This is a genomic window from Ilumatobacter sp. (assembly GCF_965215205.1).
Taxonomy (GTDB): Bacteria; Actinomycetota; Acidimicrobiia; order Acidimicrobiales; family Ilumatobacteraceae; genus Ilumatobacter_A.
This window is the reverse complement of record NZ_OZ244049.1, coordinates 2004224-2118827: the sequence shown is the minus strand read 5'-3', so window position 1 is coordinate 2118827 and position 114604 is coordinate 2004224. Positions and strand designations below refer to the sequence as shown.

Genomic DNA, 114604 nt, shown 5'->3' with positions numbered 1-114604 from the left:
CCGGCGGGGCGTACGGCTACGTCTCGATGGGGCCGTACACCGGTGGGCAGGCCGAGTACCTGCGTGTTCCCTTCGCGGACTTCAACTGCTTGTCGCTGCCCGAGGGAGACGACCACGAGAACGACTTCGCGATGCTCGCGGACATCTTCCCGACCGGGTGGCACGGCACGGAACTGGCGGGCCTGCGGCCGGGGCAGACCATCGCGGTCTTCGGCGCCGGCCCCGTCGGTCTGATGGCTGCCTACTCGGCGATGATCAGAGGTGCCTCCCGTGTCTTCGTGGTCGACCAGGTGAGGTCCCGCCTGAAGCTGGGCGAGGAGATCGGCGCCACCGCGATCGACTTCTCCGACGGCGACCCGGTCGAGCAGATCCGCGACCAGACGGACGGCGAGGGGACCGACTGCGGAGTGGATGCCGTCGGTTACCAGGCCACCGCGGATGACGGTGAGGAGCAGCCTGCGGTCGTGTTGAACCAACTCGTCCAGACGGTGCGACCCATGGGAACCCTCGGCGTCGTGGGGCTCTACGTTCCGAGCGATCCGGGCGGGCCCACGGACCACGCGCGGAACGGCGAGCTGCTGTTCAAGATGGGCGAGTTCTTCGAGAAGGGCCAGAAGATGGGAACCGGCCAAGCCGACGTCAAGTCCTACAACCGCCAGCTCCGCGACCTGATCATCGCCGGTGTCGCCTCGCCCAGCTTCGTGGTGAGCAAGGAGATCTCCCTCGACGAGGCACCCGAAGCCTACGAGAGGTTCGACAACCGCGAGGACGGCTACTCGAAGGTCGTCATCAAACCCGGTTCGTGAACCCTCCGAACCGACCACCCCGGCACCCCCGCCGACACCCCACCCACCCATCACCACCACCAACACAGGAGTCCCTCATGGCAAGCGACCACACCGTGGCTGACGACATCGTCTTCGATCTCGTCAGCATCCAGTACCACTCGTTGAAGGCGGCGGCCGTGTACGACCGCTTCCTCCAGGATGCCCACGGCGGGGAGCACACCGACGTGGCGGAGTTCATCGAGACGTGCAAGCAGCAGGACGAGGAGCGCGCCCAGCGGTGCCACGCGTTGCTGCGGGGTCTGACGGCGGACGGGATCGGGTGACGCACGCGACGCGACCGACGACCCCTGCCACCGCGACACGGTCGACGGCCGGATCGCAGCGCCTCGATCCGGGTAGTCACGGACATCCACGCACGGAACGGACCAGGCAGGAACGAGACGAGATGAGCCCGTTGCACAGATTCACCGAGAGGATCGAGTCCGCCGAGCTGCTCGACCCCGTCGCATCGACGGTGCGCCGGCTCGCGGGCCCGCTCGGACGACCATCGATGCTGCGCGACCTGCTCACGGGACGATGGCTCGGACACAGCGTCCATCCGATGATCGTCGCCGTGCCGATCGGCAGCTGGATCGGGTCGGCGGTGCTCGACGCGACCGGCGGTTCCCCGGAGGCGTCGCGGCGACTGGTCGGCCTCGGCGCGCTGGCAGCCGTTCCGTCGACGGCGACCGGAACCGCCGACTGGTTCGACACATCGGGCGCCGAAGGGCGCGTCGGGGTCGCGCACGCCGCACTCAACGACGTCGCCGTCGCCCTGTTCGCGACGTCGTGGTACGTCCGTCGCAACGGCCGGTCCCCGTTGGCGATCGGGCTCTCCCTCGTCGGGCTCGGAGCGGTCGGGGTGGCCGGCTACCTCGGCGGCCACCTGGCGTACTCCCGCGGCGTCGGCGTGAACACGACGGCGTTCCAGTCGGGTCCGAGCGAATGGACGAGGCTGGTCGAACGAGGCGGGCTGCCCGTCGATGAGCCGGTCGGTGCGACCGTCGACGGACTCGAGTTCGTGGTCGTCGCGCGAGACGACCGCGTCGACGTGCTCGAGAGTCGCTGCACCCACCGAGGCGCGCCGCTCGCCGACGGAACCGTCGCGGGGGACTGCGTCGTGTGCCCCTGGCACGCCAGTCGCTTCGACACCGAGGACGGCACGGTCGACGCCGGCCCTGCGTCCGTACCTCAGCCCGCCTACCGGACCCGTGTCGTCGACGGGTGGGTCGAGGTGCGTCGACGGGAGGTCGGCGGCCTGCGCCGCAACCCCGTCGGTGCCTCGCGCTGACGGCTCGGTCGCACGACCCGCTCCGTCCCTTCTCGACTCGATCTCCCGGGCTCGGCTCTCCTGCCTCGACCGGACGGGACACGGCACGTCCGAAGCGGTCCGTCCCCGCCGTCTCTGACCACCCGTGCCCGTCGTGTCCTCCGCACGCCCCGGCGCGACGTCGTGGGCGAATCACCCTCGAACGAGCCGGGTAGCTGTCGTCCACGACGCGACGACGCGTCAGCGAAGGAGGACAGACCATGCCGAAGGACCGCGACCCGGGACCATCCGTGAAGGACCCTGAGCAGTACGAGGCCCTGCGCGACGACGGGATGAGCAAGGAGAAGGCGGCACGGATCTCGAACGCCTCGGCGAACCAGGGTCGCGAGGAGGTCGCTCGGCGCGGCGGACACGCCGAGGCCTACGAAGATCGGACGAAGGACGAATTGATGCAGAGGGCTCGTGAGCTCGACATCGCCGGCCGTTCGTCGATGAACAAGGCAGAACTCGTCGATGCGCTGCGGAACCACTGACGAACCCGGGGCTGGTGAGCTGTGCCCGACGACAGCGCCCCGACGCCGTCGGGATCGGCCTCCGGAGTCTGTCACCCGCCCGTCCGCCGCCGGGCACCTCGACGGCCCTGACCGGAGGAGATGTCCTCCGGCCAGGGCCCATCCGCGTCGGGCTGAACTGGATCCGATTCGCGGACCGCTGACGGTTCTGGAGCGGGCCAGCCCGATCGTCGGTGCCGGTCCTTCTCGGCTGTGACGGCGCGGAGGCGCCGTCGATGTGCGTGGTCCGAGGCGTGTGGGTAGGTGGCTGTCTCAGCCGCAGGTCAGGGGTTCGCGAGTCGCTCGAAGCGCTGACGTGCGCCTTGGCGGGTCATGCCGAGCTGCGTTCCGATGACCCTGACCACGCTCGCGTGGAACTCCCCATAAGGCCCCGTCGCGGCGGGCACGAAGTGCTGCGGCCTCGATGCGGCTCTCGGCATCGCGACGTGCCGCCGCAGCGGCACGAAGCTCCGTCAGTGCGTCGTGTTCGGTCACGAGTCGCTCGTCCTCCAGACGACGGGTCGGGTCGTGCGGGTGGGGTCGATCACCGCCGGGTTCTGTCCGCTCCCCATCTCGCAGTGGTCGACGCTCTCGCACGTTCACTGTCGCCCAAACCGCTGCACTGCTCGGGACCACAAGGGCGGCCACCCTTCGACTCATCCGAGAAGGAGCGATTCCTGCACACCGTCATGATGGCCGAATTGAAGTTCGTCGGTCTGTCTTCGCCTACCTGGCGGAGGTGCAGTCGTGAGCCGGTCGGTAACTCCCACCGACTTGGCCGTCGGCGCGTCCCTAGCCGGCGACGGTCAGGCTGGCCGACCGCTTCTCGTGAACATCGAACGCGCTGCCGAGATCCTGGCGATCAGTCGCACGTCGGTCTACCAACTCCTCTAGCGCGACGAACTTGTACCGATTCGCATCGGACGAAGCGTCCGGTTCTCAATCGCTCAACTTGAGGACTTCGTGTCGAGCAGGTCCGAGGCCGGCTGACGACCGTGCGTTGTCGCGCGCCTTCATGTTCGCATAATGAAGCTCGTAGGGATGTCAAGGCTGGATGGGTCTGCTGCACGGTTCGGTGACATCTGATCTGGCTTGCCCTCGAGGCGGGCCTGGAAGGATGTTGCTATGCCGAAGCCTTACCCGAAGGAGTTCCGCGACGATGTCGTGAGAGTCGCCCAGAACCGCGAAGAGGGGGTGACGTTGGAGCAGATCGCGAAGGACTTCGGGATCCACCCGATGACCCTGTCGAACTGGCTCTCCCAGTCCGCTGTCGACGCCGGCACCAAGCCCGGCAAGACCACAGCCGACAACGCCGAGCTACGCGAAGCGAACAAGCGCATTCGGCTCCTCGAGCAGGAGAACGAAGTGCTGCGCCGAGCGGCTGCGTATCTGTCTCAGGCGAACCTGCCGGGAAAAGGATCTACCCGCTCGTGACAGAGCTCGCTGCTGATGGGATCCCCGTCACGGTGACGTGTCGGGTGTTGAAGCTCTGCCGCCAGGACTACTACCGCTGGCGCCACGAGCCCGTCACCGACGCGCTGCTCGACGAAGCGCACCTCACCAACGCCCTCTTCGACGCCCATGTCGATGACCCGGAGTTCGGATATCGATTCCTGGCCGACGAAGTTCGAACCGCCGGCTTCGAGGTCGCCGACCGAACCGTGTGGCGAATCTGCCGCGACAACCAGTGGTGGTCAGTGTTTGGCAAGAAGAAGTCGAAGGTATCGAAGCCGGGCGCTCCTGCGCACGACGACCTGGTGAAGCGCGACTTCACCGCTGCCGGGCCTGACGAGTTGTGGCTGACCGACATCACCGAGCACTGGACGAGAGAAGGAAAGCTCTACCTGTGCGCGATCAAAGACGTCTGGTCGAACCGGATCGTTGGCTACTCGATCGACTCACGCATGAAGGCCCGCCTCGCCGTCCAGGCGATCGACAACGCAGCTGCGCGTCGAGGCGGTGACGTGGCCGGCTGCATTCTGCATTCCGACAGAGGATCGCAATTTCGCTCACGGAAAGCCCAGCAGGCGTTGATCCGTCACGGCATGGTCGGCTCGATGGGCCAAGTCGGCTCCGCCGGCGACAACGCCGCGATGGAATCGTTCTTCTCACTGCTCCAGAAGAACGTGCTGAACCGGCGCACCTGGACCACCCGAGAAGAGCTGCGGATCGAGATCGTGACCTGGATCGAACGCACCTACCACCGCCGCCGGCGACAGCCCCGCCTCGGCCGGTTGACCCCGATCGAATACGAGACCATCATGACCCCGACCGCCAAGGTCGCCTAACAAACGCCACCTGTCACCAGATCGTGCAGCAGACCCACACCGATGGATCGATCGTGGTGTCGGCACGACCTGATGCGAGGGCTCGTGGCCGCTGCGGACACTGCCATCGACGTTCGCCTCGCTACGACCGTGGTGATGGTCGTCGGCGGTGGCGGGCGTTGGACGCCGGCACGACGAAGGTGTTCATCGAAGCCGACGCACCCCGGGTGCGTTGCCGCACGCACGGACCGACGGTGGTGGCAGTGCCGTGGGCTCGTCATGGGGTCGGCCACACCCGCGACTTCGACGACTTGGCGGCGTGGCTGGCGGTGCGCACCTCGAAGTCCGCGACGTGTGAGTTGTTGCGGGTGGCGTGGCGCACCATCGGTGCGATCGTCACGCGGGTCAATGCAGATGTCGAGGCGCGTGTTGATCGTCTCGACGGGTTGCGACGGATCGGGATCGATGAGATCTCCTACAAGCGCGGACACCGCTACCTGATCGTCGTGGTCGATCACGACACCGGCCATCTGGTGTGGGTCGGCCCTGGCCGCACCGACGCCGACTTGGAGGTGTTCTTCGACGAACTCGGCAACGAACGCGCTGCGGAGTTGACCCACATCTCTGCGGACATGGCGGGCTGGATCGCCCGCGTCGTCGCCAAGCGAGCCCCGAACGCCGTGCGCTGCGCCGATGCGTTTCACGTCGTCGCGTGGGCCATCGAAGCGCTCGACGTCGAGCGTCGCCGAGCCTGGAACCAGGCATCGGGACGAAACGCGATCACGACCGTCATATCCCAGCGAGGACGCGCACGAGGCACCTCGCTCGGCATCGCACGCGCCCGCTACGCGCTCTGGAAGAACCCCGGCGATCTCACCGAGAACCAACGCGCCCAGCTCGACTGGATCGCCAAGATCGACCCTCGGCTCCATCGCGCTTACCTGCTCAAGGAAGGACTGCGGTTCGTGTTTGCCGTCAAGGGTGACGCCGGCAAGCACGCGCTCGACAGGTGGTTGTCGTGGGCGCGCCGGTCGCGAATGCCGGCCTTCGTCGAACTCGCCCGCAAGATCGTGAAGCACCGAGTGGCGATCGATCACGCCCTCGACTCCGGGCTCTCCAACGCCCTGATCGAGTCGACCAACACCAAGATTCGGCTCCTCACCCGCATCGCGTTCGGCTTCCACGGACCCGAACCCCTCATCGCCCTCGCCCTGCTCGCGCTTGGCAGCCACCCACCCGCCCTCCCAGGCCGAACCTGACCCACGGATACAGCAGAAGAGCGTCATATTGTCGCCCGCGACCAATCAGCGTTGGTCAGCGGCGCTTCTTGGCTTCAACACTCCCGTAGTAGAGCGCGATCACGACTGCAACGGTCAGGGCCAGTCCGATTGTGATCCACAGCATGTCGTCATCTTCCCGGCTGCGATCGCAGGTGTCGAGAACCGCATCGACTCCGTGGACTGTCGGAGCGCGATCATCGCCAGCATCGCTCTGCGCACACGGTGGAGTGTTGTGCACGCCGATGCCGTTCGACCCGTCCGGCTCACAGCGTGACTCAGCTGCGGTGGATGCCGATGTTGATGAGGCCCACCGTCGCCTGTCGGCCGTCGAGTTCGGCGTCGATCAGCGTGATGGCGGTGCCTTCGGCGACCGGGTCGCCGGCCACGCTGTCGGTGCCCCACGTCGTGTCGGGCGGTCCGTACTGTGCGTATTCTCCCTCTGCCATGACGCGTTCGGTGTAGGCCTCGTCGAAGTACAGCTGCGTGGTCAGCGTGTCGTCACCGTCGACGTACACCGTGGCGTGGATGTGGATGGTTCGGCTGTCGTACCAGCCGGGGTAGATCGTGTGGAACTCGACGATCCCGTCGTCTCCGGCGGTCTGGAGTCCGCGGCAGAAGTTCGTTCCGTCGGCTTCGTCCTTCCCTGAGCCACCGTCGACGTATTGTGAGTAGTCGCCGCTCGCGTCCGTGTGCCAGATCTCGACGGCTGCTCCAGGGATCGGCACGCAGTCGGCGTCGACGACGCGGATCGCGCAGCGGAACGGGCGTCCCGGGTAGCCGTCGGTGATGTCGCGTCGCTCGAGCAGCCCGGTCGTCGGGAACGGACCTCGTCCCGAGGCGGGTGTCCGCATGCAGGTGGGAACCGAGTCGAAGTCGGCTGCGGTCAGCGCGTCGGTCCACGACACCGACGGTGGGGTGATGGTCGTCGGCGGTGCGGTCGGCGCGGCCGGTGCGACACTACCGCCGCACGATGCGGCGGTCAGCGCTGCCGCCGAACCGAGCAGGAACATGCGACGGGTCGCCGTCTGGTGTGGGTGTTCTCGGTCGGTCATGTCAGCACCACGAGCTTTCCGGTTGCGACGTTCGATTCCATGTCGGTGTGAGCGGTCACGATGTCGTCGAACGCATACGTGTTGGAGATCGGTGCGGCCACCGAGCCGTCGGCGATGCCGTCGAGGAACTCCTGCAGCAGACCTGCGGGGAGGTCGGACGCATCACCGGCATAGGCGGTGAGCCGTACACCGTTCGGGAGGTACCCGATCGGGTAGAACTCGGGAACCACCCATTCGTTGGAGAGCATCCCGGCGAAACACACGACGCCGTGGACGCCCACGGAGGCGAGCGTGTCCGGCAGCGTCGGCGTGCCGACGAGTTCGAGCGCCACGTCGACGCCATCAGGCGCCACGTCGCGCACCCGGTCGGCGATGTCACCGTCGTCGATCACGACGTGATCGACACCGCCGCGTTGCATGTCGTCGCGCTTCGCGGGGTCGCGTGTGGTCGCCACCACGGTCAGGCCGCGTTGCTTCGCCAGGAGCGTCGTGGCCATGCCGACCGACGAGCTGCCGCCGCGCACGAGCAGGGTCTGGCCCGGCTGTGCGTCGAGGCCGACGGTCAGCACACCGTTGGCGGTCTGGAGCATCTCGGGGATCGCGCCGAGCGTCGCCCACGGGAGGTCGCTGGTGAACGAGATCACCTGACTCGCCGGCACGAGCGTGTACTGGGCGTAGCCGCCGTCGAAGGTGCGGCCCATGCCGCCCATCATCGCCACGACCTGCTGACCGGTCTCGAACTCGCCACCCGGTGCCTCGGCGACGACACCGGTCGCTTCGACTCCCGGCACCCGTGGGAAGGTCACGCCGTCGCCCAACCCGAGTCGGGTGTGCAGCTCGGAGCGGTTCAACCCGAACGCCTTCACCTCGACGAGCACCTGACCGGGCGCCGCGGTGGGGATCGGAAGGTCGCGGATCACGAGTACCTCGGGCGGCCCCGGTCCGTCGAGCACGACGGCTCGCATCGTTCGTCCGGTGGTCGCAGCGGTCATGCCGACACTCCCTGGGTCTGTCGTTCATCGGTGCCGATCGCCGCGTTCACGGCCGGCAGGATCTCGGTGGCGAGCAGTTCGATCGACCCGGCCGTCTCGGCGAAGGGAAGCCCACCGAGTCCGATCTGGGCGAGGAAGCGGTCATGGCCGAGGATCTCGCGCTCCCACAGGATCTTCTCGACGATCTCGGCGGGGCTGCCGACCATCAGGGCGCCGTGCGGTTCGGCCCACGCCTCGAATGCGGCCCGAGACAGCGTCCCGCTGCGGCCGCCCGGCATGTTGTTGCCGATGTAGTTGGCGTAGTACGGGTAGAAGGTGTCGCGAGCCTCCTGGGAACTCGATGCGGCGAAGAAGTGACTGGTCACGCCGGAGCGCAGCGACCCCGGGCCGCCGTCGGTCCGGTGGCCGGCGTCGGCGCCCGCCTGTCGGTACAGCTCGGCGAGTGGGGCGAAGCGTTCGGGTTGGCCGAGGATCGCGAAGTACACGGGGAGCCCCAGCCGGCCGGCTCGCACCACGCTGGAGGGGGTCCCACCGACGGCGATCCAAACCGGGATGCGGCCGTGGACGGGGCGGGGGTATACCTCGACCCGGTCGAGCGGGCCACGGTGCTTGCCGGTCCATGTGACCGTGGCGTCGGCGTTGAGAGATTCCAGCAGTCCGAGGTTCTCCTCGAACAGTTCGTCGTAGTCGCTCAGCTCCTTGCCGAACAGTGGGAACGATTCGGTGTAGGCGCCTCGGCCGGCCGTGATCTCGGCTCGGCCCTGCGAGATCAGGTCGACGGCGGTGAAGTCCTCAAAGACCTTCACCGGATCGGCGGTCGACAAGACCGTGACGGCGCTCGTGAGCTTGATCCGTTCGGTCGCCTGTGCAATCGCGGCGAGAACGACGGGCGGCGACGCAATGGGGCTCTACGCGGCTGAGCGTGGTGGGTGGCTTCGCAGTCGTGCGGTGGGGTGAGTGTGCCAGTCGACGCCTGCGTGGAGCAAGAGGCGGAGTCGGTAGTTGTCGAAGCTGGCGAAGCCGTGGCCGACTCGTTTGATCTTCTTGATCAGCAAGTTGATGCCCTCGGTCGGCCCGTTGGAGAGTCCGCCGGTGGTGTGGAACGCGAGGATCTCGGTCTCCCACGAACTGATTGTCTTGGCGAGGCGGACGAGTTCGCCGACCTCGGCGTCAGCCACGAACGTGTAGAAGACGTGGAGTCGTTGGCGGGCCTCAGCGAGGGTGCCGGCGGTGTAGATCTCCCGAACGAGTTCCTTGCCCAGCCAGGCTGCTCCGACCTCGCCGTAGCGGTCACCGACCAGTCCCGCCTCGACGCGTTCGAGCTGGCGTTCGGTGAGGCGTTCGTAGCCGCGTAGCAACAGTCGGCGAATGCCGTAGAGCGGATCACCGGTGCGGCCTCGGTGCCCGAGGGTGTCTTGTTGCACCCGTCTGCGCACGTCGTCAACAGCGCGGTTGGCGAGCCCGACAGCATGGAACCGGTCGACAACGACGACCACGTCGGGCAAGGTCGCGGTGAGCCCGTTGGCGTAACCGCGGTGCGGATCGAGAGCGACCTGGTCGATCCCGGCCAGCCAACCAGCGGGTTGTTGTGCGAGCCAGGAATCAACAGCAGCACCGGTCCGGTCCAACACGACGTCGAGGAGTCGCGGTCGGGCGAGGTCGACGAAACCAGTGATGTAGCTCGTGTGACCGCGATGCTTCGATGGCCGCTGGAACGCTGTCTCGTCCAGGCCGAGCTTGGTGACATGGCCGATTCGATCGGGGTCGTTGACGAGGCGTCGGCCGTGCACGTTGACGGCGTTCATCGCGCACGCCCAGCCGACACCGAAGTCGCGGCCGACCGCCGCGACCGAGTCGCCGTCCTCGCCGACCCGGCGACAGATCTCGAACCCGGCCCGCTCGGTCAGCGACGCCCGAGACGCGATCGCGTCGAGGGTCTCGGTCCACGTCACCGTCGCACACAGCGGCTCGCGGCAGCGCCAGATCCGCTTCACCCAAACGAGCACCGTCGCTCGTCCCCACGTCGCCAGATCGCGCACCCTGACACGCCGACGGCCGTGCGCTTTCGCGATCACTCCGCACGAGCGGCACCCGACCCGGTCGTTGGTTGTCTCGATCGTGATCGTCACCTCGACGCCGACCTCGACAGCGCAGATCCGCACACCAATCAGCCCGAGCAGCGCGTCCGCGTTGCTACCTTCAATCATCCCGTGGTCTCCTCGTCTCGCAGTTGTGGAAGACCGCAAGACTTGCGAGGCCACGGGACCTCAACAGTGGATGCTCAAGAAACCACCACCACGCTCAAGCGCGAAGAGCCCGCAATGGCGAAGTCGTGGCGATGGTGCTCGCCGACGCCGAACACGTCGAGACCGGCCTGATCGGCGAGTTCGGCGAGCGCGATGAACTCGCGCAGCCGGACCGACGGGTCGGCCGGCGCCGACGAACCGGGCGCTGCGGTCAATTCGCCGAACGTGAAGGCTCCGATCTCGAAGCGACGCCGGGTGGTGTCATCAGTGCCATCAGCGCTCATCGCACGCTCCGCTCCGCAAGCCAGGTGCCGAACGATCGAGCGGTGCCCGCGTCGATGGTGTGGCCGGTGTCGGTGACGACCTCGGTGAGGTCGGCACCGGACTCGTCTGCGAGATAGTCGCGTCCCTCGCGAGCGAGATCGATTGGGAGGACTTGATCGTTCGTCGAACGAGCGAGGAAGACCGGTGTGGATTCCAGGCGCCCGGAAACGTGCTCGCCGGCCACGACGCCGTGCAGCAGCGCCATCGCAGAGATCGCTCTCGGATCGTCGAGCACGACGGCGCTGGCGAACGCCGCTCCCCCGCTGAAGCCGACCAGTACGACCTCGCGGCCGTCAGCTTCGTCGTCGAGCCATGACCGGAACCACGCGATCGACTGCTCGAGCGAGGCTGGGTCGGGTCGGCCGATGCCGCGGTTGTCGAACCAGGTGAACGATCCGCCGAGGTCGATCGGTCCTCGCACGGTCACCCAATCCCACGCCGCAGGGACGAGTTCGGTGAGCGGGATCATCGACGTCTCGTCGGCGCCTCGGCCGTGCAGGAGGACGACGAGTGGGTGGCTTGATTCGTGCTGCTGTTTCGCCGTTCGTCGCACCAGCACCGGTGCAGTGTGAGCTGCGTTCATCGCTCCGCCGGCTTCGACAATTCGGCCGCCGTGCGACGACCGGTCCAGCGACGCTGTTCGGCGGCGAGGTCGATCGCCTCCACGGTTGCGGTGTGTTCCATCTCGCCCCAGTCGGCGCGGGGCAGCATCCACATGATCTCGAATTCGATGCCGTCGGGGTCGGCGCCGTAGACGCTCTTCGTGGCGCCGTGGCTCGACATCCCACCGAGTGCGCCTGCCTTCGCCAGGACGTCGCGTGCCTCGACGAGTTCGTCGATCGTGTCGACTTGCCATGCGAGGTGGTAGAGGCCGATTGCGCCGCGTTGTTTGGGTCCGCCCTGTCGACCGACCCCGAACAACCCGAGATCGTGATGGTTGCCGGAACGGGGCAGACGCAGGAAAGCAGCGTTGGCACCGGGCTCACGGGTCACGATCTGCATTCCGAACGTTTCCGTGTAGAACGTCACCGACCGGTTGAGGTCGGAGACGAACAATACGGCGTGGTTGATGCGGACGGGTGAGAAGCTCATGGTCGAGTCCTTCGTTGGGGGTCGGTCGAGGGGGTGGTGGTGATGTGGGGTCAGGCCTGATCGGCGAGCACGGCGGACACCTCGAACTCGAGGGTGACCTTGTCGCCGACGATGACGCCGCCGGTCTCCAACGGTGCGTTGAACGTGACGCCGAACTCTTCTCGGCTGATGGTGGTCGAACCGTCGAAGCCGATCCGCTTCATTCCGTAGAGGTCGGTGGCGGCACCGCCGTACTCGAACTCGATCTCCACGGGACGGGTGATGTCTTTGACCGTCAGGTCACCGACGACGGTGAAGTCGTCGCCGTTGCGCCGCACGGAGGTCGAGGCGAAGGTGATCTTCGGGAACTGCTCGGCGTCGAGGAAGTCGGCGGAGAGGACGTGGCCGTCGCGGTCGGCGTTGCGGGTGTCGAGGCTGGCGACGTCGATCTCGAGGGAGAGTTCGATGCTCGACGGATCGTTCAGGTCGAAGTGGCCGGACCCGGCGAACTCGTTGAACGAGCCGCGGACCTTGCTGATCATTGCGTGGCGGACGGCGAAGCCGATCCGGCTGTGCGTCGGATCGATGTTGTACGTGCCAGCGGCGGGGGTGGTGACGGTGGTTTCGGTGGTGCTCATGATGACTCCTTCGTTGCGGTCGGATCGACCGGTTGGTTGATGTTTCAACAACACTAGCGGAGGCATGTTGAAACGTCAACCACTTTCCAAGATCTCCGACGCGGCGTAGGGTGGGAGGCAATGAGCGGTACCGACGACGTCCCATGGCTCTCGCCACTTGAGGAGCGGGCGTGGCGCGGACTGCAGTTCATGCAGATGCGGCTCGACGCCGAGATCGGCGGGCGCCTGTCTGCGGATTCGCCGCTCTCCTATCAGGACTACATCGTGCTGATCGAACTCACGGATCGCGCCGACGGGCAGGTGCGCCAGTTCGAACTCGTGCGCGATCTCGGATGGGAGAAGAGTCGGCTCTCGCATCACGTGACGCGCATGGAGTCGCGCGGCCTCGTCGAGAAGCGCAAGTGCCCCTCAGATCGCCGCGGCGCCTTCGTCGGGATCACCCCTGCCGGTACCGCCGCCATCGAGGCGGCCGCACCGGGCCACCTCGAAGCGGTCCGCGACGCCTTCGTCGATCATCTCGACGAACACGAACTCGAGGTGTTCGCCACCGTGTGCGAACGCATCCTCGACAATCTCGACGACGCCCCCGACACCTGAGCCGCGCCGAACCGTTCGATTCGGGTCAGCTCATCTGGGTGAAATGCCCGATTGCGCTGACATGAAATTCCTGGCTGCCGTTGGTCATCACGGTGGCGCCGGCGCGCTTCGCCACCTGGATCGCAGCGAGCCCGACCCAGCCGGCTCCGGCCTGAACGAGCACGGTCTCACCCTGTCGGAGGCGACCGAGTTCGAAGAGGCAATCGTCCGCAGTGCCGAACGACTCAGCCCCGTTGCGCTGGTCCCGGTGGCTCGACGTCGGCGAGCCGTTCGATGAGGACGTCGACGATGTCGGGCGGCCACGGGAAGAACGGGCTGCCCGAGCGCTGATCGGCCAAGCCGTGTAGACCGAGCCACAGTGAGATCGAGGCGGTGCGCGGGTCGCACGCCTCGGCGGTGCGACCGCCGACCGATGCCAGCTCGGTGAAGCACTCGGTCAGCACGTCCAACGTGTCCTGACCGAGGTCGGTGAGGTCGCTCTCGGAGACGTCGCCGACCTCTACATCATCGACCGCCCACCACTGACCGCCGAACATCAATCGGTAGCGGGCGGTCTCCGTTTCGGCATAGTCCAGATACGCACGACTCACGGCCCGAATCCGTTCGGCCGGATCGGACGCAGCAGACTCTCGGGCAGTCCGGAGTTGCCGACCCAGATCCTCGAACGCCTCGCGTGTCACCGCGAGCAGGATGTCTCCGACGGTGTCGAAGTGGAGATAGATGGCCGGAGCCGAGACACCGGCGAGGCGGGCGATGCCCCGAAGTGTCAGGGAGTCCTTCGGGCTCGAGTGCTCAAGCAGTTCGGCGGCAGCGGCCATGATGTCTCGTTTCAGGAGCCCCCCTTCACCACGCTTGTTCCGCTTCTCGTTCCGAGGAGGATCGGACGTGCTGGAAGGCGCCATTTCTGCGAAATTTACCACGAACCCGGGCAGTCGAGCATGGTCCCCGTCGGCGTTGATCGACGTCCACGCCGACGGAGACACCAATGCTCGATGGTGTCCTCCTGCAGAAGCTCAGCTGGTGAGATCGATGTCGGCCGGCAGCCCCGACTGTTCGAGCACGTCGGGCAACGAGTAGTAGTCGTCGGTCTGCGCGATCAGATCGCCGTCGATCGCGTGGACCGTCCGAGCGTCGACAGAGAACGATTCGGGCGCGCCAGCGATCGAGCCGGAGAAGATCCACTGGACCTCGATCTCCTGGCCATCGGTCGTCGCGCTGACCAGTTCGACGTTCAGGTTCTCGATGCTGCTCGCCGTGATCGTGGCCCATTCGACCACTCCCCCGGCTCCCGTGAAGCTCGCGTCGAAGGCGTGATCGGTGTACGTCGCATCATCGGTGTACAGGGCGCCGAGTTGCTCGGGATCACCATTGTTCCAAGCGTCGGCCCACTCGACCACCGGGGCGGGGATCGCTGACTCCTCGGCGGACGGTTTGTCCGACGCCTGGGCTGGCTCGGTGTCGCCGCGGCTCACAGCGAAGACGACGGCCCCGACGACGCCTGCGGCGACCACGACGGCAATCGCCGTATTGCGGATGAGTGCTTTCGTGAACATGTCTGTTTCCTTTCGTTGGCTTCGTTCGGGCCCGGACGGGCCTCCACGAAGGTACTTTACAGCTGTAACTATACAGGAAGAAAGTGCACGCTCGACGAGTCTCGTCGTGACAAGCGTCGCACCGACATCGCCGACCGCATCCGGAGCGAGATGGGCGACCGTCCCGCGGTGACAGAACGCAAGATGTTCGACGGTCTGGCATTCATCCGCGTGGGGTCCGTCGACCGCTCCACACCGTCGCTGCTGTATCGCTCCCAAGACCCGCGATCGAGGTACTCACGATTCGTACAGCCCGGTCCGATCGGTTTCTGCGAGCAGCCACTCGTCGTCGAGGCGGAACTCCGTCGAGTCGTCCCGGCAGGATCGTACCGGCCCGCCGGCGACGCATCTGGCTCAGTACAGACCGAGCAGTCGGCCTGCGAGCACGAGGGCGCACACGAACATCACGCCTCGGATCAGGCGGTCTCCGCCGGCCACGGCGAGCCTCGCTCCAAACCATCCTCCGAGACTGAAGCCGACAGCGAGGACCAGGGCGGGGAGCCACCGGATCTGTCCGGCAGCGATGAACACGGGAAGTGCGATGGCCGTGACGGTCAGCGTGATGACGACCTTGATGTGGTTGGCCGTCACCAGGTCGTACCCGGCACGTCCGAGTGCTGCGAGCAGGACGAGGCCGACCCCGGCCTGGAATGCGCCACCATAGATCCCGATCGCGAAGAACACGACGACGGTGGTCGTGCGCGTCCACGGGGGGCGCTGCGTGTCGACGTTCGGTTTCTTCAACGACAGGATGATCAGCGGGATCATCAACAGCCCGAATGCGGTCTCGAACTGTTCGTCGGCGAGTCGGCTGATACCGATCGAACCGACCAGCGAGCCACCGATCACAGGAATCAGGATCGATGTCACGTGGCCGAGGCCGTCCACGCCCAAGCGTCGGAACGCCGCTGCCGAGGACAGATTCGACGTGAGGACTCCGACCCGGTTCGAGCCGTTCGCCGCCGCGCCGGGTACTCCGGCGACGACGAGCAGGGGCACCGTCAGGATCGATCCGCCGCCCGCCATGGCATTGATGCCGCCTGCGAAGACACCGCCCACGAGGAGCAGCACGAAGGTCCAGATGGTCAAGCGAGACGCTCGGTGTGGCGGACCGTGGGCGGCAGCGAGCGCCCGGATGGGCGTGATTCGGTCACGTCGACGGTTGCGAACGTCAGCGGAGATGGCACGCGACGATGTGTTCGTCCGAGTGTGCGAGCGGCTCCAGCGCGGGAGCGTCCTGGCACTGCTCGATCGCTTCGGGACAACGATGTCGGAAGACGCAACCGCCGATCTCTGCCCGCTCGACCGGAAGGGGCGTGGCGCGTCCTGCTTCGCCGGGGATCGAGTCGAGGAGTAGTCGGGTGTACGGGTGGGCAGGTCGTTCGAAGATGTCGTCGACCGGCGCCTCCTCGCACACCGCGCCGTGGTACATCACGAGCACCCGGTCGCTGACCGCTCGTACGACGGCGAGGTCGTGGGAGATGAAGATCATGGTGAGTTCGAATTGGTCGCGCAGGTTGGCCAACAGATTCAGGATCTGCGCCTGGACCGACACGTCGAGCGCCGAGACCGCTTCGTCGCACAGGAGCACGTCGGGCGTCAGCGCCATGGCGCGCGCGATCGCGACGCGTTGGCACTGCCCTCCGGAGAGTTGGGCCGGGCGTTTGTCGCCGTGGACCAGTGGGTCGAGTCCGACCAGTTCCAACAGTTCATTCACACGGGCGCGCCTGTCACCTTCTTCGCCGACGTCGTGGCGCTTTAGCGGGAGTTCCACGCTCTCGGCGACCGTTCGTCGCGGGTTGAGCGATGAGATCGGATCCTGGAAGATCATCTGCACCTGCGACCAGTAGGCCGCCTGCAACGTGTTCGTGGCTTGGGTCGGCGACAGGTCGAGGACCGAGAGATGGTCGGCCTGCGACGGGATGATGCCCATCAGGGCGTTCGCCACGGTCGACTTCCCGCTCCCCGATTCACCGACGAGGCCGAGGACCTGCCCGCGCTCCACGTCGAATGAGATGGAGTCGACCGCCGTGACGGCGTTCTTTCCTCGCCCGTAGGTGACGGTCAGGTTGCGAGCGGACACGGCGGGCGAAAGGACCGAGCCTGTCACGTCACTCATTCTCGGCTCCCGTCGTTGAGATCGGGTGCCAGCATCGCACCCGGTGATGTTCGTCGCCCGGCAACACCGTCAAGGCCGGCACCGCCTCACACGCCTCGTCGCCATGACGGCACCGCGGAGCGAATCTGCAACCCGACGACGTCTCCGACGGCGAAGGCGGGCGACCTGCGATGGTGTCGAGACGACGGCCACGATCGCCGGTCAAGGACGGCCGACTGGCGAGCAGTGCAGCCGTGTAGCGCATTCGCGGTCGTTCGAGCAAGGTGTGTGCCGAGCCGTGTTCCACCAGCTGACCCGCGTACATCACCGCGACGTCGTCGGCGATGTCGGCGATGACGCCGAGGTCGTGAGACACGATGACCATGGCGAGTTCGCTGCTGCGTCGCTGTCGTGCCAGCAGTTCGAGGATCTGCGCCTGCACGGTGACGTCGAGTGCGGTGGTCGGTTCGTCGGCCAGTACCACGGACGGGTCCCGAATCAACGCGATGGCGATGGCGATTCGCTGCCTCATCCCGCCCGACAGCTGATGGGGGTAGCTTCGACGGCAACGTGGCGGATCGACGATGCCCAACTGTTCGAGCAGCTCGTCGACGCGCCGTCGGCGTTCCCTGCGGTTCATCGTCGTGTGCACGACGAGTGGTTCTTCGACCTGATTCCCGATGCGCTGCACCGGGTTGAGCGAGGTCATCGGGTCCTGGAAGACCACCGCCATCTCGTTCGCCCACAGCTGTCGGCGCAGCCCGATCGGTGCTCCGACGAGTTCTTGGCCTCGATACTGCACGGAACCGCTCACCTCGACGTTGTCGGGGTGCAGCCCGAGAATCGCACGGAGCAGCATCGACTTTCCCGATCCCGACTCGCCGACCACGCCGAGGGTGCACCCCGGCCGAAGCGCGAGGTCGACGTGATCGACGACGCGCACCACCCCACGCGCCGTTGCGATGTCGACCGACACGTCCGCAAGCCGCAGGATCGAACCGTCCCCGTTGAGGTTCACGTTGCGACCGGTTCGCTGCATTCACGCAATCCTAATCGCTTTAACATTACGACTTCAAGACTGAATTCACCGTGTACGACACTGCTTGTTGGCAATCGGCCCTTGCGCAACCTTCCGTGAAGATCCATAATGCCACTGCTATTGCGTTACGGTGTCGAATCCGCGATGCCGCGATCGAACCATTCGGGGGAAACATGTCCACTCTCAGTACTCGGGGTCACACCATCGCAGGGTTGGTTGCAGTCGCAGCGCTCGCCGCCTCTGCATGCGGGTCGTCCGACGACGCCGCCTCACCTACCAACAGTGAAAGTCCTGTCGAGCCTGCGATCTCCGCCGACTCCACGGATCCATCGGCCACAACGCTGGCGACGGCTGGGGAGCCCGTACGCGGTGGTCGCCTGGTCGTGGGTCTCGAAGGCGAGACCCAGGATGCCTGGGTGCCGTCCGCCGTCCAGTGCGCAGTGTCGTGCGGAACGGTGTTGCGTTCGGTGCTCGAACCGCTCGCCGTTCGCAATGCGGACGGCGAGATCGAGCCGTACCTCGCCGAGTCGATCGAGCCGACCGACGACTTCACGACGTGGACGATCACGACCCGCACCGGCCTCACCTTCCACGACGGGACGCCGTTCGACGCCGATGCCGTCGTCGACAATCTGCTCCGTCAATCGGCGTCGCCGACCGGCGGGCTGCGCCTGCTTGACGTCGAGAAGATCGACGATGTCCCCGCCATCGTCGCCGTCGACGACACCACGGTCGAGGTGACCATGTCACGACCGTGGTCGGACTTCGACGCACAGCTCACGACCATCATCGGCATCATCGGATCGCCGACATGGCTGGCTGCGGCCGACGCCGATCCCTCCGTGGGCGCCCAACCGGTCGGCACCGGCCCGTTCGTGTTCGATTCCTACACGCCCGGCGAGTCCTATGTCGGAACTCGCAACGAGGACTACTGGCGCGACGGCACCGACGGAGAGCCCTTGCCCTACCTGGACGAAGTGGAGTTCCGACCGATCGACGACGGGCTCGCTCGAGCCAATGCGCTTCGAGCAGGCGACATCGACATCGCAATGGTCGACGACGGCGAGACCATCCTCGACTTCCGCGACGACGACTCCGTGTCCTCGCTCGAACAGACCGCAGGCGGCGAGACCTTCTATCTGCTCCTCCACAGCGGTCAGGAAGACTCCCCGCTGAACAACCGCGACGTGCGCTGCGCACTCGTCGCGGCGACGGACACCGCACAGATCTCCGACGTCGTCGCATTCGGAGCGCTCGAGGTCGCGAACGGCCCGTTCTCTCCCGGACAGCCCGGCCACCTGGACGACAACGGCAACGCCGGATACGAGCCCGACGTCGCCGCCCAACTCGTCGCGGACTACGAAGCCGAGAACGGACCGCTGTCGCTCACCTACACCATCGCCAACGATTCCTCCGCTCGCACGCAGGCGCAGTTGGTCCAACAGACATGGCAGGACGCCGGCATCGACGTCGAGATCCGCGAAGTCGACATCGGCACCATGATCAACGACGCCATCTTCGGAGCGGACGAATTCGAGGTCATCAGCTTCCGCTTCCACGGCGGCTACGCCCTCGACGAGCAGTACATCGCATGGCACTCGTCGGTCGCCGCACCGGCCGGGAGCCCGTCGTTCAACTTCGGGCGACTTCGTGACCCCGAACTCGATGTGCTGCTCGACGCGAACCGCCAGACCGACGACCCGGCCGAGAAGGAGCAGATCGCCCAGGACGCCAACCGCCGGATGGCCGAGCAGTGTTGGATGGTTCCCACGCAGTGGACGACGTGGGCGCTGGCCTCGGATCCCGACCTCACCGGCCTCGAGTCCGACGTCACTCCGGCAGGATCGCCGATGCTCGTCAGCCAGGAGACTCCCGGAGTGATCCCCGTCGCCTCACTGTGGTGGGAGGCGTGACACGTCAGGATCTTCTCGGACGACTCGCCCGCCTCCCCTTGGTCCTGCTCTTCGTGACGGCGCTGACGTTCGTGCTGCTGCGTCTCCTCCCCGGAGACGCGGCGGTGAACGTCGCCGGCCGATCGGCCAACGCCGAGCAGATCGAGGCGGTCCGTTCAGAACTGCGCCTCGACGAGTCGATTCCCACACAGTTCGCCGTGTGGGTCTCGAATCTCGTCCGAGGCGACCTCGGCGATTCGTTCTTCTTCAATTCATCGGTGACGTCACTGATCGGTGCCCGCCTCGGGACGTCGGCGATGCTCATGGCGTACTCGATGATCGTCGCTCTGGTCATCGCGATCCCACTCGGATTGCGAGCCGGAAGTCGCGAGGCCTCCCGGTTCGACAGGAGCGCCTCGACGGCGGTCACCCTCGTGCAGGCGATACCGAACTACGTGCTCGGCATCGTCTTCGTCGCCATCTTCGCCGTCCGGCTCGGTTGGTTGCCGGCGTTGTACAGCGAACACAGCATCTTCGAGGACCCGGTCGAGCATCTCCGCTCGGTCGCACTCCCCGTCCTCACCTTGGCCGGCCCGCAACTCGCTGTGTACATGCGACTCCTGCGCGCCGACGTCGCCTCGACGATGCGGTCCGATTTCGTCACCGTCGCCCGTTCCAAGGGGATCACCGAACGACGACTGCTCGTGCGACACGTGCTCCCGTCGTCGATGTTCTCACTGATCACGATCGCCGGGGTCAACATCGGAGCGCTGATCGGAGCGACCGTCATCGTCGAACGCATCTTCTCGATTCCGGGGATGGGCAGCTTGACCGTCGACGCGATCGTCAGTCGGGACTTCCAGACCGTCCAGGGAGCCGTCATCGTCTTCGCACTCGTCTTCGTCGTCGCGACGTTGGCAATCGACGTCATCTACGGGGTGTTCGACCCGCGGGTCCGACATGGCTGACACCGCGGCCCCCGTCTCGCCGATGGTCGAGGCCGCCGCGGCGGCCGGTGGCGGAGCACCCCCTCCCCCGCGTCGCCGCCGGCGACCGACGCTGTTCGCGCTGGCGTGCGGTTGGTTCGTGCTGCTCGTCGCGCTCGCCGCGCTCGCCGACGTGCTCCCGTTCGTGTCGGACTTCGATGAGATCGTCGACGCCCCGCGTCAGGCGCCGAGCTGGGATCACTGGTTCGGCACCGACCGCCTGGGACGTGACGTGTTCGCCCGTTCGATCTACGGCGCTCGGCTCTCGCTGATCCTCGCCGGGTCGGCGGTCGTGTGCGGGCTCGGCATCGGTGGGACCCTCGGCCTAATCGCGGGCTACGTGCGCGGATTCGCCGACTCGGCGATCTCCACGGTCGTCGAGATCCTGCTGTCGATCCCGGCGTTGATCCTCGCCTTGGCGATCACCAGCTTCCTCGGCAACGGCGCGCCGCAGGTCGTGTTGGCCCTGACACTGCTGTCGATCGCTCCCACGGCCCGCCTCGTTCGAGCGCTCACGCTGCAGTGGTCGACACGCGAGTTCGTCACGGCGGCACGGATGAGCGGATCGAATCGACGTCAGGTGATCCTGTCGGAGATCCTCCCCAATGTCGCACCGGCCACGCTGTCGTTCACGGTCCTCGGGGTGGCCCTCTTGATCATCGCCGAAGGCGCACTTGCGTTCCTCGGCCAGAGCGTCTCGCTCCCGAATCCGACGTGGGGCTTCATGATCGCCGAAGGCGCGCCCAACCTCGACGATGCGTGGTGGATGGCGCTGCTGCCATCGGCTGCGTTGTTCATCACCATCGTGTCGCTCAACACGCTGAGCGACCACATCAGCAAGGGGTTGTCCGTTGGCCCGGCCGACTGACGACCCACCTCGATCCGGCGCCGGACCACACCGCTGCACAACGCCATGAAAGGCTCACGATGACCGACACCCCGCACAGCGAGACCCGAGACGTCGACGTCGTCATCGTCGGTGGCGGCCCCGTCGGGCTGTCGTCGGCCGTTCTGATGGAACGATTCGGGCTGAAGTACGTCCTGATCGAGAAGTCGGAGACGACGACGACGCATCCCAAGGCACGCGGGACGTGGCCGCGCACGATGGAACTGTTCCGGCAGTGGGGCGTCGAGGACGCGGTGCGACGGCGTGGCATCGCCGACGACGCCGACGTGTTCGCCTTCGTCGAGAGCGTCACCGGCCACGAGTTCGGCCGGACCCGACCCGAAGAGGACATCGGACAGACTCCTGCGTGGAAGTGCATCTGCTCCCAGGACGTCGTGGAGGAGGAGTTGTTTCGACTCTCGACCACGTTCGTCGGCGGCGAGATCTTGTTCTCCACCGAGTTCGTCGAGCTCTCCGACGACGGCGACGGCGTCGTCGTCACGGCAAGGTCCACCTCGACGGGTGACGTGACCCGCTGGCGGGCGAAGTACGTGATCGCCGCCGATGGCGCCGGCAGCCCGGTTCGTCGCCAACTCGACATCTCGATGAACGGGCCGTCACAACTCGCAACGGTCGCCAACGACTACTGGCAGGGCGACCTGTCGCACGTGCCCCGTTCGTCGTCGGTCGCCGGGTACCGGGTGATGTCCACGATCGGGGACGTCCCGTCGGCGTCGATCCTGAACACCAACGGACGCGACAAGTGGCTCACCCTCATGGGGATCCCCGACGCCGACCCCGACGCCCGGGTCGCTCCGTGGTCCGACGAGACCGTCATCGACCATGCTCGCCACTACACCGGCATCGCCGACCTCGACGTGTCCGTCATCAACCGCAGCGTGTGGCGGATGTCGCGCCAGGTCGCGAAGACCTTCAAGAAGGGACGGGTGTTCCTCGTCGGTGACGCCGCTCACCGGTTCCCACCCAACGGTGGGTTCGGGATGAACTCGGGCATCCAGGACGCCCACAACCTGGCGTGGAAGCTCGCGTTCGTGCTGTCCGGTCGCGCCGAGCCTGCGCTGCTCGACACCTACGACACCGAACGCCGCCCGGTTGCGGAGTCGAATGCCGACTTCAGTTTCGGGAACTTCATGCGCTTCATCGAGACCGACCATGCGTTCGCGGCGCGCAATCCCGACCAGATCCGGTTCTGGATCAAGGACACCGAGAACCACCTCCACAGCGCCGGACAGGGTCTGGGGTTCAGCTACGACGACGGCGCCCTCGTCCCCGACGGCACCATCAAGGTCGCGCACCGGCCACGCTTCTACGAACCGTCGGATCGACCCGGCGGCCGTTTCCCGCACCTCTGGCTCGACCTCGCCTACACCCGATCGACGATCGACTGGTTCGACCGCGACTTCGTGCTGGTGGTCGGTCCGAACGCCGACGACTGGAAGGAAGCAGCGCCACAGGCGTCGAAGACGTGCGGCGTGAACATCGAGGTCCGTCAACTCGAACGCGCCGACGAGCGAGACGGCATCCACATGGGACTCAACGGCGCGGTCCTCGTGCGACCCGATGGCCACGTTGCGTTCCGGATGCCGTGGACGCCATCGGACCCGACGACCGAACTCATCGACACCCTCGGCAGCGTCTTGCGACTGTCGAACCACTGAAAGAACCACTGAACGACCACCGAACGAAAGTGAACCGCACCATGCAACACGTCACCGGACTCAACCACTACACCATCACCTGTCGCACCGAGGATCTCGAAAGCCTCCGCGATTTCTACACGTCCGTCCTCGGCCTCGTCGACGGCTCTCGCCCCGACTTCGGCTTCGACGGGAACTGGTTGTACGCCGACGACCAGCCGATCGTGCATCTTGCGGCGCTGCGTGAGGACCAGCCGCCCGCCACGACCGGCCCGCTCGAACACTTGGCGTTCAGCGGTTCGGACCTGCAACGCACGCTGCAACATCTTGACGACCTGTCGATCGATTACGAACAGGCTCCGGTGCCCGAACGCGACCTGTGGCAGGTGTTCGTGCGCGACCCTCTGAACATCCGCATCGAACTCACCTTTCCCACCGCGCCGTCAGCCTCGTGACCACGCAGGACCTGGGGATCGGCGTCACCGTCGGGTACGACGACGTCGGCAGCGACAACGGCCACGGCGACGCGATCATCCTGTTCCACGGACTGCAGGGTGGGCGGCGGATGCTCGACCGCTTCGCCGCCGAACTGTCGACGTCGCTGCGGGTCCTCAACGTCGACCAGCGCGACAGCGGCGAGACCACCAACCCCGCAGATCCCTACGACGTGGCGACGCTCGCCGACGATGCGGCGGCTCTCCTCGCCGAACTGGACATCGAACGCACCCACCTCTTCGGCACGTCGTTCGGCGGGCGGGTCGCCCAGGCGTTCGCGCTCCGACACCCCCATCTCGTCGACCGCCTGGTGCTCATGGCCACCTGGCCGATGCCGGATTCGCTCCTCGACGTCAACCCCGCCGGACTCGCCCGCCTCCTCGACATCCAGAGCCGCATGCCGGCATCGGCGAACGAGCTGGCCGAGTTCTTCGTTCCCGCAGCCCATCTCGAGGCGCACCCCGACACACGCGCCGAGATGCTCTCCATGTCCGGCGACCCCGAGCGCGCCGCACGACGGACCGCAGCGGCCGGCACCCACCATGGCGCCGCAAGCGACATCTCCGCTCGCACCCTCGTCGTCGCCGGAAGTGAAGACCCGTTGATCCCTCCCGATGTCGGCCGTCATCTCGCAACACTTATCGCTCACGCAGAGGTCGAGGTTCTCGACGGGATCGGCCACTCGGGAACGCAGCAGGACCCGGCGCTCGTCGCTCGCCTCGTCACCGACTTCGTCGGAGCTGCCTAACCGGTGCGCGGCCCGGTGCGCGGCGCCAGACCCACATCTGCTCGCTATCGTTCGGAGCCGACGTCCGGACCTCCGAAGGGATCGATGAGTACCGACACCACCGAAAGCACCACACCTCGTCGTCGACTCGGCGGACGCTCGGCTCACGTGACACAACGCGTCCACAATGTGATGCGCCAACTCCTCATCGACGGGGACCGATCCGCCATCAACGTCTCGAACGTCGCCGAACGCGCCGACGTCGCACCGTCGACCATCTATCGACGCTGGGGGGACCTGACGAATCTGGAACTCGAAGTCGCATTGGAGATTGCCGAGTCGCAGATGCCCGGAGTTGATACCGGTTCGCTCCCGACCGACCTGCTCGTGTTCACGCGCCAGGCGATCGCGTTCATCGGTTCTCCCACCGGCAACGTGCTCATCCGGGGGTGGCTGACCACCGATCCGGAAGGTCTTCGGAACTACTGGGCCCGCCGATGGATCGACGTCCGTGCGCCATTCGATCGAGCGATCGACCGCGGAGAACTGGCTGCGGACGCGCCGGTGATCGAGGCGCTCGAGAACCACTCCGGCTCGCTGTATTTCAAGGTGCTGTTCAGCGGCAAGACCCTCGACCCCGAGGACGCCGCCCGCTCACTGGTCGAGGTCGCACTCCGCACGGTCGGCCACCCGGTGCCCGACGCTTGGCGCTCCACGAAGTCCACGGTTCATCGACCCACCGCGTAACCCTGCATCCCTCTGGGATTGGCGGCGGCGCGAAACGTGAACGTCCCGTCGGCGCCACGTTGTCGCGACGCGGCCGACAGCCGGCCCTCGCTCCACGGCCCGCCGACGGTCACCTCGTGGCCGAGGCCCTCGAGCTCGGCGACGACCTCGTCGTCGAAGCGTGACTCCACCGTCAACTCACCAGTGCTGGTGGCTCGTGGCCAGAACGAACTGGGGTAGTGGGTGACGTGCCACGAGGGGGCGTCGATGGCCTCCTGCAGATCGAGGCCGTGGACGACATGACGCAGGAAGAACGACGTCGCCCACTGATCCTGCTGGTCGCCGCCGGGCGTGCCGAACACCATGTAGGGCTCGTCGTCGTGGAATGCCAGCGATGTCGTCAGCGTGTGGAGCGGCGACACTCTCGGTTCGAGCGATGCTGCAAGCCCGTCTTGCAGCCAGGTCGCCTGCAGCCTCGTGCCCAGTGCGAATCCGAGATCCGGGATGGTCGGGCTCGACGACAACCATCCTCCCGAGGGTGTGGCCGCGACCATGTTGCCGGCGCTGTCGATCACGTCGACGTGGCACGTGTCGCCCACGAAGACGTCGTTGATCTCCGAGGCGTCGATCTCCGCGGTGGCGGTCTCGACGAGGTCGGCGAACGTCGGCTCACCGACCCCGAAGCGGACGTCTGCTTCGGCGAGCGTCCGCCGCGAAGCGTCGAGGTCGGCGATCTGCGGGTCACGTCCGGTCGGCGACCCGGGCTCCAACTGGTCACTGGCGCGTCGGTTTCGGATGAGCTCCCACCGGCTCCGCCCGTAGGCGTCGGACAGCAACGCCGCCTGAGCGTCGGCGTCGGCGTGCGTGGAGCGTCCGTACCATCCGAGGCGATCGGCGAAGGCCAGCTTGGCGGCTTCGGCGATCCGGTGGACGAACTGCGCACCGGTCGGATCGTGGCTCGACAGGTCCGCATGTGCGAGCACCGACAACTGCTGCAGCATCATCGGGCCAGGGCCACCGAAGTCACCCTTCTCGACCCGATACCGGCCGAAGTCGACGCTGACCGGTTCGTGTTGTGTGACCGTCCACTCTGCGATGTCGTCGTAGCGCAGCAGGCCGCCGTGGCGGCCGCCCGAGCTGTCGTAGACCACGGTCGACCGACTGAACTCGTCGATGGAGCGAGCGACGAAGCCCGTCTGCCAGATGCTGATCGCCTCCTCGATCCGACCGACCCGAGACTCCGAGCTGTCACATGCCTCGCTCACCAATCTGCGATAGGTCGCGGCGAGTGCGGGCAGGCGGAACAGCTCGCCGGGTCGAGGGATCCGCCCACCGGGGATCCACGTGGCCGCCGACGACGGCCAGTGGACCTCGAACAGCTCTCGTACGGCGTGCAACGCCTGGACCAGTCGTGTCGGAGCGGGACAGCCGGACGAGGCGTACCGGATGGCCGGTTCGAACACTTCGTCGATGCCCATCGCCCCGTACTCGGCCAGCAGGGTCAACCAGGCCGGCACCGCGCCCGGCACCGCTGCGCCCAAGAGCCCGGTGCCGGGCACGAGGTCGAGGCCGAGCGACCTGAATGTCTCACGATCAGCAAGTGCGGGGGCCCAGCCCTGTCCGTCGATGACACGACTCCGGCGACGGGTCTCGTCCCACACCATGATCGGGACCTCGCCGCCGGGTCCGCACAGATGCGGCTCGACGACGTGCAGGACCAGTCCGGCCGCCACGGCGGCGTCGGCGGCATTGCCTCCACGTTCGAGGATTCCCATCGCGCTCTGTGAGGCGATCCAGTGCGTGGACGACGCCACCCCGAACGTTCCAACGATTTCCGGTCGAGTCGTGAACACGCCGACACCGTAGAAGACTTGAGCTTGCTAACGCAATTTGACTTGCGTTAGTTTGTCGTTGACCGAGGAGGTTCCATGACCATCACCCACGACCGCCACGCACAGGACCCACTGTCGATGTCGGACGCCGAACGCACCACCCGAGTCGATCTCGCCGCCGCCTACCGGCTGGCGGCGATGTTCGGGTGGGACGATCTGATCTTCACGCACATGACGGCGCGGATCCCCGACACCGAACACCTCCTCATCAACCCCTACGGGCTACTCTTCGACGAGATCAAGGCATCGAACCTGGTCAAGATCGATCTCGCCGGACGGATCCTGGACGACACCGCGCACGACATCAATCCCGCAGGGCTCACGATCCACAGTGCCGTTCACGAAGCTCGCGAGGACGTGCAGTGTGTGATTCATCTCCACACCACCGAAGGAGTTGCCGTCGGAGCGCAAACGCACGGCGTGTTGCCGATCTCGCAACACTCGATCTTCGTGCTCTCGAGCATCGCTTATCACGACTACGAAGGCGTGGCGCTACGCGAGGACGAGAAGCAACGGCTCACGTCGAACTTCGCCGACAACACCTACTTGATGTTGCGCAACCACGGTCTGCTCACCGTGGGCAGGTCGGTGGCCGATGCCTGGCAAGCGATGTACTTCTTCCAGAAGTCGTGTGCGATCCAGGTCGCCGCGACGGGATCGTCGGCCGACGGCGCCGACCATCTCACCATGATCGACCAGTCGATCATCGACACCGCGGCGGAGCAGGCGAAGACGGTCACGCGAGGCGAGCGAGCCAATCTGGTCTGGCCGTCGCTGCTGCGTCGTGTCGAGCGGCTCGACCCGACGTTCGCATCGTGAGGCGCTCGACGATCGCTGCGCAGCCACGTCTCCCCGACCGACACCGATCCGTGTGAGCGGCCCGAGTCACCGCCTCGGCCTGAGCGCCGACGAGGTCCTCCAGACCACCCGTGCCGTCCGGCGCCGCCTCGACGCGTCACGTCTGGTGTCGCGAGAGGTCGTCGAGGAGTGTGCGCGCATCGCACAGCAGGCACCGGCGGGCAGCAACGTCGGACGGCTTCGGCTCGTCGCTGTCGACGACGCCGAAACGAAAACGCAGTTGGCCGAGCTGTACCGGGCCGGCTACGAGACGTACCGGTCGCTCGACCAGATCTACATCGGCAACGTCACCCACGGCGACGACGCGCTCGATGCCCAACAGCAGCGATCGGCCGACTCGGCGGACACGCTCGCCGAGCGCTTGGCCGACATGCCCGTGCTGGTCGTCGCCGCCGTCCACGGCACGCCGTCACCCGACCCGATGAGCGTGGCGTCCACCTACGGCAGCGCGCTCCCCGCCCTCTGGAGCTTCATGCTCGCAGCGCGCGAACGAGGCCTCGGAACCTGCTGGACGACGGTCCACCTCTTCGAGTACGAGGCCGCGGCATCGCTGCTCGGCATCGGCGACGGTTGGACCCAGTTCGCGCTGACCCCCGTCGCTCACACGATCGGCAGCGACTTCAGGCCTGCTGCGAAACCACCGGTCGAGGCGATCCTCGACTGGAACCGGATGACCACGTGAGGCCTCCGTCCGCCGCGCTCTGCTAGGAACCGAAGATGACCGCCGCACCGCTCACCACCGCCGAGGTCAATGCGATCCGATCGAGCATCCCGTTCGACCGCGATCAGCTCACTCATCTGAACCATGCGGGCGATTCGCCCTCGTCGGCTGCCGTCGTCGAGACACAGATCGACCATCTACGGCTGGAGTCACGAATCGGGGGCTACGAAGCTGCGAACCGGTGCGCGGAGGCCGATGCGAGGACGTATGCATCGATCGCACAGATGTTGAACTGCTCGCCGAAGGAGATCGCACGCCACGAGCACGCAACCGCAGCATGGAACTCCGGGTTCTGGTCGATCCCGATGGAAGCGGGTCAACGGATCGTGACCTCCGATGGAAGCGGGTCAACGGATCGTGACCTCCGATGGAAGCGGGTCAACGGATCGTGACCTCCGAGAGCGCGTACGGAGCCAATGCCGTCGCGTACCTCCACGCCGAGCGTCAGCGCGATGTTCGCATCGACGTCGTCGGATGTGACGAGCATGGCCAGGTCGACGTCGACGCCCTCCGGGACTGCATCGACGACGATGTCGCACTGGTCGCGATCACGCACGTGCCGACCAACGGCGGGCTGGTCAACCCCGCCGCCGAGGTTGGGGAGGTGACCCGTGCCGCAGGCATCCCCTACCTGCTCGATGCGTGCCAGTCGGTCGGCCAACTCGCCGTCGACGTGGAGGCGATCGGCTGCGACCTGTTGTCGGCAACGGGGCGCAAGTACCTGCGTGGTCCACGCGGCACGGGGTTCCTCTACGCAAGCGACAGGATCGTCGACCGCCTCGTGCCCGCGTCGCCGGACCACCACGGTGCGGTCTGGACAGGGACCCGGGCCTACGAGCTGGTGCCGGGAGCACAGCGATTCGAGCACTGGGAGTACAACCACGCCGCATGGCTGGGACTCGGCACCGCGGTCGACGAGGCCCTCGCGATCGGCATCGATCGCATCGAGGCGACCGTTCGTCGGCAGGCGACGCTGCTCCGCGAACGCCTCACCGGTCGCGGCCTCGAGGTGTTCGACCTCGGCGTCGATCCGTGCGGCATCGTCACCACCGCGGTACCGGGGGTCGACGCCGCGACAGCGCGCGACCGGCTTGCGTCGGACGGCATCAACGTCTCGGTGACGACGCGTACGTCGACGAGATGGGACTTCGAGCGGCGCAGTATCGACGAACTCATGCGCGTGTCGGTCCACGCCGACACCACCGACGACGAGATCGAACGCGCCGTCGAGTCACTCGGCACCGTGATGGTGTGATGGCGTGACAGTTGTCGGGCTCTACGCGGCTGAGCGTGGTGGGTGGCTTCGCAGTCGTGCGGTGGGGTGAGTGTGCCAGTCGACGCCTGCGTGGAGCAAGAGGCGGAGTCGGTAGTTGTCGAAGCTGGCGAAGCCGTGGCCGACTCGTTTGATCTTCTTGATCAGCAAGTTGATGCCCTCGGTCGGCCCGTTGGAGAGTCCGCCGGTGGTGTGGAACGCGAGGATCTCGGTCTCCCACGAACTGATTGTCTTGGCGAGGCGGACGAGTTCGCCGACCTCGGCGTCAGCCACGAACGTGTAGAAGACGTGGAGTCGTTGGCGGGCCTCAGCGAGGGTGCCGGCGGTGTAGATCTCCCGAACGAGTTCCTTGCCCAGCCAGGCTGCTCCGACCTCGCCGTAGCGGTCACCGACCAGTCCCGCCTCGACGCGTTCGAGCTGGCGTTCGGTGAGGCGTTCGTAGCCGCGTAGCAACAGTCGGCGAATGCCGTAGAGCGGATCACCGGTGCGGCCTCGGTGCCCGAGGGTGTCTTGTTGCACCCGTCTGCGCACGTCGTCAACAGCGCGGTTGGCGAGCCCGACAGCATGGAACCGGTCGACAACGACGACCACGTCGGGCAAGGTCGCGGTGAGCCCGTTGGCGTAACCGCGGTGCGGATCGAGAGCGACCTGGTCGATCCCGGCCAGCCAACCAGCGGGTTGTTGTGCGAGCCAGGAATCAACAGCAGCACCGGTCCGGTCCAACACGACGTCGAGGAGTCGCGGTCGGGCGAGGTCGACGAAACCAGTGATGTAGCTCGTGTGACCGCGATGCTTCGATGGCCGCTGGAACGCTGTCTCGTCCAGGCCGAGCTTGGTGACATGGCCGATTCGATCGGGGTCGTTGACGAGGCGTCGGCCGTGCACGTTGACGGCGTTCATCGCGCACGCCCAGCCGACACCGAAGTCGCGGCCGACCGCCGCGACCGAGTCGCCGTCCTCGCCGACCCGGCGACAGATCTCGAACCCGGCCCGCTCGGTCAGCGACGCCCGAGACGCGATCGCGTCGAGGGTCTCGGTCCACGTCACCGTCGCACACAGCGGCTCGCGGCAGCGCCAGATCCGCTTCACCCAAACGAGCACCGTCGCTCGTCCCCACGTCGCCAGATCGCGCACCCTGACACGCCGACGGCCGTGCGCTTTCGCGATCACTCCGCACGAGCGGCACCCGACCCGGTCGTTGGTTGTCTCGATCGTGATCGTCACCTCGACGCCGACCTCGACAGCGCAGATCCGCACACCAATCAGCCCGAGCAGCGCGTCCGCGTTGCTACCTTCAATCATCCCGTGGTCTCCTCGTCTCGCAGTTGTGGAAGACCGCAAGACTTGCGAGGCCACGGGACCTCAACAGTGGATGCTCAAGAAACCACCACCACGCTCAAGCGCGAAGAGCCAGTTGTCGCCGACAACTGCACACGCAACAGACCGTCGGGGTCAGTCAACATCGTCGGAGACCCGGCGGGGCCCGCGCCGACGCCGGCCCGGACCGGCGACGTTCACGATCCGGCTGCGGTGTGCTCGATCCAGGAGTCGAAACTGGTCGGTGCGATCCTGGCGCCGTCGGAGGGGAGGAAGTCCTGGTCTGCCAGATCGGTGCCCAGAGCGCCGTCCTCCCAGCTCGCGGTGATCTCGACAGACTCGCCGCGGGCGGCCAGGAGACGTCGGACCATTTCGACGAGGTCGAGCCTGCTCGGACCGACCACGTCGACCGCGCGGCCCTGCGGGACGCCCGTGGCGATGTCGGCCAGCACACCGGCGACATCGCTGACTGCGACGGGTTGCAGCATCAGGGGTGCGATGGTCGCCCGCCCATCCTCCGTACTCCAATGGAGGGCCATCTCGGCGTACTCGAAGAACTCGGCGGCGAGCTGGATGGTGAACGGCACCGGTCCGTCGTCAACGAGTTGCTCCTGAGCTCGCTTCCCGTCGTAGTGGCCGTTGCCCGTCAGCGCATCCACCCCCACGATGGACAGCGCCACGTGGTGGCCGACCCCGGCACGCTGTTCAGCAGCGAGCAGATTGGAGGTGACCGTCGAGAAGAACGCGACGGCCTCGTCCGGATCGACGGCATCGGTGTTGGTGACGTCGATGACCGCGCCGACGCCGCCGAGCGCTGCATCGAGACCCGATCCATCGAGCAAGTCGACACCGAGAGAGCGGGCCAGGGCCACGACCTCGAGCCCGCGACGCCGCAGAGCTTCCACCACGTGGGACCCGACCAGCCCGGTTGCGCCGGCGACAGCAACTCTCATTGCTCGGAATCTACAGCCCGCCTCGTGACGCGAGCAGCACACGACGCACGACCGGCGCGATGCCTACCCAACGGCTTCATCGAGTTCTCCCGAACAGGCGTTGACGAAAACGCCCGCAGCGACTTCTTCGGTGAACGGGATCGGGTTTCCCGACGCTGACGGGTCGACTGCGGCAGCGGCGGCGATCTCGGCGACGAAACTCGCGTCGACACCGAGGTCAGCGAGGCAATACGGAACACCGAGATCCGACCGCAGACGCAGCACGTGTTCGAGGAATCCGTCGAAGCCACCGGCAACGCCGGTGTAGCCAGCAAGGCGGGAGATCGGGTCGTCGACCGCCGAACGGTTGGCAGCGAGCACATAGGGCATGAGCACGGCGTTGGTCATGCCGTGGTGCGTGTCGAACATCGCTCCGATGGGGTGCGCCAGCGCGTGCATGCCACCAAGACCCTTCTGGAACGCCACGGCGCCCATCGCCGCTGCCGCCATCATCTGCGTGCGGCTCCCGATGTTCTCGGGATCTGCAACCACCCGGGGAAGGTGTTCGAGGACGAGACGGCAGCCTTCGAGCCCGATGCCGTGTGCCGTGGGGTGGTAGGCGGGGGCGCAGAGCGCTTCGAGCGAGTGCGACAGCGCATCCATTCCGGTGCCGACGGTGAGGTTGCGCGGGAGCCCGACGGTCAGCTCCGGGTCGCACAGCACAGCGACCGGCAGCATCGCAGGGTGGAAGATGATCACCTTGCGTTTCGAATCCTCGTCGATGACGACTCCGGCCCGGCCGACTTCGCTCCCGGTGCCGGCCGTGGTCGGGACCGCAATGATCGGTGCGATGGCGTCGGCGTCGGCACGCTTCCAGTTGTCGCCGATGTCCTCGAAGTCCCACATCGGGCGGGTCTGTCCGGCTTGCAACGCGATGACCTTGCCGCAATCGAGCGCGGAACCGCCTCCCACCGCGACCACTCCGTCGTGTCCGCCGGAACGGAACACGTCGACTCCGGCATCGACGTTCGCTCCGACGGGATTGGGTTTGATGTCGCAGAACACTGCGGTGTCCTTCGGGAGCGAGGACTGCACGGCGGCGAACGCCTCGAGTTCGAACATGCCGGGATCGGTCACGATCAACGGGCGCTCGATTCCGTGTTCGTCGCATGTGGCGCCGAGTTCTTCGATGCAACCGGCACCGATCCTGATCGCCGTCGGGAACGACCAGTTCGTCGAAAGTGTCATTGCGCGCCGATCTCGTTCGAGCTGTGCGGGTGACGACGGGGCTCGGCGCCTTCACCCAGCATCGTCGGGTCCTACGGCGACATCGAGGAGGGTCCGCCATGAACGCTCGACCTCGGTGGTGTCGAAGTGAACCGCCTGGCACCCGATGGAGGCAGCGACGGTCACGTTGGCGAGGTCGTCGTCGACGACGAGACATCGGGCGGGTTCGGTCTCCGTGACGTAGAGCGCACGTTGGAATGCGCGTCGGTCCGGCTTGAAGATGTTGTTGTCACTTCCGACGAGGATGTGGTCGAACTCGGGAAGTCCGTCGATCTCACTGATCCATGCTCGATCGAATTCGTTGCTGAGCAACACGATGTCGGTCTCGCGGGCGCGAAGTTCTCTGACGACGGATCCGAGCTCAGGCCGGATGGTCGGGAGGGCGGTCTCGCTCCCGATGAACTCCCCCGCTGACGGTGTGCAGACCCCGTCGAAGTCCAGGACCACGAGACGAATCCGTTCGCCGACGCTCTGCATGGATCGGCTCAAGACGGCGTCACGTCCGATGAGGACGGACCGTCAGACCTCGGCCACGGCGGGTTCGATGGACTCACTCGCCACCGTGGCGACCGGCAGGTGATTGCGCATCGCGAGCAGGAGCACCGGTGTGGCGGCGTAGGTGACGAGTGCGACGAAGTTGAAGACGAGGTCGGTGGTGCTCAGACCGTCGGTCGCGAAGATGTGGTAAACGAGGTGCGGCACACCCCATGCCAGCGATGCGAGGGCAGCGGTCACGACGAGCGTGCGGGTCAGCCTGATCGCTGCGACGACCACCACGACGAGGATCGCGAGGTTGGTCGCACCCAGGTCACGAAGCAGGTGTTCGTTGTAGGGGCCATCAACGTTGACCCACGCCATACCGCCGATGGCGGGGAAGTCGTCGTAGAACGATCGTGGAAACAGCAGCGCCCACACACCGACCGTCGCGACGAAGGCGCCGAGGTAGCCGAGTGCGATTCGGAACCATTTCTCGTATGTCATCTCATTCCTCCTGGTGGTGTTTCGCGTTCGAGCCGCTGGATCCGACGACCGGCGTCGTCAGGGATGCATCACCACAGCTTTGGGTTCGGTGAAGAACTCGCGACTGAAGTTGCCGCCCTCGCGACCCACGCCAGACCAACCGACGCCGCCGAACGGGGCGCGCAGGTCACGTACGAAGAAGCAGTTGACCCACACCGTCCCAGCGCGCAACGCGGCGGACACACGGTGCGCTCGGCGCAGGTTCTCGGTGAAGAGCATGGCGTTGAGGCCGTACTGGGTGCCGTTGGCGAGTGCGATGGCCTCCTCTTCGGTGTCGAAGGGTTGGATGGTCACGACGGGGCCGAAGACCTCTTCTCGACAGATCCGCGAATCGGGGTCCGCACCCGTGATGACGGTGGGTTTGACGACCCAGGATCCGTCGTCGGCGACGCCTCCGCAGTGCACGGTTGCGCCGTCGGGAAGGTCGGCGAAGAACCCGGCGACCTTGGTGAAGTGTTCCTTGCTGGCCAACGGACCGATGTTCGTCGATGCGTCGTCGGGGGCTCCAACCGTCAGCGCCTCGGCCGATGCGACGAAGCGTTCGACGAACTCGTCGAAGATCTCACGTTGCACGAACAAGCGGCTCCCGGCCAGGCACACCTGGCCGGCGTTGGTGAAGATCGCCGTGTTCGACCACTTGACGGCTTCGTCGAGGTCGGCGTCGGCGAAGACGATGTTTGCACCCTTGCCGCCGAGTTCGAGGCTGACCGGGACGAGGTTCTCGGCGCCTGCAGCCGCGATGATCCTCCCGGTCGTCGACTCTCCGGTGAAGGTGAGCCGGTCGATGCGGGTCGACGACGTCAGGAACTCACCGGCACTGTCGGGACCGTGCCCGTGAACGACGTTGAGCACACCGTCGGGCATCCCGGCCTTGGTGGCGAGGCGGGCCATGATCGTTGCCGAGCACGGAGTGTCCTCGGCCGGCTTGAGCACCACGGTGTTCCCCCACGCGAGGGCTGGGGCGATCTTCCAGGTCTCCAACATGAGCGGGAAGTTCCACGGCGCGATCGCCGCGACCACACCGGCAGACTCGAAGCGGGCGTACGCGTGATGTCCGGTGTCGGTCGGGTAGACCTCGGAGGCGGCCATGCGGGCGTGATCGGCGAAGAACCGGAAGTTCTGCGCCGCTCGGGGCACGTCCTTGGCGAGCATCGCGCTGATCGGCTTGCCCATGTCCTTCGAGTCGGCCGCCGCGAGTTCGTCGGCATTCGCTTCGATCAGATCCGCAAGGCGGTGCAGGATCGCACCCCGCTCAGCGAAGCCCATCCGCGGCCAGGGTCCGTCGTCGAACGCACGACGGGCAGCGTCGACCGCTCGTTCGACGTCGGAGCGGCCCGACAGGGCGACGGTGTCGTGGGCGACCTGCGTCCACGGGTCGATCGTCTCGAAGGTCTCTCCGGAATCGGCTGTTGCGGCTGCGCCGTCGATCCAGTTGGTAATCATCAGGCCGCACTCCCCTGTTGCTTGCCGGCCAGGTCGGCGGCGATCTGGATGATCTGATCCTCTTGACCGCCGACGAGTTTGCGGTTGCCGCACTCCATCAAGATGTCGGCGCCCGACACCCCGTAACGTTCCGACGCGCGGAATGCGTGCTTGAGGAAGCTCGAGTACACACCGGCGTAGCCCATGATGATCGACAGGCGGTCGAGGACGCACTCCTCGTCCATCACCGGGCGAACGATGTCCTCGGCGGCGTCGATCATCTTCAGGACGTCGAGGCCGGTGTTGATCCCGATGCGTTCGGTGACAGCGGCGATGGCCTCGCAGCTGGTGTTGCCCGAGCCGGCGCCGAAGCGTCGCGTCGAACCGTCGACCTGCACCGCGCCGGCTTGGATGGCGGCGATGGTGTTGGCGAGCGACAGCGACAGGTTCTCGTGGCCGTGGAAGCCGACCTGGGCGTCGTCACCCAACTCGGCGACAACGGCCGCGACGCGCTCGCTCGCGTCGTCGAGGATCATCGCCCCGGCGGAGTCGACCACGTAGACGCACTGGCATCCGGCGTCGGTCATGATGCGCGCCTGCGCGGCCAACTCGTCGGGTCCGATGGTGTGCGACATCATCAAGAAGCCGCCGGTCTCGAGGCCGATCTCGCGGGCGAGGGCGAAGTGCTGCTCGGAGATGTCAGCTTCGGTGCAGTGGGTGGCGATCCGCACGACCGACACGCCGATGTCGTGGATGGCCTTGATGTCGTCCTTCGTGCCGAGGCCCGGGAGCATCAGCGCCGCGATCTTGGCGTTCGTTGCCGTGTCGACGGCGGCCTTCATCAAGATGCGCTCGTCGACGAGCGATTTGCCATAGTTGTACGACGAACCGCCGAGGCCGTCGCCGTGGGTGACCTCGATGACGGGCATGCCGGCGTCATCTAGCGCAGCGACGATGTCGCGCACGTTCTCTTCGGTGAACTGGTGGCGCTTCGCGTGCGAGCCGTCGCGCAGGCACGTGTCGGTCACGCGTACGTCGAGGGTGTCGGAGAAGGTGCGTGGGAGCGTTCCGGTGAGGTCCATCAGGCGGGGGCTTTCTGGTTCGAGGTGCTGTTCGAGACGTGGTGCTGGGCCATGCGGTTGCCGACCTGGGTGGCCGCCGCGGTCATGATGTCGAGGTTGCCGGCGTACGGCGGAAGGAAATCGCCGGCTCCCGCGACTTCGACGAAGATGCCGACACGGCCGGTCGTCTCGCCGGGACCGGGCGAATCGAACTGCGGGTCGGCGGTGAGCGCGTAGCCGGGGACGTACCGCCGCACCTCGCCCGCGACCTGGTGGATCGACTCGGCGATCGCATCGGTGTCGGCGTCGGCGGGGATCGAGCAGAAGATGGTGTCGCGCATCATCAGCGGCGGCTCGGCCGGATTGAGGATGATGATCGCCTTCCCGGTCGCCGCGCCCCCGATGACTTCGACGGCGTTGGAAGTGGTTCGGGTGAACTCGTCGATGTTCTGGCGGGTGCCCGGCCCGGCCGATTTCGATGCGACGGTGGCGACGATCTCGGCGTAGTCGACGTCGACGATGCGCGACACGGCGTGCACCATCGGGATCGTGGCCTGGCCGCCACAGGTGACCATGTTGACGTTCCACTCGTCGAGGTGCGCATCGAGGTTCGCCGGCGGCACGACGTAGGGGCCGCGCGCAGCGGGGGTCAGGTCGATCGCACGGATGCCCGCCTCCTTGTAGCGCGGGGCGTTGCGCACGTGGACATAGGCGGAGGTCGCTTCGAACACCAGGTCCGGGAGTTCGTCCTGCGCGAGCAGCCAGTCGACGCCGTCGGGTGACGCTTCGAGTCCCTCCTCAGCGGCGAGCTTGAGGCCGGCGGAGTCGGGGTCGACGCCGATCATCCAGCGGACATCGATGTCCGGTGAACGCTGGAGTTTGTACATCAGGTCGGTGCCGATGTTGCCGGAGCCGACGATGGCGGCGGTGGCCGTCATGGTGTCCTTTCGGGCCCGTTCGCAGACGGACGTTGGAGGGTGGTTTGGGGTGGTTTGGGGGGTGTGGGTGTGAGCTGGTGTATGAGTTGAACGTGTCGACGATCAGTTGGCCGAGACGTGGGTCGTCACGGTGCCGAGATCACCGAAGTCGGCGGTGATGGTCTGGCCGGCGGCGATTGACTGCATCGGGCCGAGGGCGCCGGTCATGACGACGTCGCCGGCGCGCAGCGGGGTGTTGCGCGCCGACATCGTGTCAGCGAGCCATCGCGCTGCGTGGAGTGGGTGGCCGAGACACGCTGCGCCCGTGCCGGTCGAGACCTCGGTGTCGTCGATCGACATCGACATCGCAATGGTGCGCAGGTCCACTTTACGCAACGGCACCGGACGGCCGCCGACCACGTAGAGGCCGCAACTGGCATTGTCTGCGACGGTGTCGACGATGCGGATGTTCCAGTCGGCCACCCGGCTGTCGACGATCTCGATCGACGGCAGGGCAAAGGCAGTGGCTCGGATGATGTCGGCGAAGGAGTGCTCGCCCTGGTCGAGGTCGTGCCCGAGCACGAGTGCGACCTCCGCTTCGGCTCGGGGCTGCAGGAGTCGCGCTGCGGGTACTTCGACGCCGTCGCCGAACTCCATGTCGGCGAAGAGCGTCCCGAAGTCGGGTTGGTCGACGCCGATCTGTTCCTGGACGGCAACCGACGTGATGCCGATCTTGCGACCGCTCACGCGGCGACCGGCAGCGATGGCGAGGTCGGTGTTGATCTCTTGAATGGCGTACCCAGCGTCGATGTCGGTCTTTGATCCGACGATGTCGCGGACCGGGCCGCACGGCGTCGATGTCTCCGCAGCGGTGCGGAGCTGCGCGGCGGCCTGTTCGAGCAGGTCTCGGGCGATCGAGGTCATTGCCCTGGCACCGGGCGCGTGGTGTCGTTCACACGGACGGCGGCGTCGGCCGCTGCCTCACGAGCGAGGCGCGCCTGTTTGTCGGCAAGCAGCTCCCCACCGGCCATGAAGTCGGTGTTGGGGAACTCGTTGATCCACACTCGCACCGATTCCTTCGGCGCTCCGATGTGTTCGTGCATGGCCGTGGTGATCGCTGCCATCAGCGCCTTCTTCTGGGCCGGCGTGCGGCCTTCGGCCATCTGGATGTTGACGAGCGGCACGATCACGTTCCCTTCGACGCGGTCACGGTGACGGGGCCGAGGTGCGAGTACCGCGCCGTTGCAACGGTCCCCGCAGCGAGGGGACGAGCGTCGGTAGCGGCACCTGCCATCACGATCCAGCCGGCGTCGAGTTGCTGGCCGTGCTTGCCGAGGTGGTTGGCGAGCATTGCGACGCACTCGGCAGGATCGCCGAGCAGCGCGGCACCGGCGGCGGTGCCGGTGATGTCGCCGTCGACTTCGAAGACGCACCCCATAGTGGCGAGTTCGGCGTCTCGCGGGCCGGCGCCCTCGGTACCGATCATCACGCGTGCCGCCGACGTGGCGTCGGCGATCACGTCGGGAAGGGTGAACGAGAACGCTTCGTAGCGAGAGTCGATCACTTCGATCCCACCGACGACCTTCTCGGTCGCGTCGAGCACGTCGCTGGCCGTGACGTTCGGGCCGGTGAGGTCCGAGCCGAGGACGAATACGAACTCGGGCTCGACTCGCGGGTGGATCAGTTCGCCGAGCGGGACCTCCTGGTCGGCGCCGAGCACGGATGATGCGAGGACCCAGCCGTAGATCGGCTCGGTCACGTTCATCTGTTCCTGCTTGGCGACGGACGTGAGTCCGAGCTTCGCGCCGGCCAGTGTGTCACCGCGTCCACGGTGCAGCTCCAGCAGTGCGGCCTGGATCGCGTACGCGTCATCGACGCCGAGTTCGTCGACCTGCTTCGTGATCGCTTGGACTTCGCGTCGTTCGTCGACGCCGGCGAGAAGGTATTCGGCCCAGTGGGCGTGGTCGATGGGCATCAGGACGGTGCCAGTTCGTCGCGTGCCGCAGCCGCATCAATGTGGAGTTGCTTCATCTCGGCGGCGATCGGGCTGTATCTCATCGACCCGTCGTTGATCCAGTCGGTGGCGAACTGCGCACCCCGGCCGAACTTCGAACGCTCCAGTGGCAACTTGATCGCATCGTGCGGTTCTCGTACCACGGCGACGGGATCTTCGCCGTTGCGGACCGATTCGATCGCCTGCTTGAACATCCGCCGACAGGCCAGGACGCCGACGTCGCTCTTGGTGATCTTCTCACGGACCCGGTCGGCGACCGGCCCTTGTGACACCCACGCCATGATGTCTTGGCCTTCGATGAAGTCGACGATGAACTTGCCGTCGTCGGTCTTCCACTCGATCGGGTAGTCGACGCAACGGTTGCCGTCGGGGGCCGGAGCGCCTTCGGGAGCATGCACCGTGTAGAACATCACGTTCGTGTGCGTGTCGTCGACGGGCACCCGGATCTGCATCTGGAACACACCGTTGCCGCCGACCCACATCTTGTAAGGGAAGACGAGCGGGTGACCGATCTTCCAGTCGTCGCTCTCCTCGGACTGGCCGACCAGCAGACGGCGCTTGATGATTCCGTGTTCGAACGGGTCGAAGGCGACTTTCTCGTGTTTGTTGCCGCCGAAGGACTCGGGCATCGAGGTGCCCTGTTGCTTGGCGATGAACTCGAAGTAGTTCCCGTGCAACGCTTCGACGTGGTATGGGTCGACGGCGTTCTCCATGATCTGGAGCCAGTTGCATGGGATCACGGCGTGGCCGATGTCGCGGATGCCGTCCATCGTGTACGCCTCGTAGCGCGGCAACTCCGGCGCCGGACCGTCGCCGACGTAGGCCCAGACGAGCCCACCGAGTTCTTGCGCCTCACCCGACCGCACACCACATCCCGCACGGAACTTCGGCGACGAGTCGGGCTCGGCGAGGATCTCGACGCATTCGCCGGCCGTGTCGAACTTCCAGCCGTGGTAGCCGCAGCGCAGACCATCGTCTTCGACGATGCCGTAGACGAGTGATGCACCTCGGTGGGGGCAGCGTTCGTCGACGATGCCGTAGCCTCCGTCGCCGGTCTTGAACACGGCCCATTCCTCGCCGAGCAGACGGGTCTGCTTGACGGGGAACTCGTCGAGTTCGCGAGTGAAGGCAACGGGATACCAGTAGTGACGCAACACGTCACCCATCGGCGTGCCGGGACCCACCTGGGTCAGTTCGTCGTTCTCTTCCTTGCTCAACATGAGATGTCCTTTCGGTCGGGGGGTGGCTGATGCGGCGGCGGCCGGGTCAGTCGAGGATGGTGACGGTGCCCGAGGACCCGTCGACTCGGATCCGGTCACCGGTCTTGATCTTGTCGGTGCCGAATCCGGTGCCGGTGACGGCCGGGACGCCGTACTCGCGGCACACGATCGCCGCATGGCTCATCATTCCGCCGATGTCGGTCACGCACGCCTGGATCTTGGGGAAGACCGGCGCCCAACTCGGAGCAGTGATCGGTGCGACGAGGATTTCGCCGTCCTCGATCGTGCCGACGTCCTCGGGGGTGAATACGAGACGAGCGAGTCCTTCCACCGAACCGGGCGACGCCGCCATGCCAGTGATGACACCGTCGACATCGTTGTCGGTGCCGAGCCAGGTCGCCACCGAGTCCGTGGTGATGCCCCACAGCATGATGGTGAACGGTTCGGTGATGACCTCCGGCGGCTGGCCGAGCGCCTTGGGGGCCTGCCAGCCCTTGAGCTTGTCGTGGATGTCGCGGCGGCGCTCGATGGTCGGCGCCCAGTGTGCCGGCGATGCGGCGGGCGAGTTGACGGCCCAGTTCGCGTAGTAGTCCCACAGCAGGGAGTCGACTTCATCGGGTCGCACGAACAGCAGATCGTCGTCGGTGGCCAGGAGGCCTTCTTTGCCGAGCGTGGCGCCGAATTCGCGCACCTTGCGCCAGACGACCGACATCGTCCAGTGCTCGATGTAGAAGTTGTGGTTCTCGACGTAGGGGAACACGGTGCGTGCCAAGCCGAGCTTGCCGTCGAAGGCCTCACGGTCCTCGTCGTTGTCCAGCAGGTCGCGGTACTCCTCGACGATCCGGTCGCGTTCGGCCTGGATGGCCTCGATCGGGCGGCTGATGTCGTTGCCACCTTCGATCTTGGTGATGTAGTCGCGGATGAACGCGTACGGCACTTCGGGGTGTTCACGCCAGATCTCGTCGAAGTGGTAGAAGCCGTTGCCGGACGTGAAGTTGAACCACGGGTCGGCGGCTTCGTCCCACGCAGCCTGCCATTTCTCGCCCGCATCGCCGGTCAACTGCACGTTGTCAGGGTCGTCGAACGCACGGGGGATACCGAGGTCGATCGCCAGCTTCGCGAGAATTTTGAGTTCTTCGTTCGGGCGGAACAGGTCGACTTCGACACCGGCGACCATCTTGGCGATGCCGAGGTCGGGGATCGACGGGAACGCTTCCTTGCAGAACCCGAAGTAGTCGAGGTAGGCGGCGTAGCCGAGGTTGAGGAACTCGAAGTGGTACTGCCAGACCTGCACGATCAGTTCGCGGAAGCGGTGGTACTCCGACATCAGCCGGTGGCCGCTGCCGACGGCGGTGCCCTCGGTGATGATCGAGAGTTCTTCCATTTCCGGCAGTGGCGAGAAGTCGAGCGCCTCGATGTCGGCGATCGAGCCCTTGACCTTGACCAGCCAGTTCTCGTAGAGGTCGTCCCAGTTGGCGAAGTAGTGGCCGGCGCGCTCCATGAACTGTGGGACACGCGCTTCGATCTTGTCGGGGTCGACGCCCACCGGGGACAGGTAGGCGTAGCCGTTGAGCACCCGGATGTCGATGCCGTCGGCCGGCGGGATCCGGTAGTGGCGACTGTTCATCTGGCTGAGCGTGACGATGGCCACCTCGAAGAAGTGGGCGTCCCACGGCGTCATCGCCGTGCCCCAGTGCATCGAGTCCCAGAACCAGAAGCGGTTCTCCTCGTATTCACGCCGGGCGTCGGAGAACGTCAGCGAGTACGGGTACAGCTCGCGCCAGCCTTCGGCCCCCTCAGGTCCTTCGATCGTGAACGGATTCGGAAATTGCTTGTCTGCCATTGGAATGTCCCCTTGGTTGCCCGGCTCTTCGCCGTGATTTCTGATGTGGCCGGGCCCTCCCCGATGGCCCGGTGTTCGGTATGCGTGATGTGCGTCTGGCTAGTCGCGAGTGTGCAGCGGCGAGACCAGTGTCGAGACGATCGACGACACCGAGTCACCACCTTTCGCAATCGGACCGCGCTTCTTCTGTGACCAGACGGTCTCGGGCCGGCTCTGCAACATCACGATGTTCTCGCCTTCCGGCAGGTGCCGATCGACGGCCCACTCGACGTCTTGTGGGCAGCCGTAGTGCTTCTCGGCACGGCGGGCCAGCATCGCAATGCCGATGAGTTGTTCGTCGGTGACCGACGAACGATCTCGACGGTCGTCGTCGATCGGCAACTTCTCGACCACACCGTGATCGGTGAGGCGGTACTCGACGAGCTTTGCGGAGATCTCGCGTTTGACGACTTCGCGAAGGACCTTGTCGACCAAGAAGTTGTCGGGCGTGACCTCGCCGGACACCACTGCCTCGCCGAGGCCCCATGATGCGTCGATCGCCACTTGCGACCGGTCGCCGTTGGTCGGGTTCAGGGTGAAGGCGACGCCCGAGGCGATCGGGTCGACCATCTTTTGGACAGCGACCGACATCGCGATCGCCGTGTCCAAGTAGCCCATTTGGTGTCGATAGGCGATGGCTCTGTCCGTGAACAACGACGACCAGCACTTTCGTGTGTGTTCGATCACCGAAGTCAATCCGCAGACCCACAGGAACGTGTCCTGTTGCCCGGCGAAGCTCGCATCGGGTTGGTCCTCGGCCGTCGCTGAAGAACGAATGGCGACGGGAAGGTCGGGCACATCGCAGTGTGTGCAGAGCGCTTCGTAGGCCGTGCCGAGCGCGTCGACAACCTCGTCGGGCACGGGCTCGGTCTCGATGAGGCGCCGGATCTTGTTCGACACTTCGAGGTTGCCGGCGTAGTCCTCGTGCGCGAGTCCCTGCAGAAGGCCATTGACGCTGTCGACGAGCTCCTTGTCGCGCCAGATCAACCCGTAGGCGTCGGTGGTGAGCGCAAAGCCGGGTGGTACCGGGAGTTCGGCACGCATCATCTCGCCGAGGCTCGCGTTCTTGCCGCCGACCAATGGCTTCTGGGAACGGTCGTACTTGTCGTACCAGACGATGAGATCGCTCACATTCGCCTCCACGTTGCTCGTGGTGAACGACCTGATCGTCGGCAGTTCGTGCGCCCAGTCGATGACCGGACAGGCCTCGCACATGTCGTGTTCCCCATTTCTTGCATCCCCATTTCGTTGTTCCCCATCTCGTCGATTCGCTGTTCCGCTGGCTCAGGTCGGTCGGCCGCCCGCAGGTTTGGTGCCATCCATCCCGCTCCAGTCGTCGTGTACCTGCCAGGTCGGAAGCCGATCGATGTCGGGTACCTTCACCTCCTGCACGCGATTTCGGTACGCCACGGTGGCGTCGCGTTCCCCATCGCTCCAGTCGGCGTCGCCGAGCAACTTCACCCGGACGTGCTCGGTGTTGTACGGCTCGCCCGGGTCGTAGCCGAGCGCCGACACGGCGAAGGCACGAATACACCCCGAGTGCGTGGCGATCGCCAGGCGTGCGCCGGGGAACTCGGTCGACAAGCGGTTGATCCCCGCCCAGAAGCGCCGAACGGTCATGGCGGGCGGCTCGAAATGCACGAGCGGAATCGTCAACCAGTGCTGGATCGGGTCACCACCGCCCTGCTGGGTGCGCCAGAAGCGGTCCATCTCGACGAGCCACAGCGGCCGGTCTCCGACCGCAGTCCGTTCGTGACCTTCGAGCAGTGCGCTGTACTGGCGGAATGCAGCGGTGACGTCCTTGAGGCCGTCAGGGGCGACGAATTGGAAGTTCCGGAACTCGTTCGCCGGCTCGGGTTCGACGATGGTGATCTCCTTCTCCCACTGCTCGATGCCGTCGACGAGCCCTCGGTGGATCTGCTCCGCGGTCTCGCGGGCTCGATTGGTCTCAGCGTGGCGGAAGACGATCGTCTCGCCCGACTGCATCCGCTTGGCGAGCGTGCGGCCGTAGGTGTGGGCCTGCCACGCACCCTGGGGTGTGAGACCCGAGTCGGTCGAATAGCCCTGGGTCTCGCCGTGTCGGATCAGGTAGACGTCGTTGAGGAGTTGGCGCGCTGCACTCGGCGGTGCAGAGATCTCCTTGTTGCGGTTGTCCTCGGTGAGCGACTGCTGTGTGGCGAGGTCGCTGCGCTGCCACAGCGGCGTGGTGCTCGGCTCAGAGGCACCGTCTCGACTGCGGAACCGTTTGAGATAGATCGGTGCCGCATCGGCACGGCCTTCGGTCGAATCCGCTCGGTCGTCTGGATGGTCGTCGGGTCGCTCGCCGGTTCGGCCTTGGTGCTGACGTTCTCGATAGCGAGCCAGGTACATCGGAGCTTCGAAGCGGTCGGTCGACGGACCGGCACCGTTGCTGCTCGTCTCGCTCATGAGTGCACCGTCATGAACTTCTGGTCGACCTGACCCCGATACGAGAAGATCGCTCGACCCATTTCTGCTTCGGTCCAGACCGTTGGTTCGTCGTCGGGGTCGAAGTGGTACCCGCCGGTGAACACCTCGTTACGGTTCCCGGCCGGATCGAAGAAGTAGAGCCCACAGCCACGAGTCGCACCATGTCGCGTCGGGCCGGCATCGATGGTGACACCGTGATAGGTGCACGTGTCGGCCGCGGTGCGCAGGTCGTTCCATTCGTCGACCCAGAACGCAAGGTGATGGAAGCCACCGTCGGGACCGGTGAGGAACGCAATGTCGTGGGGGGTGTGCGTCCGTTCGAGGAACGTGGCGAGTTGGTGGCCGTCGTCGGCGACGATCTGCTCGGTCAGCCGGAACTCCAGTACATCCTGGAAGAACGCTGTTGCACCGTCGACGTCTTCACACAGCAGGAAGATGTGGTCGACGCGAGGAGGATGCATACCGACGAGGTCGTCCGGCGCGGGAGGCGGGTTGATCAGTGACAGGCCGTTCCCGACCTGGCCCTGACCGCATTCGAGGTCGATCACATGTCCGCTCGGGGCCGTGAACCGCACGGTGGCGCCAGCCGCCTCGCCGAATTCGCCGGGGTGGAATCGCTCGACGTCGATTCCGGCGTCGGTGACTCGATCGGCGAGCCGGTCCAGCTCAGGCTCCTCGACCACCTTGAAAGCGAGCCCGTCGAGGCCGTACGTCGGAGCCTCCTGCAGGATCAGCGAGTGGTGTTGTTGCTCGTCCCAGCCCTTCAGGTAGGCGCGAGTGCCCTCGCGGGCGGTGACGACCAAGCCGACGACTTCTGCGTAGTAGGCCACCGCCAACTCGAGGTCGGGGACCCGAACCGTCGCGTGGGAGAGGCGGAGGATGCCGGGACTGCTCATGTGTGCACGCTCGCAAACCGTTCGTTGAGGACGCCCTCGTAGTAGAAGACCGCCCGACCGGAGCGGTCATCGGTCCACGTGATCGTCGGGAAGTCGGGGTCGGGTCGATACCCGCCGGAGAACACCTCGTTGCGGGTGCCCATCGGGTCGAAGAAATAGATCGTGCTGCCGCGGGTCAGACCGTGGCGGGTCGGGCCGACGTCGATCGTGACGCCGTGATAGGCGAGCAAGTCGGCAGCGCGCCGAACGTGATCCCAGTCGTCGAGCCAGAACGAGAAGTGGTGGAGCGCGCCGTTGGGGCCCTGCACGAAGGCGATGTCGTGAGGCTTGGCGGAGCGTTCGAGAAAAGCGATCGTCTGGTGTCCGCCGCCGTCGAGGAGTTGCTCGGTGAGGCGGAAGTCGAGGACCTCGCGGAAGAATCGTGCAGCTTCGCCGACCTCTTCGGCGTGCACGAGCAGGTGGTCGATCCTGGGCGGAGCGATGCCGCGAAGGGTCGGATCGACGGGAGCCGGGTTGACGAGTGGGAGGCGACCGCCCACTTTGTGGACGTCGTAGACGAGTTCCATCTCGTGACCCGACGGGATCTCGAACCGGATCGATTCGCCCTGCCCGACTTCGTCACCGTCGGCGATTCGCTGCACCAGCGTCCCAGCCCGTTCGATGCGCGTCTCGAACGCATCGAGATCTCCGGGGTGGTCGACCTTGAAGGCGAACCGGTCGATACCGACGCGTGTGTCCTGGCGGATCGCGACACAGTGATGATCGCGCTCGTCCCAGCACTTCAAGAAGAGCCGTTCTCCGCCGTCATCACTCGTGCGTTCGCTGATGTCGAGTCCGAGCACTTCGGTGTAGTACGCCGCTGCGAGTTCGAGGTCCGGTGCCGTGATGTCGACGTGACTGAGTCGGAAGATTCCCACATCCATGACCGTACGGATGAGACCCCCGACACACCAGGGCGATTCCGCAGAGCGGGACGAACTACCCTGTCGACGTGTCGCGCAACCGCTTGGCCTCCGTCGCGAGTGCGGTCGCCGTGTTGAAGGCCTTCACGTCGACCTCGCCGGAGTGGGGCGTCAGCGATCTGTCCGCTGCGGTCGGGCAGTCCCGCTCGTCGGTCCACCGGATTCTGAGCACGCTCACCGACGAGGGGCTTCTAGAACAGGATTCGAGGAGCGGTCGCTACCGGCTCGGCCTTGCACTGTTCGACTTGGCCGCCGCCGTTCCCTCGCAGCGGAGCCTGCACGAGGCGGTACTGCTCCCGATGACCGACCTCCGCAACAAGAGTGGTGAGACGGTGCAGGTCGGCGTGCTCGACGGGCGCCAGGTCGTCTACGTCGAACGTCTGGACAGCCCCAACACGCTCCGGCTGTTCACGCAGTTGGGTCGCCGGAACGATGCCCATTGCACGGGCACGGGCAAAGTCCTGCTGGCGTTCCTCCCGAAGACTGAACTCGAACGGCTGTTGAGAGGGTGGACGCCGCCGCGCCAGACCGAGCACACCATCGTCGGCCGAACCGCTCTGACCGCGGAACTCACGCTCGTTCGCACGAACGGCTTCGCCGAGAACCGCCAGGAGTCGGAGGTCGGCGTGGTGTCGATCGCCGCACCGATCCGCGACGACACGGGGAGCACGATCGCGGCGATGAGCGTCGCCGGTCCGGCCGACCGGATGGATCAGCGCCGAGATCAACTCGCCGACGCCGTCGTCACTCTCGCGCTCGCCACGTCACGCCGCCTCGGCTACCGCGGTCGACGGTAGGCGTCCCGAGGAGCGGGACGTTGTGCGGTGAGCGGTCACCCGAACATTTACGGTCCAGGCATGACGACGACCGATTTCGACGTGCTCCTCTTGGATTTCGGCGGTGTGTGCATCGTGAATCCGGTGGAATTGCACGGCCGTGTCGAGTCCCTCCTCGGACTTGCGCCCGGCACCTTCGACTGGATGGGTCCGGTCGATCCGAGCACCGACCCGTTGTGGCGCCGGATGGTGGAAGGCGAGCTGTCCGAACGCGACTACTGGGCGCAGCGCGCCGCCGAAGTCGGGCGAGCTGCGGGCAAGGATTTCGACACGCGCTCGTACATGAACCTGGTGTTCGCTCCCCCGACACCCGAGATGATCCGAACCGAAGCCACATCGGTCGTCACCTCGGCGCTGGCCGCCGGCTACGGCGTGTCGGTCCTCACCAACGACATGCGTGCATTTCAGGGTCCCGACTGGGAACGTGGCGTGGACTTCCTGCAATTGGTCGACCATGTCGTCGACTGCTCCGACACCGACGTCTTGAAGCCCGATCCACGCGCCTTCCAACGCGCCATCGACACCGTCGGCGCCGACCCGAACCGAGTCCTGTTCGTCGACGACCAGCCGCTCAATGTCGAGGGCGCGAACGAGTTCGGCCTGCACGCGGTGTGGTTCGACATCTCGAACGCCGCGGGGGCGTGGAGAGACGTCGCATCGAAGCTCGGCCTCGAGCCGTGATCTCCGACTCCGCAGCGCGAGCCTTCGCCGAGCAGCTCCGTGACGCCGAGGTCGACGGCACCGCCGCGCCGCTCGCGAGCGACACGTTCCCCGACCTCGACGTCGGCGGAGCCCGCGCGATCGCCCGAGCAAGGGACGAGCTCCGTCGCAGCGACGGCGAGGTCCTCATCGGCTACAAGCTCGGTTGGACGTCAGCGGCGATGCGTGCGGCGCTCGGGATCGACCGACCCAATTGGGGCACGCTGTGGCAGTCTCAGCACCTCGATGGTCAGCTCGCCACGGCGACGCTGCGACACGCCAAGGTGGAACCCGAGATCGTGTACGTCGCAGACGCCGAACTCAGCGGCACCGAGGTGACGTCGGGCGATGTGATCTCGAGCGGCGCCGGCTGGGCGATCGGGATCGAGGTCGTACACCCTCGCTGGAAGTCGTTCGACTTCACATGGCTCGACAACACCGCCGACAACTCGTCGAGCGCTGCGATCGCAGTCGGCCCAAAACGACAGATCGGCGTCGAACCAGCCGCTCTCGACGTGACCTTCTCGGACGGCGCCGACACGCAGACCGGGCGCGGCGACTTGGCGATGGGCGATCCGGCCGAAGCGGTCGCGTGGCTCGCCCGCCAACTCGCCCGCGAAGGTCTCGGCATCGAGCGCGGTCAGATCGTCTTCACCGGTGGGCTCACCGCACCGTTCGACGTGTCCCACGGCTCTCGCTTCACGGCGAGCTGCGCCGAGCTCGGCGATGTCGCGATCACGACCGCCGATTCATGACGACTTCAACCGAACACCACGCCGTGTCCGACTCCCTGATCGCGTACCAGGGGGAGCCGGGCGCCAACTCCCACCTCGCCTGCCTCGAAGCGTGCCCGGACCGCACCCCGCAGGCATGCAACACGTTCGACGACGCCTTCGCCGCCGTGACCTCCGGCCGCGCAGCGCTCGCCATGATCCCGATCGACAACAGCGTCGCCGGGCGAGTCGCCGACATCCACCGTCTCATGCAGGTGTCGGAACTGTTCATCGTCGGCGAACACTTCCGGCGCATCACCCATCACCTGATGGCGATCCCGGGAACTCCGGTCGGCGAGCTCCGACGCGTCGCATCGCACATCCATGCGCTCGGCCAATGCCGACGCATCGTGGCCGAACTGGGGCTCGAACCCGTTCCCGTCGCCGACACCGCCGGCGCCGCCGCCGCGGTGGCTCGATCAGGCGACCGCTCCACCGCGGCGATCGCCTCCGCGGAAGCAGCCGAGATCCACGGCCTGGAGGTGCTCCGTTCCGGCATCGAGGATGACGAGCACAACACGACCCGGTTCGTCCTGCTGTCCGCACAGCCGTCGGATCCACCACCAGACGGCACGGCGGCCATCACGTCACTGCTGTTTCCGGTCCGCAACGTTCCCGCAGCACTCTTTAAGGCGCTGGGAGGCTTCGCGACGAACGGCGTCAACATGACCAAGCTCGAGTCCTACGTCGACGGATCCTTCAACGTCGCCGAGTTCCACGTCGACGTCGAAGGTCGCCCGACCGACCGAAACGTACGGCTAGCGCTCGACGAACTCGGCTTCTTCACCAGCTCGCTGCGAATCCTCGGTGTCTACGCGAGCGCACCCGCCCGCCGCGACCTCGCATCCCGACCCCGAGACAGCGCGCCGACCTAGTCGTTCCCCCATGCGGGATGCTGCTCGACCGCCGGTGTGACGATCGTTACGTTCGAAGTTCACACGAGACCGGAGCGATCGCACCGGGATCCGAGCATCGAAGGGGAACGACATGGCATCGATCGTGATCATCGGAGGCGGTTTCGCCGGGGTGTGGGCCGCAGCGAGTGCGGCCCGACTGCGACGTGGCACCAAGGGCGCCGACTACGACATCACCCTGGTCAGCATGACCGACGACATGGTGATCCGCCCTCGCCTGTACGAAGCGAAACCCCACGAGATGAAGGTGGCGCTCGCCGACGTCCTCGACCCGATCGACGTGCGGCGCGTGCGGGCGAAGGTGAACGACATCGACACATCGGGTCGCACCATCACCGCCACCGACGAACACGGTCACACCGTCGAACTCGACTACGACCGGCTCGTCGTGGCGAGCGGCTCACAGGTCGTGAAACCGACGCTCGACGGCGCCGAACACCTCTTCGACATCGACACCATCGAAGCGGCGACACAGCTCGACGAACATCTCGCCGGGCTCGCCCAGCGTGACGACGACGGCGGCCGTCACACGATCGTCGTCGTCGGTGCCGGGTTCACCGGGCTCGAGATCGCCACCGAGATCGGTGCGCGCGTCTCGGACATCGCACCCGACGCACCCGTTCGTGTCGTACTCGTCGAGCGCGAATCCGACATCGGCCCCGAACTCGGACCCGGCCCACGCCCGGTCATCGCCGAATCGTTGGCATCGCTCGACATCGAGGTCCTCACCGGCGTCAGCCTCGAAGCGCTCACCGCATCGAGTGCCCGACTCTCCGACGGAACCGAGATCGACACGCACACGGTCATCTGGACCGCCGGGATGCTCGCCAGCCCCTTGACCGAACTGATCGGCGCCGACCGCGACGAACTCGGTCGGCTCAGCGTCGACGAGTTCCTCCGCGTCAACGGCGTCGACGGGGTATTCGCCGGCGGCGACACCGCAGCGGCACCGGTCGAGGACGGCCACACCGTCATGCAGAGCTGCCAACACGCCGTTCCGGCGGGCAAGTTCGTGGGGCACAACGTCGCCGCCGACCTGCTCGGCGAGCCGCTCGTGGCGTTCGCTCCGACCCCGTACGTGACGTGCCTCGACCTCGGGCCCACCGGCGCCGTCGCAACATCCGGCTTCGACCGCGAGGTCACCATGACCGGTTCGCTCTGCAAGGACCTGAAGCAGACCATCAACGCGAAGTGGATCTACCCCCCGACCGGTGACGCCGACGCCCTGCTCGAACTCGCCGGCCCGCGCGCCGACTGGCCCGAGTGGACACCGCCCGAGGAGGGCGCCGTCGAATTCGCCACGTCGTAGCGGCGATGGTCGGCTTCGACAAGATCCTCGTCGCCAACCGCGGGGAGATCGCCATCCGCGTCTTCCGCGCCGCCACCGAACTCGGCAAGCGCACCGTCGCAATCCATTCCGAACAGGACACCCTCAGCCTGCACCGAGCAAAGGCCGACGAGGCGTACCTCGTCGGCGCCGGTCTGGCCCCGATCAGCGCCTATCTCGACATCGACGCGATCATCGACATCGCACGTGCGAGCGGCGTCGATGCGATCCACCCCGGCTACGGCCTCCTGTCGGAGAACCCAGCATTCGTCGACGCGTGCGACGCGGCGGGCATCGCGTTCATCGGGCCCACCGCAGAGACGATGCGCAGCCTCGGCGACAAGGCAGCCGGTCGTCAGGCCGCGATCGCAGCGGGGGTTCCCGTCGTTCCCGCATCCGATGTGCTCCCCGACGAACCCGTCGAGATCCGTCGCATCGCCGACGAGATGGGCTACCCGCTGATGCTCAAGGCGAGTTGGGGTGGTGGCGGCCGCGGTATGCGCATGATCTCGGGACCCGACGAGGTCGTCGAGATGGTCGACGCCGGACGACGCGAAGCCGAAGCTGCGTTCGGGAACGGCGAGGGTTTCCTCGAGAAGCTGGTCGTCGACGCGCGTCACGTCGAAGTGCAGATCCTCGGCGACGACCACGGCGGCATCTATCACCTCCACGAGCGTGACTGCTCCATCCAGCGGCGCCACCAGAAGGTCGTCGAACGCGCCCCGGCGCCTTACCTCGATGCGGAACAGCGCGAGGTGCTGTGCGGCCACGCCGTCGACCTGTGTCGCCACGTCGGCTACCGCGGGGCCGGGACCGTCGAGTTCTTGATGGACATCGCGTCCGGCAGCTTCCACTTCATCGAGGTCAACCCTCGGCTGCAGGTGGAACACACCGTCACCGAGGAGATCACCGGCGTCGACATCGTGCAGGCGCAGATCCGCATCGCCGAGGGCGCCACCGTCGCCGAAGCGACCGGTTGTGCGACCCAGGCCGACGTTCCCTTGTTCGGCCACGCCCTGCAGTGCCGCGTGACGACCGAGGACCCGCAGAACAACTTCATTCCCGACTACGGGCGACTCACGGCGTACCGGACCGCCACGGGAATGGGAATCCGGCTCGACGGTGGTACTGCGTATGCAGGCGCCGTCGTCACTCGCCACTACGACAGTCTGCTCGAAAAGGTCACCGCTCGAGGGCCCACTCCCGACGCGGCGGTCAGACGTCTCAGTCGCGCGCTCCGAGAATTCCGCATCCGCGGCGTGGCGACGAACATCGCATTCGTCGAGAACCTGCTCCAGCACCCGCGCTTCGCCGACAACAGCTACACCACCCGCTTCATCGACGAGTCCCCGGAACTGTTCGACTTCGCTCGTCGACGCGACCGTGCGACTCGATTGTTGACCTACGTCGCCGACGTGACGGTGAACGGACACCCCGACGTCGCCGGTCGTCCCGAACCCGACCCGATCGCGATCTCGGCGTCGCCGACGGTGCACCGCTTCGACGGCGCACCGCCGCCCGGGACGCGACAGATCTTCCTCGAACGGGGCGCCGCCGGCCTCGCCGAGTGGATGGCCGAGCAGACGCGCGTGTTGGTCACCGACACGACGATGCGCGACGCCCATCAGTCGCTGCTCGCTACGCGAGTCCGAACTTGCGACATGCTCGATGTGGCGCCGCTCTATGCGCACACGATGTCGGATCTCTTCTCGCTCGAATGCTGGGGCGGCGCGACGTTCGACGTGGCGTACCGCTTCCTGCAGGAGTCGCCGTGGGAACGTCTGGCGGCGCTGCGCGACGCGGTCCCGAACGTCCTGTTGCAGATGCTGCTACGGGGTTCGAACGGCGTCGGGTACACCAATCTCCCCGACAACGTCGTGCGGTTGTTCGTCGAGCGAGCAGCAGGCGCCGGCGTCGACGTTTTCCGCGTGTTCGACAGCTTGAACTGGGTCGACAACATGACCGTTGCGATCGATGCGGTCATCGAAACCGGCGCGGTCTGCGAAGCGACGATCTGTTACACCGGCGACCTGCTCGACCCCGATCGCCAGAAGTACGACCTCGACTACTACCTCGACATGGCACGCCGCCTCGAAGACACCGGCGCGCACGTCCTCGGGATCAAGGACATGGCCGGCCTGCTCAAGCCCGCCGCCGCAACGGTGCTCTTCGAAGCGTTGAACGACACGGTCGACATCCCCGTCCACTTCCACACCCACGACACCTCCGGGGTCGCCGCCGCGACGGTGCTCGCCGCTGTCGAGGCCGGAGTCGACGCCATCGACGCCGCGATCGACTCGATGTCGGGGACCACCTCGCAACCGAACCTCGGCTCCATCGCAGCGGCGCTGCGCCGCACCGAGCGCGACCCCGGGCTCGACCCCGATGCGATCAGAGTGCTGTCCAGCCGCTGGGAACACGTTCGTCGTCTGTACGCACCCTTCGAATCCGGGAGCCGGTCGGGAGCCTCGGAGGTCTACCTCCACGAGATGCCCGGCGGCCAATTCACGAACCTCAAGGCCCAAGCCCGCTCGCTCGGCATCGAACACCGCTGGGACGAGGTCGCCGAGGCCTACGCCACGGCCAACGCCATCTTCGGAGACATCGTCAAGGTCACACCGACATCGAAGGTCGTCGGCGACCTTGCGCTGATGATGGTGCTCCAGGACTTGACCCGCGAACAAGTCGAGTCCCCCGACGTCGAGCTGTCCTTCCCCGAGTCGGTGGTGGACATGATGCGCGGTGACCTCGGCCAACCGCTCGGGGGCTGGCCCGAGCAGATCCAGGCCAAGGTCCTGCGCAACGACCCTGCATCCACCGCCCGACCGGGCGACCACCTCTCCCCCGTCGATCTGAGCGCCGAACGGGAGCGACTCGACGACACCCTCGCACGCCCGCTCACGGGCGACGACGAGCTGTGCAGTTCGCTGATGTACCCGAAGGTCTTCGAGACGTTCGTCGAACGACAGGTCGAGTACGGACCGGTCGACATCTTGCCGACGCACACGTTCTTCTACGGGATGTCGATCGGCCAACAGATCGAGTGCCGCCTGGGCCCGGGCAAGACGCTCGTCATCAGCTTGCAGGCCATCGGCGACGCCCGCGAGGACGGCACCGTGCCGGTCTTCTTCGAACTGAATGGCCTGCCGAGGGTGATCCGTGTCGTCGACCGCGACACAGTCGGGACCATCGAGCCGCGCCTGCGTGCCGATCCCTCGGACGCAACGCACGTGCCGGCCCCGATGCCCGGTGCCGTCGGACTCGTCGCAGTGGCCGAGGGCGACACGGTGTCGGAAGGCGATCTCCTGTTCACGATCGAAGCGATGAAGATGGAGACCGCGATCGTCGCCGAGCGAGCGGGCACGATCGCGGCGATCCTGATCTCGGCCGGCTCTCAGGTCGAGGCCCAGGATCTCGTCGCCCGCTTCGAGCCCTGAGCAACGGCGTCCTGAACGACGCAGCCTGAACGACGTGGGCTGACGCAACGACTCAGGCGGCCTCGAACCGGCGCAGGCTCCGAGCGAACATCCGGTCGAGTACCCGGTCGGGCAGCACCCGCACCAGGAAGCCGACGACGGCGGCGTCTCGACCCAACGTGTAGCGAGCGCGAGGTCGCGGCGTGGTCACGACATCGGCGACGAATCGACCCGCCTCGCCCGCAGGCATGCCGGCCCGTGTGTGCTTCACGGACTGGCAGACCACCGCGTCGACGAGGGCGCCGTAGCGTATCCGGTGCTCGGCGCTCATCGCATCGGCGAGTCTCCATGCGGTCTGCGCTCCACGTTCCCCCATCGCCGAATGCACCGCACCGGGTTCGACGACGACCACTTGGACTCCGTGCGGCTCGAGCTCGCGACGCAGCGCATCGCTGGCCGCCTCGAGCGCGAACTTGGTCCCGGCGTATGCGCCATAGGTGGCCATCGCCATCCTGCCGCCGATGGAGCTGATGTTCACGATGCGCCCCCCGCTGCGGTGCAACAGTGGAAGCAGGGCTTGGGTGACGGAGATCTGCCCGAACAGGTTGACCTCGAAGACCCGGCGCCATTCGTCGAGTGGAAGTGTCTCGACCGGTGCGTTAAGCGAGATGCCGGCGTTGTTGACAAGGGCACGCAGCGGTCGTGCATCGGGGTCGCAAGCGATCCGCTCCGCAAGTGATTCGACGTGTTCGGGTTCGGTGATGTCGAGGATCACCGGCTCGATGTTCGCCGTGCGAATCGTTTCGCCATCGCTCGACCGACGGACGCCGACGAGCACGCGATAGCCCTTGGCCGCCAGCGAGCGCGCCGTCTCGCGCCCGATCCCGGTGGACGCACCCGTCACCACCACGATCTCATTCTCATATGACGTTGTCATCTCGACATCGTACGATCTCATGTGACGTTGTCAACTAGATTCGGTTTCATGGGAACGAGATCGGAGTCGGCCGCCGCAACGCGGCGTGCGCTGGTCGCCGCCGCACTCGAACTCCTCGATCAGGCCGGGCCCGACGCCGTCACGCTCCGCGCCATCGCCGCTCGCGCCGGAGTGTCGCGAGGCGCCCCGTATGGGCACTTCGACGGCAAGACGCAACTCCTGGCCACCCTCGCGACCGCGACGTGGAACCAGTTGGCCGACGAAGTCGACGCCGTTCTCGCCGACACCCGCCTCACTCCGTCCGACCGACTCGAGACGGCAGTCCGAGCGTTCCTCGACCTCGCACGACGCTGGCCGCACCGATTCGCGCTGATGTTCGACACTCCGGCCGACGACGTGGATGCAGCGGCAGCGGCCGGCCGCCTCCAGGATCTTTACGTCTCCGTCATCGCTACGGTGGTCGGAGATGTCGACGCCCGCCGCTACACCGCATTGTTGATGTCGAGCGCACACGGAATCGCCGCAATGAAGGCCAGCGGACACCTGAATGCGTCGAAATGGGAGATCGGCCCGGACGAACCGCTCCGCACTCTGCTCGACATGGTCCACGCGACCGTCGCGTCGACCGCACTGCACTCGTCGCAGCCCTGAATCGTCGCCGTTCGAAGCCCCGCGGAGGGTAGGAGCGACGAATGGTGTGTGAGATGCTTCGTGCGTGGAACTCGGACTGGCCGGACGGCGTGCGGCGGTGTCGGCGAGCACGTCGGGTCTCGGACTCGGCGTCGCTCGGGCATTGGCCCACGAGGACGTCAGCGTTGCGATCTGCGGACGCGACCAGTCCCGGTTGAGCGCGGCTGCGGAGTCGATCGGCGGCGCGGTCCACCCACTGGTCGCCGACGTCTCGGACACAGACGGCGCCGTCGGTTTCGTCCGCGACGCTGCGACATCGCTCTCGGGACCGATCGACATCCTGGTGACGAATACGGGTGGCCCTCCGGCGGGATCGTTCTTCGACACCGATCTCGAGGCCTACCGGTCGACCGTCGAGCAGCACTTCATGGCGGTTGTCGCCATGTGCCAGGCAGTCATCCCCGACATGGTTGAACAAGGATGGGGTCGCATCGTCGCCGTCACCTCGATGACGGTGCGCGAGCCGTTGCCCGACGTGGTTCTCTCGAGTCCCGGACGAGCTGCAGCGACGGCGTTCCTGAAGAGCCTGTCGCTCCAGGTGGCCGGGACAGGGGTGACGGTCAACACCGTTCAGCCCGGAGCACATTCGACGCCTCGACTCGCACAGCTCTATTCCGACGAGCAGCAAGCTGATCTCCGACAGGGCGATCCCGACAAGTTCGGACGGATCGTCACGTTCTTGTGTAGCGACCACGCCGAGTTCGTGAACGGTGCGAACGTCGCCGTCGACGGTGGGCGATCCGCCGCGCTGCCGTAGACCGTCGGACGAACGGTGGACCTCACCGAGATCGACCGAATCCCTGGTCGCCAAAGCTCTCGGCGGCTGAATCGCAGGACTCGTCAGCGTGAGTCCGGATGCGTCGTCGAGCCACCGAGCAGCGAGAAGAGATCCTTGGGATCGACGGGGTCCGCGATGAGGTCGAGTTCGGTCACGTGCATGGATCCTCGAACCGAGTCGCGAAGGTAGCGCAGGGCCGAGAAATCCTCGACCGCGAAGCCGACGGAGTCGAAGACGGTGAGTTGGTCGCTCCTCGTGCGGCCATGTGCGGAGCCATCGAGAACAGTCCAGAGCTCAGTGACCGGATAGTCGGTCGGGAGCTGCTGGATCTCACCTTCGATGCGCGACTGCTCGGTGTACTCGACGAAGACATCGCTTCGCATCAGGAGTGCCGGGTCGAGCTCGGTCTTGCCGGGGCAGTCGCCACCGATCGCGTTGATGTGGACGCCGGTGCCGACCATGTCGTCGTGGAGGATGGTGGCGTACGTCTTGTCTGCTGTGCAGGTCGTGATCACGTCCGCTGACGAGATCGCATCGGCTGCGTGCGCCGCCCGGTGGATGTCGAAGCCCAGCGGTTCGAGGTTGGCGGCGAGCTTCTCGACCGCGTCGGGGTCGACGTCCCACAGGCGAAGTGTGTCGATTCCGAGGGTCGTGCGGAACGCGAGCGCCTGGAACTCGGCCTGTGCGCCGCACCCGATCAACGCGAGCGTGCTCGAGTCAGGCGGCGCCAACACCTTGGCCGCCATCGCCGAGGTCGCAGCGGTACGCAGTGCAGTCAGGAGGGTCATCTCGGACATGAACGTCGGGTACCCGGTGTCGACATCGGCGAGTACGCCGAACGCGGTCACCGTCTGCAATCCACGCTTGGTGTTGATCGGATGCCCGTTGACGTACTTGAACGCGTACTCGACGCCATCGCTGGTCGGCATGAGTTCGATCACGCCGTGTTCGGAATGGCTGGCGACCCGCGGTGTCTTGTCGAAGACCTGCCATCGACGGAAGTCGCGTTCGAGAGAGGCGACCATCCCGTCGACGATGGCCTCGACTCCTGAACCGACGGTCCAGCGGGCGACGCCGGGTGCGTCGACGAAATCGATCATGTCGAATACTCCTTTGTCGCTGCGCTCAGGCCGGTGAGGCCGCTGCGTGGAGGGGGTGGTGACAGGCTGCGAGATGCGCACTCGTCGATCCGGCTCCGAGGGACGGCCGCTCTGCGATGCATCGGTCGTCGGCGCAGTCACATCGAGTGTTGAACGCGCACCCGGGCGGCGGGTCAAGCGGGCTCGGCGGCTCACCGACGATCGCGACACGTTCCTGGTTGCGGCGCGACCGATCGGGCGACGGCGCGGCGGCGAGCAGAGCGGTCGTGTACGGGTGCAACGTTCGGTCGTACACCTCGTCCCATGGGCCCTGTTCGACGATGCGACCGAGGTACATCACCGCCACCCGGTCGGCGACGTGCTGGACGACCGAGAGATCATGTGACACGAAGATCATGGCGAGGCCGAGTTCGGCCTTGAGGTCGGCGAGCAGGTTGATGATCTGCGCCTGGACGGACACGTCGAGCGCGGACACGGCTTCGTCGCAGACGAGGATGCCGGGATCCAGGGCAAGCGCCCGTGCGATGTCGACACGCTGTCTCTGCCCCCCGGACAATTGGCCAGGCCGGCGCTGCGCCTGGTCGGGGTTCAGGCCCACGAGTTCGAGCAACTCGGCGACGCGGCTCGCCCGGCCGGCTCTCGGATGCTGCTGCGCATGGATGTCGAGCGGTTCGCGCACGATCTGTTCGATCGTCATGCGAGGGTCGAGTGACTTGTACGGATCCTGGTGCACCATCTGGATCTCTCGGCGTACCTCTTTGAGTCGGCCACGTCCCATCTCGTCGAACCGTTCACCGAGCAGTTCGATGTGCCCCTCGGTGGGTTCGGCGTCACCGATCAGCATCCTCGACAACGTCGACTTGCCACAGCCCGACTCACCGACGATCCCGAGGGTCTCGCCTCGCCGCAACTCGATGTCGGTGTCAGCGACGGCGACGAGCGTGTCGGCCCGCCCGAAACCCTTTCGCCGGACGGTGAAATGCTTCGCCAGGCCGACGCCGCGCAGGACCACCTCGTCGTCGCTGCCGCTCATGACGTGATCTCCACGCCGGCGGCACGACCCGGCCCGGCGGACCCGACCGGTTCGGCCAGGTGACAGCGCGAGTGGTGACCCGGTGCGACCTCGGTGAGATCGGCCGGCGTCATGCAGTCGTCGATCGCATGCGCACATCGCGGGCGGAACGAGCAGCCGTCGGGCTTGTTCATGAGCGACGGCGGCTTGCCGGCGATCATCGGCAGCGGTCCACCCCGCTGTGCCGGCCGCGGGATCGCATCGAGGAGCGCCTGCGTGTACGGATGTTCCGGTTGGTCGTAGACCTGATCCGCCGTGCCTCGTTCGACGACACGACCGGCATACATCACGACGATGTCGTCGGCGACGCCGGCGACCACGCCGAGGTCGTGCGTGATCAGCACCAACCCCATCCCGCGCGACTCCTTGAGCTCGACGAGCAATTCGAGGATCTGGGCCTGGATCGTGACATCGAGCGCAGTGGTCGGTTCATCGGCGATCAGCAGGTCGGGGTCGCACGAGATCGACATTGCAATCATCACGCGCTGCAACGTGCCGCCCGATAGTTCATGAGGGAAACTCGCTACGCGCCGTCGCGGGTCGGGGATGCCGACCTGACCGAGCAGCTCCACCGCGCGCTCGTTCGCCCGTCGACGCGACATTTTTCGGTGCACGCGGAGACCCTCGCCGACCTGGTAGCCGATCGGCAGCACCGGGTTCAGGGCCGACATCGCGTCCTGGAACACCATTGCCATCCGGGTTCCGTTGACTTCATCACGACGCCGACGCTTCATGGTCAGCACGTCGTCGCCGTCGATCTCAATGCGACCCGACGTGATGCGGCTCCCGGATTCGGGCAGCACGCCCATGACCGCCCGCGCCGTGGCGCTCTTGCCCGAACCGGACTCACCGATGATCGCAAGGGTGCGCCCGGCCGCCACGTCGATGGCGACGTCATCGACGGCGGTTCCCCACTCGCCGTCGCTGCGGAACTGTACGGACAGGTCGCTGATCCGCAGCAGCGGCGCGCCGGAGCCGGCGCTGGGGGACGATACGTCTCTGCCGTTCATGTCGCGGCCGCTCACTTCGAGCTCCGTCGTGCTGTTTCGTCGTTGCGGAGCGCTTCGCCGAGGAGGACGAATCCGAGCACGGTGAGGGTGAGGAACAGCGATGGGAACATCAAGAGGTGCGGGTCGGAGCTGAACGAACCCTGGGCGGAGTTGAGTTGCACCCCCCAGGAGATCGACGGTCGCTGGAGACCGATACCGAGCACGGTGAGCGCCGCTTCGGTGATGATGATGCTTGCGATCAGCAGAACACTCACGGCAGCGACGGGCGCGAACGAGTTCGGCAGGACGTGGCGGGCGATGATCCGGATCGGTCCCGCACCCATCTCCCGAGCCGCCCGGACGTATTCGAGATCGACGATCGGCAGCGCTGTGGATCGCATCAGGCGGGTCAGGCTGGGCCACGCGAACATGACGAGTGCGAACGAGATGTTCCAGACACTGCGGTTCTGGAGCGCCTGCAGGATCACGACGAGGCCGACGATGATCGGGAACCCGAGGATCACATCGGAGAGTCGGCTCACGACCGTGTCGACCCACCCACGGAAGTACGCCGCAGCACACCCGAGGACAACCGAGATGGCGACGACGAGAACGATGACGGTGATGCTGATCTGCAGCGAAGCGCGTGCACCGTGAATGACGTTGTTGAAGAGGTCGCAGCCCTGTGTGTCGAATCCGAACGGATGCCCGGAGCGTGGGCGTGCTTTGCTGTCGGCCAGGCTGCAGTCGCGCGTATCCGAGCTGCCGATGAGTCCCGAGACGAATCCAGGGAAGATCGAGATGAAGATCATGAAGCCGACAATTGCTGCGCCGATGATCCCCGTCGGTCGACGGAGGAAATCCGGGACGGCGACGTGACGGCGCTCGACGACCTCGAGTTCGATCGGGTCGACGTCGGTCGAGGCGGCACCGGACGTGGCGACCGGGCTGCGGGACTCGGGGTGTTCCATCTCAGGCACCCTTTCGTTCGAGGCTGATGCGAGGATCGAGCAATCCGTAGAGCAGGTCGACGACGAGGTTGACGACGAGGTACACGAGCACCAGCATCGTGCTGACGCCGATCACGACCGGCCCGTTCTGTACACGGATCGCCCTGAAGACCTCGAAGCCGATCCCAGGGATGTTGAAGATCGCCTCGATCAACACCGCGCCGCCGAGCAGGTTGCCGAGGACGAGCCCCATCAACGACACGATCGGCACGAGCGAGTTGCGAAGGATGTGGCGCACGACGATGCGCCGGTGCGGAATGCCGCGTGCCTTCGCCGTGTCGACGTAATCCGCTGTGCGATTGTCGATCACGGCGGCACGCGTCAATCGGGCGACCTCGGGCACGGCGAACATGCCGAGCACGAATGCCGGCATGATGTAGTTGATCGGCCAACCCTCACGCACCCCTGACGTCGGCAGCCACCCGAGTTCGACACCCACGAGATACTGCAGGACGAACGCGATGACGAAGAAGGGGATGCCGAGGATCAGGGTCGTGAGCGACAGCACAAAAAGGTCGATCTTGCCGCCGGGTCGGATCCCGGCGAACGACCCGAGCGTGATGCCGATGACCCCGGCGACGAGCCAGGCGGAGAGGCCGAGCTTGAGGGTCACCGGCCATGCGCGCCCGACCTTCTCCGACACCTCCTTGCCTTCCAGATCCGTGCCGAGGTCACCGGTCACCAGGTCGGTCACGTACAGCCAGTACTGCGTCAGGAGCGGCTCGTCGAGGTTGTAGCGCTCGATGAGGACCGCCCTCACCGACGGAGACAACGGCGTGGTCGGCCCGGCGAGCGACTGGAGCGGGTCGCCCGGCAGCGCCCAGACCGTGAGGAAGATGATGAGGGTGGTCCCGATCAGGATCGGCACCATGCCCAATACCCGACGCAGTGTGTACCTGATCATGGTCTTCTCCTGTCGACGGCCTGGGCCCCGTTTCGCAACAGGTCAGTTCACCTGCACAGCGGAGAGCTTGACACCACCGAGTGCTTCGGAGATGACTCCGGACAGGTTCTCGGCGTAGACCAGTCCGCCCGCCGGGGCGAGGATCGGCGTGACCGGCATGTCGCCGAGCGCGACGCTCACCGCTTCCTGGGTGAGCCGGATCGTCTCGTCGCTGTCGGCGGCTGACGCCGCCTGGGCCATGAGATCGTTGAACTCGGCACTGTCGTACCCCGTCACGTTGAGGCCTGCACCAGGAAGCAGCGTCACCTCGGCCAAAGCGTAGAGATGGGGGAAGACCGCTCCGGCGTAGAGCAGCGTCGGACCGTCGAGGGTGCCAGCGAAGAGGCTGTCGTACAACAGGCCGATCTCCTGGGACTCGAACGTGACGTCCTCGATACCGAGATCGGTGCGCAACTGGTTCGAGATCGCTTCCACGATCGCCTCGTTCGTCGGGTCTTGGAACGTGTACAGCGTCAGCGGTCCGTCGAATCCGCCGGCCGCTTCGAGCTGCGCCGACGCGGCCTCGGGGTCGTAGCTGCAGGCGTCGCAGAAGTCGCCGCCACCGCCGATCATCGTCTCGGGCGCCAGCGCCGTCGACGGCGTCCCGAAGCCGCCGGTCAGCGCACTCACGATCGAATCACGGTCGATCGACCGGGAGATCGCCTGACGGACCTCGGGGTCGGCGAAACGCTCGTCGTCGATCGGGAACGCAAGGTAGATCATCGCCGGGAACGGCACGTCGACGATCGTGTCGGCGTAGGTCGTCGAGGCGTCCGCGAGGTCGGCGCCATCAGCGAGCATGACATCGATGGCACCGGCCTGGAAGTCGGTGTAGATGGACGCCGGGTCGGCGTAGAGCCGCAGGTCGACCGACTCGGCGAGAGCGACCTCACCGTTGTAGTCGTCGAAACGATTCAGACGCACGTCCTGATCACCGTCGGTGAAACCGCCTTCCTGCATCATGAACGGACCGTTGCCGATCGGGTTCGTGGCGAATGCCTCGAAGTCCTCGACCCCCTCAGGCAGTGGGGCGAACGCCGCCGAGGCGAGAAGGAACGGGAAGAGGGCGTTGGGCTCGTTCAGCGTCACGTTCAACGTGAAGTCGTCGGGGGCGGTGAGCCCCGACAGCGTGTCGGCCGTGGCCTCCTCACCCTCCGCGGGATTCATCGCCTCGTATCCCTCGATGATGTTCATCGATGCGTTGTTGTCGAAGGTGTTCTCCGGGGTGGCGACGGCGTTCCACGCGTCGACGAACGACTGGGCGGTGATGGGCGATCCGTCGTGGAAGGTCCAGCCCTCGCCGATCGTGATCGTCCATTCGCGCGAGTCCTCGGTATCGAGCGAGTCGGCGATCATGTTCTCCAGTTCACCGGTCTCGGCGGACACCTGGGTGAGCGGCGTCCACAAGGCGTAGTCGATGTTGCTCGCTCCCGAGTTGCCGGGAGCGAAGTTGCTGACGAAGAACGACGGGAGCCCGACCGAGTAGGAGCCGCCACCTCCCTCGCTCAACTCGGCGGGTTCGCTGCTGTCGCCGGCTCCCTCCGAGCTCTCGGCCTCGACGGCGGTCTCGGTCGGGCTCTCGGTCTCCGATGCATCTTCTGACCCACCGCACGATGCCGCGACCAGCGTCGCAACAATGGCAAGTGTGGCCGTCCGCTTCAGACGGTTCGATCTCGTGAACGTGGTCATGTTCCCCCTTGTAGTCGCCGAGCCGGAATGCGGTCCTGACTTCGGATCCGACGAACGGTACTCGCAGTACGGTTCGCTGTCCAGGAAGAGGTCATCGGAGTTTGTCGAGTTCATCGTTGCGAAACACCGCTGGCGCATTCTCTCGCAGTTGTCGATCGGTGCAATCCGCCGAATCGGCTACCCTCGGTATCAGCGAGACTCCTGTGCGCCGACGAGCCAGCGGCGGACGTTCTGACCCAACCGTTCGTCGGCGTAGCCACCCTCTTGCAGCACCACCAACGGAACCCCGAGGTTCGCCACGAGTGCGCCGCATCTGGCCAGTCCGTCAGCCGTGAGTTCGAGGTCGCTGATCGGGTCGGCGTGATGGGTGTCGACGCCGAGCGACACCACGACGACGCCAGGATCGAATGCTGCGATCCTCTCCAGTGCGTGTCCGAGGCGGGTGATGTACAGGTCGTCGCAGGCCCCGACGGGCAGCGACACGTTGTGGGTGGCTCCAGCACCTCTGCCGACACCGGTCTCGGAAGCAAACCCAGCGAAGTGTGGGTACGCCCGATGCGGGTCTCCGTGGAGCGACACGAACTGCACGTCGTCACGGTCGTAGAAGATCTGCTGCGTGCCGTTGCCGTGGTGGTAGTCGACGTCGAGCACGGTCACCTTCGAACCCGTCCGCTCGACGATGTCGTGTGCGACGATCGCTGCGTTGTTGAAGAAGCAGTAGCCGCCGTAGGCGGCACGAGGCGCATGATGCCCCGGCGGCCGGCACAAGCCGTAGGCGATCAGCTCACCATCGAGGACGGCGTCGGCGGCCCCGAGCGCGACGTCGACGGCCGAGCGGGCGGCATCATAGGTTCCGTTCGTGATGGGTGTGGTCGTCTCGAAACACCACCGACCGAGTTCGAGATCGATCGCGCGCACCCGAGGTGCCGGACCCATCCCCTCACGGAGTGCTGCGATCGAGAACATGTCAGCCACGACGTCGTCGGTGTCGGGGTGGACCTCCTGGTAGCGGTCCCACGCGCTGGCCAGGAAGTCGACGAGCCCCGAATCGTGAACGGCCGATATCGGCCCGATACCGTGCGGTGTCGGTCGGACGATCTCGAATCCGTCGTCGGCGTCGAGGACTGAGTGGATCATTTCCGCCCGCCCGGCGTGTTCGAACGGAACCTGGAATCGCGACGATTCGAATTCCTGCGACGGGTCGTGCAGGCGGTGGTCGGGTGAGAAATAGACCTTCACTGCGTCGGTCGTCCTCGGACCGAACCGCTCCGCTCCGATCTGCTCTGTCTCGATCTGCTGGCGACGGATCTGTCCGGGCGAGCGTCGATCACCCGGACTCGCTCTCCGAGTCGCCGGCGAACGCGTGCTGCACGTCGTCGTAGTAGGCATCGAGATCGGCTTGCACGACATCGCCATCCACATCGAGCTTCGCGTGAGCAGCGAGGATCGCTCCCGACGACGGTCGATCGTCGCCCGTCGGCCACGTCTCGGGATCCCATGCGCCGGCGCGCTTGAACGCTGCGCCGCAGTGCAGGTAGCACTCCTCGACATCGACGATGATGACCGTCTTGGGGGTGCGACCGCCGATCGCGCAGAACTCGGCGAGTTCACTGTCACGGGCGACGATCGCCGTTCCCCGCACCCGCAGCGTCTCGGTGACGCCCGGCACGATGAACAACATGCCCATCGTCGGATTCGTCATGAGGTTCGAGAACGAGTCCAGTCGGTTGTTCCCGGCCATGTCTCCGAAGGCGAGATGACGGGAGTCCACCACCTTGACGAATCCCGGCTCGCCGCCGCGCGGTGACGCATCCGAACGCGTGCCATCACCGGTCGCAAGCACGACCAGGGGCGAGGCGGCGATGAAACCGGCCGCAGCCTCGTCGACCACCGGAATCGCCTTGTCGAGCACGAGCGGCGCAGGATCTCGATACACGGACCGGAGACCGGCCACCTCGGAGATCACCGTGGATACGGGCGCAGAGTCACTCATTCGGAACCTCTCGATCGGGACCCTCGGCGAGGGTCGTTCGAGAGGAATGGTACTCAAGGTATGCGAGTTGCGCCAGGGGTCGCGTCGACGAGATGTGCGAGCGCGACCGCAGCGTCGGCGAACTTATTCGGCGCCGACTCCGACGGGTCGTTGAACACGCGCTGCGACAGGCCCTGCATCAGCGCAGCGAACGCCGATGCGAACGCTTCGGCACCCCCATCGGTGACTACGTGACCGGCCGGCGACGTGGCGCCGGAGAAGATCGCCGCCAACTCGTCGACGTGCTCGCGCATTCGGGCCGCTTGCGCATCGAACAGTTCGGGGTCGCGCAGTGTGATCGACGACACTTCGAGCGCAAACGAATGCGCCCACATCGGAACCCGCATCCCACTCAGTCGCCCCCATTCGTCAGCGATCCGTCTCGCCTGCTCCTGCAGGCTCAGCCCGTCTTCGAGAACGTGAGCGATCGACGGCCAGGCCAACTCAGCCGCCCCTTCCTCGATCAACGCGCGCAGCAACTGTCTCTTGCCACCGAAGATCGAGTAGATGGCCCCCTTCGTCAGCCCGACCTGGGCTGCTACCGAATCCAGCAGCGTCTCGCGATATCCATCGCGAATCATCAGATCCCGGGCAGCGGCGATGAGGGCCGCCCGGTTACCGGCCTTCTTCTCGGCTCGACGCGTCTGCTTCGGTTCGTTCGTCTCCGCCATCGCTGACCAGTCTGGCCGATGTCGGAGAGAATCGCCCCGGCCCGCTCGCCCGAGCCGATCCATCGACGAGCTTCGCCGCCACGACGTCGAGTAGTCTCGTACCGTGAGTATCAATTCTGATCGCGGTTCCGAGAGCACCGGAACGACAGCGGCGTCAGCGAGCCGGGCAGTCGGACTCGATGACATCCGCCTCGAGCTCGACACCGTCCCGTCCTTCGACACCTTCCCCCATGTCGACGATCTGAGCAGCCGACTCCACGAACTCGCACGACGCAACCCGGAACGATGCCGGATCGATGCGATCGGCCGATCTGCCTCAGGTGAGCGGATCGAACGGCTCACGATCGACGGTGGACCACGCTCCGCGATCGTGGTGGGTTTCCCTCACCCGAACGAGCCGGTCGGTGGGCTGACCGCGCTCCACCTCGCACAGCGGGTGCTCGACGACGTCGAACTTCGAGACCGGCTCGGCCTCACGTGGCACGTCGTGGCGTGCGTCGACCCGGATGGCGCCCGCCTGAACGAGACCTGGTTCTCGAATCCTGCGTCGCGGGACTCCTACAATGCCGGCTTCTATCGACCACCCGGACGGTTGCAGGTCGAATGGACGTTCCCGTTCCACCATGGCGACATCCAAATCGATGCGCCGATCCCCGAGACGCAGGCGCTGATGGGGTTGATCGACGAGGTCGAACCCGATCTGCTGGTGTCTCTGCACAACTCCGAGTGTGGTGGCGTCTACTTCTACCTGTCGCGTCCAGAACCGAACCTCTATGACGTGTTCGCTGAGATTCCCGAGGCGGTCGGATTGGTGCTCGACGTGGGCGAACCCGAGGCACCGTGGATCCCACTGCTTGCACCGGGCGTCTTCGAGTCGCGCCCGATGGAGGAGATCGTCGACGGCATCATCGCATCGGGTGGCCGCACCGACCTCCTCGCCGGCACATCGAGCACCGACTACGCCCGACGTTTCGACACGCTGACTCTCGTGTGCGAGGTTCCGCAGTGGATCGACGACCAGGCGTGCAGCGAAGAACCGGGCACCGAGCGGTACGACGAACTTCTGACCACGCAGGCGACCCGCTACGGGCAGGCGGTCACCGAACTCCGGGCGATCCTCGACGCTGCAGGCGGCGACATCGTCGACTCGCCCTTCCTGGTCGCCGTCGTCGAGTTCCTCGACGACATGGAGAGCGTCGCTGAGGGCTCGGCAGGCAGGTCCGAGGAGCCGGAGAACGCCCGAACCGCATCCGTCGCCGAGGAATTCTCGGTTCGCGAGGCGGTCGATGCATACCGGGGCAGGCTCATCGGGATGCTCGTGCGAGCTCTATCGACCACGATCGAATCCGGCATCATGACGGCAGGGGTAACAGAAGCTCACGAACGGGCCGAGACGTTACGCACGACGTGGCTCGCGGAAAGCACGGCCCGATCACACGAACGCGCTGCGCCGATCGAAGCGCTGGTCGCCGCGCAGTATGGAGCCATCCTCTCCTCCGCACTCCTCCTTCGAGGCGAGAACTGACGCATCGTTCCCGCTGGCGCTGGGAGTGCGGTGGCCCGTTCGACCTTGTTCTTCGTCGGGACGTAGTCGGTGGTGGTGTTGCTCATGGCTTCGACTCCTGTTGTGTCGGTGTGATCTGCCGATTCACCGTTCGACGGTGAGTGTGGTTCCTTCGATGGTCGTGATGGTGAGGGTGGTGTCGTCGGAGATCTCGAAGGTGGCGCCGTCGGTGCGCACCGAACCGATGATCGCGACCACTGCGGTCTCCTGAGCGGTTCGCTCCGTGTCGCAGGCCATCAACGTCATCGCCGGCTCCGAATCGATCGACAGTGCGTCACCGTCGATGCCGTACGACGCCGACAACGTGTTGCAGCCGGTGTCGAGCGACATCGTGTCGTCATCGCCAAATGTGATGGTGGCGGGAGCGTCGGCCAGCGGCTCGATCCCATCGATGTCGGTGATGGTCCACTCCCCGACCAATGGTGATGACGCCACATCGGTGTCGACCCCTGTCGCACCGTCACCGGCTCGCACGAGCATCACCATTCCCAGATCGACCTCTCCCTGGACGGTGTCGATGATGTTCGCTGTGTCGGTGGTCCACTGCAGTCCCCCATCGGGGCCGGTGATCGTTGCCCGCAGCGAGTACGTCCCACGCTCGTCGAGATCAGAAGTGTCGGCCGAGAGTTCGAACGGGATGGGGACTTGCGAAGGGCGAATCGGCCTCAACCGCCACCACCACCACCACCACCACCACCGTCATCGTCCATCAGCCCAAATCGTTGCGGCCTGTGCACTGTCAACGTAGGGAACCAAGTCGATCTCGACCGCCGAGTCAGAGCACCGGTGACCCACTGGTCGACCGCCATCCGATCGCACCATGAAGTGCTCGCATCGCGGGCAAATCCACGGCTGCGCTTTGCTCGCCTCCACGCTCACCTCGGCACGCCAGTCTGTCCGGATCTCGCTACCGTCCGCAGGTCATCACCGAGCCTGCGCAGCAGACTGCGTTGTTGCAGAAGTTCCTCGAGCGTCTCGATGAGTTGCTCACGATCGACGCCGACCTTCGACTTCGGCGCGGCCATCGCAGCGGACCTCAGCAACGCAGTCAGCTCGTGGTCCGGAATGCTCATCATCCAGCACTCTACGAACGCGTGTTCGTGTCCGGCAACTCGACATTCTGCGATCGTCACGGCTCGGCTGCCTGACGTCCAGAGTCAGTGCTGTCGGCTCTGCGATCAATCCCGCGCCGAGGGCCAGTCGCTTCCCGCACTCTCGCCTGCGACCATCCGAGGATCTCGGCAGTCTGAACAACGCTCGTCGCATCGACCAACTGACCGGCCGCCGTGTCCTGCTCCACCACGAGTGTCGCGATGTCGGCGCGCAATGCCTCGATCCGTCGCTCCCGCGTGAAGAAGTCGTTGATCGCTGCGAGTTGAGCGTCGTATCGCTGCTTCACGCGATCGCGTGCTTCTCGTTCTGCTGGCGTCTCACTTCGTCTCGGCATTCTCGTTCTCCTGTCGTCGAGCCAGCCGACTCCGAACGTCGACGGTCACTCGACACCCAACAGGCCCACGAACCGGCCGACCGTTTCAACGAACGCTGCGACCAGCGTCAATGCGCACGCCATGCCGAACGGCCGAACCGACCCAGAACCCTCCCCCGCCCGCAATTTCTCGTCGCAATTTCTCGTCGCACAGATGCACCAGGGGTGCTGCACCGGCGCTTCGGCGCCGAACTTTGTTGAAACGATCAGCGCGAATCGGGGTCTGTTGGGGCTGTCATGTTGTCGCTATGGAAGCTCCGTGTGGGTGCCGAGGAGTACTACCTCGGCCAGGTCGCCGACGGCATCGACGACTACTACTCCGGCGCCGGCGAAACTCGTGGCCGCTGGCTCGGACTCGCCAACCACGCCCTCGATCTTGACGACGAGGTCACCGGTGATCAGCTTCGAGCCGTCCTTGCTGGCCTCAACCCCGGGACCGGGCTGACCCCGAACGGTGACCAGGTCAAGTCGTGGAAGAACCGTGTCCCTGGTTTCGACCTGACGTTCTCGGCTCCGAAGTCGGTGAGTGTGCTCTATGCACTTGGGGATCCGCTCGTGCGTGCCGAGGTCGTCGAGGCCACCAACATCGCCGTCGAAGAAGCGGTCCGTTGGCTCGAACGAGAAGCCTGTTTCGTCCGTCGCGGGTCGAACAATCGTGAGTCGAAGGCGGCTCCGTTCGAGCAGTTCGGTACGCGACGACTCCCTGGTGTCGGGTTCATCGCTGCGGGGTTCCGGCACCGAACGAGCCGTGCTGGCGACCCGCATCTGCACACCCATGTCCTCGTTGCGAACCTGACTCGCGGGCCCGACGGCAAGTGGTCCGCACTCGACGGCCAAGCCCTCTACCGCTCGAAGCTGGCCGCCGGAGCGATGTACCAGAGCGTACTGCGCAACGAGTTGTCTCGCCGTCTCGGCGTCGAGTGGAACACGGTCAACAACCACGTTGCCGACATTGCGGGCATCCCCCGTCGGGTCGTCAAGCACTTCTCGAAGCGACGCACCGAGATCGAAGACGAACTCGCCCGACTCGGAGTCGTTGGCCCCGACGCTGCCCGCGACGCAATGCTCGCCACCCGCACGAAGAAGCTCGACATTGACCACGACACGCTCGACGAGCACTGGCGAACCGATGCCGAAACAGTCGACTACTCCCCCGCCGACATCACCAGGCTGCTCGCCCACGCCAGCCCGCTCGATCCTCAACAACCACTCACCGCCGACACCAGAATCGCGGTTCGCGCCATCGATACCGAGACGGGCGAGCGCATCGAACGGACTCCCACGCTCGACGAGTTCGTCGCAACGGTTGCCTGCAGTCTGCCCGAAACTGATGCTGTCGTGAGCCGACACGACGTCCAGAACGCCGTCGCCTCGCAGCTCTCGAAGCACGGCAACACCAGGCTCGTCGAGCGCCTCACTGACACCGTTCTTTCATCTCCAGAACTCGTTCCGCTGCCGATCGAGAACGGAGCCGACGCCGGATGGGAACAGCGGTGGACGACACAACGTCTCCTCGACATCGAGGCCGACCTCACCACGATGTTCGCCCCTCACCCCACCCCCCGGCACGCGATCGACCCGGCCTTCGTCGACTCGATGCTCAACATCATCGACCGACCACTCGGACTCGACCAGGCCGACACGATCCGGCGCGTCTGCACCCAAGGCTTGCCGATCGAAGTGGTCGTCGGTCGTGCCGGGACCGGCAAGACCTACACAATGAACACTGTCCGCCAGGTCTTCGAAGCCGCCGGCCACCGGATGATCGGCGTCGCACCATCAGCGCAAGCCGCACGCGAACTCGGCGACGGTGCCGGAATCGACGCCTACACCGTTCCACGATTCCGAAACTCCTGTCTCGACACACTGTCGACGAGTGACGTGATCGTGATCGACGAAGCCGCAATGACCGGCACACTCGACCTCTGGAACGTTTGCAACGACGCCCGCAAAGTCGGAGCCAAAGTCATCCTCGTCGGCGACCACCACCAACTCCCCGAAGTCAATGCAGGCGGCGGCTTCGCTGCTGCTCTCGACGCACTCGGCGACCAGGCAGCGCACCTCACGATCAACCGGCGACAGCGCCACGAATGGGAACACCACGCCCTCGACCACCTCCGAAACGGCGACATCACCACCGCATGGAAGACCTACGTCGACCACGACCGAGTGACCCTCACCGACACCAGCGAACACCTCCACCGGCGCGCCGTCAACGACTGGTGGGCGGCACACAACTCAGGGTCGAACGCACACCTCCTTGCCGGCACCCGCTCCGAAGCGAGAGCCCTCAACGCCCTCGCCCGACAACACGCCGCCACAATTGGCACCCTCACCGGACCCCCGCTCCAGGTTCACGACGACGAGTTCCAGGTCGGCGATCGCATCGTTCTGCGACGCAACGACGTCGGGCACTACGACCTCGACAGTCACCGCCGCTGCCGAGTCGACAACGGGATGATCGGCACCATCGACGCCATCAACCCCAACACTGAAGAGATTGACCTGCGCCTCGGCAACCAGCGACGCATCCGGCTCACCGGCGCCTACGTCCGAGCCGGCCACATCGACCACGGATACGCCACCACCATCCACAAGGCCCAAGGCATGACCTGCGACGACATCTTCGTCGTCGGACCGGCTGGTCTCTACCGAGAAGCCGGCTACGTCGCCCTCTCCCGCGCCCGCAACACCGCCCGCCTCTACGCCACCACCAACGACGCAGCCACCATCGGCGAACGGGACTGTCAGATCGTTGGTGTAACTGACCTGGCTCATGGTTGTTGTTGGGATCTTAGGGCCTTAGAAGAGGCGGCCTTCGAAGGTGATGGCGAAGGCGTTGAGGGCGGGCTTCCAGCGGTTCATCCAGCGTTCCTGGCCGGTGCCTTTCGGGTCGAGCGACCGCACGACCATGTAGAGGCATTTGAGCGCTGCTTGCTCGTTGGGGAAGTGACCGCGTGCCCTCGTTGCTCGCCGGAACCGGGCGTTCAACGACTCGATCGCGTTCGTCGAGTAGATGACCCGGCGGATCTCCGGTGAGTAGTCGAGGAACGGCACGAACTCGGCCCACGCGTTCTTCCAGAGCGACTGGATCGCCGGGTAGCGGTTGCCCCAGATGGTGTGGAACTCGTCCAATCTCGCTGCGGCGTCGGCTTCGTTGACGGCGGTGTAGACGGGTCGCAGATCGCGTGCCATCTTGTCCCAGTCGGCGCGGCTGGCGAGGCGGAAGGTGTTGCGGATCAGGTGCAGCACACAGGTCTGCACGATCGCCAACGGCCAGGTCGCCTCGATCGACTCGGGCAGGCCTTTGAGTCCGTCGCACACGACGATGCAGGCGTCTTCGACGCCGCGGTTCTTGATCTCGGTGAGCACCTGCAACCAGTACTTGGCGCCCTCGCCACCGGTGCCGACCCAGAGGCCGAGGATGTCGCGTTGACCGTCAACGGTGACACCGATCGCCGCGTACACGGGCCGGTTGGCGACTTGACCGTCGCGGATCTTCACGACGATCGCATCGATGAAGATGACCGGATAGACGCGGTCGAGCGGCCGGTTCTGCCACTCGGCCAACTCGCCCAGGACCCGGTCGGTGATCTTCGAGATCGTCTCGCGGGAGATGTTCGTCGAGTACACCTCGGCCAGATGGGCTTCGACCTCACCAGTCGTCAAACCCTTCGCCGTCAAGGAGATGACCATCGAGTCGACCCCGTCGAGCCGGCGCTGGTTCTTGCGCACCGTTTCAGGCTCGAAGCTGCCGTCACGATCGCGTGGCACCTCCAGCTCGATCGGGCCGATCTCGGTGATCACCGTCTTCGAACGTGTCCCGTTGCGACTGTTGCCACCGTTGCGGCCCTCGACGGCGTGTTTCGGATAGCCGAGATGTTCTTCCATCTCGACCTCGAGACCCGTCTCGAGGACCTGCTTCGTGAGATCGCTCAGCAGCCCGCCGGGGCCGACGAGATTCCGCCCGTCCGATCGTGCCTGGTCGACGAGCTGCTCGGCAAGCGACCGATCTGGCCGCTCCTCGCTTGTCTCATCCGACGGTGTCACCACCGCCACATCATGGTCTGTCATCGTTGTCTGTCCTTCCGGCCAAGCGAGTCGCTCAGCGTTTCAGGCCAGACCAGTTACACCGCGGATCTGACAGTCCCCTCGGCGCAGCACTTCGTTCTCCTGCTCGAGGAGCCGAATGCGCTTGTTCGCTTCGCGTAGCTCGGCGTTGTCGGCTGTGGTCTTGCCGGGCTTGGTGCCGGCGTCGACAGCGGACTGGGAGAGCCAGTTCGACAGGGTCATCGGGTGGATCCCGAAGTCCTTCGCGATCTGCTCCAACGTCACCCCCTCTTCGCGGTTCTGGGCGACTCTCACGACATCGTCGCGGAACTCCTTCGGGTAAGGCTTCGGCATAGCAACATCCTTCCAGGCCCGCCTCGAGGGCAAGCCAGATCAGATGTCACCGAACCGTGCAGCAGACCCGGGCGGTGCGTTCGATACGGGCAAGGCCGTCCAGCAGATCAAAGAGAAGTCCCGAAAGTACGAAGAGGTGGCAGGCGCTTCGGGCTGTTCACTCGCGGTGGTGTTGGCAGCCGAGCCGAGTGAACCGCTCGATCTCGATCTGCTTCGATCGACTCTCCGTGGAGAACAATCCGTCTCGATCGCGATCCCGACCGCGCCAACGGATCCCCTGCTGGCCGACTGGTCGACGACGCTGCACAACAATCACGTACCGCCAACCTTCGGCTCGGCGCTGTCGGCGATCGGCTGGGTCGATACCCGAGACGCCAATGCCGTCATTATTATGTCGCTCTTCTGCTCTGTCCGTGGGTGAGTTGAGGGCCTATCCGCGGGTGCACCCCGCCTGATTCCTAGGTTTCGCGCTGTCGAAGGCTCGAAACTGAAAGGACGGCAGACGGGGTGCTGAACACCAAGGTATGGGAGAAGGCGTGCGGGTTGACGCGCACGGTCGTGGAAGGGGTCCGTGTCGACGACACCGATGGATCGATCGTGGTGTCGGCACGACCTGATGCGAGGGCTCGTGGCCGCTGCGGACACTGCCATCGACGTTCGCCTCGCTACGACCGTGGTGATGGTCGTCGGCGGTGGCGGGCGTTGGACGCCGGCACGACGAAGGTGTTCATCGAAGCCGACGCACCCCGGGTGCGTTGCCGCACGCACGGACCGACGGTGGTGGCAGTGCCGTGGGCTCGTCATGGGGTCGGCCACACCCGCGACTTCGACGACTTGGCGGCGTGGCTGGCGGTGCGCACCTCGAAGTCCGCGACGTGTGAGTTGTTGCGGGTGGCGTGGCGCACCATCGGTGCGATCGTCACGCGGGTCAATGCAGATGTCGAGGCGCGTGTTGATCGTCTCGACGGGTTGCGACGGATCGGGATCGATGAGATCTCCTACAAGCGCGGACACCGCTACCTGATCGTCGTGGTCGATCACGACACCGGCCATCTGGTGTGGGTCGGCCCTGGCCGCACCGACGCCGACTTGGAGGTGTTCTTCGACGAACTCGGCAACGAACGCGCTGCGGAGTTGACCCACATCTCTGCGGACATGGCGGGCTGGATCGCCCGCGTCGTCGCCAAGCGAGCCCCGAACGCCGTGCGCTGCGCCGATGCGTTTCACGTCGTCGCGTGGGCCATCGAAGCGCTCGACGTCGAGCGTCGCCGAGCCTGGAACCAGGCATCGGGACGAAACGCGATCACGACCGTCATGTCCCAGCGAGGACGCGCACGAGGCACCTCGCTCGGCATCGCACGCGCCCGCTACGCGCTCTGGAAGAACCCCGGCGATCTCACCGAGAACCAACGCGCCCAGCTCGACTGGATCGCCAAGATCGACCCTCGGCTCCATCGCGCTTACCTGCTCAAGGAAGGACTGCGGTTCGTGTTTGCCGTCAAGGGTGACGCCGGCAAGCACGCGCTCGACAGGTGGTTGTCGTGGGCGCGCCGGTCGCGAATGCCGGCCTTCGTCGAACTCGCCCGCAAGATCGTGAAGCACCGAGTGGCGATCGATCACGCCCTCGACTCCGGGCTCTCCAACGCCCTGATCGAGTCGACCAACACCAAGATTCGGCTCCTCACCCGCATCGCGTTCGGCTTCCACGGACCCGAACCCCTCATCGCCCTCGCCCTGCTCGCGCTTGGCAGCCACCCACCCGCCCTCCCAGGCCGAACCTGACCCACGGATACAGCAGAAGAGCGTATTATGTTCGATCTTCCGGGGGCGAACGTTGCCTTCCCCCGGCTCGACACTCCGCGCCTGAGGCACGAGGACGTATTCAAGCCCTGATCCCATCGTCCTGGCGAACGCTCTATCGCTCGGGTCTCCCCGATTCTCGACACCAGTCCTCGAGCGCGTCCATGAGCGCCGTTGCGACCGTCAGTGTCCGACCATCCATAGAACCGAGGTGCTCGACCGCTTCGACGAGTTGAAGTATCGACATGCCGATGGTGTCGCTGACGACCAAATCGCCCCACGCCTTCGAGTCGTTGTGCTCCGCCGACGCCAGAGCGACCCAGTCTTCGATCGCTTCTGCGAGCGCCGCTTCGATGGTGATCGGTTGCTCGAGCCAATACACGGTTCCGACGAAGAGATCGAGGCTCCGGAGTAGTCCGTCGTCGTTGATGTCGCTCATGTGATCGAGTGTTCCGGTGTGGGCGTCGGAGCGGCAACAGAGTCGAGGCCGTACCACTCGTCGAGGATGGCTTGGGTCGATGCGTAGTCGTCGATCTCGGCAACAGCGCTCGCGGCGACTGGCAACGAGGTGGGGAGGTAGGCGTCCCAGCCGCCCGGAGGGTTCGGCCATGTCCGCCGCAGCACCGCGGTCGCAGCGTCCGTGTCGCCCGGGTGCATCGAGACCGCGATCTCGAACGCGGCGGTCGGGTCCGGTCTGCTGTTCGCGCAGAGGCGAAGCACTTCATCGCATTCGATACCGAGGCCGTAGGCGAGAGCTGCGACTCGGGCCGGCTCTGCGGTGCGATAGGTCTGCACGATGAGGTCGTGGTTCGCCCGGTCCTCGGCTCGCACGATTCGAGACCCTGCGCGCACTGCGGGCTCGTCGCCGAATGCAACGGCGATCGCATCGGACGGCCACAACTCCGGCTGCTCTGCGTCGTGTGGCATCGGTGTTGCGAGTGCTGTTCGAATCAGCGAGTCGTCGATGCCGAGGTGTCGAAGCACTCGCACGGTCTGGCCTGCGGTGATACCCGCCTCTGCCATCAGCACAGCTGCTTCGCCTGCGCTTTCCGGTTCGTAGACGATGGCCATGAGCCGGCGAGCGGGTTCCGGTTCGAGACGGTTCTTGACGGCCAGCACGAACTCGGCGTCGGTCATTGTTGTTGGGTCGAGCCCGGGACGAGCAGCACGTTCGGACGGCATCCCAGTGAGCGCCAGTGTCGGCTGTTCGACCGTCTCGACCGCTGTCGGATCGGCCGCCTGTGGCGTGGCCGACTCGTGCGAGTCGGCGGTTCTCAGCTCGGTGACGTTGTCGGCGACGTGGGGTGCTGCGTGGTCGAGGGCGTCGGGTGTGAGTTCGACGCCCAGGTCGGTTTCGAGGATGTCGACAAGACGCTTGGTTGTCGTGAGTACCGCTTCGGCCGTGGACCGGATGAGTTCGACGTCACCACCAGCCCAACCGGTGACATACGGAATCGAGTAGCTCTGCGAGTCGAGGCCGATCGTCTGCGATAGCAGATAGGCGACGGACTCGGCTTCGACCTCTTTGGTGTCGCGCTCGGCACCGAGTCGGTGTTCGTGTCCGAGTTGCACGTGGGCCCACTCGTGCAGCAACGTCTTGATTCGTTGCGGTGGTTCGAGGTCGTCGGCGACCTTGACTGATCGCTCGCCCCAGGTCGTCATGCCGTTCCACGTCTCGACGGGGGTTCGTGAGTGCAGGGTGACGGTGTAGCCGTCGTCTTCGAGTTGGCCGACTACTGCGGCCCACACGTGCTGCCACCGATTGTCACCGGTGAGGAGTTCGGGCATCTGCGGTTCGGGGATCGCCGGTGGCGACACGAGCTGGCCCTGGTGGAACACCTTGACGGTGCGGAACCCTCGGAGTCGCTTTCGGCTGGTCTCCTCGCCTGTGTCGTCGTCGACTTCGACGGACTTCGAGATCATCGGCGCCAGGATCACGAGACCTTTCTGGCCTTTCGCCACCTGGCAGTTCCCTCCATCGGTCGCTAAGATGCGGGTCCAGTTCCGATACGAGGCGACGTAGCCCTGGGCGCCCTGGAGCGCGAGCAACATTTGGTTCTGTGGCGAGTAGCGATGAAATGCACGTGCCGCTTGGAGATACGCGAGCCACTCATCGGTCGAGGTCATGGCGCCGACTTGGTCGGTCAACTGGCTGTGGAGTTCGTCGATCACGGCGGCGTGATCGACTCGTTGCCGCTTCATGACGCCACCTCGACGGGCACGGCGTCGTCGGCGAAGAGCGTTGCTTGCTCGCCGGGGCCGACGGTCGCGACAACTTGCGCAGTTCGTTCAGGGGTCGGTGTCCACGGACCCGAGCCGACGGGCGTCGTCGACCGTTCCGGTGTCGGTGGTCCCATGTCAGCGAGTCGCTTGATTCGCCACCACTCGCGACCTTGGACGTGAGCGGGCGGCAGGTTCGAGTGGATCAACAGCGCGGACCCGTACTTGGGGAGGCGAGCCAGGAAGTACGGGACGAGCGGCTCGCGGTTCTGTTGGCCTGAGATCGATCGTCGCCCACCGCCGAGGTCGTTGGACCATGAGCGTCGCTCGATCTCTTCGTCGCCGACGATCTTGGACACGTATCCGAGGGTCGAGTCGTCCGACGCTCCGGGGAAGAACAGCTTGGTCGCGTGGTTGGTGAGCAAGATGTCGGCGCGTTTGCCGTACGCCTCGTGGATCTGGGCGAGTGACTGCCACACCGTCACGAGCTGGATACCAATGCCCGCACACGTCGACGACACTTCGGGGAGCCACGACAGCGGGATGTTGCCGGCCTCGTCGATCAACATCAGCAGCGGCGCCGGGAATGGGCGGCCCTGCATGTCCCACTCGTAGGCCTGCGACTTCAGGTCCGAGAGCAGTCCGGCGAGCACCGGAGCGAGACGTTTGTAGTCATCGAGACTCACCAGCAGATACAGGGTGTTGGCGCCCTCGCCTTCGGGGCCGGTGTCCAGCAGCCAGTCGAGGTCGATCCACTCCCCCTTGCCGTCGGTGAGATCAGTTGCGGCGGCGACGTTCGGGTCTAGCCACGGGTCGCACACTGTCTGGGCTGTTGCGTACACGGATGCGATGATCCGGTCGTCGGGCTTGTTCCAGATCGATCGCAGATGCCGAATGCCTGAGTCGGCTGCCTCCTTCGTTGCCGGGTTCTGGAACGCAGCGTTCAACCGGTCGAGTGGCGGGCACGGCTTTTCCTTCTTCTTGCCGGTCGCCGTGTCGGAGGCGTTCGGGTCGGGTCGGGTCATGTCGTAGACCCACTTGGCGACCTCGCGCATCGATGGCCGCGCCGACAACGCGGCGGCACCGAGGAGGCCGGTGAAGAGCAACTTGCCCTGTGTCGTCCAGAAGTCCATGCCGCCGTCGACGCCGGCCTTCGGCGTCCATGACGACATCGCTTCGCCGGCTTTCTTGGCTCCCGTGGCGGTGTGTGCCGATCGCAGCGGCGACCACTTCGCGATCTCGGTCTCCTTGATCTGGACTGCGCCTCGGTTCTGCTTGAGGAAGCCGCCGGGGTCGAACACTCGGACGCTGCCCACGTTGCGGCGACGGGTGATCGTGGCGTCCATCAGATCGCGTTTGACGCTGAGCACGATCGCCGGGCCCCTCCAGTCGAGCAGCCCGGGGATCGCGCACTGTGATGTTTTGCCGCATCGAGTCGATCCCGCAATCGCGATCGAGGTGACATCTCCCTGCTGACCTGATCGCAGCTCCCCCGTCACCCGAGCGATCAGTTTCCTGAGACCGGTGTGTTGTGATGTCGCCCAGCGGCGGTTCTCGGTTGCGAGGAGCCACTTCCCCCAGACCCCGAGCACAAATCGACCAGGAACGGGCTCTCGAATCATTAACGGCCGAAGTTCTCGTCGAGTCGCGAAACGGGCATGCGCTTCGACGCCGAGCCGGCGACGACCCGATGAGAACGATCGCCACAGCAACCGGAACCCGACGACGATTGCTCCCAACAGAACAACGGCCAGCAAGGTCGCTGTCCAATAGACCACCGGACCTGCAATCAATGGCCCAACTTCGGCGGGCCACGCAGCCGCCGGATCGCCAGGAGTCTTGAACAACGACGGGATCGCACGAAGGGCGTCACCGAGCCCGACCGGCGGCACGCCGCTGCCGACCGCAATCGCCGCCACCGTCGCACCGATCCAGACCGCAACGGAGCCTGCCATTGCAGCTGCGAGCAGCGAGAGCAGCACGGTCTCGATTGGCGACATCGATCCGGACGAAGCGGAGGACACAGACGCTTGGGAACTCATGGCAGCGATGAAGCCGAACATCGTTCACGCCAACCCTCACAGTGCGAGAAATTCTCTGAGAAAGTTGCGCCCAATACACACGCCAACGCGCATTCTCCCTGCTCAACACACATTCGTCACGACGGTGGCCGATCTCGACACAGCGGGTCGCTGTGAGGGTTGCAGTGATGGTGAAAGTTCATCGTGGCAGTCGAACCCATCCACCCACCTCCACCAGGAGTTCGAGCCATGGCCATCCACCACCCGCACAACCACCCCATCCACGAACAACTCGACCGGCAGTACCACCGCTGTCTCGCACCCACCCGCCACTCCCGCATCAAGCAACGCTGGTTCACCGAGCCGGCCCTCGCCGGTCTCGGAATCGATGAGATCCTCGACATCTGCGCCACGCCCACAGCCGCTCAGAACCCGATCGTCCGGTCACTCATCGCCCGCCACCAGGACGACGACACCGACGCCACCACCATCTTGCTGATCGCTCTGCTCCCCTCGCTCACACGAATCGAGTCGACGTTCACGCCACGCCAGCGCAGAGACGACGCCTACTCAGCGCTTTGGGCCGCCGCCGGGCACCTCCTCGCGACCATCGATCCCCAACACGAGCCCGTCTCGGCAAACGGCTGCCCACGAGCGCTCATCTCCCACCTCGCCACCCGCCTGCGGTCCAGCAAGCGAGCCCTCGAACCCGAACACCGCAACCTCTGTCGCCGATACCAACGTGACGGCCTTCCCGTCGTCGTCAGTCTCGACGCGAGCCACATCGACCCCGCCGCCCAGGACTTCGTGTCACAAGTGTTCGCCCGACTCGAACTCGAACGAAGCTTGCCTGGAGACGTCGGTGGTTGATCGTCGACACCGGCCAGATCTCTCGCCACCAATGGAACCAACTACTCAAGCATCGCCTCGGCGATGTCCCTCGCAGCAACGCACTCCGCATCAACGCTCACCGAACGACTGAAGCGCCCCGGGTTTGGTAGAGGCCGGGGTTATTGAGTCCCGGCCGGGTTGGCGGGGACGATTTGACTGTAGTGGGCGGTCTCGAATGCGGTCGGGGTGGTGAAGCCGGGGCCGGGTTCGATCTCGCCGTGGAGACGTCGGTGGTTGAACCAGTCGACGTAGGTGAGGGTGGCGAACTCGACATCGTCGAGACCGCGCCAGGGACCCTGCTTGTAGATCAGCTCCCACTTGTAGAGCCCGTTGAACGACTCGACGAGGGCATTGTCGTAGCTGTCGCCCTTGGAGCCGACCGACGCGACGATGGTGTTGTCGGCGAGGCGGTCGGAGTAGCGAACGGACAAATATTGGACTCCGCGGTCGCTGTGATGGATCAGCTCCGACAGGTCCGCGCCCTGGCGTTTCCGGTTGAACACGGCCATCTCGAGAGCGTCGATCGCCAGATCCGACTTGAGTGATCGGCTGGCCTGCCACCCGACGACCATGCGGGAGAACACGTCGACGATGAACGCGACGTAGACCCAGCCCGAGTGCGTTTTGACGTAGGTCAAGTCCGCCACCCAGAGCCGGTTCGGTGCCGGCGCTACGAACTTGCGATCCACCAGATCCGCCGGCCGATCGAGTGCATCGTCGCCTTCGGTGGTGCGGATCCACACCCGTCCCCGCCGGCAGCCCTGCAAGCCCATGTCGCGCATCAGGCGCTCGACGGTGCAGCGAGCGACTCGGACCTCGTCTTTGTTCAGTTGGTCCCAGATCTTGTCGGCGCCGTAGACCGCAAGGTTCTCCTCCCACACCCGCAGGATCTGCGGGCGCAGCTCCGCATCACGAACCGCACGTGCCGACAGCGGGCGCTTCTTGGCGGCGTGATACGTCGACGGGGCGATCCCAACCGTGTTGGCGATCGACTCGATACCCCACCGCAACTGTCCGCTGCGGTTGTTCTTGTGTTCGTCGATGAACCGGATCACTTCGTTGATCGGCGGTCGAGTTCCGCCCCGAAGAAATGCGCCGCCGCCTTCAAGATGTCGTTGGCGCGCTTCAGCTCAGCGTTCTCGCGCTTCAGGCGTTTCAGCTCCGCGAGCTCGTCGGTGGTGGCGCCGGGCCGGCGACCGGTGTCGGTCTCAGCTCGTCGGACCCACAGCCGGACCGTCTCGGCCTTCGGGCCCAGCTTCTCGGCGACCGAACAGATCGCCTCCCACTGGGATCCGTACTCGTGCTCGTGATCGAGCACCATCCGAACGGCACGCTCGCGCAGCTCGTCGGGATACTTGCTTGGCATCACTCCATCCTCTCAAGGAACAGAGCCTCCACGAATCCCGGGGCGCTTCAACCCGGCGATCCAGTCGCTCTGGAAGAACGCGTGGGCCGAGTTCGTGCCGTTCCTCGACTACTCACCGGAGATCCGCCGGGTCATCTACTCGACGAACGCGATCGAGTCGTTGAACGCCCGGTTCCGGCGAGCAACGAGGGCACGCGGTCACTTCCCCAACGAGCAAGCAGCGCTCAAATGCCTCTACATGGTCGTGCGGTCGCTCGACCCGAAAGGCACCGGCCAGGAACGCTGGATGAACCGCTGGAAGCCCGCCCTCAACGCCTTCGCCATCACCTTCGAAGGCCGCCTCTTCTAAGGCCCTAAGATCCCAACAACAACCATGAGCCAGGTCAGTTACACCAACGATCTGACAGTCCCCGCTCGTCGACCTGAACCGGAACCTGTCAAGCCGTTTGAGACATTTCTAGTTTGAGTGGATGAGGGCCTCGCGTTGGGGTTCGTTGATCCAGGCGACAGCTGGGAGTTTCGGGGGTTCGGGCCGGCGGTGACGGAATCGGGCCGGGTTTGAGGCGTAGGCAGCGTCGAGGGTGACCGACCGCTGCTCGCGGATCTGGTCGGCGGTGCCGTAGTGAACCGAGGCCGGCGTGTGGAGCCCGATCCCGGAGTGGCGATGCACGTGGTTGTAGTGATCGAAGAACTCGGCGCAGAACGCTCTGGCATCCGCGATGGAGCCGAATCGGTCGGGGAACGCCGGGCAGTATTTCAGCGTCTTGAATTGGGCTTCGGAGTAGGGGTTGTCGTTGGAGACGTGCGGCCGGGAGTGGGATCGTGCGACGCCGAGATCGACCAGCAGTTGTGACACCGGCTTGGAGGTCATTGCGCTGCCGCGGTCGGCGTGCAACGCCAACTCGCCCTTCGCGACACCTTGGTCTCGGTAGGCGGCGTCGATGAAGTCGGCAGCGAGTTGGCCGGTCTCTGCTGGTGCGACGCACCAGTTGACGACATAGCGGGAGTAGATGTCGATGATCACGAACAACTCGTAGTAGACGCCACGCGTCGGGCCCTTCAGCTTGGTGATGTCCCACGACCAGACGGCGTTGGGTGCAGTGGCGATGAGTTCGGGTTTCTTGCGTGCCGGGTGGGTGCGCTGGCGGCGTCGTTCGCGGTTCTGACCCGCGATGCGCAGCAGGCGGTACATGGTCGAGATCGAGCACAGGTAGGTGCCGTTGTCGAGGAGTCGCGCCCAGATCTGGGCGGGTGCGAGGTCGCAGAACTCCGGCGAACGCAGCACCGCCAGCACGTGTTGGCGCTCGGCCTCGGTCAGCTTGTTCGGTGGCACCGGTCGAGGTGCGGGCGGACCCAACTTGGGTGGTCGACAGCGCCGGTAGTGCGAGGCCCGGGGCTGGCCGAGCAGACGGCACGCTTGTCTGGTCGACGTCGCTGCGGTGAGGTCGTTGAGGTGGGTGTCGATCACTGCTTGTACTTCGGGTCGATGTCCGCGCTCTCGGAGAGCAGCTCCAAGAGCGCGTGTGCTTTTCCCGTGATCTCCAACGCCAACTTCGTGCGCTCCAGCTCCGACTCGAGCTTCGCGTTCTTCTTCCGGAGCCGGTCGAGTTCGGCCTGCTCCGCGCTGCGACGTCGACGATCCTTGGCCGTTGTGGCCGGCTGGTCGCGGCGGGCGCGCTGGTTGCGCCACTCCGAGATATGCGACGTGTACAAGCCCTCGCGGCGCAACAACGCACCGCGCTCCTCGCTGGTCGCGGCGTTGTCGTACTCGTCGATGACGCGGTCCTTGAAGACGTTCGAGAACCGTCGACGGGTCGGTTTCGCTGCCGGATCGACAGCATCATCGTGTTCGTTCACGCTCCCATTCTGGGCGCGAACTGATGTGGTGGTTGTGGTCATGGTCATCGGTCAGGTGTCCTTGTTCTCGCCCCGATGGACAGTGAGCACCGGCATCACCGGTGTCTCACCTCAGCCTGACAGACAGGGATCCGAACGATCTCTGCTCGCGCCCACGGATTCGAATCGGTGCCGGCGAACAAGTCGGAGCATGCAGAAACGAACTCCTTCGGGATTCGTTCCGCAGCGTTAGCGGTTGCGCTAGCAATGTCGCGCCGGAGATGCGCGAGCTGGGCTTCGCCTCCCATTTGTTGAAACATGGCCATCGGCCCAGTAGGGGGCGACTCGTGGAACTCGTGCTCCCTATCGATCCACGTGAGTAACAGGCCAAGAAGCGTGTCGGCAGACAGAGCGCCGATAGGCGCGCGCGAGGTAGTGAGGGTCAAGAGGTCAGATGCTCGGCCCTGATAGTCCTCGTCCAAATCGAGGTTCTTAAGGTTCGGTAGGTCGTGTAACGCGGTGACACAGCGGCCAAGTACGGCTTCGAAAACATCGGCCGACAGCGGACCAGAATCGTGCCGCACAGGTGAGTCGTAGCAGTCGATGAGGCGACGTCGGTACCCCGCACTGGCACCCTTCCACCGCGCCGAGACCGACTCCTCAACGTGCGACGCGTCGGAAACCAGAACGACGCCGACGGTCTGCGCGATCTCGTCCGACGGGTTGTAGTGGTCGTAGCGGTCCTCGCTGTGCCGAAGACCGTCGAGCATGGCGGGCAAGAGACGGCGACCTATCGAATCGTCAATCTCGATCAGACTTCGTGTCGCCGATGCCGCCGCCGCTCGACGGTGGGACTCGCCGCGACGAAGCTCCGCTGCGAGCTGAGCCTCAACAGCAGCGGGCGAAGCAGAGTGGTAGCGGAGGAACGCTCCCGCGTCACCTGATTTCCGCCGATGAAAGTCTCCGGAAGGTCCGGCGCGGCGAATGACTGCCTCGGCCAACGCGTTGTCGAAGTCCGCAGCCACTCCGTGCTCGGCGAGGTAGCGACAGCCCTCTCCGAGAGCCCAGCCAGCGCGTACTGCATCCAGACAGACTGCGTGCAACTCAGGTTGGGCTCCGCCTGACTCAAGCAACAAGAGGACATCCAGGAGCACGGCGGATCGGAGGGCTTGGCTGTCTGTCCGGAGCATCGCTCGGATGGAACCCACGAACATCTCGGGGGTCAATCGCGCTGCTGTGCGGAGTTCCTCCGCAGCCTCGGAGTTGGCGGGATCGATGTCGAGCTGATTGATGAGCGAAACGAGCTGCTGGCATCCTGCATCGAGTTGTGCTGCAACGAGTGTCCGGTGGTCGGATCGTCGCTGACGTTCCGCGAGTGCGGTGCGTCGGGCGGTGTCGGCCCTCTGCTCCTGCTCAGCTCGCTCCGCCAGCTCCCGCTCGGCAAGCGTGCCGAGATTCGGGACTCGGCCGCCGGGAACACGATCGGTGCACCCGCGGCAGTTCGCTTCGTAGAAGCCCACCGGATCGAGTCGCATTCCGGCGAAGCCAGACGGATCCGTTGCGTAGTCGCATGTGAACCTGCCGCCCGTGATCGGCAGTCCGGTCATCTCCTCCACGAGTCCGACCCCCATCCCCGTCTGATCGGTTCGGAGGTGAGTACACCAAGCCTTGCCAAGACTGATGAGCTCGGCGTTCTGCCGCCCGATCTCCATGGCGTTCTCAATTTCGTCGTTCATGGCCCGTCACTCTCCCGACTGGTGGCCGGATCAACGCACCGCGCATCGTTCCGGGAAATCACACCGATGTAACGCTACCGCATGGTTGCGAAGCGATCCGATGGCGATCCAGCCAACGGCAGGGTGTTCAACCCAGCCCGACGGCAGGGTCCAACCTCCGTCGCCCTGAGCTGGAGAGTGGCTACGTCCCCCGCTTCATCGAGGCTCCAATTTGTCTTGATTGGATCGTCGCCCCGTCCGAGGTCCCCGTTGCAGCGATCTGTCGCTTCAGTCGTTCGGACGTCCGACGGTCGGTTGACGTTGCGGCCAGTCAGCCAAATTGTCCTCCCAATTGTCCTCCTCGTCGAAAACGACGAAACCCCAGGTCGGAGGAAATGACCTCTGACCTGGGGTTTTAAGTGTCGGGCTGACAGGATTTGAACCTGCGACCCCTTGTCCCCCAGACAAGTGCGCTACCAAGCTGCGCCACAGCCCGTGACGGAGGATGAGGCTACCGGCGGTCGTCGCCGATGCGCTCATCTGCGGTCGACCGTCGAGCGAGATGGCGCCCGGCCGGTCGATCGACGGCGACCGGGCAGCGGTGCTCGGGGTGGGTGATCGTCAGCGGTCGAGACGGGTGACGATCGCATCCGCGATCTGCTCCGCCTCGATGATGAAGTCGGGGTGGAAGGCGGTGAGCTCGGCCGGGTTGAGCCCGGCGGTGAACAGCCCGGGTGCCTGCTCGAACGGGGCCTCCCCGCACACCGGCCACCCACCGTCCACGAGGTCGTCGTCGAGCAGCTCTCCGAGCGCCGGTGTGGTGCCCGTCGCTGCGATCACCACGTCGGGACGCGACGACGACCCGTCGACCAGCACCACCGCCGCCCCGTCGAAGCGCTCGACGGCGGCGACGAGCTCGATCCGCCCCGCCTTCACGTCACCGACGAACCCGCTGTCGAGGGTGGCTCCCGACGCCTGGTGGACCTGGCTGAGGCGGCGCTGCGGAGGCCCGAGGCCGTGGGCCCGCATCCGACCGAACAGCAGGGGCTGCATCGCTCGCCCGCTCGCATCGACCACCCACGAGGGCATCGCTCGCCCGGCGATGGCGAGGTCGGTGAGGTCGGTGCCGAACAGCTCGCGTCGTGCCCACACCGGTCGGGTCCGCATCGACAGCGTGACCTCGACACCCGCGGAGGCCAGCAGGTGGGCGATCTCGGTCCCGGAGTTCCCCGCACCGACGACCAGCACCCGCCGCCCGACGAAGGGGCTCGGCCGGTGGTAGCTCGAGGAGTGGATGACCTCGATCGGCGACGACGCGAGGCCCGGCCACGGCGGGATCGTCGGGACGCGGTCGCGTCCGGTCGCCACGACGACCGCGTCGGCGGCGATCTCGCCGACGGGACCACCGCCGACGCGGCCCTCGCCGTCGGCGCACACGACGGCCCACCCGCGAGGTCGTCGCTCGACGCGCTCGACGCGCTCCCGGCGGCGCTCGACGCCGAGCTGGCGGGCGGCGGACTCGATGTGGTCGGCCCACTCGTCGCGGGTCGGCCACGACCCGACGTCGTGGGGCAGCGTCGCACCGGGGATCCGTGACGCGTCGCGTGCGGTGTTCAGTCGCAGGTCGTCGTAGCGGTGCCTCCACACATCACCGAGCCGAACGGCGCCGTCGATCACCGTGCACCCCACATCGCGCCGGGCCAGGGCGGACACGACGCACAGACCGGCGTGACCCGCCCCGATGACCACGACCCGGTCGTCGGCGGGGCCGGCGCTGCGGTCCGGGATCACGCGACGAGCGAGACCAGGCGCCACGCCAGGTACGCGGTGATCGCCACGACCATCAGCTTGAAGTGCCAGGGCGCCGATTCGTCGAGCGCCTCGGGGTCGTCGACGCCCTCGGGGAGCTGCACGACGTCACCGCACCTCGGGCACGTCCCGTCGACGTGGACCGAGTTGGGGGTCATGTAGCGCGAGCACTCCTCGCACCAGGGCACGTCACGACCGCTTCCGGACGCGCATCTTGATCGCCGTCGAGCCCAGCCCGAACTCCTCGCGGATCGTTCGCTCGAGGTAGCGCAGGTAGGTGGCCGGGATCTCCCGGTTGACGAACAGGGTGAACGTCGGCGGGTCGGTCGCGCCCTGCATCGCGTACAGCACCTTGGCCCCCTTCGGGCCCGGGGCGCGCTGCTGGGCCGCGGCGAGGACCTTGTTGACGTCCTTCGTCGGCAGCCGCGTGTGGTACTGCGCGATCGACTCGCGCAGGTGAGGGAGCAGGCGGGTCACGTTCTTGCCGGTCAACGCCGAGATCTTGAGGATCGGAGCGTCACCCACGAACGCCAGCTTGCGGTGCAGCTCGGACATCACGTCGATGCGGTCCTCGGCACCGACCAGCTCCCACTTGTTCAGCACGATCAGGATCGGGCAGCCCGACGCATCGACCCGCTCGGCGAGGCGCTGGTCCTGGCTGGTGACGCCCTCGGTCCCGTCGATCACCAGCAGGGCGACGTCGGCGTCGTCGATCGCTCGCAGCGCCCGGACCATGGAGTAGTACTCGGTCGAGTCGTCGATGCGGCCCTTGCGGCGCATCCCGGCGGTGTCGATGAACACCATCGGACCGTCCTCGGTCTCGACCAGGGTGTCGATCGCGTCCCGGGTCGTGCCGGCCATGTCGTGGACGACGGCGCGGTCCTCCCCCACCAGGCGGTTGAACAGGGTGCTCTTGCCGACGTTCGGACGGCCCACGATCGCGATGCGCGGGGCGTCGGGAGCGACGTCGTCCGGATCGTCTCCGGAGCCGGGCTCACCGGGGTGGTCGCGTGGGGCGCGCGCCTCGTCGGGGAACCGTGCGACGACCTCGTCGAGCAGGTCGCCGGCGCGCCGGCCGTGGAGCGCGCTGACCGGGATCGGGTCTCCGAGACCGAGCGAGAGGAACTCCCAGCGGTCGGTCTCGCGACGATCGTTGTCGGCCTTGTTCGCGATGACCATCACCTCGTGGCCGGATCGCCGCAGCCAGTTCGCGATCATCGAGTCGTCGTCGGTCAGCCCGACCGACGCGTCGACCACGAACAGGACGACGTCGGCGTCGTCGACCGCCTCCTCGACCTGGGCGCTGACCTTGTCGTCGAGGTCGGAGCCGTGCCCGGGCGGCATCCACCCGCCGGTGTCGATCAGGCGGAACTCCACCTCGAGCCACGACGCCTCGAGCTCCTTGCGGTCGCGGGTGATCCCCGGCTGGTCCTCGACGATCGCCTGCTGGCTGCCCATGATCCGGTTGAACAGGGTGCTCTTGCCGACGTTGGGTCGCCCGACGATGACGACCGTGGGCAGGTCGACCACCTCGGCGGTTCGCTCGGTGAGATCGGCGGTGGTCATGCTCGGTCCTCCAGTGCTCGACGCAGCGCGATGCCGTCGGTCTCGACGACCTCGACCGGCCGCGGGAGATCGTCGGTGGTGACGCCGTCGAGGAAGCGGCCCTCGTCGGACAGGCAGACGTCGGGCAGCAGGTAGCGATGGCCCGTCGGCTGGTCGGCGAGGACGCGGGCCACGTCGGCGCCGGTCATCAGCCCGGTGACCCCCGTGTTGCCTCCGAAGAACTCGTTGCCCACGGGGATCACCCGCACGTCGTCGCGTCCGAGCGACTCGACGAGGGGCTCGATCACCTGCGCGCCGAGGGTGCCGGTGAGCACCCCGACCGCGGCGGTCCGACGCGGCGACAGCGTGACCGGGGAGGAGACGGCCGCGCCCGGCGAGGGATCGAAAGTCGTGGCCGTGTCGCACGATGGCGGCGTCGAGGCGTCGGTGGACGATCCGCCCGGACCGGTCGACGAGCGCAGGGCCGTGTACTCGGTGGGGTTCGGCGGGGCGTCCACCGCCGCGAAGAACCCGCGCCGGGGTCCGGTCGCGTCGAAGGCGTCGCCGTCGAACTCGGCCTGGAAGGTGCGCGCCATGCCGATCCCGTCCTCGTGCATGTGGAACCCCTCGTAGCGATCCGCGTCGGGGAACTCGCGCTGCGCCATCAGGTAGTACTCGTCGGCGGCGTGCACCATGCGCCGGCCCAGCGTCGCACGGAACACGTCCTGCCACTCGGCGACGGTGTCGACCACGCGACGTGCCTCGTCGAGGGTGTGGGCGCGCATCGCGTCCTCGCCGTTGAACCTCGAGATCCCGAGGGGGACGACAGCGACCGAGTCGAGCTCGGGGAAGCGGTCGAGGATGCCGGCCATCGTCGCCTCCAGCACCGCGCCGTCGTTGACGCCGGGGCACACGACGACCTGGCCGCGCACGGTGATCCCGTGGTCGAGCAGAGCCCGCAGCCACCGCAGGCTCATCGCCCCCCGATCGTTCTTCAGCATCGCGGAGCGCACGTCGGGGTCGGTGGCGTGGATGCTCACGTGCAGCGGAGACAACCGCTCGGTGACGACCCGTTCGAGATCGGACTCGGTGAAGCGCGTGAGGGTGGTGAAGTTCCCGTACAGGAACGACAGTCGGTAGTCGTCGTCCTTCAGGTACAGCGACCGGCGCATCCCCTTGGGGAGCTGGTAGATGAAGCAGAACTCGCAGTGGTTGTCGCAGGTGCGGACCCGGTCGAACACGGCGCTCGACACCTCGATCCCCAGCGGGCTCCCGGCCGCCTTGTCGACCTCGATCGACAGCTCGACCGCGCCGCGCCGCACGTCGAGGTCGACCTCGGCCTCGTCGGTCGCCATCTGCCACTCGATGACGTCACGCGGCACCTCGCCGTTGACCCGGACGATCTCGTCGCCCTCGCGCACCCCGAGCAGGTCGGCCGGCGACCCGGGCGCGACGGAAACGACCATCGGCGCGAGGGATCGGGTGAGGGTGCTCGACATGACCGCACCACGCTACCGGCGGCCCGCATCGGTAGATTCGGAGGCCGATGAGCGAGGTGCCGACGTCACGACCAGCAGCGCCCGACGTCGACGTCGTCCTGCTGGCGCAGCCGCGCGGCTTCTGCGCCGGGGTCGAGATGGCCATCAAGGCCCTCGCCTGGATGGTGCGCTCCTTCCCCGGCCCGGTGTACTGCTACCACGAGATCGTCCACAACAAGCTCGTCGTGCGGCGCTTCGAGCAGCAGGGAGTGGTGTTCGTGGACGACATCGACGACGTCCCTCCCGGCAGCCCGATCATGCTCTCCGCCCACGGGTCGGCTCCCGAGGTCGTCGAGGCCGCTCGAGCGCGCGGCTCCTACGTGGTCGACTCGGTGTGCCCGCTCGTCACCAAGGTCCACCACGAGGTCAAGGTGCGCGCGAACAAGGGGTACCGGATCGTCTACGTCGGTCACGAGGGTCACGAGGAGGCGGTCGGGACGATGGCGGTCGCACCGCGATCGATCGACCGGGTCGAGTCGGTCGACGACGTCGCTGCGCTGTCGGACACCGACGAGCCCGTCGCGCTGCTCGCGCAGACCACCCTGTCGCACCGCGACTGGGACGGCGTCGCCGTCGCCGTGCGCGAGCGCTTCCCCGACGTGTGGACGCCGGGCCGCAGCGACCTGTGCTTCGCCACCACGAACCGCCAGGCGGCGATCGAGGAGCTGGCCCGTCGCTGCGACTCGATCGTCGTGATCGGTTCGGCCAACTCGTCGAACACCGTCGCCCTCGAGAAGCTGGCCCGCCACGAGGGTTGCGAGCGCGTCTTCCGCATCAACGACGTGAGCGAGCTCCCCGACGACCTGTCGGGGTGCGTCGGGTTGACGGCGGGGGCGTCGGCGCCCGAGGAGCTCGTCGACGCGGTCGTCGAGTTCCTCGATCCCTCGGGCGGTGTCGAGCTGGTGATGGTCACCGACGAGGACGAGTACTTCCCTCCCCCGCGCAACATCCGCGAGCTGCAGGCCGCGATCGAGGAGGCGGCCACGGTGCTGCTCGGCGGGAGCCTGATCGACCGCCCCGGGATGGACGATCGCAGCCTCGGCGCGAGCGACGTGCTCGCCTCGCTGACGGCGTGACCAGACCCGGCGGGCACGACTCGGCGAACCCGGCGGTCGGTCACCTCGACGTGCACGGACGGGGTCTCGACCCGACCGTCGTCGCCTCGGGTGACCGATCCGAGCGCTGACGACCCTACGGTCTCGGCGATGAGCGTTCGAGACGATCTTCCCACGACCGGCGTCTGGTTCTTCACCGACGCGATGGCGGCGAACGAGGCCGCCGAGTTCGCGCAGGAGGTGGAGTCGCTCGGCTACTCGACCCTGTGGCTCCCGGACACGGTCGGCCGCGACCCGTTCGCGCACATCGCGTGGTTGGCCTCGCAGACCACCCGCCTGAACTTCGCGACCGGGATCGCGAACGTCTTCCACCGGCACCCGGGGCCGATGAAGCAGGTGGCCAACACCCTCGGCGAGCAGACCGGCGGGCGGTTCCTCCTCGGCCTCGGGGTGTCGCACGGGCCGATGGTCGCGGGGCTGCCGAACCTCGACTACTCCAAGCCGCTCACCAAGATGCGCGAGTACCTGGAGCAGATGGAGGCCCAGCCCTTCGGCGGGCGGCGCCCCGCCGATGCGGTGCCGGTCGTGCTGGCCGCCCTGGGACCCAAGATGCTCGAGCTGTCGGCATCGGCCGCTGACGGCGCGCACCCCTACTGGACGACGCCGGAGCACACCTCCACGGCGCGCAAGGCGATCGGGCCCGACGCGCTGCTGTGCGTCGAGCAGAAGGTGTGCCTGACGACGGACGCCGACGCAGCGCGCACGGCGGCGCTCGCCCAGCTCTCGATCTACGCCGACCTGCCGAACTACCGGAACAACTGGAAGCGCCTCGGCTTCACCGAGGACGAGATCGAGCAGCGATCGGACCGCTTCGTCGACGCCGTGTTCGTGTGGGGCGACGAGGACCGGATCCGCGCCGGCGTCCAGGCGCACCTCGACGCCGGCGCCACCCACGTCTGCATCCAGCCGGTCGCTCCCGGTGACGCCGAGCGCGGCGTCCCCGACCGCCGCGTCCTCGAGCTCCTCGCGCCCCTGGACGCCTGACACGACGTCGCGTTTCGGGTCTGACCCGTAACGCGACGCACCGCCGCCGTGTCGCGTCACGGGTCACGTGTCGCGTTACGGGTCAGACCCGAAACGCGACGTCGTGGGCGGGTGCGTCAGTTGCGGGGGACCTCGCTCCAGGGGACCTCGCGGTCGACGCGGACGTCGCCGGGGAGGCCGAGGACGCGTTCGCCGAGGATGTTGCGCATCACCTCGGAGGTGCCGCCCTCGATCGAGTTGGCCCGGACCCGCAGGAACGCCTTCTGCGGCGTGTCGCTGCCCATCGCGGTCTCGGGGCGGATCATCTCGTAGCTGCCGTAGAGCAGCCCCTCCGCTCCCATCACGTCCATCACCGCTTCGTAGATGTCCTTGTTCAGATCGGCCGAGGCCATCTTGCCGATCGAGCCCTCCGGACCGGGATCGCCCATCTTGCGGTTCTGGTTCGCACGGATGTTGGTCAGCCGCGACACCTCGGCACGCGACCACAGCTGCATCACCTCGTCGAGCCGCGCGGGGGTGCGCAGCGCCGGATCGGCGTCCTGCCAGGCGGTCACCAGCGCCGAGATCGTCCCCGATCCCTTCTGCGGGATGGTCCCCCCGATCGACACCCGCTCGTTCATCAACGTCGTCAGCGACACCCGCCACCCGTCGCCGGGCGACCCGAGCATCTCGGACTCGTGGATCCGGGTGTCGTCGAAGAACACCTCGTTGAACTCGGCCTCGCCGGTCATCTGGCGCAGCGGCCGGATCTCGACCGAGGGGTCCTTCATGTCGACGACGAACGCGGTCAGCCCGGCGTGCTTCACGGCCGAGGGGTCGGTGCGCACGATCAGCAGCCCGAACGACGACAGGTGCGCGAGCGTCGTCCACACCTTCTGGCCGTTGCACACCCACTCGTCACCGTCGCGGGTCCCCGACGACGCGAGCCCCGCGAAGTCGGAGCCGGCACCCGGCTCGGAGAACAGCTGGCACCAGATCTCCTCGCCCGTGAACAGGGGGCGCAGGTAGCGCTGCTTCTGCTCCTCGCTCCCCCACGCGGCCACGGTCGGCCCGCACATCCCGATCCCGATCGGGTTGCGGTACGTCGGGTTCGGGCCGCCAGCCGCGAAGACGCGCTCGTTGATGGTGCGCTGCAGCTTCGGGTTGAGCCCGAGACCGCCGTCGCCCTCGGGGAAGTGCACCCACGCCAGGCCCCGGTCGAACTGCTCGCCGAGGAAGGTGCGCGGGTCGGTGTCGGAGGGCGGGAAGCTCTCGAGGAGCTCGTCGACCAGGTCGCTGACCCGTCGTTCCTCCGCGCTCAGTGTGGACGTCTGCTCGATCACGGACATGCGCCTGACGCTACTGGTGCCGGGCCCACGACGACGCACCGCACGGCGAACCACGAGGGGCGCGCATCGCTCGCCGGCACGTGCCCCGGGGGCGTCGAGCGGCCGGCGGGTGGGACGGCGCTCAGTTGAACACCGCGGTCGCCCCGGCGATCGCGTCCCGCTCGGAGCGAGCGAGCTGAGGGATCCGGGAGCGCATCTCCATCACCAGCGCGAGCCGCAACCGGTCGCCACGGTCCTGGAAGATCGCACGCAGGTTGTTCAGCACCCGGATGACGACCGTCTGGGCGAGCGTCGGCATCAGGAAGTCGTCCCGCCACGGGACCTGTCCGGAGGTGACCTGGACGAACAGCCGCCGGGCTCCGTCGGCGTCGAGCTCGGTCCCCCCGTCGAACGGGTCGAAGAAGCGCACCGGCTCCTCGACGGTGCGCACGAGGAAGTGCGACGGCATCCCCACCCCGACGAGCGCGACGCCGACGCGGCGGGCGACTTCGATCATCAGCACCGACAGGGTGATCGGGATCCCGACGCGCGTCTCGATCACCCGGTCCAGGCACGAGTTGCGCCAGTCGTAGTACGCCCCCGAGTTGCCGCGGAACCCGAGGTCGGAGAACAGGTGCCGAGCGACCCCCGTCGCCGTCGGCGTCGGGCACTCGCCGGCGAGCAGGTCGAGCGCCGCGAGCCACTCGATCTCGTCGTGCGGGCGCTGCAGCGCGCTGGCGATCGCCAGGCACGCGACGTCGAGCTCGATGTCGGTGGCGTCCATCGCCGCTGCGAAACGCGCCACGCTCACCTCGCGCACGCTACCGCCACGTCGGACCGCCGTCGGATTCACCGCCCTCGGGGTTCGCGGCTACGTTCCGCACCATGTTCCCAGGAGCGCACCTCGAGACCCGCGGCGACTCACCGGCCGTGACGATGGCCGAGTCGGGGTTCACCCAGACCTACGCCGAGCTGGACGCCGCCGCCAACCGGCTGAGTCGCCTGCTGCGCTCGGCGGGGCTGAACCCCGGTGACCACGTCGCGATCTGCCTGGAGAACCACGACCGCTACCTGGAGATCGTGGGGGGGTGCCACTACGCCGGGCTGATCTACACCTGCGCCTCGTCGCGCCTCGGCAGCGCCGAGCTCGAGTACGTCCTCACCGACTGCGGCGCGCGTGCGTACATCACCTCGATGCACAAGGCCGAGCAGGCCGCCGAGGTCGCGGCGAGCACCCCGGCGGTCGAGCTGCGGCTGATGCTCGACGGCACGATCGACGGCTACGACAGCTACGAGGACGCGGTGCGCGCGCACCCCGGCGAGCCGCTCGACGAGGAGCGCGTCGCGGGGATGGACATGCTCTACTCGTCGGGGACGACCGGGATGCCCAAGGGCATCGCCCGTGACTTCCCGAACGAGCCGCTCGAGACGTGGAACAACGGGGTCACGACCATCTGCCAGCTGCTGTTCGGGATGGATGCCGACACCCGCTACCTGTCGCCGGCGCCCTTCTACCACGCCGCCCCGCTGCGGTTCTGCATGTCCCAGCACGCTCTCGGCGCCTCGATCGTCGCGATGGAGAACTTCGACGCCGAGCGCTACCTGCAGCTCGTCGACGAGCACCGCATCACCCACAGCCAGGTCGTGCCGACCATGTTCATCCGCATGCTGAAGCTCGAGGAGTCGGTGCGGAGCTCGTACGACGTGTCGTCGCTGCAGGCGGTCATCCACGCCGCCGCCCCCTGCCCGGTCCCGACCAAGAAGGCGATGATGGACTGGTTCGGGCCGGTCATCCACGAGTACTACGCGGGTTCGGAGGGCAACGGCTTCGTGTACGCGAGCCCCGAGGGGTGGCTGGCCCACGAGGGCACGGTGGGGACGCCGATCAACTGCACCCTGCACATCTGCGACGAGGAGGGCGAGGAGGTCCCCGTCGGATCGTCCGGGACGATCTTCTTCGACGGCGGCGGGACCTTCGAGTACCACAACGACCCGGACAAGACCCGCGCCTCGCGCCACCCGAAGGGGTGGTCGACGCTCGGCGACGTCGGCTACCTCGACGAGGACGGCTACCTGTACCTCACCGACCGCAAGGCCTTCATGATCATCAGCGGAGGCGTCAACATCTACCCGCAGGAAGCGGAGAACGTCCTCGTCACCCACGACGACGTCATCGACGTCGCCGTGTTCGGGGTCCCGAACGAGGACTTCGGCGAAGAGGTGAAGGCCGTCGTGCAGCCGCGCGAGATGCCCGCCGACGACGACGCCGCCCGGGAGCTGGCCGGCGAGCTGATCCGGTTCTGCCGGTCCAAGCTCGCCGACGTCAAGTGCCCGCGGTCGATCGACTTCCGTCCCGATCTGCCCCGCCACCCGACGGGGAAGCTGTACAAGCGCATCCTCAAGGACGAGTACTGGTCGGCCGCCGGACGCTCGATCTGACGATCGCCGGACCGTTCCGATCGCCGCCGTCGCCCCGCTCCGGGGTCGAGGGGCGCGGCGGGCACCACCGAGGGGTGCGCTGCGGTGGGGTGCGGGGCGGTGGGGTGCGGGGCGGTGCCGGGTTGACTGGCCGAGGTGGGACGACGACGCAGCGGGACCCGGCGGCGGGCGGACGGTGGCGACCCGGGCGGCGGGACGGCGCCCCACCCGTACCTGCGTCACGACGGGCCGCTCGCGATCGCCCACCGCGGCGGTCAGGACGTGGCTCCGGAGAACACGACCGCCTCGTTCGAGCACGCGGTGTCGATCGGCTACCGGTACCTCGAGACCGACGTCCACCTCACCGTCGACGGGGTGCTCGTCGCGTTCCACGATCCCGACCTGCTGCGCACGTGCGGCCTCGACGGGCGGATCGACGAGATGACGGCGTCCGAGGTCGAACGTGCCCGGGTCGGCGGTGACCACCGGATCCCGACGATGGCCGAGCTCCTCGAGCGCTTCGCCGACGTCCGCTTCAACATCGATGCGAAGTCCGACGCGACGGTCGAGCCGCTGGCCGACCTCGTCCGGCGCCACGACGCCCTCGATCGGGTGTGCCTGGCCTCGTTCGAGCTGCGCCGGCTCCGACGCCTCCGCTCCCTGCTCGGTCCGGGTCTGCTCACGAACACCAGCCCCGTCGAGACGGCCGCCCTGCGCGTGCTCGGCCGCCTCCCGGGCTCCGCGCCGCGCGTCGCCCAGGTGCGCGTGCGCGTCGGACGGTTCACCGTCGTCGATCGACGATTCGTCGCCTCGGCACGACGCCGCGGCGTCGACGTCCACGTGTGGACGGTGAACGAGCGTGCGGAGATGGGGCGGCTCGTCGACCTCGGCGTCGACGGCATCATGACCGACCGGGCGGACGTGCTGCGGGCGGTCTACGTCGAGCGCGACCTCTGGACGACGTGAGCTCCCGACGCGGTCGCCCCCTCGCCCGCCCGCCGAGCGCGACTCCGCCCGGGTGTCGTACTGTCGTGGTCTCGATGTCGATCGTCAACCCGCCGCCGCGCTCGGTCCGCGCTCCGGACCACCTCGTGGCCTCAGCGGACCACCTGGCCACCTCGGCCGGGGTGGCGACCTTCGCGCGGGGCGGCAACGCCCTCGACGCCGCGATCGCCGTCAACGCCGCGATGGCGGTCGTCGGACCGCACCTGTGCGGGCTCGGGGGTGACCTCTTCGCGCTCGTCCACGTCGAGGGCGAGGTCCACGCGCTCAACGCGTCCGGGCGCGCCCCGGCGGGTGCGTCGGCCGAGCGGCTGCGCTCCGCTGGGTACGCGCAGGTCCCGTTCCGGCACCACGTCGGTTCCGTCACGATCCCCGGGTGCGTCGACGGGTGGGCGGCGCTGCACGAGCGGTTCGGCACGCTGCCGCTGTCGACGATCCTCGCTCCGGCGATCGCGCTCGCGACGCACGGCTTCCCGGCCAGCGGACCGCTCGCGGCGTCGGTCGCAGCGCTCGACGAGCAGGGCCGCGTCGGCCTCGACGACCTCGCCAGCCAGGTCGGGCGGCGAGGCGACCGGGTCCGTCGCGAGGGGGTCGCGCGCGCCCTCGGTGCGATCGCCGATCACGGGCGCGAGGGCTTCTACACCGGCGAGTTCGGCGACGGTCTGCTGCGCCTCGGCGACGGGTGGTTCGAGCCGAGCGACCTGGAGCGGTCGCACGCCGACTGGGTCGAGCCGCTGACCGCACCGGCGTTCGGGGTCGACCTGCACACGATCGGGCCGAACTCGCAGGGCTACCTGACGCTCGGGGCCTCCGGGCTGGCGTCGCGCCTGGACCTGCCGACGAACCCCGACGACCCGATGTGGGCGCACCTGCTGATCGAGGCGTCCGTCGCGGCCGGTCGGGACCGACCGGCGGTGCTCCACGAGGGAGCGGACGGCGACGCGCTCCTCGGTGCGATCGGCGGCCGCCTGGGCGAGGTCGACGCACGGGCTGCCTCGGGCGCGGTGATGGCCTCCGGGGACGGCGACACCACCTACCTGTGCACCGCCGGCCGCTCGGGTCGCGGCGGTCCGATGGCGGTCTCGCTGATCCAGTCGAACGCCTCCGGCTTCGGGAGCCACCTGAGCGAGCCCTCGACGGGGATCAACCTGCACAACCGCGGGATCGGCTTCAGCCTCGTCGCCGGTCACCCCGCCGAGATGGCGCCCGGTTCGCGGCCTCCGCACACCCTGTCGCCGGCTCTCGCCACCCGTGACGACGGAGACCTCGTCGCGGTCCTCGGCACGATGGGGGGCGACGCGCAACCCCAGATCCTGCTCCAGGTCGCCGCTCGCCTGTTCCACCACCGCGAGAGCGCGGGCCGGGCGATCACGGCGGGTCGCTGGGCGCTGCGCGGGACCACGGGGTTCGACACCTGGAGCGAGACATCGGCCCCGACCGTGATGGTCGAGGGGCAGGCGTCGGAGTCGTGGGCCGACGGGCTGCGCGACCTCGGCCACCACGTGGAGCGCACCCCGACGTGGGACTCGATGTTCGGCCACGCCCACGCCATCGTGCGCGGACGCGACGAGATCTGGATCGGCTGCAGCGATCCCCGGACGGTGGTGGGGAGCTGTGCGGGAGGGTGACCGTCACGAACCGTGCCGTCCCGGCGCTCCGATCGGCGACGGAGCGGGCGGACGCCCGGACGGGGGAGGTCCCCCGCCCGCGGCGGCGGTCGCCCACCGCGATCGATCCGACGGCGCCGGCGACCCGATGAGCGCGCCCGCGCGGGACCACGGGGCCTTCGACCACCTCGAGGGGCGGGGCGGCGCGACGGAGCGCTCGGCGCGCCGGGTGCTCGACCTCAGCCCCACCGCGCTGATCGTGGTCGACGCCGCCGGGTCGGTGGTCTACGCGAACGAGGCGATGCTCCGGCTGGGCGGCTGGGCCTCGCCGTACGTGGAGTCGTCGGTCGAGATGTTCGACTTCATCCACGACGAGGATGCGGCCTGGATCGCCGAGGCGTTCATCGACCTGGCCTCGAAGCACACGCACGGGACCGCGGTCCTCGACCGACCGTGGGCACCGGTGAACTTCCGCATCGTGTCGAGCTCGGGTGAGGTGCTGCCGGTCGAGGTGATCGGGCGAGACGCGTTCCACGAACCCGACGTCGGCGGGATCATCTTCGAGGTCCGCTCCGCGGCGGAGCGGGACATCTTCCAGCGCGTGCTCGCCGGTGTCGCGATGGGCGGCGACGTCGTCAACCAGCTCGAGCTGATCCTGGACCTGATCTCGGCGACGCCGTTCGAGATCGAGTCGGCCGTCCTCGCCAGCCGGAGCGGCGGGAGCGCCGAGGTGATCGTGGCGAGCACCCCGGCGCTGGGCGAGGTCCTCCGGCGCGGCGCCGAGGCCGGCGAGCTGGCGCCCCTCGTGCGTCCGGCGCCGGGGCCGACGAACACCGCGGTCGCCGACCTGTCGAGCTCGGTGTCGAGGGGGCTCACGGCGCTGGGCCTGGTCGACGCGTTCCACGTCGACGTCGCGGTCCCGAGCGTCGACCAGGACTACCGCATCGTCGTGTTCACGCCCGTCCACCACATCCCCGCGCTCGGCGTCGGCGAACGCCTGCGCCGAGCTGCCGAGCTGGCATCGGTCGTGCTGCTGCGGGTGCGCGCCGAGTCGATGCTGGCCCGCGCCGCCCACCACGACCCGCTCACCGAGCTCCCCAACCGCCTGGGGCTGAGGAGCCGCGTCGACGGGTTCGATCGGGGCGACGACGGGCTGTCGGTGCTGTTCGTCGATCTCGACGACTTCAAGCACATCAACGACCGACACGGCCACTCGACCGGTGATCGGGTTCTGCGCGTCGTGGCCGAACGGCTCACGGCGGTGACCCGATCGACGGACGTGATCGCCCGCCTCGGCGGCGACGAGTTCGCGGTCGTCCTCGGACCGTTCGCGAGCGGGCCCAAGACCGCAGGCGACGCCGCCGAGTTCGCCGATCGGCTCCTCGACGCCCTCGCCTCGCCGATCGTCGTCGACGGGATCGAGCACCGGGTGTCGGCCAGCATCGGCTTCGTGCACGTCGACTCGGCGACCGACGTGGAGGTCGCCGTCGCGGGCGCGGACCGGGCGATGTACGTCGCCAAGCGAGCCGGCGGCGGTCGGGTCCACGACGGACGCGCGACCGGGGACGGCGACCGTCGCGCCTGAGCCCGTCGTCGGGCGACCGCCGCCGGGGTGGACGACCGTCAGGTCAGCAGCGGCTGGACCTCCTCGCGGAAGCGCGCCATCTGCTCGTCGGCCTTCGCGTAGCTGTCTCCGAGGAGGTGGGGGAAGATCGTCAGGTGCTCGAAGCCGAGCAGGTCCTTGAGCAACTGCACCTGGCGGGCGACCTCGTCGGGCGGTCCGAGCAGGATCGTCATGTTCTCGATCGACTCGTCGAGCGTCGGGATCAGCCCCGGCGGTGACGGCCGCCCGTCGGGCCCCATGTACCCCCGGCTCCACCCGTACGGACCGAGGAACTTCCAGAACTCGTCGTGACCGGGTCTCGCGCTGCTGCGCGCCTGCTCCATCGTGTCCTCGACGCGCACCGACACCACGAGCATCCGCTTCTCGTGGGGTTCCAGCTCCACGCCGTCGTGGGCGGCGGCGTAGCGCTCCCCGTAGGTGTCCCAGAACCGCTTGATGAAGCTGTGGTGCTGGTTCCAGAACACGGCGCCGTGGCCGACGACGGGAACGTACTCGAGGGTCGGCGGCGAGGTGACGGCCTGCCAGATCTCGTACGGGTGGAGGGGCCGCGGGATCAGCGTGAGGTCCTGGACGGTCGAGCCCCGATCGGGGATCCCCTCGATCGGGACCTGGAAGTGCTCGCCGTGGAACGAGAAGCGCTCCTGGCCGAGGGCGCGGCGGACGATCTCCATCGACTCCTCGAACACCTCGCGGTTGCGCCGGTCGTCGGCCGCCTGGTCGGGATTGTCCTGCGACCCGATCGACACCCCGCGATCGTTCAGGTGCAGCACCTCGCGTGGGACGGTCCCCCGGCCGACGCCGAGCATCGCCCGACCTCCCGAGAGGTTGTGCAGGGTCGCGAAGTCCTCGGCGAGGCGCATGGGGTTCCACTGGGGGACGACGTTGAACATGGATCCGAACCGCAGGCGGGTGGTGCGCGCCGCGATCCAGGTCGAGATGAGGATCCCGTTCGGGATCACCTCGTACCCCTCGTACTGGAAGTGGTGCTCCGTCGTCCAGAACGAGTCGTAGCCGAGGCGTTCGGCCTCGATCGCGGAGTTCACGTAGTCGAGCGTCGCCGCCCAGCACTCCTCGTTGGTGGAGCGGCGGTCCATCGGGGCGGGCGGGCCCGCACCCGCGTCGGCCAGCTCGACGCCACCGAAGAAGAACGCCCCGAGCTTCAGATCCTGCGCAGCGACCACGCTCGCTATCTTCGCGCAGATGCCCACCACCCTCCTCCGACGGGTCACGATCGTTCACGAGGACGAAGCGGGGGTCGGGGGCGCGGTCGCGGACGTGCGCCTGGACGACGGAGCGATCTCCGAGATCGGTGACCTCGCGGCGGCCGACGGCGAGGTGGTGGAGGAGCTCGCCGGTCACCTGCTCCTGCCCGCCGCCGTCGAGCCGCACGCCCACCTCGACAAGGCCTTCCTCGCGGAGCGCATCGCGAACCCGACCGGTGATCTGATGGGCGCGATCACGGCGATGCGCTCGAACCGCCACCTGCTCGGAGTGGAGGAGACCGCCGAGCGCGCCGAGCGCGCGGCGCGCCTGATGGCGGCGAACGGCTACCGGGCGGTGAGGTCCCACGCCGACACCACCGTCGACCACGGCCTGCGCAGCATCGAGGCCCTGAGCGAGGTCAAGCGCCGCGTCGCCGACGTCATCGACGTCGAGATCGTCGCGCTGTGCGGGTGGCCGGTGACCGGCGCGGGCGGGGCCGACCAGCGAGCCCTCGTCACCGAGGCCATGGCGGTCGGCGCCGACGTGGTCGGCGGGGTGCCCCACCTCGAGGACGAGGGGTCGGCACGGGAGGCCACCGAGTTCCTCCTCCAGCTGGCCACCGACGTCGGCGCCGACGTCGACCTGCACACCGACGAGACCCTCGACGCGTCGGTCCTCGGCCTGTCGATCCTCGCCGAGCTCACCAGCGCGGGCTTCTCGCACTCGGTGACCGCCAGCCACTGCGTGAGCCTGGGCACGCAGGACGAGCTGACCCAGCGACGGATCGCCGAGCGGGTCGCCGAGGCCGGGATCGCGGTCGTCGCGCTCCCCCACACGAACCTGTTCCTGCAGGGCCGCGGGTGGGCCCCGATGCCGCGCGGGCTGACCGCGGTCGCTGCGCTGCGTGCGGCCGGGGCGGTCGTCGCCGCCGGAGCCGACAACCTGCAGGACCCGTTCAACCCCCTCGGACGGGCGTGCCCGTTCGAGACCGCGGGACTGATGACGATGGCCGCCCACCTCCTCCCCCACGAGGCGTGGGCGACGGTCTCGACCGCGAGCGCTGCGGCCACCGGCCGCGAGGCCGTCACGGTCGAGGTGGGCTCGGCCGCGCACCTGGTCGCCGTGCGGGCCGACACCGTCCGCGAGGCGATCGCGTTCGGCCCCGCCGACCGGGTGGTCTGGCGCGCCGGCGAGCGCGTGCACCCCTGATCGACGGCCTCGCGACGGGCGCGGCCGACGTCAACGGCGCACGAGGCGCACGGTGCGGCAGCGATCGAACTCCGTCGATTCGACGACGGCGATCGCCCTCAGCCCCGCGAGCTGGCCGTCGAGGCGGGACCACAGCCGGCGTGCGATCTCCTCCACGGTCGGCTCCCGGTCCCACACGAGCGCGTCGTAGCCCTTCCAGTTCCCGACGTCGACGTCGGTGAGGTACCTCCCCTGCCAATCGACGACGAGGCGGTGGAGCATGGCCTCGAGGTCGTCCGCGGGGATCACCATGTCCGCGTCGGCGGGCCCGACGACCGTGGCCTCGACGGTCCAGGGGTGGCTGTGGATCAGCCCGTCGACGCGGTGCGCCCACCGCGCCTGGATCGCGGCCGTGATCGACAGCTCGAGAGCGTCGTCGGCCGGTTCGTCGTGCTTCGGCTCCGTGGTCGCTCGTGAGGTCTCGGTCTCGGTGGTCACCCCCCGAGTCTCACATGCCGATCGAGGGGTCGATGAACTCGTTGGTGAAGAGGTCCGTCGCCACCAGGTCGGGCGACACGTCCAGGCCGGCGTCGTCGCGGATCTGCTCGATCACCGTCTGGATCCGATCCTCCTCCATGTCGCCGAGCGTGTCGTCGGGTCCGTTGCCGACGAGGCCGAGCTCCCGCTGCGTCTCGACCGAGTACCGGGCGAGCCCATCGCTGTACTGCCAGAAGTCGTCGTAGGACTCGACGGCGTCGATGATGATCGCGTTCGCCCGGTCGGGAGCCTCGATGAAGTCGATGGCCGCCTGCTGCACCATCGGCACGAAAGCGCTCAGGCAGTCGCTCAGCTCGGCGATGTCGTCGGGTCGGGCCGCCAGGGTCTGGGAGTAGACCTCGAAGCCCGCGTCGTGGAGCGTTTGGAACGCGACGGGCTGGCCCCACTCCTCGAACTCCTCCTCGTAGCTGTACGGCTCGGCGGAGGCGAAGCCCTGCTGGGCGATCGCCCCGTCCTCGGAGATGAAGCGCGCCGGGCTGCCGTCGTAGGAGGGGTCGACCTGGTCCTCGCTCCAGGTCCCGTTCGCGACGAAGACGTCGGAGAACACCCCACCGCCGAAGATGTTGATCGTGACCTCCTCGTCTCCGAGATCGGCCAGCGTCTCGACGTCGGGGTACGTCGCGGGGTCCCAGTAGATGATCTGGGGGTTGATCTCCAGCGGCGCGACGACCGACACGAGCGGCGTCGCGTCGAACTGGAGCACCTGGGCCTCGGTGTTGGCGTAGGCGAGGGTGATGTCGTCGTCGCTGTAGGCCTCCGCCGCCACCGTCTGCCCGCCGATCGCCGGCCCTCCGGTGCGGACCTCGATGCCGATGCCGGTCTCCTCCCCGCCGGCCACCATCGACCCGCGCACGACGCGTGCGTCGACGTCGACCTCGTAGTCGTCTCCGACGAGCTCGTACAGCGCTCCGTGCTCGGCCTCCGGGAACCAGTCGGTCTGGATCACCATCGGATCGGGGCAGACGTCGGCGAGCGACGCTCCCACCCCCGGTGCCGAGGATCCGTCGGTCGCGTCGGCGTCGGTGCCCGTCGGCTCCTCGCCGGCGGTGTCCACCGTGGCGGTCGTGCCCGCCGACGCGACCGTGTCGTCGGTGGCCGCCTCGGTCGCCGGGGCCGCGTCGCTGGTCTCGGCCGTCGCGCCGTCGGTGGGCTCCGCGGCGTCGTCGCTGCCGCACGCGGCGACCGCGATGGCGATGGCGGCGAGGGCGCCGAATCGGCGGGTGGTGGTCGTGGTCATGTCGTCTCCGTGGAGGTTCGGGGGGAGGTCCCGTCAGCGGCTTCGAGCGGGCGTGGGCGGGGTCGGGGGTGGTGGTCGGGTCGGTTCCGGTGGATCGGGCGATCGGGCGGTCGGGTCATCGCGGGGCTCCACCGGATTCGTGCCACTTCCCGATCGCACGGTTCTGCATCCACCCGAACAGGAGGAAGACGGCGACCCCGAGCAGCGACGACACGATGACCGCGGAGAGCAGCAGCTCGCCCTCGATCCGGCTGGCGTACCGCTTGAGCAGCTGGCCGAGCCCCGGCTTGCCCCGGCCGAAGAAGAAGTCGCCGACGATCGCGCCGATGACCGACAGCCCCGCGGAGATGCGCAGACCGGCGAACAGCGCCGGCAGCGCGGCCGGGAACATCAGCTTGCGCAGCCGGGTCCAGCGCGACACGTGCTGGAGGGTGAACAGCTCGTGCAGCCCGCGGTCCGCGGACTGCAGCCCGAAGAGGGTGTTGACGATGATCGGGAAGAGCGAGATCAGCACGCACACGATGACCCGGGCGTTCTCGCCGGTCCCGAACCAGAACGAGATCAGCGGCACGATCGCGAGGATCGGGATCGCCTGCAGCATGACCATGAACGGGAACACGGCGCGCTCGATCACGAACGCCTGGCTCATCAGCACGGCGATCGTGATCCCGAGCACGATCGAGATGACCAGCCCGATCAGCGCGACCCGGGTGCTCCAGTACAGACCGTCCAGCAGCTGGCCGAGGTTGTCACCGTCGAGGAAGCCGACCGAGATCACCCGGTGCGGCGGTTCGAGCATGAACTGGCGGCGCTCGGCGAGGACCACGTAGGAGATGAGGTACCACAGCCCGATCGTCGCCGCTCCGACGATCAGCGGCGGCACGACGGTCTCGAGCCATCCGCGCGAGGTGCCGGTCCGTCGGGGCACGGCCACCTCGGAGAGCTCGGAGCCCGCGCCGTCCAGCGGCAGCGGCGCCGGGGCCCCGGTGGGGTCGTCGACGCCCGCCGCGGCGTCGCCCGCATCGCGCCGCAGGTCGGTCATCGGTGACCGCCCCGCAGCTCGCGCGAGATCTCGCCGCTGAGGGTCGCGAACGCCGGGTCGAAGCGCAGCTCGGCCGGGCGCGGGTAGTCGAACGGGATCTCGAACTCGGCGACGACGCGACCCGGTCGGGCCGACATCACGATGACGCGGGTGCTCATGAACACGGCTTCGCCGATCGAGTGGGTGATGAACAGCCCGGCGAAGCGCTCCGCTCGGAACAGCAGCTGCGTCTGGTCGTTGAGGTGCTCGCGGGTGATCTCGTCGACCGCGCCGAACGGCTCGTCGAACAGGAACACCGGCGGCTTCAGCGTGAGCGATCGCGCCAGCGACGCGCGCATCCGCATCCCTCCCGACAGCGACTTCGGGTAGTGGTCCTCGAAGCCCGAGATCCCGACGAGGTCGATCGCCTCCTGAGCCCGTCGCCGGCGCTCGGCGCGCGGCACGTCGCGCAGCTCGGCGAGCAGCTCGACGTTCTGGCGCACGGTGCGCCACGGCAGGAGGGTCGCGTCCTGGAAGACGTAGCCGACGTGGTCGCGATCGATCGCGACGTGCCCGGAGGTGGGATCGAGCAGACCGGACGCGATCTTCAGCAGGGTCGACTTCCCGCAGCCCGACGGCCCGACGATCGTGACGAACTCGTCGCGGTCGACGCGGAAGGACACGTCGCGCACCGCCTCGGTCCCGTCGGGGAACACCATGCCGATCCCGTCGAAGTCGAGCGCCGTCAGGGTCTCCACGATGGGGGCGACACTACCGGTGGCCGTCGGAGCGCTTCAAACATCGGGGCGTGAACGCTGCGGGTCGGGAGTGTGAGCACCCGGATCAGCGCAGCGGCAGCTCGAACGCCGCGATCTCGTGCAGCGCCGCGCAGAACGACGCGACGGCGGCCTCGTGCAGCTCGGCGCCGCGCTCGGCCGTCGCGGTCGTGGGGTCGCCGATGTGGCCGTCGGGCCCGAAGTCGTCCGACGTCCACCCGAACGCCACGCTGCCGCCGAAGCGGACGTGGCGGTTGTCGGCCAGCGCCTCGGGGACGTTGCGGACCGCGGCCTCGAGGTCGACGAGCTCGGGGGCGAGGTGGAGCATCACGGAGGTCTCGTCGGTCCCCCCGTGGATGCCCATCCCGGCCTCGTCGGACGCCGAGGGCCCTCCCTGGTCCGGCGGAACGCCGGGGTGGGCGAGGAAGGTCATCAGCCCGTGGGCGAGGCGGATCTCGCGGTTGGCGACCGCGACGAGCGCCGAGTTGCCGCCGTGGCCGTTCATGAACACCAGCCGACGGGCACCGGTCGCCGCGACGCAGCGCGCGATGTCGTCGAGCACGGCGAGCATCGTCGTGGCGGACAGCCAGATCGTTCCCGAGGACCAGGCGTGCTCGTTCGACTTCGTGTACGGGAGGGCGGGCAGCACCCACACGTCGGGGTCGCCGTCGAGGCGATCGAGGGCGGCGTGGGTCACCGCCTCGGCGATCAGCAGGTCGGTGTTGAACGGCAGGTGGGGGCCGTGCTGCTCGATGGCCCCGAGGGGCTGGACGACGATCGAGTCGGGTCCGACGAGTCGGGCGAGGTCGGGGGCGCGCGACTCGGCGAGCAGTCGTGACGGTCGCTCGGTCTCCTCCGATGGCACGAGCCGACGATAGGCCGGTCGGGGGCGCCGATCGCCGATCCGCGGGCGCGGCGATCGGCCGCGACGCAGCCAGACTGGCGAGGTGGTCGGAGCGACGGGGTGAGGGGCGACGGGGTGAGGGGCGACGGGGTGAGACGGGCGGCACGGTGAGACGGGCGGCACGGTGAGCGGGCGGGGCACCGACGTGGACGCGGTCGTGATCGGCGCCGGGCACAACGGTCTCGTGACCGCGGCCTACCTCGCTCGCGCCGGGCTCGACGTCCTCCTGCTCGAGGCCCGCTCGTCGGTGGGCGGCACGGCGGCGAGCGAACCGTTCGCGGGGGCGACGGTGAACATCTGCAACTGCGATCACCTCACGTTCCGCACGACCCCCGTCGCCGACGAGCTCGACCTCGGCCGGCACGGGCTGGAGTACGTCGACGTCGACCCGGCGCAGCACCACGCGGCCTGGGGGGCGACCGGGGCCCCCGGTGGGATCGGGCCGATGTGGTCCAGCCACCACGACCTCGACGCCACGGTCGACGAGATCGCGGCGGTCGCGCCCGCGGACGCGGACGCCTACCGGCGCTACGCCACGACGGCGATCCCAGCGGTGCGCACGGTGCTCGAGGCGGCGAACGAACCGCCCTCGATCGCCTCGCTCACCAGGCTCGCGCTGCGTCGCCGCCTCGCGGGGGTGGCGACCCTGCTGCGCTGGGGTCGGCGCAGCACCGCCGACGTGCTGCGCGCCCACTTCGACTCCGAGGTCGTCCGGGCGCCGGCAGCGGTGACCGGCCCGGTCGTCTGGGGGATCTCCCCCGAGACCCCCCGGTCGGGGCTCGGTGCGCTCACCCCGGCGATGCGCCACGTCGCCCGCGTCGGGCGACCGATCGGCGGCAGCGGTCGCGTCCCCGAGTCGCTGCTCGCCGCCTTCCGGGCCGCTGGCGGGACCGTGCGGACCGGCGCCCGCGTCGCGCAGATCCGATGCGACGCCGGCACGGTCGCCGGGGTCGGCCTCGACGACGGCGAGGAGGTGACGGCGCGGATCGTCGTTTCGGCCTGCAACCCCCACGACACCTTCCTGGCGTGGTTGCGCGACCCGCCTGCGGCGGCGCGCGACCTGATCCGTCGCTGGCGCTCGGTCCCCCACGCCGACGGCTACGAGTCGAAGCTCGACGTCGTCGTCGACGCTCTGCCCCGCCTGCTCGGCGAGGAGCGGTCGCTGGGCCCCACCACGGTCGTCGCGCCGAGCCTCGCCGAGATCGATCGCGGCCACCGGCTGATGGCGTCGGGACGGGTGCACGAGCGCCCGGCGCTGCTGGTGAACGTCCCGACCGTCCTCGATCCCACGATGGCGCCACCGGGCCGGCACGTGCTGAGCATCGAGGCGCTGTACACGCCCTACCGGCTGCGGGGAGGCTGGTCCGGCAGCGACGAGCCTCGCCGATGGCTGGAGGCGTTCGCCGGGCTCTGCGAACCGGGGCTCCTCGACTCGATCGTGGACTGGCGGGCGATGACGCCCGATCGCTACGAGACGGAGTTCCACCTCCCCGCCGGGCACGCGACGAGCTTCGGCGGCGGCCCGCTGGCGGCGCTCCGCAACCCGAACCCCGAGCTCACCGACTACGAGACCCCGATCGGCGGCCTGTACCTGACCGGTGCGGCGACGTTCCCCGGCGCCGGGGTGTGGGGAGCGGCCGGTCGGAACTGCGCGACGGTCGTCCTCGAGCGCTGGGACCGGGCGACGCCCTGACGCCCGCCGGTCGTGCCCGCCACGGGTGGTGCGTGCCCGGTGTCACGGACCCCGAGGCGCCGACGGGGAACAGAGGACCGGCGGGGACGGTTGCACCAGGTGTCAGATCTCCTGGAAGGACCCACTCGACACCATGTCCACCGGCTCACTCAACCTCGGTCGCATCGCCGGGATCCCGGTCCGCGCGCACTGGAGCGTGGCGCTCGTCGCGATCCTGTTCGGCGTCAACCTCGCCGCGGCGTTCGGACTCGCCGCCGGAGCGCTCGCGGTGGTCGCGTTCTTCGTGTCCATCCTCGCCCACGAGCTGGGTCACGCCCTCGTCGCCCGGCGTCACGGCGTCGGCACCGACGGCATCGACCTCTGGGCGCTCGGAGGCGTCGCACGCCTGGATCGCGAGCCGCCGTCACCGCGCGCGGACGGCCTGATCGCGGTCGCCGGCCCGTTCGTCAGCCTGGTGATCGGCGGCGCCACGTTCGCCGTCGCCGTGGCGCTGCGCTCGAACGTGCTGGCCTGGCTCGGCGCCATCAACCTCCTGCTCGCGGTGTTCAACATGCTCCCCGGCTCGCCCCTCGACGGCGGTCGCGTGCTGCGCGCCGTGCGGTGGGCGCGCACGGGTGACAAGTACCGTGCGATGCGCGACGCGGCGAACGCGGGTCGCGTGATCGGCTGGTCGATGGTGGTGGTCGGCGTCGCGCTGATGCTGAACGGCCAGTTCGGGGTGTTCGTCGCGCTCACCGGGCTGTTCATCGCGACGAACGCGAAGGCGGAGATCGCGGCGTCGGTGATCGGCCAGCACCTCCACGGCGTCAAGGTCCGTGACCTCACCTGGTTCGGCCTCGCCCACGCCGGCGCCGACATGGACGCCGACTCGATGATCTGGCAGCGGTCGCGCCTCGGCGCCGCGGGCGCCGTCGCCGTCGACGCGGACGACGACGGCGTGCTCGACGGGGTGGTGCTCGAGGACCAGCTGTGGGCGGTCCCCGCCGAGCAGCGGGCGATGGTGCTGCTGAACACGCTGATGGTCCCGTTCAGCCAGACGGCCCAGGCCGGCCCGGACGACGACCTGTCGTCGGTGCTGCCCCGGCTGAACCCGCTGCGACCGATCGTCACGGTGTGGAACGACGGCGAGCTCGCCGGCATCGTCCCGCCCGAGGCCCTGCGCCAGCGCCTCGACGCCGCCCAGCGCGCCGCCCTCGGCTGAGCGGAGCGACGGCCGAGGCGCTCCGAGCGGTTCAGGCCTCGGGGACGTAGCCGTCGGGCGCGGCGACCGGCGGCTTGTCCGACCACGGGAAGTTGATCCACAGGTCGGTGCGACGCCACACGTAGTCGCACTTGACGACCGAGTGCGACTTCTCGTAGATCACGGCGGTGCGGACCTCGGCGACCTTGCCCTGGCAGAACTCCTGCACCGACTTCAACGTGTTGCCGGTGTCGGCGACGTCGTCGACGATCAGGATCCTCCCGTTGGTGAGGTCGACGAAGTCCGGTGCGGGCGGGAGGATGCGCGGCACGTCGAGGCGCTCGTCGATGCCGGTGTAGAACTCGACGTTCATCGTGTAGACGTTCTTGACCGACAGCGCGTACCCCATCGCCCCTCCCGGCAGCAGGCCGCCCCGGGCGATCGCGAGGATCATGTCGGGCGCGTAGTCGTCGTCGGCGACCATCTGCGACAGGTCGCGCGTCGACTCACCGAACAGGTCCCAGGTCAAGATCTCGCGCTCGTCGGACATGCGCCCGGAACCTACCCGCCGATCGCCCCGGCGGCTCAGAGGCAGACGTCGGCGGGGCGGACCGGGACGCGCGCCAGCTCGCGCGGTGAACCCGCCCGACGCAGGGCGTCGCGGATCGCGGCGACGATCGCCGGGGTCGACGAGATGCACGGTGGCTCACCGACGCCCTTGGCGCCCAGCGGCGCGTGGGGGTCGGGCTGCTCGATCAGCGTCGCGACGACCGGGGGCATGTCGAGGAAGGTGGGCAGCAGGTAGTCCGTGAAGTTCGGGTTGCGGATCACCCCGTCGACCTGGATGATCTCCTCCATCACCGCCAACCCGAGGCCTTGCGCGATGCCGCCCTCGATCTGACCGGTCACCGACAGCGGGTTGAGCGCGTTGCCGACGTCCTGGGCCGTCGCGATCTGGATCACCTTGACCAGGCCGAGCTCGGGGTCGACGTCGACGACGGCCCGATGGGCGACGAACGCGAACGCCACGTGGCAGTTCCCCTGGCCGTCCTCGTCGATCTCCTCGGTCGGCGGGTGGTGGTACTCGACCGTCTCGTCGAGGTCGAGCCCGGCCGCCGCCTCGGACACCGGCAACCGCAGGTCGTCGGCGGTGTCGACGACGTCGGTCCCGTCGATCACGAAGCGGACCGGGTCGATGCCGTGGGCGGCGCCGACCGCCTCGAACAGGCGCTCGCGCACCGCGCGGCAGGCGGCGTCGACCGCTCCCCCGCTCATCCACGTCTGGCGCGACGCCGAGGTCGACCCGGCCGAGCCGATCGTGGTGTCGATGCGGTCGAGCACCACCTCGTCGACGCCGAGGATCGATCGGGCGATCTGGGCCGCGATCGTGACGAAGCCCTGACCGACCTCGGCGGTCGCGAACTTCAGCGTCGCGACGCCGTCGGTCAGCCGGCACCGCGCCGTGGCCGAGTCGTCGAAGGCCTCGGAGTACATCAGGTTCTTGATCGACACCCCCCAGCCGATCCCGCGCACGACGTCGCCGGCGTCGGCGGTCCGCCCCGCCCCGCCGGGCAGCTTCATCGCGTCGGGTGTCCCGTCGGGCAGCGGCGGACCGCCGACCGGCTCGTCGGGGAGGGCGAGCGCGGCGGTCTCGCGGATGCACTCGGCGACGGGAGCGACGTTCATCACCGGCTGGCCCGTGATCAGGGTGTCGCCGGTGCGCATCGCGTTGCGCAGCCGGATCTCGTCGGGTTCGAGGCCGCAGGCATCGGCGAGCTTGTCCATCTGGGACTCGTACGCGAAGCACGCCTGCACCGCCCCGAAGCCGCGCATCGCCCCGCACGGCAGGTGGTTGGTGCGCACCGCCCACCCGTCGACCGTGGCGTTCGGGCACCGGTACGGGCCCTGGGCCATCGTGATCCCGTTGACCAGCACCGCCGACGAGGTGGACGCGTAGGCGCCCCCGTCGAACACGAACCGGGCCTCGATGTTCACGATGCGGCCGTCGGGGTCGGCGTGGTGGCGCATCCAGATCGTGGCGGGGTGCCGGTGGACGTGGCCGAGGAAGCTCTCCGAGCGCGAGTACGCCATGCGCACGGGTCGTCCGAGGCGCAGCGCGAGCAGGCAGGTGTGCACCTGCAGGCTGATGTCCTCGCGAGCGCCGAACGCGCCGCCGACCCCGCCGAGCACGAGGCGGACCTTGTCCTCGTCGAAGCCCAGGCAGGCCGCGATCTGCTTGCGGTCCTCGTGCAGCCACTGGGTGGCGACGTGGAGCTCCACGCCGTCGGCGCCCGGGTCGGGGTGGGCGATCGCCGCCTCGAGACCGAGGAACGCCTGGTCCTGCATCCCGATCTCGTAGGTGCCCTCGACGACGACGTCGCCGGTGACGGTCGGATCGCCGTGGACGATGCGCTGGTGTCGGATGACGTTCCCGTTCGGGTGGATCGGGTCGCGCCCGCCGGCGATGGCCTCCTCGGGGTCGAGCAGCGGCTCGAGGACCTCGTAGTCGACGACGATCGCGAGCAGGGCGCGGCGCGCCGTCTCGGCGTCGCTCGCGGCGACGGCGGCGACGGGCTCGCCGACGTAGCGCACGACGTCGGAGGCGAACACGGCCTGGTCCTGGTCGATCAGGCCGTAGGTCGGGCGGCCGGGGACGTCCTCGGCCGTGAGCACGGTCTCGACCCCGTCGATCCCCCACGCGCCGGAGACGTCGATCGAGCGGATCCTGGCGTGGGGGTGCGGGGAGCGCAGCGTCGCCCCGAACAGGCACCCGTCCGCCGACAGGTCGGAGGAGAACGCGAAGCTGCCCTGGACCTTCTCGATCGCGTCGGGGCGCGCCGGGGACCCGCCGACCGCACCCGGCCGGATCGCGGCGATCGGTTCGGCGACGACGGTCACGACCGCTCCCCCCGTGCGACGCAGACCTGCTGGACGGCGTCGATGATCCGCCCGTAGCCGGTGCACCGGCAGACGTTGCCGGCGAGCTCCTCGCGGATCTCGGTGTCGCTCGGCCGGGGAGCGCGCTCGAGCAGGTCGTGGATCGCCACGATCAGGCCGGGGGTGCAGAACCCGCACTGGACAGCACCGGCGTCGACGAAGGCCTGCTGCACGTCGCTCGGCGAGCCGGCGGGGGCGACGCCCTCGATCGTCACGATCTCCTGGTCGACGGCGGTCGCTCCCATCACGAGGCACGAGCACACCAGGGCGCCGTCGACCACCACGCTGCACGACCCGCACTCGCCCTGGGTGCACGCGCCCTTGGAGCCCATGAGCCCGATCCGGTCGCGCAGCACGTCGAGGAGGCTCTCGCCCAACCACGAGTCCGCCACGTCGTGGTCCGTCCCGTTCACCCGGAGGGTGAAGTACTCGTTGCTCATCGT

The 114604-nt window shown here is 67.2% G+C and carries 107 protein-coding genes, 1 tRNA gene and 4 pseudogenes (2 of these 112 cut by a window edge); 42 read left to right on the top strand and 70 right to left on the bottom strand.

The window, feature by feature from the left end; genetic code table 11:
- From ACOOHC_RS09945 to ACOOHC_RS09915, 7 genes are all read left to right on the top strand, one after another.
- Positions 1 to 806 carry the 3' portion of a glutathione-independent formaldehyde dehydrogenase gene (locus tag ACOOHC_RS09945; protein WP_420450247.1) on the top strand. Its footprint begins 334 nt before the window's first position, so the window shows 806 of its 1140 coding nt (coding positions 335-1140); the start codon falls outside the window, past its left edge; it ends in the stop codon at positions 804 to 806.
- A gap of 77 nt (positions 807 to 883) precedes the next feature.
- Positions 884 to 1111 (top strand): hypothetical protein, encoded by a 228-nt coding sequence (locus ACOOHC_RS09940; protein ID WP_420450246.1) that lies wholly within the window; start codon positions 884 to 886, stop codon positions 1109 to 1111.
- Positions 1108 to 2118, top strand: coding sequence for a Rieske 2Fe-2S domain-containing protein (locus tag ACOOHC_RS09935; RefSeq protein ID WP_420450245.1), 1011 nt, complete (start codon positions 1108 to 1110; stop codon positions 2116 to 2118). Before ACOOHC_RS09940 ends, ACOOHC_RS09935 begins: the two co-directional genes overlap by 4 nt.
- Positions 2119 to 2357: 239 nt before the next feature.
- Entirely contained in the window at positions 2358 to 2630 is a 273-nt protein-coding gene (locus ACOOHC_RS09930; RefSeq protein WP_420450244.1) for a DUF7218 family protein, read from the top strand.
- Positions 2631 to 3072: 442 nt separating this feature from the next.
- Entirely contained in the window at positions 3073 to 3399 is a 327-nt protein-coding gene (locus tag ACOOHC_RS09925; RefSeq protein WP_420450243.1) for a helix-turn-helix domain-containing protein, read from the top strand.
- A gap of 374 nt (positions 3400 to 3773) precedes the next feature.
- Positions 3774 to 4936, top strand: a protein-coding gene (locus ACOOHC_RS09920) for an IS3 family transposase (protein WP_420450242.1) whose coding sequence is annotated in 2 segments (ribosomal slippage) — positions 3774 to 4058 and positions 4061 to 4936 — 1161 coding nt in all. Because the reading frame shifts where the segments join, the coding sequence is not laid out codon by codon here.
- Positions 4937 to 4956: 20 nt separating this feature from the next.
- On the top strand, positions 4957 to 6174 hold the full coding sequence (locus ACOOHC_RS09915; RefSeq protein ID WP_420453787.1) for an ISL3 family transposase: 1218 nt from the start codon (positions 4957 to 4959) through the stop codon (positions 6172 to 6174).
- A 296-nt stretch (positions 6175 to 6470) separates the two neighbouring features.
- Here the strand turns inward: ACOOHC_RS09915 and ACOOHC_RS09910 are convergent, their stop codons facing one another.
- From ACOOHC_RS09910 to ACOOHC_RS09875, 8 genes are all read right to left on the bottom strand, one after another.
- A complete protein-coding gene (locus ACOOHC_RS09910) occupies positions 6471 to 7205 on the bottom strand; it encodes a protocatechuate dioxygenase (protein ID WP_420450241.1) in 735 nt (244 codons plus the stop codon).
- Positions 7206 to 7243: 38 nt separating this feature from the next.
- On the bottom strand, positions 7244 to 8212 hold the full coding sequence (locus tag ACOOHC_RS09905) for a zinc-binding alcohol dehydrogenase family protein (protein WP_420453786.1): 969 nt from the start codon (positions 8210 to 8212) through the stop codon (positions 7244 to 7246).
- Between the two features lie 23 nt (positions 8213 to 8235).
- The gene (locus ACOOHC_RS09900; protein ID WP_420453785.1) at positions 8236 to 9141 is read right to left on the bottom strand and encodes an LLM class flavin-dependent oxidoreductase; all 906 of its coding nucleotides are present in this window, start codon (positions 9139 to 9141) and stop codon (positions 8236 to 8238) included.
- Between the two features lie 6 nt (positions 9142 to 9147).
- Positions 9148 to 10446, bottom strand: a complete 1299-nt coding sequence (locus ACOOHC_RS09895) for an ISL3 family transposase (protein WP_420450218.1) — start codon at positions 10444 to 10446, stop codon at positions 9148 to 9150.
- A gap of 74 nt (positions 10447 to 10520) precedes the next feature.
- Positions 10521 to 10769 (bottom strand): hypothetical protein, encoded by a 249-nt coding sequence (locus ACOOHC_RS09890; protein ID WP_420450240.1) that lies wholly within the window; start codon positions 10767 to 10769, stop codon positions 10521 to 10523.
- Positions 10766 to 11368, bottom strand: coding sequence for an alpha/beta hydrolase (locus ACOOHC_RS09885; RefSeq protein ID WP_420450239.1), 603 nt, complete (start codon positions 11366 to 11368; stop codon positions 10766 to 10768). Before ACOOHC_RS09885 ends, ACOOHC_RS09890 begins: the two co-directional genes overlap by 4 nt.
- 20 nt (positions 11369 to 11388) lie before the next feature.
- Complete coding sequence (locus ACOOHC_RS09880; protein ID WP_420450238.1) at positions 11389 to 11901, bottom strand: VOC family protein; 513 nt, start codon at positions 11899 to 11901, stop codon at positions 11389 to 11391.
- Between the two features lie 50 nt (positions 11902 to 11951).
- A complete protein-coding gene (locus tag ACOOHC_RS09875) occupies positions 11952 to 12518 on the bottom strand; it encodes a YceI family protein (protein ID WP_420450237.1) in 567 nt (188 codons plus the stop codon).
- A gap of 120 nt (positions 12519 to 12638) precedes the next feature.
- Between ACOOHC_RS09875 and ACOOHC_RS09870 the strand changes: the two genes are divergently transcribed.
- Entirely contained in the window at positions 12639 to 13115 is a 477-nt protein-coding gene (locus ACOOHC_RS09870) for a MarR family winged helix-turn-helix transcriptional regulator (protein ID WP_420450236.1), read from the top strand.
- Positions 13116 to 13188: 73 nt separating this feature from the next.
- Here the strand turns inward: ACOOHC_RS09870 and ACOOHC_RS09865 are convergent.
- The 6 genes and pseudogenes from ACOOHC_RS09865 to ACOOHC_RS09840 all read right to left on the bottom strand — a co-directional run.
- Positions 13189 to 13338: pseudogene (locus ACOOHC_RS09865) on the bottom strand (zinc-binding alcohol dehydrogenase family protein); the annotation flags it as partial.
- Between the two features lies 1 nt (position 13339).
- On the bottom strand, positions 13340 to 14098 hold the full coding sequence (locus ACOOHC_RS09860) for a TetR/AcrR family transcriptional regulator (RefSeq protein ID WP_420450235.1): 759 nt from the start codon (positions 14096 to 14098) through the stop codon (positions 13340 to 13342).
- A gap of 30 nt (positions 14099 to 14128) precedes the next feature.
- Entirely contained in the window at positions 14129 to 14668 is a 540-nt protein-coding gene (locus tag ACOOHC_RS09855) for a nuclear transport factor 2 family protein (protein WP_420450234.1), read from the bottom strand.
- A gap of 393 nt (positions 14669 to 15061) precedes the next feature.
- On the bottom strand, positions 15062 to 15796 hold the full coding sequence (locus ACOOHC_RS09850; RefSeq protein WP_420450233.1) for a sulfite exporter TauE/SafE family protein: 735 nt from the start codon (positions 15794 to 15796) through the stop codon (positions 15062 to 15064).
- A gap of 82 nt (positions 15797 to 15878) precedes the next feature.
- Positions 15879 to 16817 (bottom strand): ABC transporter ATP-binding protein, encoded by a 939-nt coding sequence (locus tag ACOOHC_RS09845; RefSeq protein ID WP_420450232.1) that lies wholly within the window; start codon positions 16815 to 16817, stop codon positions 15879 to 15881.
- 1 nt (position 16818) lies between these two features.
- The gene (locus ACOOHC_RS09840; RefSeq protein ID WP_420450231.1) at positions 16819 to 17781 is read right to left on the bottom strand and encodes an ABC transporter ATP-binding protein; all 963 of its coding nucleotides are present in this window, start codon (positions 17779 to 17781) and stop codon (positions 16819 to 16821) included.
- Positions 17782 to 18056: 275 nt separating this feature from the next.
- Here ACOOHC_RS09840 and ACOOHC_RS09835 point away from each other — a divergent pair, with 275 nt between their 5' ends.
- The 7 genes from ACOOHC_RS09835 (at position 18057) to ACOOHC_RS09805 (ending at position 25235) form a co-directional block, all read left to right on the top strand.
- On the top strand, positions 18057 to 19757 hold the full coding sequence (locus ACOOHC_RS09835) for an ABC transporter substrate-binding protein (protein WP_420450230.1): 1701 nt from the start codon (positions 18057 to 18059) through the stop codon (positions 19755 to 19757).
- A complete protein-coding gene (locus ACOOHC_RS09830) occupies positions 19754 to 20704 on the top strand; it encodes an ABC transporter permease (RefSeq protein WP_420450229.1) in 951 nt (316 codons plus the stop codon). Before ACOOHC_RS09835 ends, ACOOHC_RS09830 begins: the two co-directional genes overlap by 4 nt.
- The gene (locus ACOOHC_RS09825; protein WP_420450228.1) at positions 20697 to 21590 is read left to right on the top strand and encodes an ABC transporter permease; all 894 of its coding nucleotides are present in this window, start codon (positions 20697 to 20699) and stop codon (positions 21588 to 21590) included. The genes ACOOHC_RS09830 and ACOOHC_RS09825 overlap by 8 nt, the downstream gene beginning before the upstream one ends.
- A gap of 59 nt (positions 21591 to 21649) precedes the next feature.
- Positions 21650 to 23287 (top strand): FAD-dependent monooxygenase, encoded by a 1638-nt coding sequence (locus ACOOHC_RS09820; RefSeq protein ID WP_420450227.1) that lies wholly within the window; start codon positions 21650 to 21652, stop codon positions 23285 to 23287.
- Positions 23288 to 23316: 29 nt separating this feature from the next.
- On the top strand, positions 23317 to 23721 hold the full coding sequence (locus tag ACOOHC_RS09815; protein WP_420450226.1) for a VOC family protein: 405 nt from the start codon (positions 23317 to 23319) through the stop codon (positions 23719 to 23721).
- Positions 23718 to 24509: an alpha/beta fold hydrolase gene (locus ACOOHC_RS09810; RefSeq protein WP_420450225.1), complete on the top strand. Its 792-nt coding sequence runs from the start codon at positions 23718 to 23720 to the stop codon at positions 24507 to 24509. The genes ACOOHC_RS09815 and ACOOHC_RS09810 overlap by 4 nt, the downstream gene beginning before the upstream one ends.
- A gap of 147 nt (positions 24510 to 24656) precedes the next feature.
- Positions 24657 to 25235, top strand: coding sequence for a TetR-like C-terminal domain-containing protein (locus ACOOHC_RS09805; protein ID WP_420450224.1), 579 nt, complete (start codon positions 24657 to 24659; stop codon positions 25233 to 25235).
- Here ACOOHC_RS09805 and ACOOHC_RS09800 read toward each other — a convergent pair.
- Positions 25217 to 27067: a gamma-glutamyltransferase family protein gene (locus tag ACOOHC_RS09800; RefSeq protein WP_420450223.1), complete on the bottom strand. Its 1851-nt coding sequence runs from the start codon at positions 27065 to 27067 to the stop codon at positions 25217 to 25219. The two genes, ACOOHC_RS09805 and ACOOHC_RS09800, sit on opposite strands and share 19 nt — an antisense overlap.
- Before the next feature lie 75 nt (positions 27068 to 27142).
- Between ACOOHC_RS09800 and ACOOHC_RS09795 the strand changes: the two genes are divergently transcribed.
- From ACOOHC_RS09795 to ACOOHC_RS09780, 4 genes are read left to right on the top strand one after another with little or no spacing between them, the layout of a single operon-like run.
- The gene (locus ACOOHC_RS09795; protein ID WP_420450222.1) at positions 27143 to 27925 is read left to right on the top strand and encodes a class II aldolase/adducin family protein; all 783 of its coding nucleotides are present in this window, start codon (positions 27143 to 27145) and stop codon (positions 27923 to 27925) included.
- Positions 27926 to 27977: 52 nt separating this feature from the next.
- On the top strand, positions 27978 to 28646 hold the full coding sequence (locus tag ACOOHC_RS09790; RefSeq protein ID WP_420450221.1) for a nitroreductase family protein: 669 nt from the start codon (positions 27978 to 27980) through the stop codon (positions 28644 to 28646).
- Positions 28647 to 28681: 35 nt separating this feature from the next.
- Positions 28682 to 29077 (top strand): hypothetical protein, encoded by a 396-nt coding sequence (locus tag ACOOHC_RS09785; RefSeq protein WP_420450220.1) that lies wholly within the window; start codon positions 28682 to 28684, stop codon positions 29075 to 29077.
- A complete protein-coding gene (locus tag ACOOHC_RS09780; protein ID WP_420450219.1) occupies positions 29053 to 29940 on the top strand; it encodes an aminotransferase class V-fold PLP-dependent enzyme in 888 nt (295 codons plus the stop codon). Before ACOOHC_RS09785 ends, ACOOHC_RS09780 begins: the two co-directional genes overlap by 25 nt.
- Positions 29941 to 29961: 21 nt before the next feature.
- Here the strand turns inward: ACOOHC_RS09780 and ACOOHC_RS09775 are convergent, their stop codons facing one another.
- From ACOOHC_RS09775 to ACOOHC_RS09695, 17 genes are all read right to left on the bottom strand, one after another.
- On the bottom strand, positions 29962 to 31260 hold the full coding sequence (locus ACOOHC_RS09775) for an ISL3 family transposase (protein WP_420450218.1): 1299 nt from the start codon (positions 31258 to 31260) through the stop codon (positions 29962 to 29964).
- A gap of 212 nt (positions 31261 to 31472) precedes the next feature.
- Entirely contained in the window at positions 31473 to 32228 is a 756-nt protein-coding gene (locus tag ACOOHC_RS09770) for an SDR family oxidoreductase (RefSeq protein ID WP_420450217.1), read from the bottom strand.
- Between the two features lie 63 nt (positions 32229 to 32291).
- The gene (locus tag ACOOHC_RS09765) at positions 32292 to 33455 is read right to left on the bottom strand and encodes an iron-containing alcohol dehydrogenase (protein ID WP_420450216.1); all 1164 of its coding nucleotides are present in this window, start codon (positions 33453 to 33455) and stop codon (positions 32292 to 32294) included.
- Between the two features lie 51 nt (positions 33456 to 33506).
- Positions 33507 to 33941, bottom strand: coding sequence for an HAD family hydrolase (locus ACOOHC_RS09760; RefSeq protein WP_420450215.1), 435 nt, complete (start codon positions 33939 to 33941; stop codon positions 33507 to 33509).
- 72 nt (positions 33942 to 34013) lie between these two features.
- Positions 34014 to 34409, bottom strand: coding sequence for a hypothetical protein (locus ACOOHC_RS09755; protein ID WP_420450214.1), 396 nt, complete (start codon positions 34407 to 34409; stop codon positions 34014 to 34016).
- A gap of 123 nt (positions 34410 to 34532) precedes the next feature.
- Positions 34533 to 35957, bottom strand: a complete 1425-nt coding sequence (locus ACOOHC_RS09750) for an aldehyde dehydrogenase (protein WP_420453784.1) — start codon at positions 35955 to 35957, stop codon at positions 34533 to 34535.
- Positions 35957 to 37018, bottom strand: a complete 1062-nt coding sequence (dmpG, locus tag ACOOHC_RS09745; protein ID WP_420450213.1) for a 4-hydroxy-2-oxovalerate aldolase — start codon at positions 37016 to 37018, stop codon at positions 35957 to 35959. The genes ACOOHC_RS09750 and dmpG overlap by 1 nt, the downstream gene beginning before the upstream one ends.
- Entirely contained in the window at positions 37018 to 37935 is a 918-nt protein-coding gene (locus ACOOHC_RS09740) for an acetaldehyde dehydrogenase (acetylating) (RefSeq protein ID WP_420450212.1), read from the bottom strand. The genes dmpG and ACOOHC_RS09740 overlap by 1 nt, the downstream gene beginning before the upstream one ends.
- 102 nt (positions 37936 to 38037) lie before the next feature.
- Positions 38038 to 38838: a 2-keto-4-pentenoate hydratase gene (locus tag ACOOHC_RS09735; protein WP_420450211.1), complete on the bottom strand. Its 801-nt coding sequence runs from the start codon at positions 38836 to 38838 to the stop codon at positions 38038 to 38040.
- Positions 38835 to 39104 (bottom strand): 2-hydroxymuconate tautomerase, encoded by a 270-nt coding sequence (locus tag ACOOHC_RS09730; RefSeq protein ID WP_420450210.1) that lies wholly within the window; start codon positions 39102 to 39104, stop codon positions 38835 to 38837. Before ACOOHC_RS09730 ends, ACOOHC_RS09735 begins: the two co-directional genes overlap by 4 nt.
- Positions 39101 to 39889, bottom strand: a complete 789-nt coding sequence (locus ACOOHC_RS09725) for a 2-keto-4-pentenoate hydratase (protein ID WP_420450209.1) — start codon at positions 39887 to 39889, stop codon at positions 39101 to 39103. Before ACOOHC_RS09725 ends, ACOOHC_RS09730 begins: the two co-directional genes overlap by 4 nt.
- The gene (locus ACOOHC_RS09720; RefSeq protein ID WP_420450208.1) at positions 39889 to 41148 is read right to left on the bottom strand and encodes a Rieske 2Fe-2S domain-containing protein; all 1260 of its coding nucleotides are present in this window, start codon (positions 41146 to 41148) and stop codon (positions 39889 to 39891) included. Before ACOOHC_RS09720 ends, ACOOHC_RS09725 begins: the two co-directional genes overlap by 1 nt.
- 46 nt (positions 41149 to 41194) lie before the next feature.
- On the bottom strand, positions 41195 to 42991 hold the full coding sequence (locus ACOOHC_RS09715; RefSeq protein ID WP_420450207.1) for a PEP-utilizing enzyme: 1797 nt from the start codon (positions 42989 to 42991) through the stop codon (positions 41195 to 41197).
- A gap of 99 nt (positions 42992 to 43090) precedes the next feature.
- Entirely contained in the window at positions 43091 to 44245 is a 1155-nt protein-coding gene (locus ACOOHC_RS09710) for a PEP/pyruvate-binding domain-containing protein (RefSeq protein WP_420450206.1), read from the bottom strand.
- A gap of 69 nt (positions 44246 to 44314) precedes the next feature.
- Positions 44315 to 45457, bottom strand: a complete 1143-nt coding sequence (locus tag ACOOHC_RS09705) for a histidine phosphatase family protein (protein WP_420450205.1) — start codon at positions 45455 to 45457, stop codon at positions 44315 to 44317.
- Complete coding sequence (locus ACOOHC_RS09700) at positions 45454 to 46374, bottom strand: catechol 2,3-dioxygenase (protein WP_420450204.1); 921 nt, start codon at positions 46372 to 46374, stop codon at positions 45454 to 45456. Before ACOOHC_RS09700 ends, ACOOHC_RS09705 begins: the two co-directional genes overlap by 4 nt.
- On the bottom strand, positions 46371 to 47297 hold the full coding sequence (locus ACOOHC_RS09695) for a catechol 2,3-dioxygenase (protein WP_420450203.1): 927 nt from the start codon (positions 47295 to 47297) through the stop codon (positions 46371 to 46373). The genes ACOOHC_RS09700 and ACOOHC_RS09695 overlap by 4 nt, the downstream gene beginning before the upstream one ends.
- 68 nt (positions 47298 to 47365) lie before the next feature.
- Here ACOOHC_RS09695 and ACOOHC_RS09690 point away from each other — a divergent pair, with 68 nt between their 5' ends.
- The 6 genes from ACOOHC_RS09690 to ACOOHC_RS09665 all read left to right on the top strand — a co-directional run bounded on the left by ACOOHC_RS09690 (position 47366) and on the right by ACOOHC_RS09665 (position 55322).
- Entirely contained in the window at positions 47366 to 48133 is a 768-nt protein-coding gene (locus tag ACOOHC_RS09690) for an IclR family transcriptional regulator (RefSeq protein WP_420450202.1), read from the top strand.
- A 60-nt stretch (positions 48134 to 48193) separates the two neighbouring features.
- Entirely contained in the window at positions 48194 to 48853 is a 660-nt protein-coding gene (locus ACOOHC_RS09685; protein WP_420450201.1) for an HAD-IA family hydrolase, read from the top strand.
- Positions 48850 to 49626: a 2-keto-4-pentenoate hydratase gene (locus ACOOHC_RS09680; protein ID WP_420450200.1), complete on the top strand. Its 777-nt coding sequence runs from the start codon at positions 48850 to 48852 to the stop codon at positions 49624 to 49626. The genes ACOOHC_RS09685 and ACOOHC_RS09680 overlap by 4 nt, the downstream gene beginning before the upstream one ends.
- On the top strand, positions 49623 to 50519 hold the full coding sequence (locus tag ACOOHC_RS09675) for a prephenate dehydratase (RefSeq protein ID WP_420450199.1): 897 nt from the start codon (positions 49623 to 49625) through the stop codon (positions 50517 to 50519). The genes ACOOHC_RS09680 and ACOOHC_RS09675 overlap by 4 nt, the downstream gene beginning before the upstream one ends.
- 112 nt (positions 50520 to 50631) lie before the next feature.
- Positions 50632 to 51867 carry an NAD(P)/FAD-dependent oxidoreductase gene (locus tag ACOOHC_RS09670; RefSeq protein ID WP_420450198.1) on the top strand — a complete coding sequence of 412 codons (1236 nt, stop codon included), beginning with the start codon at positions 50632 to 50634 and terminating at the stop codon, positions 51865 to 51867.
- Positions 51868 to 51872: 5 nt separating this feature from the next.
- Positions 51873 to 55322, top strand: coding sequence for a pyruvate carboxylase (locus tag ACOOHC_RS09665; RefSeq protein ID WP_420450197.1), 3450 nt, complete (start codon positions 51873 to 51875; stop codon positions 55320 to 55322).
- Between the two features lie 52 nt (positions 55323 to 55374).
- Here the strand turns inward: ACOOHC_RS09665 and ACOOHC_RS09660 are convergent, their stop codons facing one another.
- Complete coding sequence (locus ACOOHC_RS09660; RefSeq protein WP_420450196.1) at positions 55375 to 56238, bottom strand: SDR family oxidoreductase; 864 nt, start codon at positions 56236 to 56238, stop codon at positions 55375 to 55377.
- A 48-nt stretch (positions 56239 to 56286) separates the two neighbouring features.
- Here ACOOHC_RS09660 and ACOOHC_RS09655 point away from each other — a divergent pair, with 48 nt between their 5' ends.
- Together ACOOHC_RS09655 and ACOOHC_RS09650 are read left to right on the top strand one after the other, a co-directional pair.
- Positions 56287 to 56889: a TetR/AcrR family transcriptional regulator gene (locus ACOOHC_RS09655; protein WP_420450195.1), complete on the top strand. Its 603-nt coding sequence runs from the start codon at positions 56287 to 56289 to the stop codon at positions 56887 to 56889.
- A 64-nt stretch (positions 56890 to 56953) separates the two neighbouring features.
- Positions 56954 to 57685, top strand: coding sequence for an SDR family oxidoreductase (locus ACOOHC_RS09650; RefSeq protein WP_420450194.1), 732 nt, complete (start codon positions 56954 to 56956; stop codon positions 57683 to 57685).
- Positions 57686 to 57768: 83 nt separating this feature from the next.
- Here the strand turns inward: ACOOHC_RS09650 and ACOOHC_RS09645 are convergent, their stop codons facing one another.
- The 9 genes from ACOOHC_RS09645 to ACOOHC_RS09605 all read right to left on the bottom strand — a co-directional run bounded on the left by ACOOHC_RS09645 (position 57769) and on the right by ACOOHC_RS09605 (position 67212).
- Positions 57769 to 58806, bottom strand: a complete 1038-nt coding sequence (locus tag ACOOHC_RS09645) for an ornithine cyclodeaminase (RefSeq protein WP_420450193.1) — start codon at positions 58804 to 58806, stop codon at positions 57769 to 57771.
- 25 nt (positions 58807 to 58831) lie between these two features.
- Positions 58832 to 59839, bottom strand: coding sequence for an ABC transporter ATP-binding protein (locus ACOOHC_RS09640; RefSeq protein WP_420450192.1), 1008 nt, complete (start codon positions 59837 to 59839; stop codon positions 58832 to 58834).
- On the bottom strand, positions 59836 to 60903 hold the full coding sequence (locus ACOOHC_RS09635) for an ABC transporter ATP-binding protein (RefSeq protein ID WP_420450191.1): 1068 nt from the start codon (positions 60901 to 60903) through the stop codon (positions 59836 to 59838). Before ACOOHC_RS09635 ends, ACOOHC_RS09640 begins: the two co-directional genes overlap by 4 nt.
- Complete coding sequence (locus ACOOHC_RS09630; protein ID WP_420453766.1) at positions 60900 to 61838, bottom strand: ABC transporter permease; 939 nt, start codon at positions 61836 to 61838, stop codon at positions 60900 to 60902. Before ACOOHC_RS09630 ends, ACOOHC_RS09635 begins: the two co-directional genes overlap by 4 nt.
- A 1-nt stretch (position 61839) precedes the next feature.
- Positions 61840 to 62781 (bottom strand): ABC transporter permease, encoded by a 942-nt coding sequence (locus ACOOHC_RS09625; protein ID WP_420453765.1) that lies wholly within the window; start codon positions 62779 to 62781, stop codon positions 61840 to 61842.
- 42 nt (positions 62782 to 62823) lie between these two features.
- Positions 62824 to 64623 (bottom strand): peptide ABC transporter substrate-binding protein, encoded by a 1800-nt coding sequence (locus ACOOHC_RS09620; protein ID WP_420453764.1) that lies wholly within the window; start codon positions 64621 to 64623, stop codon positions 62824 to 62826.
- Between the two features lie 75 nt (positions 64624 to 64698).
- On the bottom strand, positions 64699 to 65748 hold the full coding sequence (locus ACOOHC_RS09615) for a histone deacetylase family protein (RefSeq protein ID WP_420453763.1): 1050 nt from the start codon (positions 65746 to 65748) through the stop codon (positions 64699 to 64701).
- 88 nt (positions 65749 to 65836) lie between these two features.
- A complete protein-coding gene (locus ACOOHC_RS09610; RefSeq protein ID WP_420453762.1) occupies positions 65837 to 66502 on the bottom strand; it encodes an MSMEG_1061 family FMN-dependent PPOX-type flavoprotein in 666 nt (221 codons plus the stop codon).
- 53 nt (positions 66503 to 66555) lie between these two features.
- Complete coding sequence (locus ACOOHC_RS09605; RefSeq protein ID WP_420453761.1) at positions 66556 to 67212, bottom strand: TetR/AcrR family transcriptional regulator; 657 nt, start codon at positions 67210 to 67212, stop codon at positions 66556 to 66558.
- Between the two features lie 103 nt (positions 67213 to 67315).
- On the opposite strand from ACOOHC_RS09605, the gene ACOOHC_RS09600 reads away from it, so the two are divergent.
- The gene (locus ACOOHC_RS09600) at positions 67316 to 68737 is read left to right on the top strand and encodes a M14 family zinc carboxypeptidase (RefSeq protein WP_420453760.1); all 1422 of its coding nucleotides are present in this window, start codon (positions 67316 to 67318) and stop codon (positions 68735 to 68737) included.
- Positions 68738 to 68860: 123 nt separating this feature from the next.
- On the opposite strand, the gene ACOOHC_RS09595 is transcribed toward ACOOHC_RS09600, so the two are convergent.
- From ACOOHC_RS09595 to ACOOHC_RS09580, 4 genes and pseudogenes are all read right to left on the bottom strand, one after another.
- Positions 68861 to 69262, bottom strand: coding sequence for an META domain-containing protein (locus ACOOHC_RS09595; protein ID WP_420453783.1), 402 nt, complete (start codon positions 69260 to 69262; stop codon positions 68861 to 68863).
- A gap of 42 nt (positions 69263 to 69304) precedes the next feature.
- A pseudogene (locus ACOOHC_RS09590) lies at positions 69305 to 69445 on the bottom strand (YbaY family lipoprotein); the annotation flags it as partial.
- A gap of 206 nt (positions 69446 to 69651) precedes the next feature.
- Positions 69652 to 69849, bottom strand: coding sequence for a hypothetical protein (locus ACOOHC_RS09585; RefSeq protein WP_420453759.1), 198 nt, complete (start codon positions 69847 to 69849; stop codon positions 69652 to 69654).
- Positions 69850 to 69905: 56 nt separating this feature from the next.
- Positions 69906 to 70175: a hypothetical protein gene (locus tag ACOOHC_RS09580; protein ID WP_420453758.1), complete on the bottom strand. Its 270-nt coding sequence runs from the start codon at positions 70173 to 70175 to the stop codon at positions 69906 to 69908.
- 324 nt (positions 70176 to 70499) lie between these two features.
- Between ACOOHC_RS09580 and mobF the strand changes: the two are divergent.
- A pseudogene (gene mobF / locus ACOOHC_RS09575) lies at positions 70500 to 72953 on the top strand (MobF family relaxase); the annotation flags it as partial.
- A 111-nt stretch (positions 72954 to 73064) separates the two neighbouring features.
- Here the strand turns inward: mobF and ACOOHC_RS09570 are convergent.
- Together ACOOHC_RS09570 and ACOOHC_RS09565 are read right to left on the bottom strand one after the other, a co-directional pair.
- Entirely contained in the window at positions 73065 to 74336 is a 1272-nt protein-coding gene (locus tag ACOOHC_RS09570) for an IS256 family transposase (protein WP_420451164.1), read from the bottom strand.
- A gap of 39 nt (positions 74337 to 74375) precedes the next feature.
- Positions 74376 to 74666 carry a transposase gene (locus tag ACOOHC_RS09565; protein WP_420453757.1) on the bottom strand — a complete coding sequence of 97 codons (291 nt, stop codon included), beginning with the start codon at positions 74664 to 74666 and terminating at the stop codon, positions 74376 to 74378.
- Positions 74667 to 74709: 43 nt separating this feature from the next.
- On the opposite strand from ACOOHC_RS09565, the gene ACOOHC_RS09560 reads away from it, so the two are divergent.
- Positions 74710 to 75087, top strand: coding sequence for a hypothetical protein (locus ACOOHC_RS09560; protein ID WP_420453756.1), 378 nt, complete (start codon positions 74710 to 74712; stop codon positions 75085 to 75087).
- 86 nt (positions 75088 to 75173) lie between these two features.
- Positions 75174 to 76448 (top strand): ISL3 family transposase, encoded by a 1275-nt coding sequence (locus tag ACOOHC_RS09555; protein WP_420451721.1) that lies wholly within the window; start codon positions 75174 to 75176, stop codon positions 76446 to 76448.
- A gap of 133 nt (positions 76449 to 76581) precedes the next feature.
- Here the strand turns inward: ACOOHC_RS09555 and ACOOHC_RS09550 are convergent, their stop codons facing one another.
- From ACOOHC_RS09550 to ACOOHC_RS09540, 3 genes are read right to left on the bottom strand one after another with little or no spacing between them, the layout of a single operon-like run.
- Positions 76582 to 76905: a hypothetical protein gene (locus ACOOHC_RS09550; RefSeq protein WP_420453755.1), complete on the bottom strand. Its 324-nt coding sequence runs from the start codon at positions 76903 to 76905 to the stop codon at positions 76582 to 76584.
- A complete protein-coding gene (locus ACOOHC_RS09545) occupies positions 76902 to 78668 on the bottom strand; it encodes an ArdC family protein (RefSeq protein WP_420453754.1) in 1767 nt (588 codons plus the stop codon). Before ACOOHC_RS09545 ends, ACOOHC_RS09550 begins: the two co-directional genes overlap by 4 nt.
- Positions 78665 to 80749 (bottom strand): type IV secretory system conjugative DNA transfer family protein, encoded by a 2085-nt coding sequence (locus ACOOHC_RS09540; protein ID WP_420453753.1) that lies wholly within the window; start codon positions 80747 to 80749, stop codon positions 78665 to 78667. The genes ACOOHC_RS09545 and ACOOHC_RS09540 overlap by 4 nt, the downstream gene beginning before the upstream one ends.
- Positions 80750 to 80956: 207 nt before the next feature.
- Between ACOOHC_RS09540 and ACOOHC_RS09535 the strand changes: the two genes are divergently transcribed.
- Positions 80957 to 81577: a hypothetical protein gene (locus tag ACOOHC_RS09535; protein ID WP_420453752.1), complete on the top strand. Its 621-nt coding sequence runs from the start codon at positions 80957 to 80959 to the stop codon at positions 81575 to 81577.
- A 140-nt stretch (positions 81578 to 81717) separates the two neighbouring features.
- Here ACOOHC_RS09535 and ACOOHC_RS09530 read toward each other — a convergent pair.
- Positions 81718 to 82964, bottom strand: a protein-coding gene (locus ACOOHC_RS09530) for an IS3 family transposase (protein ID WP_420451160.1) whose coding sequence is annotated in 2 segments (ribosomal slippage) — positions 81718 to 82691 and positions 82691 to 82964 — 1248 coding nt in all. Because the reading frame shifts where the segments join, the coding sequence is not laid out codon by codon here.
- 52 nt (positions 82965 to 83016) lie between these two features.
- Here ACOOHC_RS09530 and ACOOHC_RS09525 point away from each other — a divergent pair.
- Positions 83017 to 83313, top strand: a pseudogene (locus ACOOHC_RS09525) (transposase); the annotation flags it as partial.
- A 108-nt stretch (positions 83314 to 83421) separates the two neighbouring features.
- Here the strand turns inward: ACOOHC_RS09525 and ACOOHC_RS09520 are convergent.
- The 7 genes from ACOOHC_RS09520 to ACOOHC_RS09490 form a co-directional block, all read right to left on the bottom strand.
- Positions 83422 to 84869, bottom strand: a protein-coding gene (locus ACOOHC_RS09520) for an IS3 family transposase (RefSeq protein ID WP_420451466.1) whose coding sequence is annotated in 2 segments (ribosomal slippage) — positions 83422 to 84500 and positions 84500 to 84869 — 1449 coding nt in all. Because the reading frame shifts where the segments join, the coding sequence is not laid out codon by codon here.
- Between the two features lie 47 nt (positions 84870 to 84916).
- Positions 84917 to 86536, bottom strand: a complete 1620-nt coding sequence (locus ACOOHC_RS09515; protein WP_420453751.1) for a hypothetical protein — start codon at positions 86534 to 86536, stop codon at positions 84917 to 84919.
- Positions 86537 to 86937: 401 nt separating this feature from the next.
- Positions 86938 to 87011 (bottom strand) — tRNA-Pro (locus ACOOHC_RS09510).
- 125 nt (positions 87012 to 87136) lie between these two features.
- The gene (locus ACOOHC_RS09505; protein WP_420453750.1) at positions 87137 to 88306 is read right to left on the bottom strand and encodes a flavin-containing monooxygenase; all 1170 of its coding nucleotides are present in this window, start codon (positions 88304 to 88306) and stop codon (positions 87137 to 87139) included.
- Entirely contained in the window at positions 88303 to 88482 is a 180-nt protein-coding gene (locus tag ACOOHC_RS09500) for a hypothetical protein (RefSeq protein WP_420453749.1), read from the bottom strand. The genes ACOOHC_RS09505 and ACOOHC_RS09500 overlap by 4 nt, the downstream gene beginning before the upstream one ends.
- A 31-nt stretch (positions 88483 to 88513) precedes the next feature.
- Positions 88514 to 89890, bottom strand: a complete 1377-nt coding sequence (der, locus tag ACOOHC_RS09495; RefSeq protein ID WP_420453748.1) for a ribosome biogenesis GTPase Der — start codon at positions 89888 to 89890, stop codon at positions 88514 to 88516.
- Positions 89887 to 91368: a DUF512 domain-containing protein gene (locus ACOOHC_RS09490; protein ID WP_420453747.1), complete on the bottom strand. Its 1482-nt coding sequence runs from the start codon at positions 91366 to 91368 to the stop codon at positions 89887 to 89889. Before ACOOHC_RS09490 ends, der begins: the two co-directional genes overlap by 4 nt.
- Before the next feature lie 47 nt (positions 91369 to 91415).
- Between ACOOHC_RS09490 and ispH the strand changes: the two genes are divergently transcribed.
- Entirely contained in the window at positions 91416 to 92483 is a 1068-nt protein-coding gene (ispH, locus tag ACOOHC_RS09485; protein ID WP_420453746.1) for a 4-hydroxy-3-methylbut-2-enyl diphosphate reductase, read from the top strand.
- Positions 92484 to 92612: 129 nt separating this feature from the next.
- Positions 92613 to 93506, top strand: a complete 894-nt coding sequence (locus tag ACOOHC_RS09480) for a TIGR03620 family F420-dependent LLM class oxidoreductase (protein ID WP_420453745.1) — start codon at positions 92613 to 92615, stop codon at positions 93504 to 93506.
- Positions 93507 to 93622: 116 nt separating this feature from the next.
- Here ACOOHC_RS09480 and ACOOHC_RS09475 read toward each other — a convergent pair whose 3' ends face one another.
- Both ACOOHC_RS09475 and ACOOHC_RS09470 read right to left on the bottom strand, forming a co-directional pair.
- Positions 93623 to 94834, bottom strand: coding sequence for an acyl-CoA dehydrogenase family protein (locus ACOOHC_RS09475; protein WP_420453744.1), 1212 nt, complete (start codon positions 94832 to 94834; stop codon positions 93623 to 93625).
- Positions 94835 to 94955: 121 nt separating this feature from the next.
- Positions 94956 to 95624, bottom strand: a complete 669-nt coding sequence (locus ACOOHC_RS09470; RefSeq protein ID WP_420453743.1) for a transglutaminase family protein — start codon at positions 95622 to 95624, stop codon at positions 94956 to 94958.
- A gap of 74 nt (positions 95625 to 95698) precedes the next feature.
- Between ACOOHC_RS09470 and ACOOHC_RS09465 the strand changes: the two genes are divergently transcribed.
- The 4 genes from ACOOHC_RS09465 to ACOOHC_RS09450 all read left to right on the top strand — a co-directional run bounded on the left by ACOOHC_RS09465 (position 95699) and on the right by ACOOHC_RS09450 (position 101425).
- A complete protein-coding gene (locus ACOOHC_RS09465; protein WP_420453742.1) occupies positions 95699 to 97252 on the top strand; it encodes an AMP-binding protein in 1554 nt (517 codons plus the stop codon).
- A gap of 135 nt (positions 97253 to 97387) precedes the next feature.
- Entirely contained in the window at positions 97388 to 98197 is an 810-nt protein-coding gene (locus ACOOHC_RS09460) for a glycerophosphodiester phosphodiesterase family protein (protein WP_420453741.1), read from the top strand.
- Between the two features lie 74 nt (positions 98198 to 98271).
- On the top strand, positions 98272 to 99861 hold the full coding sequence (locus tag ACOOHC_RS09455; protein WP_420453740.1) for a gamma-glutamyltransferase family protein: 1590 nt from the start codon (positions 98272 to 98274) through the stop codon (positions 99859 to 99861).
- 127 nt (positions 99862 to 99988) lie between these two features.
- Positions 99989 to 101425: a diguanylate cyclase domain-containing protein gene (locus ACOOHC_RS09450; protein WP_420453739.1), complete on the top strand. Its 1437-nt coding sequence runs from the start codon at positions 99989 to 99991 to the stop codon at positions 101423 to 101425.
- Between the two features lie 38 nt (positions 101426 to 101463).
- Here ACOOHC_RS09450 and ACOOHC_RS09445 read toward each other — a convergent pair whose 3' ends face one another.
- Positions 101464 to 102645, bottom strand: a complete 1182-nt coding sequence (locus ACOOHC_RS09445; protein WP_420453738.1) for an LLM class flavin-dependent oxidoreductase — start codon at positions 102643 to 102645, stop codon at positions 101464 to 101466.
- A 19-nt stretch (positions 102646 to 102664) separates the two neighbouring features.
- Between ACOOHC_RS09445 and ACOOHC_RS09440 the strand changes: the two genes are divergently transcribed.
- On the top strand, positions 102665 to 103876 hold the full coding sequence (locus tag ACOOHC_RS09440; protein WP_420453737.1) for an amidohydrolase family protein: 1212 nt from the start codon (positions 102665 to 102667) through the stop codon (positions 103874 to 103876).
- A 30-nt stretch (positions 103877 to 103906) separates the two neighbouring features.
- On the opposite strand, the gene ACOOHC_RS09435 is transcribed toward ACOOHC_RS09440, so the two are convergent.
- From ACOOHC_RS09435 to ACOOHC_RS09415, 5 genes are all read right to left on the bottom strand, one after another.
- On the bottom strand, positions 103907 to 104353 hold the full coding sequence (locus ACOOHC_RS09435; protein WP_420453736.1) for a 6-carboxytetrahydropterin synthase: 447 nt from the start codon (positions 104351 to 104353) through the stop codon (positions 103907 to 103909).
- A 10-nt stretch (positions 104354 to 104363) separates the two neighbouring features.
- Complete coding sequence (locus ACOOHC_RS09430; protein WP_420453735.1) at positions 104364 to 105650, bottom strand: ABC transporter substrate-binding protein; 1287 nt, start codon at positions 105648 to 105650, stop codon at positions 104364 to 104366.
- 115 nt (positions 105651 to 105765) lie between these two features.
- Positions 105766 to 106692 (bottom strand): ABC transporter permease, encoded by a 927-nt coding sequence (locus ACOOHC_RS09425; protein WP_420453734.1) that lies wholly within the window; start codon positions 106690 to 106692, stop codon positions 105766 to 105768.
- The gene (locus ACOOHC_RS09420; RefSeq protein ID WP_420453782.1) at positions 106689 to 107390 is read right to left on the bottom strand and encodes an ABC transporter ATP-binding protein; all 702 of its coding nucleotides are present in this window, start codon (positions 107388 to 107390) and stop codon (positions 106689 to 106691) included. The genes ACOOHC_RS09425 and ACOOHC_RS09420 overlap by 4 nt, the downstream gene beginning before the upstream one ends.
- Positions 107391 to 107514: 124 nt before the next feature.
- Positions 107515 to 108312 carry a creatininase family protein gene (locus ACOOHC_RS09415; RefSeq protein ID WP_420453733.1) on the bottom strand — a complete coding sequence of 266 codons (798 nt, stop codon included), beginning with the start codon at positions 108310 to 108312 and terminating at the stop codon, positions 107515 to 107517.
- 163 nt (positions 108313 to 108475) lie between these two features.
- Between ACOOHC_RS09415 and ACOOHC_RS09410 the strand changes: the two genes are divergently transcribed.
- On the top strand, positions 108476 to 110044 hold the full coding sequence (locus tag ACOOHC_RS09410; RefSeq protein ID WP_420453732.1) for a phytoene desaturase family protein: 1569 nt from the start codon (positions 108476 to 108478) through the stop codon (positions 110042 to 110044).
- A gap of 133 nt (positions 110045 to 110177) precedes the next feature.
- Entirely contained in the window at positions 110178 to 111245 is a 1068-nt protein-coding gene (locus tag ACOOHC_RS09405; protein WP_420453731.1) for a site-2 protease family protein, read from the top strand.
- 31 nt (positions 111246 to 111276) lie between these two features.
- Here the strand turns inward: ACOOHC_RS09405 and ACOOHC_RS09400 are convergent, their stop codons facing one another.
- The 3 genes in view from ACOOHC_RS09400 to ACOOHC_RS09390 are tightly spaced (at most 35 nt apart) and all read right to left on the bottom strand, a layout consistent with a single transcriptional unit that may run on beyond the window.
- Positions 111277 to 111774 carry a phosphoribosyltransferase gene (locus tag ACOOHC_RS09400; RefSeq protein ID WP_420453730.1) on the bottom strand — a complete coding sequence of 166 codons (498 nt, stop codon included), beginning with the start codon at positions 111772 to 111774 and terminating at the stop codon, positions 111277 to 111279.
- 35 nt (positions 111775 to 111809) lie between these two features.
- Positions 111810 to 114122, bottom strand: a complete 2313-nt coding sequence (gene pucD, locus ACOOHC_RS09395) for a xanthine dehydrogenase subunit D (protein WP_420453729.1) — start codon at positions 114120 to 114122, stop codon at positions 111810 to 111812.
- On the bottom strand, positions 114119 to 114604 hold the 3' portion of the coding sequence (locus ACOOHC_RS09390; protein ID WP_420453728.1) for a (2Fe-2S)-binding protein. The gene runs 30 nt beyond the window's last position; 486 of the gene's 516 nt are visible here — the last part of the coding sequence; the start codon falls outside the window, past its right edge; it ends in the stop codon at positions 114119 to 114121. Before ACOOHC_RS09390 ends, pucD begins: the two co-directional genes overlap by 4 nt.

Coding starts and splice junctions, on each gene's coding strand:
- ACOOHC_RS09685 (WP_420450201.1), top strand. CDS start 48,194: ATGACGACGACCGATTTCGACGTGCTCCTCTTGGATTTCGGCGGTGTG.
- ACOOHC_RS09925 (WP_420450243.1), top strand. CDS start 3,073: ATGCGGCTCTCGGCATCGCGACGTGCCGCCGCAGCGGCACGAAGCTCC.
- ACOOHC_RS09895 (WP_420450218.1), bottom strand. CDS start 10,446: ATGATTGAAGGTAGCAACGCGGACGCGCTGCTCGGGCTGATTGGTGTG.
- ACOOHC_RS09630 (WP_420453766.1), bottom strand. CDS start 61,838: ATGGAACACCCCGAGTCCCGCAGCCCGGTCGCCACGTCCGGTGCCGCC.
- ACOOHC_RS09910 (WP_420450241.1), bottom strand. CDS start 7,205: ATGTTCCTGCTCGGTTCGGCGGCAGCGCTGACCGCCGCATCGTGCGGC.
- ACOOHC_RS09400 (WP_420453730.1), bottom strand. CDS start 111,774: ATGTCCGACGAGCGCGAGATCTTGACCTGGGACCTGTTCGGTGAGTCG.
- ACOOHC_RS09535 (WP_420453752.1), top strand. CDS start 80,957: ATGGCCATCCACCACCCGCACAACCACCCCATCCACGAACAACTCGAC.
- ACOOHC_RS09705 (WP_420450205.1), bottom strand. CDS start 45,457: ATGAGCGAGACGAGCAGCAACGGTGCCGGTCCGTCGACCGACCGCTTC.
- ACOOHC_RS09645 (WP_420450193.1), bottom strand. CDS start 58,806: ATGATCGATTTCGTCGACGCACCCGGCGTCGCCCGCTGGACCGTCGGT.
- ACOOHC_RS09440 (WP_420453737.1), top strand. CDS start 102,665: ATGCCCACCACCCTCCTCCGACGGGTCACGATCGTTCACGAGGACGAA.
- ACOOHC_RS09425 (WP_420453734.1), bottom strand. CDS start 106,692: ATGACCGACCTGCGGCGCGATGCGGGCGACGCCGCGGCGGGCGTCGAC.
- ACOOHC_RS09625 (WP_420453765.1), bottom strand. CDS start 62,781: ATGATCAGGTACACACTGCGTCGGGTATTGGGCATGGTGCCGATCCTG.
- ACOOHC_RS09480 (WP_420453745.1), top strand. CDS start 92,613: ATGAGCGTTCGAGACGATCTTCCCACGACCGGCGTCTGGTTCTTCACC.
- ACOOHC_RS09715 (WP_420450207.1), bottom strand. CDS start 42,991: ATGGCAGACAAGCAATTTCCGAATCCGTTCACGATCGAAGGACCTGAG.
- ACOOHC_RS09515 (WP_420453751.1), bottom strand. CDS start 86,536: ATGAACGACGAAATTGAGAACGCCATGGAGATCGGGCGGCAGAACGCC.
- ACOOHC_RS09670 (WP_420450198.1), top strand. CDS start 50,632: ATGGCATCGATCGTGATCATCGGAGGCGGTTTCGCCGGGGTGTGGGCC.
- ACOOHC_RS09565 (WP_420453757.1), bottom strand. CDS start 74,666: ATGCCGAAGCCTTACCCGAAGGAGTTCCGCGACGATGTCGTGAGAGTC.
- ACOOHC_RS09490 (WP_420453747.1), bottom strand. CDS start 91,368: ATGTCGAGCACCCTCACCCGATCCCTCGCGCCGATGGTCGTTTCCGTC.
- ACOOHC_RS09500 (WP_420453749.1), bottom strand. CDS start 88,482: ATGACCCCCAACTCGGTCCACGTCGACGGGACGTGCCCGAGGTGCGGT.
- der (WP_420453748.1), bottom strand. CDS start 89,890: ATGACCACCGCCGATCTCACCGAGCGAACCGCCGAGGTGGTCGACCTG.
- ACOOHC_RS09735 (WP_420450211.1), bottom strand. CDS start 38,838: ATGACCTCGATCGCCCGAGACCTGCTCGAACAGGCCGCCGCGCAGCTC.
- ACOOHC_RS09540 (WP_420453753.1), bottom strand. CDS start 80,749: ATGTTCGGCTTCATCGCTGCCATGAGTTCCCAAGCGTCTGTGTCCTCC.
- ACOOHC_RS09665 (WP_420450197.1), top strand. CDS start 51,873: ATGGTCGGCTTCGACAAGATCCTCGTCGCCAACCGCGGGGAGATCGCC.
- ACOOHC_RS09420 (WP_420453782.1), bottom strand. CDS start 107,390: ATGGTGTTCCCCGACGGGACCGAGGCGGTGCGCGACGTGTCCTTCCGC.
- ACOOHC_RS09750 (WP_420453784.1), bottom strand. CDS start 35,957: ATGATTACCAACTGGATCGACGGCGCAGCCGCAACAGCCGATTCCGGA.
- ACOOHC_RS09430 (WP_420453735.1), bottom strand. CDS start 105,650: ATGACCACGACCACCACCCGCCGATTCGGCGCCCTCGCCGCCATCGCC.
- ACOOHC_RS09640 (WP_420450192.1), bottom strand. CDS start 59,839: ATGAGCGGCAGCGACGACGAGGTGGTCCTGCGCGGCGTCGGCCTGGCG.
- ACOOHC_RS09780 (WP_420450219.1), top strand. CDS start 29,053: ATGGAAGCGGGTCAACGGATCGTGACCTCCGAGAGCGCGTACGGAGCC.
- ACOOHC_RS09605 (WP_420453761.1), bottom strand. CDS start 67,212: ATGGCGGAGACGAACGAACCGAAGCAGACGCGTCGAGCCGAGAAGAAG.
- ACOOHC_RS09740 (WP_420450212.1), bottom strand. CDS start 37,935: ATGACGGCCACCGCCGCCATCGTCGGCTCCGGCAACATCGGCACCGAC.
- ACOOHC_RS09620 (WP_420453764.1), bottom strand. CDS start 64,623: ATGAACTCGACAAACTCCGATGACCTCTTCCTGGACAGCGAACCGTAC.
- ACOOHC_RS09855 (WP_420450234.1), bottom strand. CDS start 14,668: ATGTTCACGAAAGCACTCATCCGCAATACGGCGATTGCCGTCGTGGTC.
- ACOOHC_RS09550 (WP_420453755.1), bottom strand. CDS start 76,905: ATGAGCGACATCAACGACGACGGACTACTCCGGAGCCTCGATCTCTTC.
- ACOOHC_RS09570 (WP_420451164.1), bottom strand. CDS start 74,336: ATGACAGACCATGATGTGGCGGTGGTGACACCGTCGGATGAGACAAGC.
- ACOOHC_RS09710 (WP_420450206.1), bottom strand. CDS start 44,245: ATGTGCGAGGCCTGTCCGGTCATCGACTGGGCGCACGAACTGCCGACG.
- ACOOHC_RS09610 (WP_420453762.1), bottom strand. CDS start 66,502: ATGAGTGACTCTGCGCCCGTATCCACGGTGATCTCCGAGGTGGCCGGT.
- ACOOHC_RS09785 (WP_420450220.1), top strand. CDS start 28,682: ATGACCGCCGCACCGCTCACCACCGCCGAGGTCAATGCGATCCGATCG.
- ACOOHC_RS09775 (WP_420450218.1), bottom strand. CDS start 31,260: ATGATTGAAGGTAGCAACGCGGACGCGCTGCTCGGGCTGATTGGTGTG.
- ACOOHC_RS09450 (WP_420453739.1), top strand. CDS start 99,989: ATGAGCGCGCCCGCGCGGGACCACGGGGCCTTCGACCACCTCGAGGGG.
- ACOOHC_RS09825 (WP_420450228.1), top strand. CDS start 20,697: ATGGCTGACACCGCGGCCCCCGTCTCGCCGATGGTCGAGGCCGCCGCG.
- ACOOHC_RS09585 (WP_420453759.1), bottom strand. CDS start 69,849: ATGAGCATTCCGGACCACGAGCTGACTGCGTTGCTGAGGTCCGCTGCG.
- ACOOHC_RS09765 (WP_420450216.1), bottom strand. CDS start 33,455: ATGACACTTTCGACGAACTGGTCGTTCCCGACGGCGATCAGGATCGGT.
- ACOOHC_RS09545 (WP_420453754.1), bottom strand. CDS start 78,668: ATGAAGCGGCAACGAGTCGATCACGCCGCCGTGATCGACGAACTCCAC.
- ACOOHC_RS09560 (WP_420453756.1), top strand. CDS start 74,710: ATGTCACCGAACCGTGCAGCAGACCCGGGCGGTGCGTTCGATACGGGC.
- ACOOHC_RS09795 (WP_420450222.1), top strand. CDS start 27,143: ATGACCATCACCCACGACCGCCACGCACAGGACCCACTGTCGATGTCG.
- ACOOHC_RS09870 (WP_420450236.1), top strand. CDS start 12,639: ATGAGCGGTACCGACGACGTCCCATGGCTCTCGCCACTTGAGGAGCGG.
- ispH (WP_420453746.1), top strand. CDS start 91,416: ATGAGCGAGGTGCCGACGTCACGACCAGCAGCGCCCGACGTCGACGTC.
- ACOOHC_RS09905 (WP_420453786.1), bottom strand. CDS start 8,212: ATGCGAGCCGTCGTGCTCGACGGACCGGGGCCGCCCGAGGTACTCGTG.
- ACOOHC_RS09940 (WP_420450246.1), top strand. CDS start 884: ATGGCAAGCGACCACACCGTGGCTGACGACATCGTCTTCGATCTCGTC.
- ACOOHC_RS09595 (WP_420453783.1), bottom strand. CDS start 69,262: ATGGTGATGCTCGTGCGAGCCGGTGACGGTGCGACAGGGGTCGACACC.
- ACOOHC_RS09720 (WP_420450208.1), bottom strand. CDS start 41,148: ATGTTGAGCAAGGAAGAGAACGACGAACTGACCCAGGTGGGTCCCGGC.
- ACOOHC_RS09890 (WP_420450240.1), bottom strand. CDS start 10,769: ATGAGCGCTGATGGCACTGATGACACCACCCGGCGTCGCTTCGAGATC.
- ACOOHC_RS09725 (WP_420450209.1), bottom strand. CDS start 39,889: ATGCCCATCGACCACGCCCACTGGGCCGAATACCTTCTCGCCGGCGTC.
- dmpG (WP_420450213.1), bottom strand. CDS start 37,018: ATGGACCTCACCGGAACGCTCCCACGCACCTTCTCCGACACCCTCGAC.
- ACOOHC_RS09875 (WP_420450237.1), bottom strand. CDS start 12,518: ATGAGCACCACCGAAACCACCGTCACCACCCCCGCCGCTGGCACGTAC.
- ACOOHC_RS09820 (WP_420450227.1), top strand. CDS start 21,650: ATGACCGACACCCCGCACAGCGAGACCCGAGACGTCGACGTCGTCATC.
- ACOOHC_RS09695 (WP_420450203.1), bottom strand. CDS start 47,297: ATGGATGTGGGAATCTTCCGACTCAGTCACGTCGACATCACGGCACCG.
- ACOOHC_RS09455 (WP_420453740.1), top strand. CDS start 98,272: ATGTCGATCGTCAACCCGCCGCCGCGCTCGGTCCGCGCTCCGGACCAC.
- ACOOHC_RS09660 (WP_420450196.1), bottom strand. CDS start 56,238: ATGACAACGTCATATGAGAATGAGATCGTGGTGGTGACGGGTGCGTCC.
- ACOOHC_RS09930 (WP_420450244.1), top strand. CDS start 2,358: ATGCCGAAGGACCGCGACCCGGGACCATCCGTGAAGGACCCTGAGCAG.
- ACOOHC_RS09880 (WP_420450238.1), bottom strand. CDS start 11,901: ATGAGCTTCTCACCCGTCCGCATCAACCACGCCGTATTGTTCGTCTCC.
- ACOOHC_RS09675 (WP_420450199.1), top strand. CDS start 49,623: ATGACGACTTCAACCGAACACCACGCCGTGTCCGACTCCCTGATCGCG.
- ACOOHC_RS09770 (WP_420450217.1), bottom strand. CDS start 32,228: ATGAGAGTTGCTGTCGCCGGCGCAACCGGGCTGGTCGGGTCCCACGTG.
- ACOOHC_RS09405 (WP_420453731.1), top strand. CDS start 110,178: ATGTCCACCGGCTCACTCAACCTCGGTCGCATCGCCGGGATCCCGGTC.
- ACOOHC_RS09475 (WP_420453744.1), bottom strand. CDS start 94,834: ATGTCCGTGATCGAGCAGACGTCCACACTGAGCGCGGAGGAACGACGG.
- ACOOHC_RS09655 (WP_420450195.1), top strand. CDS start 56,287: ATGGGAACGAGATCGGAGTCGGCCGCCGCAACGCGGCGTGCGCTGGTC.
- ACOOHC_RS09700 (WP_420450204.1), bottom strand. CDS start 46,374: ATGAGCAGTCCCGGCATCCTCCGCCTCTCCCACGCGACGGTTCGGGTC.
- ACOOHC_RS09465 (WP_420453742.1), top strand. CDS start 95,699: ATGTTCCCAGGAGCGCACCTCGAGACCCGCGGCGACTCACCGGCCGTG.